The sequence below is a fragment of the Streptosporangium album genome (assembly GCF_014203795.1).
GTDB classification, from domain to species: Bacteria; Actinomycetota; Actinomycetes; order Streptosporangiales; family Streptosporangiaceae; genus Streptosporangium; species Streptosporangium album.
In genome coordinates this window covers 341134-453002 of the sequence record NZ_JACHJU010000004.1, presented here as the reverse complement: position 1 = coordinate 453002, position 111869 = coordinate 341134, and the positions used below count along the sequence as shown (strand labels likewise).

Genomic DNA, 111869 nt, shown 5'->3' with positions numbered 1-111869 from the left:
CTTATGAGGCGGGTTCACCACACTAGGTGGTGGCCCGGCAGGCCACACGTGTGCGCACTCGAACAAGCGGGACCTCCACCTTTGTAGTTCTCCTCCAAAGCCGGAGGCCTTTTTCGGGATGAAACATGAAAAAAAAGAAACGCCCCGCAGAGGCCTGGGCTCCTACGGGGCGGAACGTTTAGCGCCGATGTGGCGGTCGCCTCCTCGGCGAGAGGCACAACACGGCTCCAGCCGAACGGTATTCCGTGAAGGCGGTAATTTGCGGCCCGGGGGACACAAACCACATCGGCACGATTACTGTAACCGACCTGTGCCGGTAGTTATTCCACATCGGGTCACCGGCGTGTCCGATGGGGCCGGAGGTTTCCCGATACTCGCAGGTCACACCCTTTACATGCGACTTCGGCGAACCATCGCCCAAACGCTCGGCAGGCACGCGGATCATGATCGTGTACGGCCGGCGCCCGGCGCCTCGGGAGCGGCCACGCGGTTCACCGCCCGGCCCGTGGGATCCCGAGATGAGCGGATCGACCGTATGCTCGCCTCTCTGTGCCGCCGGAGCGGTGGCCGGGAAGGGATCGTGATGGAGACCGACCGTCTGATCATGCGCAGGTGGCAGGAGTCCGACCGGGAGCCGTTCGCGGCGATGAACGCCGACCCCGAGGTGATGGAGCACTTCCCCGCGCTGCTCACCCGGGAGCAGTCCGACGCCATGGTGGACCGGATCGAGTCGGCGTTCGACGAGCACGGCTACGGGCTGTGGGCGCTGCAGGTGCGGGCCACGGGGGAGTTCATCGGGTTCACGGGACTGGCCTGGCAGCGGTTCGAGGCGCACTTCACCCCGGCGCTGGAGATCGGCTGGCGGCTCACCCGCTCCGCCTGGGGGCACGGCTACGCGAGCGAGGCGGCCCGGGCGGCGCTCGACCACGGCTTCGGCCCGGCAGGGCGGGACGAGATCGTCTCCATGACGGCGGTGGCCAACCTGCGCTCCCGTGCAGTGATGGAACGCCTCGGCATGACCAGGGACCCGGCCGACGACTTCGAACACCCCCGGGTCGCCGTCGGCGACCCGGCCCGGGCGGCGGTGCTCTACCGCCTCAGCCGCGACGCCTGGCGATGAGCGTCTCGACGCCGTCGAGCACCCGTTCCAGGCCGAACGCGAAGAGCTGCTCGGGCGGGACGTAGGCGGCCTGGTAGGTCTCGCCCACCGCGCCGCCGACCCTGACCGCCGTCGGGTAGCGGGCCGGGTTGAAGATCTTCTCGAAGACCGGCCGGTGGGCCTGCCACCACTGCTCGTCGCTGACCCCGGTGTCCTGCTCGATCCGCGCGGCCGCCACCGCGCCGCGCACGGTGCTGTGCACGTGGCCCAGGACCAGGCTGAGCACGGCGTCCATCTCGATCTCGGTCAGGCCGGTGTCGGCGATCGCGCCCAGTTCGTAGTCGTACTTCGCCATGAGGTTGGGCCCCAGAGGCGGGCGTCCGGTGTCGACCTGCAGTGTCCACGGATGGCGGCGGCACAGCTCCCAGTTCTCCCGGGCGACGAGCGTGAGCCTGGCCCGCCAGCCCCCGGCGACGTCCCGGGGCCGGGCCGTCTCGCCGTACACGGTGTCGAGCATGACGTCGAGCAGTTCGGCCTTGCCCGGCACGTAGGTGTAGAGGGACATGGTGCCGACCCCGAGCCGCTCGGCGACCCGGCGCATCGACAGCGCGGCCAGCCCCTCGGCGTCGGCGATCTCGATTCCGGCCCGCACGATCCGGTCCACGCTCAGGTCGGGCCTGCCCTTCCGGCTGGTCCGCTCGCTGGTCCGCCAGAGCAGCGCGAGGCTGCGCGCGGGATCCCCCTTGCCGCTGTGTTCCATCGCCGGTGAGCCTATCGGTCACAACGGCTTGGGCGCGGGCAGGGTGATCCTGTCGACGGCCTCGCGGCGGCGCCGCTCGGGGCGCCGGTCGTAGCGGGCCGTGGTGGCGGGGGAGGAGTGGCCGACGAGCGCCTGGGCCGTGGCCAGGTCCACCCCGGCGTCGAGCAGCTCGCCGATGAAGGTGCGCCGGAAGTCGTGCGGGGTGCGGGGCATCGCGCCCGCCTCGGCCAGCCGTCTGGCCAGGATGTCGGCGATCGCCTGCCCCGTCATGGGCGAGGGCCCGCCGTCTCTGACCCGCAGCCGCCCGTATCTGCCGATGGGGGAGAACAGCGCTCCAGCCGGGCGGCCCCGTACGGCCAGCCAGCGCTCCAGCCGGCCGACGGCCTCGGGGGTGAGGTAGACCATCCGCTCCTTGTCGCGCTTGCCGCGCACCCGCAGCGAGCGGGCCCCGGGGTCGTAGTCGGCCAGGGTCATTCCGGCGATCTCGGCGCGGCGGCAGCCGGTGGAGTAGAGCACCGCCAGCAGGGCGGCGTCGCGGACCCCGGCGGGGGAGTCGTCGCCGTCGCAGGCGGCCAGCGCGGCGCCCACCACCTCGGGCGGGACATGCTGCCCGGTGGGCAGGCGGGTGTGCTCGACGGTCGGCAGGTCGGCGGCGCGCTGGTACTCCTCGGCCGTCATCTGACCGAGCCGCCAGGCCTCGCGCAGCACCCTGCGGAGGGCGACCAGATGCTTGTTGACGTAGGCGGGGGACCAGCCGCGCTCGGTCATCAGAGCGCGGATGCGCACGGTGTGCTCGTAACGCAGCAGGTGCCAGGGCCGGCCCGCTCCGGAGGTGACCTCGTCCCCGGAGACGAGGGCGGCCAGGCGGTCCAGGCAGCCGCGCATGGTGCGGCGGGACTCGGCGCTGGACAGGGAGTCGAGATACACCCGGTAGGGGTCCCGGGCGGGTTCGACGACTGTCCGGGACGACTCGGGCACGGCTGGCACGCTCATCCCGCCGACCTTACCCACTCCTATGAATCTACATTGTAAAGGCATCTGGTCCGGTCGAAATCGATCATGAAAGATCTCGGAATCCATCAAGGATGCGGCAGAATCGCCTCATGACGGACGGACGAGTGACAGCGGTGAGCCGCAGTGCCACACACACCTTCAGCAAGGCCCCTGAGGTGGGTATCCGCCTGCTGGAAGGGCTCGGCGTCGAAGGCGACGCGCATCTCGGGGTGACGGTCAAGCACCGGTCCCGGGTGGCCCAGGACCCGACCCAGCCCAATCTCCGCCAGGTCCACCTGATCCACGCCGAGCTCCACGACGAGCTGGAGGCGGGGGGATTCCCGGTGGCCGCGGGCGAGCTGGGGGAGAACGTCACAACCCGGGGTGTCGATCTACTCGGTCTGCCGGTGGGGGCGCTGCTGCGGCTGGGGGACGAGGCGGTCGTCGAGATCACCGGGCTGCGCAACCCGTGCCTGCAGATCGATGCCTTCCAGCCGGGGCTGCTGAAGCGGGTGGTGGGCCGGGACGAGGCCGGCGAGGTGGTCCGCAGGGCGGGGGTGATGGGCGTGGTGGTGACCGGCGGCGAGGTGCGCCCCGGCGACGCGATCGAGGTGGAGCTGCCGCCTCCGCCGCACCGGCCGCTGGACCGGGTCTAGCGGTGTCGGCTCGGTGCGGGGACCCTGTGGCGGTCTGGGGGCATGTCTTCGAGTTCTGCCCTTGGTGAGTTCCTCCGTTCCCGGCGTGCCCGGATCAAGCCCGAGGAGATGGGGCTGGGTTCCGGGATGAGACGGCGGAGGGTGTCGGGGTTGCGCAGGGAGGAGTTGGCCCCGCTCGTCGGGGTCAGTGTCGGCTACTACACCCGGCTGGAGCAGGGGCAGAGCCCGAATGTCTCCGACCAGGTGCTGGAGGCGATCGCCCGGGTGCTCCGGTTGGACGACGAAGAGCGTGATCACCTGCACCGGTTGGCCCGGGCCGGGGCATCCGGGTTGGTGAGCGCCGCCGTGTGAGCGAGGGCGGCAGCCGCACCGGCCACCGCGAAGGCGGTCTGCAGGCCGTTCAGGGTGGCCAGGTTCTCGGTCGTGGTCGGGGCGAGCACCGCGGAGCGGGCGACCGCGATCGCGGTCAGTCCCGCGACGCCGATGGCGCCGACGAACGTGGGCATCTGCGCCAGGCTGCCCGCGACGCCCTGGTCGGCCTCGTCGAGCCCGGAGGTGATCGTGGTGATGGTGGCCACCACGGTCAGCACGTGCCCGAAGCCCATCGCCGCCGAGCAGGGCCGTGAGGCCTTCGCCCAGGAAGCCCAGTCCGGTCTGCAGCGGTGAGTAGCCCAGGACGTTCTGCATGTAGATGCCGAGCCGGCCACGCGTGCCGAGTCGCGTGGCGTTTTGAAGGGTTTCTGTCACGGGACAAGACTGCGGTGGTGCGTAGGACCCAGCCGGTGCTCTGCTGGGGGTACATCTGTCAGGTGCAGGCTCTCGCCGGCGCTCGGGGGAGCGAGTGTCCGGACTATTGTGGTCTGCGGGCGTATGGTCCGGTGTGAGGTGTGGGTTCGAGGATTCCCGGACCGTCCGTTCTCCGTCCGGCTGCTGTGTATTCGGGCAAGACCTCGCTTGGCGCGGTGTGATTAGGTAGGCGCAATGGAGATCTCATCGCGGGCTTCGGCCCATCTTCGTGCGTATGACGAGCAGCTGCGTGGCAGGCCGATGCCCGGCCGTACGGCCGAGAGGGTCGGGCCGGTGCTCCGGGTGGTGTCGGATGGGCTTGGGCAGGGTTTCCTGCTCTATCGGGATCTGGGTGGTCTGGACGGCGCGGAGCTGGACGCGTTCATCGCGGGTCAGCGTGACTTCTTCACGGAGATCGGCCGGCCGGTGGAGTGGAAGTACCACGGTGGCGACCTGCCGGTGGATCTGCCCGGGCGGCTGGTCGCGGCCGGGTTCGAGGCCGAGCAGCGGGAGACCGTCATGGTGGGTGAGGCGGCCGGGTTGGCTGCGGTCCCCGTGCTGCCGGAGGGGGTGCGGTTGCGCGAGGTGGCCGGCCGGGCCGATCTCGAGCGGATCCGGGAGTTGGAGGAGGCGGTCTGGGATGCCGACCGTAGCTGGCTGCCCGATCTGCTGGAGCGCGACATCGCCGGCCCGGGCGACCGGTGTGCGGTGGTGCTGGCCGAGGTCGGTGACCAGGTGGTGTGCGCGGCGTGGATGCGGTTCCACGGGGGCACGGACTTCGTCTCGCTGTGGGGCGGCTCGACGCTGAAGGAGTGGCGGGGGCGGGGTGTCTACCGGGCGATGGTGGCCTATCGGGCGGGGTTGGCGATGGAGCGGGGGTTCCGGTTGGTGCAGGTGGACGCCTCCGATGACAGTCGGCCGATTCTGGCCAGGCTGGGGTTGGAGGCGATCGTGACGACGACGCCCTATGTGTGGGTGCCTCCGACCATCTGACCGGTGGGGGTGGGTCCCACCCTCTTTGCGGAATGGACTATTCCATTCTGGTAGTGTGTGTTCTCCGGTGAAGGTTGCGGCGAGAGGACACGCATGCCCGAGGTGCTCAGCAGGCGCGCGCTCAACCGGGCGACTCTGGACCGGCAGCTGCTGCTGGCCCGGACGCGGCTGCCGGCGTTCGACGCGGTCCAGCGCCTGTACGGCATGCAGGCCCAGGCGCCGAACCCGCCCTACATCGGGCTGTGGAGCCGGCTGGACGGGTTCGGCCACGAGGACCTGTCACGCTTGCTGCAGGAGCGCAGCGTGGTGCGGCTGGCCCTGATGCGGTCCACCATCCACCTGGTCACGGCCGACGACTGCCTGGCTCTGCGGCCGTTGCTGCAGCCGATGTTGCGGCGGGCGCTGATGGGGGCGCACGGCAAGAGCCTGGGCGGGCTGGACCTGGACGAGCTCGCCGCCGCGGGCCGTGCCCTGGTGGAGGAGGGCCCGCTGACCTTCCGCGAGCTCGGAGAGCGCCTGCGGGAGCGGTGGCCGGAGCACGCCTCCGCCGACCTGGTCAACGGTGTGCGCAGCACGGTGGCGCTGGTGCAGGTCCCGCCGAGGGGGATCTGGGGTGTGGGCGGGCAGCCCGCCCACAGTAGCGCGGAGGTGTGGCTGGGGCGTCCCCTGGACGGGCGGGCCTCCGTCGAGGAGATGATCCGCCGCTATCTGGCCGCGTACGGTCCCGCGGCGGTGATGGACATCCAGCAGTGGTCGGGTATGACCCGGCTGGGGGAGGTCGTCCGGGGCATGGGGTTGCGGACCTTCGTGACGGAGGACGGCGCGGAGCTGGTGGATCTGCCCGAGGCGTCCCGGCCCGACCCGGACACTCCGGCTCCGGTGCGCTACCTGTCGGAGTTCGACAACATGCTGCTGTCGTTCAGTGATCGGACCCGGACGCGGATCATGGCGGATGAGTATCGCCGGAGGGTCTTCACGGTCAACGGCATCATCCGGGCGACGGTGCTGGTGGACGGGTCCGTGCGAGGCATGTGGAAGGTGGCCGCCAAGCGGGGCGAGGCGGTGCTGGAGGTGGAGCTGTTCCAGCCGGTGACGGCGGCGGAGCGGGGGGCACTGGAGCAGGAGGGGATGCGCATGCTGGATTTCGTCGCCGCGTCCGCGACGGCGAGGGATGTCCGTTTCGTCTGACCGCGCCGCCGTGAGGGCACGGGGCCTCGTACGGGGGTCCGGCCAGGCGGTGGTAGCGGCGGCGCCCCTGTGACGCTCTGTGTCCGGCGGGGTGGGCCGTACGGAGGGAAAAGAAGTTGCGTGCGTGTCGAGACGGCCCGTACCGTCTACGGCATGTGCATGTGTTCCGCCCCCTTCATGGTGGGCCTCATGGTGGAGCGTCCCCGCAGCAGCCGGCCTCTGGCCCGCTAGGGACGCTCGCTTTTTCTCCGCGCGTCCCTGATGCGCGTGCCCAGGGCCTCCGAGACCTGTTCACCTCGGACCCGAAAGGGCGACAAGCTGTGGCGCAGTTCTTCGCGCACGGAAATTATTCACACACCCAGAAGCGGGTGGGGAGCGGCGGCGGCCGTACCCCTCGTGATCGGGCCAGGCGTGTCCTCTCGCAGAACTTCATGGTCGATCCGGATGCGGTCAACCGGGTGGTCGAGGCCGCCGGGCCGCACGGGCTGGTCCTGGAGCCCGGCGGGGGAGAGGGCGTGCTCACCCTCGCCCTGGCCGGAACATGCAAGGAGGTCATCACTTACGAGATCGACCCGCGGCTGGCGGGCAGGCTCGCCTCCCGCACCCGCGGGGAGGGCCGGATCACGGTGGTCAGGGGAGATTTCCTCGGAGCGCGTGTTCCCCGTGAGCCGTTCGCGGTCGTCGGGAACGTCCCCTACGCGATCACATCGAAGATCGTCTCCTGGTGTCTGGGTGCGCCCTCGCTGACCTCGGCGACGCTGGTCACCCAGCTGGAGTACGCGCGTAAACGCACCGGTGACTTCGGTCGCTGGAGCCTGCTGACCGTGCTGACCTGGCCGGAGTACTCCTGGGAGCTGCTGGGGCGCGTCGGCAGGGAGAGCTTCCGCCCGGTTCCGGCGGTCGACTCGGCGATTGTGGGCATCGGGCGGCGACCTGTGGCGTTGCTGGCCGAAGAGTCGCTGGCCGACTATCGCGCGTTCGTCGAGTACGGCTTCGCCGGGCTGGGCGGCTCGCTGGACGCCTCGTTGAGGATGCGGTACCCGGCCCGCGAGGTGGGAGCCGCGTTCGAGGCGGCGCAGGTGCGGCCGGGCACGGTGATGGCGTCGGTCCATCCCGGGCAGTGGCTGGCCCTGTTCGACCGCCTGCATCCCGCGGAGCGGCCCGGCCGATGAGATGAGGGGGCCCGTGCCCGGTCCGTGACGACCGGGCACGGGCCCCTTGGTCTCGGCCGGCCTCAGCGCACGTAGATGTTGGGCTGCGGGTTTGGAGGCGTCCTCGTCGACCTTGAAGACCTCAAGACCGGCCCTGGAGGGGGTCGAGGTCGCCCACGTTGGCGGCGTAGGTGTAGGCGACGCCGTCAGGTGTGGTGCCGTCCGCCGATGGCTGGAGGCGAACGGCGAACGGCGACCTGGCGTCGGGCGCGTGGCGCCGTCGTCTCCGCCTTCTCGCGCCGGTCGGAGGAGATCCCTCCGCCGCATCTGAGAATTCAGTGCCAATTTGCGAGATTGGCCGTTCCAACGCCGGTGCGGGCGCAAGAGGATGCGTCCATGGTCTCTGTCAGTGCCGTCGTCGGCATCGCCGTTATCGCCCTGGGAATGGTCCTCACCCCGGGGCCCAACATGATCTATCTGATCTCCCGCTCGGTGACGCAGGGGCGCCGGGCCGGCCTGGTCTCGCTTGCGGGCGTCGGGGCGGGGTTCCTGGTGTATCTGAGCGCGACGGCGGCCGGCATCGCGACGATCTTCGCGGTGGTGCCCGCCGCCTACACCGCGATCAAGCTCGCCGGTGCGGCCTACCTGCTGTGGCTTGCCTGGAAGACGGTACGGCCGGGCGCGCGGACCGCTTTCGCGACCAGCGTGCTGCCGGTGGACCCGCCGCGCCGGCTTTTCTCCATGGGGCTGGTCACCAGCCTCCTCAACCCCAAGATCGCCATCCTGTACGTGTCGCTGCTTCCCCAGTTCGTCGATCCGGCGCGGGGTGATGTCGCCGCGCAGGGCCTCATCCTCGGGCTGACCCAGATCGTCATCGCCCTGACGGTCAACGGGATGATCGTGCTGTCGGCCGGAGCGATCGCGGCGTTCCTGGGCCGGCGGCCGTTCTGGGCGCGGGTGCAGCGCTACCTGATGGGTGCGGCGCTGGCCGGATTCGCGCTGCGCATCGCCGCCGACCGCTCCCGTGCGGTGGCACTCCCGTAGGAGGCGGCGCGGGACCAGCGAGGGCGCTGCGCTGCGTACCGCCGGCCTGGTTGCCGCGGTCGAACAGATCGCGCAGCAGCTCGGGGATTTTACCGAAATGGTGGATTACCGGTCATCGAAAGCGATCAAGGCATGGCTGTGACTCCTTTGCGACCGGCGGAGGAGCGGCCTCCCGTCATGCCGCTCCCGCACTCCCGCGAGGAGCCGGGGCCGTGAACGGCTACATCGACCTGGGTGCCCTGTCCATGTTCGTGGCAACCGGCCTCGTCTGCGGTGTCGGGCTGGTCGCAGTGTACGCGGCCGGTCTCCTGGGGCTGTCGATCGCGACCGCGGACACCTCGTCAGGTGTTCGCAGGCTGCTCGGGTCGCTCCTCGCCGGGGTGGCTTTCCTGACCGTCGTCGTGGGGGTCGGCGTCGGTCTCTACGTGACGCTCGGCAGATGAGTCCGGGGCCGGGGGCCGCGGACGTGCCGCGGGGCACCCACGGCGGCGTTTCACGGCAGGATCTCCAATCGGACGCCCGATATTTCGTCATACAGGTGCGGCGTCGAGGTGACGATCCGCCAGCCTCCGCGGGCTTCGGCCAGAACCACCGCGTGGGCGGCGGCGAGGACCGCCACGAGCTCTGACTGTGTCGAGACGCCCCGCGCGTGCCGCTCCAGACCGGCCGCCATCTTCCGGCTGAGCTGGGCCGTGCCCGGGACGTCGGCCGCGGGCAGCCCCCCGATCGTCACCACGGGCACCGCGAGCAGCGCGTCGGCCTGCCGGGGACGGAGGCCGGTCATGCACTGCGCGGCCACCGCCGGCAGCAGAAGGGTGGTGTTGCGCAGGACCGACTGGCGGACGATTTCGCGGCCGTAGTCGCTCTTGGCGTCGAGCACGTGGTAGATCGCGTCGAGATCGAGGACGTGGCCGGTCAGCCCTTCCGGCTCGGACCTCACACAACGTCCAGGGAGGAGTCGAAGAGCCGGTTGGCGCGTTCGCGGTCGGCGTCGGTGATGCCGTCCTGCCAGCCCGGGCCCCACAGCCGCTCCAGCGCCTCCATGCCCTCCCTGATCCGGCGCTGCTCGCGAAGGGCTCCGGCGATGTAGCCCGAGGCGTTGCCGGACTCCTGGGCCTCATCGGCGAGATCGTCCGGCAGGGAGATCGTGATCCGCTTGGTCATACTGATGAGGGTAATTGCGTCATACCCTCACCGTCCACGGGGAGATAACGGGCAAAGTGACCGGCTGGAGGCGGCGCGGTGGCCGGATGGGCGTTCCAGGACCGGCGCGGGCCGGGGAGGGGATCTTCAAGGGGCGTTTACCGCGGCGGGCGTGGGTAATCACCTGGTTACCGAGACGCTCACCAGCGAAAAGAGCTGCACGATGATGAGTGAGAACCTGTGGAACTACCGTTGCGGCGTCACCGAGACCGGCCAGGGTCTGAGCGTGATCGGGTTTGACGTGGAGGCCACCGACGGCAAGATCGGCTTGGTGGAGGAGGAGAGCAACGTGGTCGGCGAGAGCTACGTCGTCGTCGACACCGGGTTTTGGATCTTCGGCAAGAGGGTGGTTCTGCCGGCCGGGACCGTCACCCGGATCGATCCCCGGGAGCGCAAGGTTTACATCGCGCGCACCAAGGAGGAGATCAAGGACGCTCCGGAGTTCGACGAGACGGGTTACCGGGGGCCCGGATACCGCCAGAGCCTCGGCGGTTACTACAGCCGCTCCACTCTGAACTGAGCGGGGTGCTGAGAAAGGGGGGCCGTCCCGACGAGGGAACGACCCCCTTCCTCCTGAGTGCTCCCGTTCTGGCCTGGAGGTCCGGGCCCCGCATCACGTCGTAGCCGGTCATCGACGCGACCGGCTCACGCATCGGCCAGATGCGGAGGGAGCGGGCGGTGGTGCAGGACGTCGAGCCGCGACACGGCGCGGGTGAGCGCCACGTACAGCCGGTTGAGGCCCCGCTCCTCGGCTCCGGCGATGTCGGCCGGCTCGGCCACCACCACATGGTCGTACTCCAGTCCCTTGGCCATCGTCGCGGGCACGACGCTCACCCGTGCGCCGCTCGTCTCACCGGCCTCGGCGATCGTGATGCCCTCGTTCCACAGCGCCGCCGCGAACGTCTCGACGGCGGCGTCGGCGGCGATGACCGCGATCGAGCCCTCATGGCACAGGGCTTCGCGTACCGCGGCGACGGCGGCACGTGGCAGGTCCGGCACCTCCTGGACGCGTAGCCGGCCGTCGGTCCGGAAGGAACGGGTGGCGGGCACGTCCACCTCGAGGGCTCCGAGCAGGCGGTTGGCGAGCGCGACCACGGCCGCGGGCACGCGGAAACCGGTCGCCAGCGTGATCACCCGCGCCTCCGGCTTGCCCAGTTGCGTGAGCCGGTCGCGCCAGTCGCGGGCGGCCCAGGGCGTCGTGCCCTGGGCCAGGTCGCCCAGCACGGTGATCGAGCCGTACTCGCTCCTCCGGGCTACCGCCCGGCACTGCATCGCCGACAGGTCCTGCGCCTCGTCGACGATCACATGGCCATAGCCTCGCGGGCGTTCCAGCAGCCCCGCGACCTCGTCGAGGAGCACGGTGTCGGCCGGCGACCAGACGGCGCTCTTGAACGTCCGCGGCGGCCTGACCCACGCGATCACCCCCTGCTCCCGCGCTGTCAGGACCCCGTCCGCGGCCCGTGCCAGCGCCTCGGCGTCGCCGAGCAGTCCGGCGACGACCTCGTGTGGTCGTACGGCGGGCCACACCGCGTCCAGGAAAGAGGTGAGGGCCCTGCCCATCGTGCGTGTCCAGGCGGCGTTGACGATCCTGCCGCGGGCCTCGGCCTGCCGCTGCAGCAGGGCGACGGCGCGGGAGCGCACCCGTTCGCGGCCGACCGCGTAGGGCGGTGCCTCGCGCAGGGTGTCGTCGACGACGCGGCGCAGGTCTTCGGCCGCCACGCGCCAGCGGAAGGAGTGGTCGGGGACGGTGACCGGCTCGGTGGGTCTGCGTACCCGCCCGTACAGGGCCCGGCGTAGCACCTCCGCCATGCGGGCGTCGTGCTTGACGGCCGCCGCGTCGTCGCTGTCGGCCCCCCGGACCGGGCCGCGGGCCAGCAGCTGGTCTATCGTCGTCTGCTCGACGTCGCCCTCGCCCAGGGCCGGCAGCACCGACGAGATGTAGCCGAGGAAGGCGCGGTTGGGGCCCAGGACCAGAACGCCCCCGCGTTCGAGCCGTTGCCGGTGGGCGTACAGCAGATAGGCGGCCCGGTGCAGGCCCACCGCGGTCTTGCCCGTACCGGGGGCTCCCTGGACGCAGATCGACTCCTGGAGTCCGGCGCGGACCAGGTCGTCCTGCTCGGGCTGGATGGTGGCGACGATGTCACGCATCGGGCCGACGCGGGGGCGCTCGATCTCGGCGGCCACGATCCGGCTGGCGGTCCCCAGGTTCTCCCCGGACTCCAGGCGTTCGTCTTCGAAACCGGTCAGCGTGTTCGCCGCCCAGCCGAAACGGCGCCGCACGGCGATGCCCTGCGGGTCGTGAGCGCCGGCCTGGTAGAACGCCTTGGAGACGGGGGCGCGCCAGTCGATGACCATCGGCTGCTGCCCGGTGTCGCCGCTGATGTGGCGCCGGCCGATGTAGTAGCGCTGTGCGCGGTGGTCACCGGCGGCGGCGCTGTCGCCGAAGTCGAGTCGGCCGAAGAACGGCGGGCCGTCGGGTTCCTCTTCCAGCTGCTTGGCGAGGCTTTTGAGATGGCGTCCGAGCCGTTCGGCGCTGTATCGGTCGCCTGCCACCTGCTCGCCGACGACGACATTGTGGCGGGCGCCGTCGAGCATCCTGCGCAACGCCGTCTCGCAGCGTGCGAGGTAGGCCTTCTCGTCGTTCAGCACGGTCATCCCATACCACCAAACTTAACTCGGTTAAGATTTTAACCAGGTTAACACGTAGGTAGGATGAGGATGTGACGGGACTTCGGGACATCAAGAAGCAGCGGATCCATGAGGCGATCTCCATGGCGGCGATCACGCTGTTCCTGCGGCGTGGCTTCGGCGAGGTGTCGGTCGCCGAGGTCGCGGCGGCCGCGGAGGTCTCCAAGCCGACCCTGTTCAAATACTTCGCCACCAAGGAGGACCTCGTCCTTCACCGGATCGTCGATCACCAGGGGGAGGCCGCTCGTGTCGTCCGGCAACGGCGACCGGGGGAGGAGCCGCTGGCCGCGCTGGAGCGCCACTTCCTGAGCGGACTACAGCGGCGCGACCCCGTCACCGGCCTCAACGACAACGGAGAGGTCCTCGCCTACCACCGCATGGTCTTCGGCACCCCCAGCCTGGCGGCCCGGCTGTTTCACTACATGGCCGCCGATGAGGAGGCGTTGGCCGAGGCGCTCGCCGAGGACGGCGACGACCTCACCGCCCGTCTCGTCGCCGGCCAGGTGCTGGCCGTGCAGCGCGTGCTGGCCCGCCGGAACTGGCGCAGGCTCGCCGGAGGGGAGACGGCCGAACAGGTCCACCCCGAGGCCGTCCGTGCCGCGAAACACGCGTTCGCGCTGTTGCGCGGCGGAGCCGAGGCCGCGCACGGGCCGGACGTCCGCCCCGACACGGCGCAGGCACGGTCACTCGTGGACGAGACCGGGAGGCGGAGGTGACAGCTGGCCGCCATCGCCGCGGTCCACGCCGAGGCGGCACATGCGAAGGAGACCGACTGGCCTCAGATCCTCGTGCTCTACGACCTGCTCGCCCGCATCTCACCCGGTCCCGTGGTCACGCTCAACCATGCGGTGGCGGTGGCGGTGGCGGTGGCGATGGTGAAGGGGCCGAAAGCCGGGCTCGAGCTGCTGGAGACACTTGACGCAGACGACCGGATGACCGGACACCACCGCCTGGACGCGGTCCGTGCGCATCTCCTGGAGATGGCCGGCGACCACGACGCCGCCCGGTCCGGCTACCGGACGGCCGCACGTCGCACCAGCAGCCTTCCCGAGCAGCGCTATCTGCGGGCGCGGGCGGCCCGCCAGGACGCCCGTGGATCGCTGGTCGGTGGTTCGTTGACATGGGGTTGATGTCGCGGTAAGCCGGTGGATAGGGGTGGTCGATCCTGTTCGGGGGTGGTCGTGATGGCGACCGCGCGGTGGCCGCGGCCATGACGGCCGGCGGCGATCGCCGGGACGTAAAAGACGATCACCTAAAATACCGACAAATGCTGTGATACCGATGTGGTGATCCGGTCGTATTCGTCCCATAGTGTGAGGTTCTTCCTTGCCAGATGACGGAGGAACCGGAATGGAAATCAGGCCACAGGCAGTTGTCATCCCCAAGGAGACCGACCAGCTCGAGCAGGGGAAATACGGCCCTGTCTTTCCGAGGACCCCGGCGTGTTACGGGTTCACCATCATCGCGAAAGTAAAGCCCGGCCGGGCCGAGGCGATACGCGACTACGGTCACACACTCGCCAAGGCGTTGGAAGGCGACCCGTATCTTCTCGCGCCACTCAAGCTGCACTATCTACGCTGGGTGCTCTTCGACGACGACACCCGTTTCATGTACCAGGCCATCTTCGACACCGACTTCGACAAGTACACCGAAGACGCCATCGCGCTGTTCAGCAAAGCAGGCGTGAGCACGGCTTTCGAGAATCTCGAGGGATTCCCCGAAGACTGGAAAACCAATCCCGAGGCGTTCGTCCTGTTCGTCCGCGAGCACCACTGCCCGAGCTTCATCGAGTACGGAGAATATCCGTACTTCACCGCCGACGAAATCAAAAAGGCTCTGCGGATAAAGAGCGCCCTGTCGGAGATGCTCGACCAGCTGCAGTGATCTTCGGTCCAGCCGCCCACGTATCCCTGTAGATCGGAGATGGAATGAACGAGTCCAGGACCGCGCGCACGTACAACCAGAACCACGTGCCGCGCGAGTACACCCCTGGCCGGCGACGGGTGAGCATCTACGTCGCATGGAGCTATCCGGCCGAGGCCGGCAGGAACCCGGCGGAGCTCGACAACCGGTTCTCCACGATGACAGAGGTCCGGCGCGTCGCCTGGCCCGCCTACGAGGATCCGAAGTGGTCCGACCCGATGCGCTTCCAGCAGGGCATCGCGGGGACGCTGGAGTTGTTCTTCTGGGCCTGGGTGCCGTTCCAGCAGTTCGTCGCGGAGACCACGGGACACACCGTGCCCGTGTACCAACGCGTCGATCAAGCCGGTTTCCGCACTCCGCTCGACGAGCGGGTGCTGGCGGACACCGACACCTTGTTCGTGTTCGGACTGGACCACATGATCACCGGGCAGGACGCCGCTCCCGAGGAGATCGAGGCGCTGCGGCAGTTCCTCAGCCGGGAGGGAACCTGCCTGGTCCTGGGGCCGCATCACGACGTCGGGGCGGCGGACGACCTGGAGGTGCGAAACGTCGAGTACCACCATCACGGCGACCTCCTGGTTCCCCGCCAGCAACGGTTCGGCAGGTACACCCGGTCGTTGATGGAAGGGCTCGGAGTGCCTGTCGAGAACCGCTACGGGCTGCGTCCCGCGGTGCGGGAGCCGAACAGGATCGCCCCCCTGTCGATCGCCAGAGACCTGGACACCAAGGGATGGCTGGAAGGGGTGACCACCTTCAACTTCCACTTGCACCTGCCGCACTACGCGGTGACGACCGACGAGCCGGATGTCATCCACGTGCTGGGCAGGCAGCCGATCGACATGTCCAGGCCGCATCCGTTCGCCGAGGCCGGGAACACCGAGTTCAACATGTTCCTGTGGATGCCCCCGAGCGGTGAGCGGGCCGGCGACGTGCTCATGGCGGACTCCACGATCTTCAGCTCGTTGTTCGGCGGCGACGAGAGCCTGCGCAACTTCTGGAGAAACATCGTCTCGGTGAAGTAGTGCCGCAAGAAGGGAGGTATCCGTGACCGAGCGAACGCACGTCACACTCGAACTCGACGACATCCAGCGCGGGGTTCTCAGCCCTCGGCCGACCCCGTACGCGGCGACGTACATCCTCTTCCGCATCGACGACCGCGCGCACGGGCGGGAGCTGATGCGGCGCGCGAGCGCGGTGGTGACCTCGGCCGCCGACTCGATGAGTCCCCTTGGCGAGACCTGGGTGAGCGTCGCGGTCAGCTATCAGGGCCTGAAAGCCCTGGGTGTGCCGCGGGAATCGCTGGACACCTTCGCCTGGGAGTTCCGGCAGGGGATGGCCGCACGGGCGAAGGCGCTGGGCGACACCGGCGAGAGCGCTCCCGAGAACTGGGAACCCCCGCTGGGTACGCCTGATGTCCACGTGGTGCTCACCGCGCTCGCACCTGACCGCGCACAGCTGGAGAAGGCCATCGATCATGCCCGCCCGGCGTATCACCGGCTCCCCGGCGTGACCGCGATCTGGCGGCAGGACTGCTATGTGCCGCCCGATGAGGCCGAACCTTTCGGCTACCGCGACGGCATCAGCCACCCGGCCGTCGAGGGCAGCGGCATCGCCGGGTCGAACCGGCTGGAGGTTCCACTCAAGGCCGGCGAGTTCGTGCTCGGCTACCGCGACGAGCTGGGCGGCGTCCAGACCCCGCAGCCCGGGGCGCTCGGCCGCAACGGCACCTACGTGGCCTTCCGTAAACTCCACCAGCGGGTCGCCATGTTCCGGCGGTACCTGAAGGACAGCTCCACCGACCCCGAGGACGAGGAGCTGCTGGCAGCGAAGATCATGGGACGCTGGCGCAGCGGCGCGCCACTGGCGCTCAGCCCGCTGCACGACGACCCCGAGCTCGGCGCCGATCGGATCCGCAACAACAGCTTCCTCTACGAGCAGGGCGATCCGGCGGGATTCACGACTCCTGGCGGCTGCCACATCCGCCGGGCCAATCCCCGTGACGCGTCGGTGGCGGGAGCGCCGAGACTGCACCGAATGATCAGACGCGGCACCGCGTACGGCCCGCCGCTGCCCAAGGGAGTCCTGGAAGACGACGGGGCCGACCGCGGACTGATGTTCACGTTCGTCGGAGCGCACCTCGGACGGCAGTTCGAGTTCGTCCAGTCCCAATGGATGAACGACGGCGTCTTCTTCGGCGCCGGCGACGCGAGAGACCCCGTGGTCGGATCGAACGACGGCACCGGCGATTTCACGATCCCCCGGCGACCGGTACGGCGGCGCCTGCCGTCGCTGCCGCGGTTCGTCGTCACACGCGGCGGCGAGTACTGCTTCATGCCCGGGCTGAGCGCCCTGCGCTGGCTCGGCGAACTCGAAGACTGACGCGCGGCGGGCGGACGTCGCCCGGACACGGTCTCCCTCGGGGGGTGGTCTCATGGATACGCTGCATCTGCTGTTCAACGCGATCGCCGTGATCTTCATCGCGACCACCATGTTCACCGCCGGTCTCGGAGCCACGCTGCCGGAGTTGCGTGCCGTCCTGGCGGACCCGCCGCTGCTCCTGCTGGCGCTGGCGGCCAACCTGGTGGCCGTCCCGCTGCTCGGCTGGGGCGTCGCCGCGCTGTTCGGCCTGCCCACGGCGCCTTTCATAGCGCTGGTCCTGGTCGCGTCGTCGCCGGGTGGACCGTTAGGGGCGAAACTGGGCATGGTGCAGAAGGGAGACGTGGTCGCGGGCGCGGCGATGCAGGTGCTGCTCGCCGCCGTCGGCAGCATCACCTTCGGCCCGGCGGCCAACGGCATCCTCACCGCGGCCAAGGGTGGCGGGGCCATCTCCCTCGACGTGGCCGCACTGGTGCGGACCGTGGCCATCCTGCAGCTCGTACCGTTCGCCGTCGGACTGGCCCTGCGCCACTACGCGCCGCCCACCGCGCGATCGTGGCACCCCGTCGCCGCCAAGGTCTCGAACGTGACGTTCCTGATCATGTTGGCGGGCATGCTCCTGGGCACCTGGCACGACGTCGTCGCGCTGCTCGGCTCACGCACCCTGCTCGCGGGGTTCGTCCTGGCCATCGCCGCGTTCGCCACCGGCACGGTGCTGGCCACCGGATCGCCGACGCGCCGCACCACCATGGGAAGCGTCGCGGCGGTGCGCAACGCGGGGCCCGCGCTGGCCGCCGTCGGCATCTCCTTCGGCAACGAGCCGGCCGTCCTGGGAGCGCTCGCCGCGGTACTGCTCAGCGGCCTGGCGGCGGCCATACCGATCGCCGCGGTGCTCAGCCGCAGACGGAGCGGTGGCCCCGCTTGAACGCAGCCCGGCAGCGCGGGCGGCGCGGCCTCGGGGGTGGACCTGCAACGGAACCGTTTCGTACGGTAAGCGCCTTCCCGCAGGTCGGGGTGGGTGCTGATCGAGGGCGCTCGGGGCCGTTGGCGTACGTTCCGGTTCCGATGCAGCCCGGCCTTGATCTTGATCTTGCTCTAGATGGTGGAGTGCCTGGTGGGGTGGCGCTCGGTGACGGTGATCTTTGTGTCCGGAAGTCCCTCGATAACGGACAAGATCAAGGGGTGCTCGTAAGAATTGCGAACAGAGGGCCAAACCGGCTCTGGCGATGGCGCCGAACTGCTGCCCGTTTCCGGGGTCTACCGCGCCCGACGACGTCCTCGTCGAGATCGTCGTCGAGACTGACCTCCCTTGTGGAACCTCGGCAGCGGTGTCTCGGCGAAGGCCCAACCTAGGAGGTCAAGGCTGGTATCCGATGTGGTGCAGCAGGATGCGTAGCCGGCGCTCGATCTGTGCTGCGGTCACGTCCTCCGGATGCTGGAGAAGGACAGATCCGATCGAGCTGGCCAGGATGTCCTGGATGACGCTCGGATCGGTGTCCGGCGGGAAGCGCCTGGCGTCGATGGCCTGCTGCGCGATCTCCGCCAGGGCGTCCAACCGTGGCCGGAGGTAGCGCTCGGTGTAGGCGCTCACCAGTTTCGGGTAGTCCACCGAGGCGCCGATGACCCGCGCCATCAGCGCACGGAAGCGGGGCCGGCTGAGCAACTCGGCGACGAACGCGACCAGCTCGTCGATCGACTGTCCGGCCGGAGGCGCGTCCATGTCGGGGGCGCGAGCGTGTTCCAGCGCGGCCATCAGCAGATCCTCTTTGGCTCGCCAGCGCCGGTAGACGGTCAGCTTCGCCACGCCGGCGCGTTGGGCGACCGCTTCGATGCTGGTGCCCGCCGCGCCGCGTTCGATCAGCAGGTCCAACGCCGCGTCCAGGATGGCGGCGTCGTTTTCCGGGTCGCGTGGGCGGCCGTGGCGTTCTACGCCGGCCGCAGCACCTGGGTTAGCCATGCCGTCAGTTTGTCGGGTGCCGGACGGTCACGCCAACCGATGTGCCCGTCAGGGCGGATCAGCACCACGTCGCGCGAGTCCGGCTCCACCGGCGTGAGCGCGATGACCAGGTCGGCGCCCAGTTGTGCGGCGGCGGCCTCGGCGTGGCGGGCGGCGGTGCGCGGGTCGGCGGCGAGCACCACCCAGCTCCCGGAGATCGCGGCGTGGAGCGTGGTCTCGCCGCCGTCGAGACGTCGGCAGGCGAGGTCGGGCATCCGGTCGCCTGGATGCAGGCCGGGCATCCACCGGTGTGAGGTGGGGGCCAGCGGTCCGCCGCGGTAGTTGATGCCGAGTTGGGAGGCGGCCAGCCACAGCCGGCGCTGTATGGCGGGCAGGCGGACGACCGGCAGGACGACCTTGTCGCGGACCAGGCGTTTCCACGGGGTGTGGGGCAGCATGATGCCCACGGCGGTGCTGGTGGCGCGCAAGACGTTGCGGGCCAGCGGGCGTCGTTCGCCTTCGTAGGTGTCGAGCAGTCGCTGGTCGGCGCGGCCGCGAGCGACCAGGACCAGCTTCCAGGCCAGGTTTTCCGCATCGCCCAGTCCGGTGTTCTGTCCCTGTCCGCCGGTGGGGCTCTGAATGTGTGCCGCGTCGCCCGCCAGCAGGATCCGGCCGCGGCGATAGGCGTCGGCGAGTCGGCGGTGGATCCGGAACTCCGAGGCCCAGCGGATGTCGGTGACCGTGTCGAGGCTGACGCCGCTGCGGCGGGAGAACTCGCTCAGCACCCTGTCGGTGATCTCGCTGTCGGACAGTTGGTCCGGCAGGTCTGGCGGTGGTTCGGTGAACACCCGCCAGGTGTCGTCCGGTAGCGCGGTGACCGACAGCATATGACCGGCGTCCATCCAGGTCGTGCTGCCGTTCTTGTCGAACGGCCACCGGGCCCGCACGTCGACCATCAGCAGGCGTTCGAGGAGTTTGCGGCCGGGAAAGCCGATTCCGGCGAGCTTGCGTACCGTGCTGTGCGCGCCGTCGCAGCCGATCAGCCAGTGGGTCTCGAGGTGGTGTTCGGCGCTGTCGGCTGTCTGGACGGTGGCGGTGACGCTCGTGCCGTCCTGTTGGGCAGCAATCAGCCGGGTGCCCCACTCCACGGTGCCGCCGAGCTCGGCTAACCGCTGCCGCAGCGCGCCCTCGACTTCGGCTTGCGAGATTAGCAGTGCCTGTTTCGGCTGGTCCGCGACGGCCTGGCCGACGTGGAGGCGCAGCACGGTGCGTGGTCCTTCGTTATAGGACATGTCGAGGAAGGACTGGGAGCGTTGCGGCAGGTCGCCGAGCGCGCCGATCCGTTCCAGCACCTCGACGCCGCGTGGTTGCAGGCCGAGGGCCCGGGAGGTGGTGGCGGGGGCGGCGGCGTCGTCGATGACGCGGACGGGGACGTCGTGCAGGGCCAGGTGAATGGCCAGGGCCAGCCCGGTGGGGCCGGCGCCCGCGATAAGTACAGCGTCCATCACTTAGTAAACGATACCGTACCGATTACTAAGTGATGGCAGAGGCGAGTGTGACCGCAGTCACCGACCCTCTGTGCTGGAGGATTTGAGGCACGTCACAGGGTTTGGCCGCTGCCCCCGGCGGTCGTCAGCGCCAGCCGGGCACCATGCTTGGCGTTCCCCAGACTGGCCTTGGGCTGGTGAGCGTCCGTTAATGGGCGGTGATCAGCAACCGAAACGCCAGGTCGCGGTTGTGACACAGCCACTCACCAGTACCGGCCGTTCTCCACTTCACCGTCGAGGACGTCCGGGCCTCCGTCGACACCATGGTCATCAACTACCGCAACGAGCGGGGCCAGACCGTCGCGGAGGTGCTGACCTTCCGTGAGGGACTGATCTACCGGGGCTTCGGCGCCTACGGACCCGCGATCTGATCCGTCCCGGGCCGGAGGCGACGGATGTCGCGGGGTGTCAGCCCCGCAGCGCGACCGGGAGGGCGGTCAATCGGCTTCCTTGTATGCCGCCGATGTCGATCTGTCGCAGCTCGGCGGACGGCACCGTAAGGCGCGCGTCGGGGAAGTCGGTCCGCAGGACCTCCACGATCGCGCCCAGCTCGAGTTGGGCGAGCTGAGCGCCGGTGCAGTAGTGCGGGCCGGCGCCGAAGGCGAGGTCCGGCCCGATCGACCGGCCCGGGGCGGTGTTGATGCCCTGGATGTCGACGAGCACGGGAGAGCGGGCGGGTAGCCGCACCCCGGCGAGCTCGATGTCGGCGGAGGTGAACCGCCAGAGGGTGAAGGGTGCCGGCGAGTGCAGGCGCAGCATCTCCCGGACGGACTCGTCGACCGTGGTCCCCTCCGCTACGGCGCGGTCGACGTCGAGAACGTGCGCGAGCAGGAATCCCAGCGCCGGGTCGGTGGTGAGCTGTCCGGCGTAGATCAGTGTGAAGAGCAGGTAGTGCAGCTGCGTCTCGGTGATCTCGTCGGGGACTTGATCGCGCAGCTCGACGGCGAGGCCGTCCTGGCCGTCGCCGAGCGCGGCGGCGGCCAGTTCCGCGAAGGCGGCCATGGCCGCCTCCACGTCCTCGGGGCGGTTGCTGTGCATCCCCCGGCAGGCCGCGACGGCCTGGTCGACTCTGTCGAGCGGTACGCCGAGCACGTCGCAGACGACGGTGAGGGGGAAGCGCGTGGTGAAGTCCGCCATCAGGTCGACCGTTCCGTCGGTGGCGGCGAGCCCGGTGAGCAGCCCCCGGGCGATCACCGTGATCCGCTCGGAGTAGTCCTGCATCCGCCGGGCGGTGAACAGCGGGGCGTGCGCACGACGCAGCCGCTCATGCGCCACGCCGTCGAGGGTGGTGAGCGACGGCTGCGCGGCGGCGGTGGGTTCGAGACCTGCGATCCGAGGGTCCCAGCCCGCCGGCGCGTACGCGGGGTCCTTCACGATACGAGGGTGTGTGAGGACCTCCCGGGCCAGCGCGTAGTCGGTGATGATCCACACCGGGCCGCCCGCCGGGGCGTCGGCGCAGACGATCGGGCCCAGAGCGCGCAGGGCGGCGTGGGCGGGATGGGGCGCGCCGACGCCGCGGACGGTGACGGCGAACGGGTCGATCCCGGCGTGAGGTGCGTTCAACATCGGGGCTCCTTGAAAACCATTTGGATTCTGGTGGAGTGGAAGGCGCCGACCACGGTCGGCCCGGATGGTTCCGACGGTGGTCCGGTGGCTTTCCGGTGCTCGGGCCGCAGGTCCCTGAAGGAAGGCGGTCAGGGTCGTGCCGGCTCCGCCGAGGAAGGGGCGGCGGCGGGGATGGAGACGGTGGCGATGAGTCCGAGCAGGAGGAGCCCCGCGGCGAGGTAGCCGGCGAAAGTGATCCCTTCGGTCATCGCCACCCGGGCCGCGTCGGCGACCACGGCGGTCTGCGGATCGGCGGCGAGGGACGTGATCACCGCTCCGGCGCTGTCGGTGACGGTGTCGGTGAATCGGCCGGACTGGGTGGTCGGCATGCCGGTGGCGGCGAGGATCTGGCTGAGCTTGGTGTCGAGGACGCTGAAGAAGAGCGTGGTGAGTACCGCGATGCCCAGAGCGGAGCCCAGCTGGCGTGCGGCGCTCTGGATGCCGGAGGCCTGGCCGGCGCTGCGGCCGGGAACGTCGGCGAGAACGACATTGGTGACCTGGGCGGTGGCGAATCCGACACCGGCGCCGTAGAGGAGCAGGGCCAGCGCGATCGGCCACCAGGAGCCGTCCGTGGTCGCGATCAGTGCCAGCCCTGCCAGACCGGTGATCTCCAGGACCAGCCCGAGGCGGACCAGCCCGAGGGGGGTGAGCTTGGCGGCCATCCCGAAACTGGCCCCGCTGGCGAGAAAGCTGCCCGCGGCCAGGGGGACAAGGGCGAGGCCGGCCTGGAGCGCGCTGTATTCGAGGGTGAACTGCAGCCACAGCGGGAGCACGGCCACGATGCCGAACTCTCCGAGCCCGATGATCAAAGTCGCGATGTTGCCGTTGCGGAAGGATGCGACCGAAAACAGGCGGACGTCGATCAGCGGCGCGCCGGTGTCGCCCCGGCTGAGGGTCGCCTGCCGGCGGATGAACGCGATCAACGCCACCGCGGCCACCAGTAGGGCGACCAGGACAGGGGACGGCCCACCGTCCCAGGACAGACCGGCGATGTTCATCGGCTGGGTGGAGACAAGCCACCCGTAGGTGCGGCCTTCGATCAGGGCGAAGGCGAGCAGGCCGAACCCGAACACGGACAGCACCGCCCCGGCGACGTCGATACGTGCGCCGGTGCGGGGCGAGGGCGCGAGGAACGCCGTCACGACGGCGAGGATCAGCACGCCGAGGGGGATGTTGATACCGAACGCCCAGCGCCAGGAGACCTCCGCGAGGGCGCCGCCCAGCAATGGACCGATAGCCGCCGCAGCGCCGATGGTCGAGCCCCAGACGGCGAACGCCTGGCCTCGCTCCCTGCCGGTGAAGGTGGCGTTCACCAGGGCCAGGGAGGTCGGCAAGATCATCGCCGCGCCCACCCCCTGCAGCAGGCGCGCCAGGATGAGCACGTCGCCGCTGGGCGCGAGCCCGGCCAGCACACTGGTCGCGCCGAAGACGGCGACGCCCGCGAGGAAGACCCGGCGGGCGCCGAAGAGGTCCGCGAAGCGGCCGGTCAGCAAGAGCAGCGCCGCGATGACGATGGCGTAGGACTCCTGGATCCACTGCGCCTGGGCAGAGGTGATGCCCAGGTCCGTGATGAGCGAGGGGACGATCACGTTGACGATCGTGGTGTCCGCCACGAGCAGTGCCACACCCAGGGAGACGGCGATCAGGCCGAGCCATCGGCGGGCGGGTGAGGGGGCATTCATGACCAGATACCTCCATGATGGAATAGTTCCATGGTGACGCAATTCCACGGTGACGGTAAACTGATGGCGGTAGGTTGTCAAAACGAGCCACTGGCGCGGATCACCGCTACGAGAGGGAAGGCGAACGACCTCGATGGAGGAACCGAAGCTCGGCAACGCCGTCGCACAGCATCACCGGCTCATGGAAGGGCTCAGGGTCTACGGCGCGAACTACACCGAGTTCACCCGGCGCTTCGCCGCCTGGCTGGGCGTGCACTCCACCGACGCCGCCGCTCTCATGGAAGTCTTCTACGCCGAGGACAGGGGCACCCCGCTGTCCCCGGCGCGCCTCAGCGAGCGCATCTCGCTGTCCTCCAGCGCCACCACCGCGCTGCTGAACCGCCTCGAACAGGCCGGGCACATCGTCCGCACCCGCGAACACGCTGACCGGCGGATCGTCACCCTGCGCAGCAGCCCGCGCATCCAGGAACCCGCCAGGGAGTTCTTCGGCCCCCTCTCCGACCGCATGGGCGCCGCGATGTCGCAATATCCGCCCGAACTGCTCCAGCAGTTCGAGTCCTTCCTCGACCACCTGTGCACCGCCATGAACGCCCAGCCCGTGCAACAGAACCAGACGCCTGACTAGAAGTGCTTGGTTAGGTGGGGGCGGGCTGGGCGTGTCTGGGTAACGCACGGCGGCAGGTGGGGCGGATTCCGGCCCAGCAGGCCAGAAGCAGCTGCAACTCGGCGATGACCCGGTAGGCGCTCAAGCCGCAGCCGGCGCTGATATGAAACTGGCCCCGGCTGGGCAGGCGGCAGCGGACCCCGCCCGGGCAGAGGGTTCCGGGGTTGTGCGCACGCTATGGGCACTCGGGTGAAGTGTGAAAGATCGGCCGACCGGTTGGTGTGGTGCTGCCTCCCGTTCCGCGTAGGTGCACCGCCGACCGGGCCGGTCGTGGGTTGTGCGCGGGTTCGGGTCAGGCCGTCTGGTCCAAGATGACCTTCTTGCCGGTGGGTTTTTCGATCTTCTTGATCAGGCGGGCGGCTTCCCGGTCGGGGTCGTGGTGGTGACTGAAGTAGTCGGCGCCGAGGTCGTGGTAGTCCACGCCGTTCTTGACGACGTGGTAGGTCCAGGACCGCGACGGCGCCAAGCCCGCGCTGGAACGCCTGCGCGACTGGTACGAGAGGATCTCGCCGATCTGGGCCGGCAGCGCCTACGCGGGCAAGCTCGTCACCTGGGCCAAGAAGCACGTCCGGCTCACCCTGGAGATCGTCAGACGCAGCGACGATGTCAGCGGCTTCGTGGTCCTGCCTCGCAGGTGGGTGGTGGAGAGGACGCTGTCGTGGATCTGTCAGCGCAGGCGGTGCGTACGTGACTATGAACGGTTATCCGAGCACCACGAGGCCATGGTCCTGTGGGCGATGATCATCCTCATGGGGCGACGGCTCGCACGATCCGCCTCTCCCGAGTCGACCTGACGATCAGTTTGTACACGGGCACTTACCGGCCAGATGCTTGCTGATGACGTGGTGACGTCCCGGGCGAACCGGGACTCCTTGCGACGGCGCTTCTTCAGGAGGCGCTTGGCGGACCTGGTGCCCTTGGCCTGCAAACGCGCCCGCAGCCGGGCGTTGCGCCGCCGTACGGCCCGCACGCCCTCGCCTGGGCTGACCGGGCCTCTGCAGTGTCCGGGCCGGCGGGGACCGGCCCGGACGCGAGAACCCCGCGCCTGTGACGGTGGACCGTGTCCGTCCCGGCTATGGCTTCGGGGCCTCCCGCTCCAGGGTCGGATCGGTGATCCCGGGGGGAGCCACGAGCAGCGCGGGGTCCCAGCGGGCCCGGCGCGCCCCCGCCTGATAGGCGCTGTCGAGGAAGTCCAGCACGGCGGCGACGGGATCGTCGCAGGCGCGCGCGTCGTCGTAACGCAGGACGGCCAGGTGACTGCCCCGCTGAGGCAGCCACTCGGCCCGCTCCGGACGCAGCGGCTCCTCGGCGAGGCCGGCCGGTTCGGGTGCGGTGTAGGAGTAGAAGGCCGGCCAGGGCATCGCGTCGTCGCCGAACCAGAACCCGCTACTGATCACCTCCTTGGAGTATGCCTCCCTGGTGACGGGATCGGCCTGGGGCTGCTCGCCGGCCGAGCGGCCCGAAAAGCGCGTCACGGCGATGTCGAAGGTGTGCCAGAAGTGGTGCACCGGGCTGATCTTGCCGCAGAAGTCGGCCGCGGAGCGCTCCAGCACGAGGTTGACCTGGGAGAGGACATGCCAGTATCGCGTCACCAGTGCCGGGTTGTAGTCGGCGTGCCGGGTGTCTTCGGCGAACGGGGTGGTATCGGGCAGCCCGAACGGCTCGGCCTGGATCTCCACCTCGATGCCCAGGCCCGCCAGCACGTCGAACAGGGTCCGGTAGAAGGAGCCGACCGAATGGCCTGTCAGGCCGAATGACGTGGCGCGCCCGTCCAGCCGGTCGACGATCAGCCGGTGACCGACGAAGTCGAAGTCGACGGCGAAGATCGGCCTGCCGTCGAAACCGCCTGACGGGCGTGTGGTGATGCCCCGCGCGGTCAGATGGAAGGGGACGTTCCACCAGTGATTGCGCCGGACACTCGAAGCCAGCCGTACTTTGCCGACGATCTGCGTGAACCGGTGCACGGTCTCTTTCGTGCCGGCCCAGTCCTCCAGCGGTATGGCGGGAAACCACTCCACCGCCTCCTCCTTCCGTCTTCGCTCCGACCGTTTCTTCGCTTCCGCGTCACGGCCCTCGCCCGGACTGCCGGCGGGTGCCGTCCAAGGGCACCTCCTCCGCTCATAGTAGAGACATCGTCGCTGAGAGTGATGGCGGGGTGTGGTTTTGAACGAGTCTCTTGGCCCCGAAAGAACGCTTGGGTTCTAAAGATGGTCGCAAGGGTGGGGCTTACTTCTGGAAATTGCTCGTTTGGAACTGGTGTGGCCATGCCGGTGGCAGGGGGATCAGGCGCCACTCGCAGGGGCGCCGGGCCTCCTGCCGGTGCGGGTGTGACAGGGAGGCATCTGCTCTCGGCCGCGATGCCGTGAGCCGTCAGCCGCTACGGTCGGGGACCGGTGAGGCCGTGCCGGAGCAGCCCGGTGAGGGTGTCGATCGCCTCGTCATCCCCGAGGATCCGGCCGATGGGTTCGCCGCCGCCGGCGGCCCAGACCGCACAGAACCCTTCAAGCAGGGTGTTGAACGCCGATGCCAGGACGGCGGGGTCGCCGGGCACCGAGGCAAGATGCTCACCGCCGGCGCCCACCCGGCGCTCGTCACCGCCGACACCGCCACGAGTTCCGCGGAAGACGTCCTACCTCCGGATGCGGCGGCCGGAGATCTGCTCGGCCCGCACCGTGATGAAGTGATCGGGCCCCTGTGGTGCCCAGGCCGTCAGGGGCAGAGCCGACAACCGGACGATCTCCGCGAGATCGGAGACCGCCCGTGCGTGACCCACGGCGGTGACCGACCAGCCGGTGTGCGTCCACGGATCGAAGTCGTCGGCCTCGAACGCCACCACGGCATGCCGGGTGGCGGAGGCGAGCCTGGACTTCACGGTCGTCCGGATGACGATGTCCTCCCCGTCAAGGCAGAAGGTGACCGGCTGCACCGCGGGAAGGGCACGGTCGGTGAACACGATCCGCCCGATCGGCGTCGAGGCCAGCAGATCGATGCACTCCCGCCGTGAGAGCACCTCCAGACCGGCCGAGTCTGCTTTCATACTGCCAAGGCTGGACGAACGCCGCCCCACAGGGCAGGGGCGAAGGTCCTCTCATCGAGGGCGATCAGCATCCGGCGGACCGCCGGGCACACGCCCGCCCCGCCGTACGGTGTCACGGAGGTGGGCCGGGGAAGGAACGCAGAGGTACGGACCGGCACGTGGTGAGGCCGAAGGTCCCTGGGGGCCACGTCCAAAGACCCTGGCCACGCCGGGTCGCGGACCGGACCGTGAAAAGTGTGTACACCAGCGGCAGGAGGTGGCCTGATGCGTTCCCTTACCCGATGGGCGATGCGCTGCCTGTATCTTCACCGCTTTGACGGCAATCCGTTGCGCAGGCGCTCCGACCGGCTCGACACGATGATCGTCCTGGCGATCTTGGTGATCTTCATTGCCTTCCTGTGGCCGGCGGCCGCACTCGGCCGGCAGGTCTACGCCGGCGGTCTGCGGGCCGAGATCACCGCCCCCGGGCACAGGCAGCCTGTTCTCGCCCAGGTCGTGGATCCGGTGCGCGGCACAGGGTGGCGGCCGCGGACGGTGCGGTGGACCACCCCGCAGGGCGGTTCACGGACAGGGCAGGTGGTGCTCCCGCCCAGCATGCCGGCCGGTTCCCACACCCAGATCTGGATCGACGGCGCCGGAAAGCCCACGACGCCCCCGCAGACCCACGTCAAGACGGTCACCGACACCACGGTCGCCGTGATCACGGTCGTGGGCGGGGCCGGGGCGGTTCTGCTGCTCTGCCTCGCCGGTGCGCGGGGGCTGTTGAACCGCCACCGCGACGCCGAATGGGAGCGGGCGTGGGCCCTGGCCGACCAGCGATGGCGCCGGCCGAGGCAGACCTAGATCCGGACGCCGCAGAGCGGCCTTCGGGGCGTGACGCCTCATGACCGGCCGGGCATCAGTACGGCGGCGCCTTCGACCCGATCGCCGGCCAGGTCGGCGAGCGCCCGATCGGCCGAGTCGAAGGGGTAGGGCACGGTCGTGACCTTCGGGGGATGGGCCTGGGCGAGTTCCAGGTAGGCCTGGCCGTCGGCGCGGGTGTTGGCCGTGACGCTGCGCAGCGTCCGCTCCTGGAACAGGTGGCGCTGGTAGTTGAGCGGAGGGATGTCGCTGAGGTGGATGCCGGCCACGGCCAGGGTGCCGCCCCGGTCCAGGGTGGCCAGCGCGGTGGGCACCAGCTCACCGACCGGTGCGAACAGGATCGCGGCGTCCAGCGGCTCGGGAGGAGCCTCGGCCGCGCCGCCGACGGAGGCCGCCCCCAGCGACGTGGCCAGCTCGCGGGCCGTGGCCGAGCGGGTCAGGACGTGCACGACCGCCCCCTGGGCGATGGCGACCTGTGCGGTCAGATGGGCCGAGGCGCCGAAGCCGTAGATGCCCAGGCGTCCGCCGGAAGGCAGGTCGCAGCGGAGCAGGGCGCGGTACCCGATGATCCCGGCGCACAGCAGCGGGGCCAGCTTCTCGGCCGGCACGTCCTCCGGGAGCGGGTAGAGGTAGTCCTCGGGGACGGTGAGATATCCGGCATAGCCGCCGTCGGCGTCCCAGCCGGTGTAGGTGGAGGACGGGCAGAGGTTCTCCGCCCCCCGGCGGCAGTAGCGGCAGCGGCCGCAGGTCGAGCGGAGCCACGCCGCGCCGACGCGCGTGCCGGGCGTGAGCCGTACCGCGTCCGGGCCACGGGCCGCCACCCGCCCCACCACTTCGTGGCCGGGCACGGTCCGGGGACGTCGCGGGGGCAGGTCTCCCTCGGTCAGATGGAGGTCGGTACGGCAGACGGCGCACACCTCGACCTCGACGAGGACCTCGCCCGGCCCCGGCTCGGGGACCGGGATCCGGACGCGCTCCAGCGGATGCGAGGCGATCGGCCCGGGGCGTGCCACCACCCAGGCGTCCATCTCGGCGGGGATCATCCGGCATGCCGGATGCGGCGACCGGTGATCTCGGTGGGGGCGATCCTGACGTACAGCCCACGCTCTCCGCCCGCCCACGGTTCGACCCCCGAGGCGCCGGCCGTGGCGCGTTCGGCCTCGGAGGAGGCGTGGTGGATGCCACCCCGCAGCAGCACGCTCCAGCCCTCGCGGCGGGCGTCGTCGATCCGGTCGACCTCGAAGGCGACCTTGAGCTCCACGCCCTGCAGGCCGGTGCGCAGGGTGTCGTCGAGCGGGCCGCCGAAGGCGGTGCGGAAGACCACCGAGCCGTCGTGAAGGGCGTAGTTGACCGGCAGGATCACCGGTCCGCCGAGGTCGTCGAAGGCGATCCGGCCGACGCCGCCGGGGGAGATGAGCCGCAGGCACTCCTGCGGGTCCAGCCTCTCCAGCCCGGCGTGGGGCGCCGCCCCTCCGCGCCCGGGGGGAAGATCGGCGGTCTGGCCGAGGAGCTCCTCGGTGCTGGTCTCCAGGGCCACGGCCAGGCGGTGTACGGTCTCGGCTGCCGGTGACGCGGCGCTCTCCTCCAGATAACCGAGGTATCCGGCGTCGATCCTGGCGCGGCCGGCCAGCTGTTCACGGCTCAGGCCCATGGCCTCGCGGCGCCAGGCCACCCGGCGGCCCAGGTCACCGGGGGCCGTCATGCGTCCGGTCATGAAGTCTCCCAACGGGTCGCTGCATAAGGAGACGGCGTCCCGCGTCCCACGGGTGCCGCCGCGCCCCGGTCTGTCCTGTCCTGCCGGGACCTCTCCTACCTGCATCCCACTACGGGAAGGGGGTGCGGGGCAGAGGGCGGAAGTCCCCAATGCGTGGGACTTTCGGCCGGTGCCCTGGAGCGCCGTTCAGACGGCCGGACGGCTCCGCGGGGATCGGTCCTTGCGCCGGTAGGCCTCCAGACGGTCGGCCAGCTCCTCCGGGCGGCTCAGCGCGACCAGGTGGCCGCCGTCCATCTCGTCGGCGACGATGCCCAGACGGTCGTGTGCGAGGCGACGCATGAACTCGGCCGGGAATAAACGGTCGTCGCGGCAGAGCAGGAACTCGGTCGGCACGTCGGGCCAGGCGTGCAGCGGCCACGGCTTCTCGAAGGGGGTGCCCGACTGGTTGCGTCCCCTGCTCATCGCCCCGGCTGCCACGTCCGGCGGGACGTCGTGCAGGAAGGTGACCGCGATGTCGAAGTCTCCTCCACTCGGGCGGCCCTCACGCGCGTCGAGCTCGCGCCTCGCCTGCTCGTGGCCGGTGTTGGCCCACCAGTCGCCCGGAGACTCGCCCGGCGACGGCACCATCGCGGCCAGCATCACCAGCAGATCCACCCGCAGCCGGTCGCATACCAGTGGGGCGGTGAACCCCGCCATCGACTGTGCCACCACGACGAGGTCGGTGCGGCCGCCGACGGCGTCCACCACCACGTCGGCGTACTCGGCCAACCCGGCCGAGTCGTCGTCGCACGGCAGATCGGGGGCCACCACGTCGTGGCCGCGCGCGCGGAGCAGGGGGGCCACCAGGTGCCAGTACCACGCGTTGGAGCCGGCGCCGTGGATCAACACGTATGTAGCCATGATCAACCTTCCGTCCGGAGTGCTCACCCCATCGAACGCCTCGCGGTGGCCGCGACGCGGTGAGGCCCTCGGGTCCGTTCCGCGGCCAAGAAGGTCCTAAATTAGCACTTATTTATCCTGAATAAGGAGTGAATGCTTAAATCGTTCCCGCCTCCATCTGGGGCGCTCTCCCAATCCGTTTGACGATGACCACTGCAGGCGTTTGCGGATATAGGGCGTGTGCAACTATTGTCGACGCCTGTACTTGTCGTTCGACATGGGAAGACTCATGCCTCTCGCTCTGCTCGCGCTGGCCGTCGGCGCGTTCGCCATCGGCACCACGGAATTCGTGATCGCCGGCCTGCTGCCCGAGGTGGCCGCCGAGTTCGGCGTCTCCATCCCCGTGGCCGGCTACCTGATCTCCGGCTACGCGCTCGGCGTCGCGGCCGGTGCGGCACCGATGACCATCCTCGGAGCGCGCATGCGCCGCAAACACCTGCTCCTCGCCCTGATGGTGATCTTCATCGCGGGTAACCTGCTCTCCGCGCTGGCCCCCGCCTACGGCGTGATGATGGCCGGCCGCATCGTGGCCTCCCTCACCCATGGAGCTTTCTTCGGGGTCGGTTCGATCCTCGCCGCCGACCTCGTCGCGCCCGGCAGGCGGGCCAGCGCGATCGCGTTCATGTTCACCGGGCTCACCCTCGCCAACGTGCTCGGCGTGCCGATGGGGACCTTCATCGGGCAGAGCCTCGGCTGGCGCTCCACGTTCCTGGCTGTGGCCGCACTCGGGATCGTCGGCCTGGCCGGCATCGTGGCGCTGGTCCCCAGCCGGCCTCGTCCCGCCGCCACCCACGTCGGCGCCGAACTGGTGGTGTTCCGCAGCGCGCAGGTATGGCTCGCCATCGCGATGACCGTGCTCGGCTTCGGCGGCGTCTTCGCCTCATTCACCTACATCGCGCCCATGATGACCGAGGTGGCGGGCTTCTCCGGCGGCGCGGTCAGCTGGCTGCTGGTGCTGTTCGGCGTCGGCCTGGTGATCGGCAACCTGCTCGGCGGGCGCCTCGCCGACCGCGCGCTGATGCCCAGCCTCTACATGCTCCTGGGAGGCCTCGCCCTGGTGCTGGCCGCCTTCACCCTCACCTCCCGTGCCCAGGTGCCCGCCATGATCACGATCTTCCTGCTCGGCGTGTTCGGCTTCGCGACGGTCCCACCCCTGCAGAAGCGGGTCCTCGACAACGCGGCGACGGCGCCGACCCTGGCCTCCGCCGTCAACATCGGCGCCTTCAATCTCGGCAACGCCCTGGCCGCGTGGCTCGGCGGCCTGGTCATCACCGCCGGTCTGGGCTACACGGCCCCCAACTGGGTGGGTGCCCTGATGGCGGCCGGGGCGCTTCTGCTCGCGCTGATCTCCGGCCTGCTCGACCGTCGCGCGGTGCCGGCCGGTGTTCCCCTGCCCGAAGGGCACCCCGCCTGAGCGGTGGCGGGCCGTGCGCACCCGCTGAAGCGGTGTTCCGCGGGGAGGGTCAGCGCGACGGACTGCCCTCGGGAACCTCCTCCTGGACCTCGAGCGGCACCTCGGAGCCGTGGACCAGATCGAGCTGGACCGTCTGGCGGGGCAGCAGGGCGTCCAGGAGCCAGTTTCCGGCGATGCGCGTCCGGCCGCCGGGAACCGCCAGCAGATGGTAGCCACGCGTGACCGCCTTCGCCGCCACTCCGGACAGCGGGATGCCCAGCGGGTTGGCGGCGGCTTTCACGCCGCCCAGGTCGACGACGAATCCCAGGTCGTTGTGCCGGTAGGGGCGCCGCTCGCCGTGACCGTAGGAGGCGGCGATGTTGCGGGCGACCTGCTTGCCCTGGCGGGTGGCGTGCTGGGCGGTCATGGCGGTGTAGTGGCCCGGCCGGGTGAGGTCGGGCACCGCGGCGGCGTCGCCGCAGGCGAAGATCTCCCGATGGCCGGGCACGCTCAGATACTCGTCGACGAGGAGCCGTCCCTTCTCGGTCGGCAGTCCCAGCGACTCCACGAGCGGGTCGGGCCGGACGCCGACGCACCAGATCAGGGAGCGCGTCGGCACGGTCTCGCCGTCGGAGAGCGTGACCCCTTCCGAGGTTGCCTCGGTCACGCTCGTACCGGTGCGGATCTCCACCCCCCGCTCGGCCAACGTCCGGTGCGCGACGTCGGACAGGTGCTGGTCCAGCTCGGGAAGGATGCGCGGGGCGATGTCGGCGAGAATCCAGCGGACGGGCCGGCCGTGCAGGCCGCCGCGCCGCCGTACGGTGTCCTGGGTGAGCAACTGGCCCTGGGCCGCCACCTCGGTCCCGGTGTAGCCGGCGCCCACCACCACGAAGGTGCAGCGCGCCTTCCGCTCCTGCGGATCGTTCGTGCCCTCGGCGAGCTCGATCTGGCGGATGAGGTGGTCACGGAGGTAGAGGGCCTCGGCGAGGCTGCGGAAACCGTGCGCGTGCTCGGCCACCCCCGGGATGGGAAGCAGCTTGTTGACGCTGCCCACCGCGATCACCAGCCGGTCGTAACCGAGGTCGCGGCGCTCGCCCTCGGGGGTGACACATACGATCCGCCGTGCCCCGACGTCGACGGACTCCACCGTGGCGAGCAGGTGCCGGATGCCGCGGTTGTGACCCGACAGCGGTATGGCGACCTTCCGCGGGTCGAGGATTCCGGCCGCCACCTCCGGTAGCAACGGCAGGTAGAGGAAGTAGTCGGTCGGGTTGACCAGGACGATCTCGACGGCGCCCCTGGCCAGCTTCGACAGGCTCCGGGCCGCGGTGAATCCCGCGAACCCTCCTCCGATGACGACGACTCGCTGACGCTCGACCATAACCGTTTCCTTTCCGGATGTCCTGCCCTCCATGCGCTCCGGCGGCATACCCCGTTCCGGTCCGGACGGCCCCGCGGTCAGGTCCGTGTCAGGACGGCCTTGAGCGCACCGCCGCGCACGGGATCGGCGAACACCCCGTAGGCCTGCGTGACGTCGTCGAGGGCGAAGCGGTGGGTGATCAGGTGGCCGGCGTCGAGCTGCCCCGCCTCGACCACGGTGAGCAGGGTCGGGACGGAGCGTGCCGACGGCGCCGCCCATGTCGACCACGGTGCCCACCGCCTCGTGGCCGAGGATCCGCCCCGGCCGCGTCTGCCTGGGTGGCCGTCCCGAGAGGCCCTTGAGGCGGAAGGTCCCATGCCCCCGGGACCTTCCGCCCTGCCATCTCAGGGTCTCTCCCGCGGACCATGGGAGGAGGACCGACCAGAACAACCGTGTGGGAGAAAGCCGGGGAGGACAATGACACTGCAGGTCAACGACGTCATGGGTGCGGTGGCCATCGCCGTTCACCGTGAGGCGACGTTCGCCGAACTGGCGGAGACCATGCGTCGCTTCAAGGTTGGGGCCGTTGCCGTGATCGACACCGACGGGCGGCCGATCGGGGTGGTGTCGGAGGACGACCTGCTGTTGAAGGAGATCGGCGACTCACCCTGTGGAAGCACCGTGGACGGCCGCGGGGAGCGGCAGGAGCACGACGGAGCGGCCGGGATGACCGCAGGGGAGGTCATGACCAGCCCGGCGCTGACGGTCACCCGCCAGACCTCGGTGCCGGAGGCGGCCCGTCTGATGCACGCGAACCGGATCATGCAGCTCCCCGTGGTCGACGCCACCAGCGGTAAGATCGCCGGCACCCTGCACCAGGTGGACCTTTTGAAGATCCTCACCAGGCGGGCGCCCGACATTCTGGCGGACGTGGCGGCGGCCATCGCGCGCCTGCGCCTGGACGCGCGGACACTCACGGTCACGGTGGACGCCGGTGTGGTCCATGTCGGGGGAAGGCTGGCCAACCGCTCGCAGATCGCCCAGCTCGTCGAGGCCGGACGCCAGGTCGAAGGGGTCGTGGCCCTGGAGGTCGACGCCCTCTACGACCACGACGATCTGGCGGAGACCTCGGCGTCTCGCATCTGAGGGTCTCCACGGCGGCGGGGGACACGTCCGGACATCGGCCCTACCGCCCTCTCCAGGCGGAGGATTCGTCCACGTTCCACTCCAGCTCGTCCACCACGTCGACGACCCCGTTCACCCGGCGGGCCAGCCGTGCCGCGAGCTGGGTGTCACCCCGCCGTTGCATGCGACCGGTCAGCGTGACGATCCCGCCCGAGACCGTGACGGCGGCCTCGTTGGGAAGCGCCCACAGGGAGCGCTCAAGGATCTCCTCACGCACCTCGTCGGCGATGTCGGCATCGCTGCGGACGAAGACTTTCAGCAGGTCGGTACGGCTGACGATGCCTTGGAGAACCTCTTCGCCGTCCACGACGACCAGTCTCTTGACCCCGTGTTCCTCCATGAGCCGCATCGCGGTCACGATCGAGGCGTGCGGCTGGATCGTGACCGCGGGGGCGGTCATCAGCTCCGCGGCGGTGTCACCGCGGGCCTTGTCCCTGCCGTCGCCGCCCTTGGAGCTCAGGCGGTGGCGTAACCGGGCACGTAGCGGCGGCTGGTATCCCTCGCGGTAGTACCGCTCCCGAAACTCCTCCTTGTGCAGCAGGTCGGCTTCGGAGACGACCCCGATGACGTGCCCCTCGCCGTCCACGACGGGGACCGCGCTCACGCCGTGGGCGATGAGCACCTCGGCGATGTCCTTGAACGGCGTGCTGCCGTTGACCGATGCCACCTCTGTGGTCATGACGTCCTTGACCTTCACGCGCATCACTGAACCTCCTTGGCGTACACGCGGCCCGGGCCGGCCGGGCCCGCGCGTCGCCGGACCCGCTTCTCCAGGCCCGCCGACGACGGCCTGCCCCGCCTGCTCCCTGCCGGGTTCCCCGCACCTCCATCTCACTGCCCCCGGGACCGGTGAGGCAGCGGCCGGAGGTCCTCAATACCGAGGTCTTTCGACCAGCGGCGCGAGGGGGCGTGACCTGGATGGATCAGGGACCTGGAAGATCACCGCCCGATACGGAGGCGGTCGGTTCCGGTGGCTGAGGGCGATGACGCGGGTGTGCCGGCGGGGAGTCGGGTGGGGATGCGGAATCGCCGGGTGGCGGGGAGAGATCCCCGCCACCCGGCGGCTTTTTATATGGATTATGTGGTTATTGGATGGTGTGGCCGCTTGTGGTCTTGTCGCGCAGGTCGAAGGCGCGGCTGGTGGTCTGCTTGATGGTGTTGCCCGCCTTGTCCCAGGCCTCGACCTTGAGGGTCACGGCGCCCTTGGTGGCATCGAAGGCGGGGTAGCGGGTCGTGGCGGTGTAGCTGCCGTCCTTGTTGGGCTTGACGGAGACGGGGGTGTAGGTGACGCCGTCGTCGGTGCTGGCCCACAGCTTCAGCCCGGCGATGTCGGGCATCTCGGTGGGCGACGGGGAGTGATAGGGGGAGACGGTGAAGGTGTGGCTGCGGCCGGCGGGGACGGTGTTGTCGGTGGCCAGGGTGTCACCCAGGTCGTAGCTGACGAAGACCACCGGTGCGGGCTTGCAGCGGTCGGCCGTGCCGTACAGCGCCTCCAGGGAGCAGACGGATCCGGGCAGCTGTTCCGTCGCCACGGGGGTGCGGAAGGTCCACTCGGTGTCGTGCCCGGCGTTCTTGGCGGTCAGCCGGTAGGTCCCGGCGCCTTCCGGCAGTTTGAAGTGCGGGAAGATGTCGGATCCGAGGACCGGGGCGCGCGGGATCTCCTTGCCGTCCCGGTAGAGGCGGACGTCGAAGCCCGGCTCGAAGGGCCCCTTCCAGTAGTCGGCGTTGTACTGGCGGCTGCCCGGCGCGCCGTTGCTGAGCTCGAACTCCGCCCAGAGGGTGTTCCCCTGCACGCAGATCATGCATCGGAAGCTCCAGCCCAGGCTCGCACCGGGCTTGGCGAGCTTGTAGAGCTTGTCCGAGCCGGTCGCGGCACCGGGCGTGAACGGGGTGGTCAGCCACGACTGCTTGAGACGGACGGGCTTGTCGAACACCTCCAGGGCCCACTGCGGCCGAATGCTCTCCACCCCCTGCGGGTTGGGCATCTCCCACATGCCGTGCGAGCTGACGACCTCGGGGTCGAGCGGCCCGACCCAGTCACGCCTCTGCTGCGCGGTCAGCCTGGGGACGCCCCAGAGCGAGGGCTGCGACGCCAGCGGGAGGACGTCGTCGACCTTCCACGCGTATCGCCAGTCGCCGTACCGCTCGGGTGCGACGGTGTGGATGTCCATGTCGATCTGGGCCAGGTCGCGGTCGGTGAAGGTGTAGTGCAGTGAGCGCGGCACGCGGCCTTCCTCGTACGGGGCGAAGGTGTAGGTGTAGGGAGATTCCTCGGTGCCCGTCACCCGGATGGTGACCGGCCGCGCTCCGGCGATCTGCTTGCGCAGTCCGAGCGCGTCCTTGGCGGGCAGGGACACGTTGGGGATGCCGACGGGCTTGGGCTCGCCGGTGAACGGCTTCTGGGAGATGGCGAGCGGGATCGGGCAGCCGGTGCCGGCCATCGGGAAGTGCGCGATGGCGGCCGCACCGGCGTCGCGGATCGGGCCGATCCGCTCGATCTGGACGCCGCACGCCGGGCCGAAGATCCCCGGCGCCTTCGGCACCTCCATGAGGACGAGCTTGCCGCGCAGGTCGCGGCCGGCGATGTCCTCAGCCCTGCCCTCGCCGACGTCGACGACCTCCAGGTCGCGCGTCCCGGTGAACGGCCGGAAGTCGGGGAAGGTGGCCTCCTGCCGGTGCTCCCCGTAGACGTCGAAGCCGTGCATCGGGGCGGCCGGGTGCAGGGTGAGCCTGCCCGGCTTGCGGACGCTCATGGCGACCTCGGCCTGGCCGAGGGTGAACCGGGTGTGAAAGCGGAACCTGCCCTTGGTGACCCGTTGCGTGGCTGTGGCCCACAACCGCGCCCACGAGCCGACCGGCGAGTTCACCGATACGGCGCCCATGTAGGAGCCGCCGTTGGACACGGTCCGCTGGAAGGCGAAGACGACGTCGTTGTTCAGCGGTTCGGCCGGTTTCGGGGTGGTGAATCGGACCTGGGAGGCCTGCCGGGCATCGAGGGTGATCTCGGTGTCCCCGGTGATCGTGATCTCGGGATTGATCAGGTACGCCAGGTTGTACCGGTCGTCCTCGTCGGTCCAGTCCAGGATCTGCGTCACGCTGACGGTGCCCTGCGGGACGCGGGTGACCGTGGTCCCCTCCTCGGTCAGGAGAGTCGTGGTGATGAGGCCCCTGTCGCCGGACACGTCGATGGTGTCCTGGGCCCAGGGGCTGTGGGGCTTGCCGTCCCGGCCCAGGGTGTGGATGGTGAGCGTGGCCTTGGGGGCGGCGCGCACCGCGCCCACGGGAGTCCGCAGCTGTACGGCGTCGGCGACCGCGGTCACGGCGCCGGTGTAGTTGTCCAGGGCCAGGCCCTTGGGGGTGAGGGTGACGGTGGTGGTCGCGGTGCCGGAGGCCGGCACGGTGAGCGTGGAGCCGGTCAGGCTGAGCGCGCCCTCCACCGCGGTGCCGTCGGACGTGCGCAGGGCCGCGGTGAGGGTCAGGGTGACCGGATGGCCGCCGAGGTTGGTGTAGGTCAGGTCCCGGGTGATGGGCCGGCTGTCGTCCTCGATCGTGGCGAAGTCGAGCCCGGCGGTGGTGGCGAAGACCTGCTGGGCGTGCGCCCTGGCCAGGTCGACCCGGCCCGCGCCCTGCTTGTACACGGTCAGGTCGTCGTCCTTGGCCGTGGACATCAAGGCGGCCTTGATCTGCGGCCCCTTCCAGTCCGGATGCTGCTGGGCCATGATCGCCGCGGCTCCGGCGACATGCGGGGTGGCCATCGAGGTGCCCGCGGCGGCGGTGTAGTGCTCGTTGGCGGGAGTGCCCATCGAGGTGCCTGCGGCGCGCGCGGCGACGATGGCCACGCCGGGGGCGGCGATGTCGGGCTTGAGCGCGCCGTCACCGAAGCGCGGCCCCTGGCCGGAGAAGGTGGCCCACTTGTCGTCCTTGTCCACCGCGGCCACGGTCAGTGCCGCGTCGGCGGTGCCGGGAGAGGCGACCGTCTCGGCCCCGGAGGCGCCGAGGTTACCGGCGGCGATCACGAACAGGGTGCCGGTGGAGGCGCTCAGCGCGTTGACCGCCTGACTCGCCGGGTCGGATCCGTCGGTGGGTCCGCTGCCGAGGCTCATGCTGATCACCTTGGCGCCGCTGGCCGCGGCCCACTCCATGCCCTCGATGGCGGCGGAGTCCGTTCCGGTGCCCGCGTTGCTCAGCACCTTGCCGATGATCAGCTGGGCGCCGGGTGCGACGCCCTTGTACTTGCCGTCCGCGGCGGCCCCGGACCCGGCGATGGTGGAGGCCACGTGGGTACCGTGGCCGTGCCCGTCCTTGACCTCCTCGCCGGGGATGAAGGACTTGCTGTCGGTGACCTTGCCGGCCAGGTCGGGGTGATCGGCGTCGATACCCGTGTCCAGGATGGCGACCTTCACCCCGGCGCCGTCGTGGCCACCGGCCCAGGCCTGCGGCGCGCCGATCATCGGGACGCTCACGTCCAGGTCGGCCTTGACCTTGCGGTCCAGCCACACCTTGGCGATGCCGCCGCGCAGCGTGCCGGGCGTGTTGGCCAGCCCGGCGGTGCCGTCGGCGCCGGTCTTCTCGGGTACGGCCCGCACCGCGGACCAGAACGTGCCCGCCTCGGCCTTGGTGACGTTCACCGCGGAGGCGTTGATGCTCTCCAGCGCGTGAGTCGGCTTGCTGGCCGGGATGGCCTTCGCGGCCGAGGCGATGGCCGCGTCGGACTGCTGCCGCGGGTACTGCACGATGACCGGCAGCTGCTTGGTCTTGTCGTCGGTGTAGCCGTTCTCGGCCAGGTATTTGACGTTGAACAGCTCCCGGTCCAGGAGCCCGGCCTGGATCGCCGGCATGGCGTCGCTGGGGGTGACGTACACCCCGTCCGGGGTGGCCGTCGTGGACAACTGCGCCCGGGTCCCGTCGGGGCGGGCGGTCGGCTCGGGGTTCACGGCGTACTTGCCGCCGCCGGCCTCGTTCAGGCGGACGGTGTCCCCGGTGACCAGGGTGATCGTGTGCGTGCCCGCGCCCAGCCCGGCCAGCGCGATTGGTCCGGTGACCGGCCCCGTCGTCGGGGCGGCGGGTGCGGGCTCCTGCTCCTGGGCGAGGGCGGCCGGCGAGCCCGGCGCCACCAGAGTGCCCAGCACCATGATCGAGGCCGCCAGGAGCGACCCCCTGCGCATCACCTTTCTTCTCGCACTGGTGCGGACGTGTGGGGTGCCGAGGCCGTCCGGCGGCGGCCGGTCATGGGATCTGTGCGCAGACATGCGGAACTGCCCTTTCGGGTGGGGGAACGGAGGGTGAGAAGGGCGTCAGACCGGCTCGAACCCCTCAGGGGTGTCGTCGGGGGGTTCGATGGCCGCCTCATCCGGCGTGGGGGTGGGGAACGCCGGTCCTTTCTGGCCGGTGCCGTCTGAGGCGGTGTCGTCTGCCGGGTGGTGGCCACCCGTTGAGTCGGTTTCGGACATGTCGTTAGCGTCGCCTGCCCGGTCCAGCGGGACTATGGGGGACATCCCCCATTCGGGGGACGGCGGTTGAGCGGGGTCCCATGGGGGGCATGCCGTACGGGGCCCGCCCTCGCTTTATGGCGCGTGGCGGTTCGGGCCCAGATGCGTCCCCAAGGCGGCGCGAGAGCGGACCCCCAGCTTGCGCAGCACGGCGCTGAGATGCTTCTCCACCGTTTTGGGTGACAGGAACAGCTCCTTGCCGATCTCCCGGTTGGTCAGCCCGGCGGTGGCCAGTTCGGCGACTTCCCGCTCCCGGGGGGAGAGGGCGGGGCCGTAGCCATGCGGGCCGCTGGGGTGCCGTCCCTTCACCGTCACACCGTGCCGGCGTGCCGTCTGCGCGGCGCGATCCAGATCCCACCGAGCTCCCAGCTCCTGGAACGCCGCGTGCGCCGCGCGCAGCGGTTCCCCGCCGTCCTCGTCCCCGGCGGCGAAAAGGCATCCGGCCGCCCGCTCACGGGCCTGGGCCGCCTCGTACGGGGCACCCAGCCGGTCGTAGACGGACGCGGCCGCCAGGAAATGCGCCGCGCCGTCCCCGAGGTCGGCGGCCAGGTAGCCACGCGCGTGCGGTAGCGCGGCCGCGGCCAGCGGAGCATCCAGCCCGTCCAGTGCCGTCGACACCCGGCCGATCAGGTCGGCGGCCTCGGCCTGCCGGCCGGCCCCGGCCATCACCTCGACCAGCGCGGGCACCGCCCGCACCGCCAACGGCCACAGCCCCTTGATCTCCCACACCGCGACCGCCGCACTGGTCGCCCTGAGCGCCGCCTCCGCCTGGCCCTGCGCGGCGGACAGTCGCAAAAACCCGGTCACCGACAGCGGAAGCAGCTCGTATCCGCCCAGCGCCATGGTGCGCTGGACGACGTCGGGCAGGTCGCGCCGGGCAGTGTCCAGATCGCCGCGGGCCAGCGCCAGGCAGGCCGCGACCGTCTCGGCGGTGATCCGATCGGACGGCCGCCCGCCGTACTCCTCCAGCAGCGCCGCGACCTCCTGATCCAGCCCGGCCCACCGGCCCCGGCCATAGGCCAGGAGCAGCCCGACCAGCCGGCACCTGGCCAGTGGTTCGCCGGATGAGTCATCCTCGGCCGCGCCCCGCGTCGCGGCGCTCAGCAACTGGTCCGCAGTCTGGAAATGCCCGGCGCAGCAAGCGTTCTCCGCGATGGACCGGTAGGCGTTGACCTCCTGGCGATGCCGCGGCCTGCCAGCGGTCCGCCGGTGGACGTCCTCGGTCAGGGCGGCCCAGCGCGGATCGCCGATCCCGCTCAGTGACATCGCGATCTTGCCGAGCACGAAGACCTCCTCGACCGGATCACCGATGGCGGGCACGGTCTCCAGCGCGCGGTTCAACCAGTAGGCGTGCTCGGCCGGCGGCACGGCGGGATCGATCGGCCTGCCCAGCCCGGTCATCACCCACGCCGCCAGGTCAGGCCGGTCGCCCAGGTCGTCGACGGCCGCCGCGAAGGCGCGGCGCTGCACACTGGGATCATCACCGAGCCTCTCCTGCAGCAGGCCGACCAGGAAGTGCAGCTGCCCGCGCAACGGGCCGGGCTGCTCCGACTCCAGCGCCTCCGAGAGGAGGTCGATCACCTTCGGGGGGCGCAGCACCTGACAGGCCGCCCAGCCCAGCCGCGCCGCCAGGTGTCCCCGGCGTTCGGGCTCCAGCGGCGCGTTGCGCAGCACATCCTCCAGGATCCGCACCGCCTCGGCATCGTCACCGAGCATCGACGCCTGCTCGACAGCCTGCTCGGCGACGCCCACCCACTCCTGCAACAGGCCGGCCTGGCGCAGATGATGCGCCCGCTGCCCCAGCGGCACCGGCTCCACCGAACGCACCGCGGTTGCCGCCCGCGCATGCAGATCCTGCCGCCGCCCCAGCGGGATCCCCCCGTACACCGCCTGCGCGGCCAGCACGTGCCGGAAAACCACCATCCCGTCCCGCTCGGCCAGCAGCCCGGACACCAGCAGTACATCCAGCCCCGCCACCGCCTCGGCCCGAGACAGCCCGGCCACCCCGGTCAGCGTCGATACCGTCACCGGCACCTGCAACACCGCCGCCGCCTCAGCCACCTCCCGCGCCGCCATCGGCAACCGGCCTACCCGCTCCCGCACCGAATCGCGCACCCCCGGCGGCACGTCCAGCTCCTCCAGCGCCTTGCGCGCCCACCGTCCGCTCCGTAGCCGGATCAACGCCCCCCGCGCTCGCAACAGCGCCAGCAACTCCTGAACCGCCAGCGGTAACCCCGATGACAGCTCATACAGATGCGCCCCGAACTCAGGGGTGACGCCCTCCTCCTCCAGGATCGCCGCCGCCAGCGTGCGGGTCTGCTCGGCGTCCAGCCCCGCCAGCACGACATGATCGTGAAAGACGGAGTCCGCCGGCCGCCCTGTCATCTCCCGGATCCCGGTCCCGGCCTCCTCCCCCCGATACGTCAGCACCACCGACACCCGGTCCGGCAGCACCGCCAGGAAATAGGCCAGAAACTCCACCGTCTGCTCATCCGCCCAGTGCAGGTCCTCCACCACCAGCACCGCCGGACCCAGCACCCCCAGCACCTCGGCCAGACCGCGGAACAGCCGATGCCGTTCGGCCGCCCGATCATCCAGCGGCTCCAACGCCGGCGGCAGCACCTGCGCCAGCTCCGGCAGCAACCCCCGCAACGCACCCGCGACCGGCGACAGCTCAGTGGCCGCCACCAGCAGCTCGCTCGTCCCGCGCAGCGCCTCCACGATCGGCCCCAGCGGAAACGGCTCCCGGATCCGCCGGCACGCTCCGCTGATCAGCAGTCGTCCCGCCACATCGGCGTGCGCGGCCATCTCCGTCACCAGGCGGGTCTTACCGATGCCCGCCTCGCCCTCCACCACCACCACGGCGGGCGGACGGCTCACCGCGGCCACCAGACGCCGCAACTGTTCCTCTCGCCCCACCAGAACCGGTGAGACCACCCGCCCCGCGGCCTTGGCGCCGTCCGCCACCATCCGTCGTGCCTCCATTCGCCGGCCGGGCTCCACCACGGCCACCCGGGCCAAGAGCCCGAGCCGCCATGATTGCCAGACATTTAAACAGAAACCACAACAGTCACCGCTGCCCCTCCAGAAATCGGACATCTCGGCTATGCAGGTCATCCGGCCGGCGCGGCACACCTCAGCCGAAGGCGGCGCTCATCCGAGGCGAGCCGTCCGGGCCCGGAAAGACCTGTCGGATGCGCCCATCCGCTCAGGTGCGAGACTTTGGTACATGGGGGAGATCGAGCCGGGCGCGCTGATTCCGCACATGCGGCTGGATGAGCTGCTGTCGGAGCTGCATGTGCGGCTGGAGGCGGTGCTGGCCACCCGGGACAGGGTGCACGCCCTGCTGAACGCGGTCGTCTCCGTGGGCAGCGACCTGGATCTGGAGACGGTGCTGCGCAGGATCGTGGAGACCGCCATCACCCTGGTCGACGCGAGTTACGGTGCCCTGGGCGCGATCGGTGACGAGAACACGCTCACCCAGTTCATCCCCGTGGGGCTGACCGAGGAGGAGATCGCCAGGATCGAGCACTGGCCGCACGGGCTGGGCCTGCTGGGCCTGCTGATCAAGCAGCCGCAGTCGCTCCGGCTGGGGCACATCTGCGACCACCCCGAGTCCTACGGCTTCCCACCGGGCCACCCGCCGATGGGCTCCTTCCTGGGCGTGCCGATCCGGGTGCGCGACGAGGTGTTCGGCAACCTCTACCTCACCGAGAAACGCGGGGGAGGGGAGTTCGACGAGGAGGACGAGGCGATCGTCACGGCGCTGGCCACCGCGGCCGGGGTGGCCATCGAGAACGCCCGGCTGTATGAGGAGAGCCGGCGGCGCGAGATGTGGCTGCAGGCGTCTTCGGAGGTCACCACCAGCCTGCTGTCCGGGGCGGAGCCCCGAGAGGTGCTCATGTTGATAGCGCGGCGGGCGCGGGAGATGGCCGGCGCCGACATCGTGGCGGTTCTGCTGCCAGATGAGGCCGGGCGGATGCTCCAAGTGATCATCACTGACGGGCCGGTCGGCGATCGGGCGGTCCATGTCGAGGCGCCGGTCGCCGATTCCCTGGCGGGCCGGGCCTTCACCAGTGGTGAGCCGCTCATGGTCACCGATCCGGGTGAGGAGGAGATCTCGGTCGTGATCGCCGGGCGGGCGTCGCTCGGACCCGTCGCCGCCGTGCCGATCGGCGCGGTGGGGACCGTGCGCGGCGTGCTGTGGCTGGGCAAGCGCTCGGGCCGTATCCCGTTCAGCCTGGCGGAGCTGGGCATGCTGCACTCCTTCGCCGGGCAGGCCGCGATCGCCCTGGAGCTGGCCGAGAGCCGGATGGACGCCGAGCGGCTGGGGCTGCTGGAAGACCGTGACCGCATCGCCAAGGACCTGCACGACGTGGTGATCCAGCGGCTGTTCGCCATCGCCCTGACGCTGATGAGCACCGTACGGCTCGTCGACAAGCCCGAGGCCTCCTCCCGGCTGCAGAACGCGATCGACGAGCTGGACGGCACCATCCGGCAGATCCGTTCGACCATCTTCGCCCTGCAGATCCCCCACCAGGACGGCGACAGCGGCCTGCGCGCCCAGCTCGTCGACCTGGTGGAGGGCGCACGCGGGCACCTGGGCTTCCTGCCCGGTCTGACCATGGAGGGCCAGATCGACAGCAGGGTGCCGCCGGAGGTCGCCGAACACCTGCCGGCCGTTCTCCGTGAGGCGCTGTCCAACATCGTGCGCCACGCCAGAGCCTCCAAGGCCGACGTGTCGGTGAAGGTCGACGGCGATCGGCTCACCCTCCTCGTGCGGGACAACGGGGTGGGGTTACCCGAGGGCGGCGGGCGCAGCGGACTCCGCAACCTCCAGGAGCGGGCCGAACAGCTCGGCGGCTTCTTCGAGATCGGCTCCCCGGCGGAAGGCGGCACCCGGCTGGTGTGGAGCGTCCCGCTCGCCTAGATGATTGAGTCCAAGGGCTTCGGTCACAGTTAGTGGTCGTAGGCGATCAGGGATCGCTTGATCGGTTGTCCAGTCTTGTCGTTGTGCCAGATTGCGGCGGTCAGTGCCAGGATCCGTGTCAGTACGCGGATGATGACGCCAGCAGGAGTACGGGCACCGTGTCGTTCCAGGTCGAGCTGGCCCTTGAAGGTCTGGTTGATCGACTCGATGGTCTGCCGCAACGGCTTGAACAAGCGTGCTCCGGCCCGCTCGGGCTCACCCTTGCGGGCTGGGCGCAGCAGCCTCAGGTCACGCTCGGTGAGGGCCTGCTCGAAGGCGCGGCCGTAGTAGTTCTTGTCCGCGATGATCGTCTGACCGGGACGGGCGGCCACCATCTCGGGTGCCGAATCCAGCATCCCGAGCAGGGTCTCGCGCTCGTCGGCCTTGGCGCCGGTGAGCGCGAACGCCATCGGCAGCCCGCCCAGGGTGCACAACAGGTGCAGCCGCAATCCCCAGAAGTACCGCGAGTGGGACGCGCAGTAGCCGTACTGCGCCCACCCGGCCAGATCGCTGCGCTTGGCCGTCTCCCGGGATCGGCCGCACTCCACCGGCGTGGAGTCGACCAGCCACACGTCGTCGCTCCACAGCGAGGTGTCGGCGGCCAGCATCCTGATCATGTGCAGGACCAGGCCGGACGCTTTGCGTAGCCGCTTTCCGTACCCGGACTGCCCGGGCAGGTAAGGAAACATGTCCCTCAGTTCGGTGTGGGCATAGCGCACCCAGCGCCGCTCGGAGGTGAAGCCCAGCAGAGCCGACATCACCGCCAGTGTCACGAGTTCGGCGTCGCTGAGGGCGGGTGCGATCCCCGTTTTCGGCCGCCATGGCAGCAGGTCCGGCGATGCCTTCACCGCGTCGTCGATCTTGACATAGAGTGCGGTTGCGAGGGTGTTCAGTTCTGTCGTCACAAACGGATCTTGAACGCCCTCGCCCTATTTTCGCAGGCGATCCCTTGGACTCAATCGTCTAGCCGGACAGAGGCGACACGTGCCTGGAGTTCAGCGCTATTTAGCGAGGAACCCCGGGCGTTCACGCCCGGGAGGAATCGCTTCCCTCTCCCCGCCCGGACGCTGGTCCGGGCGTTTCTGGTTCTCGATGTACTCCTTGATGATCGAAAGCGGGGCACCGCCACAGGAGGCGGCGAAGTAGGACGGGGACCAGAAGTGCCCGTCCCGCAGATACGTGCGGACGTGACTGGGGAACTCCTTGCGCAGCAGCCGGGCCGAGACGCCCTTGAGGGAGTTGACCAGGGTGGACAGGGCGACCTTGGGCGGGTAGTACACCAGCAGATGCACGTGATCGTTCTCGCCGTTGAACTCGCGCGGCTGTGCTCCGAAACTGTCGCACACCTCTGTCATGATCTCCTCGCATCGTGACAGCAGTTCGTCGGTAAACACCCCGCGCCGATACTTGGGCGTGAAGACCAAGTGCGCATGCAGGCTGTAGACCACGCTGCGGCCCCGGCGGATATCCGGGTTCGGTTCCCATCACGGTGACATCGACCAAATGATAATGTGTTCGATATGAGGCTAGTGGTGCAGGTGAAGCTCCTGCCGACGCCTGAGCAGGCGGCGGCGCTGGAGGCGACCCTGCACGCGTGCAACGACGCCGCGAACCTCGCCTCGCAGGCCGCATTCACGACCGGGGCCCGGCGCGAGTATGCGCTGCGCAAGCACACCTACGGCGAGCTGAAGGCACGCGGGCTGGGGGCGCAGGCCGCCCAGCATGTGATCAAAAAGGTCGCCGACGCCTACACCACGCTGCGCGCCAACGTCCGGGCCGGGAACCTGGGCCGGCACGGGTCCGCGCGCCGTGCCCGCGCCACCTCCAAGCCGATCGCCTTCCGCGCCGATGCCGCGCAGCCGTTCGACGACCGGTGCCTGTCGTGGCGGATCGACGCGCGCACGGTATCGATCTGCCACGACAGCGGGCAGGTTGCGCAATGTGGCGTTCACCGGGTCCGCCGAACAGCTCACCACGCTCGCCTTGTACCGGAAAGGCGAATCCGACCTGGTCTGCCGGGACGGCACGTGGTTCCTGATCGCCACCTGCGAGGTCCCTGACCGGCCGGTCGCCGTCCCGGACGGATTTCTCGGCGTGGACCTGGGGATCGCCAACATCGCGACCACCAGCGATGGCGCTCACCACAGCGGCAAGGGCCTGAACGCAGTCCGTCACCGTCACCGCGAGCTGCGCCGCCGCCTGCAGGCCAAGGCCACCAAGTCCGCCAAGCGGCTGCTCAAGAAGCGCCGCCGCGCCGAGGCGCGCTTCGCCGCCGACGCCAACCACACCATCGCCAAACGCATCGTGACCGAGGCAGAACGCACCGGACGCGGCATCGCTCTGGAAGACCTTCAGGGCATCCGTGAGCGGGTACGGCTCCGCAAGCCCCAGCGGGTCACGCTGCACTCATGGAGCTTTCGCCGGCTGGGAAGCTTCATCGCCTACAAGGCGGCCCGCGCCGGGGTCGCCGTCGTCCACGTGGATCCGGCCTACACCTCGCAAGAGTGTTCGGTGTGCGGGCATGTGGACAAGAAGAACCGGCCTGGCCAGGCGACATTTATCTGCACGTCGTGCGGCTTCGCTGAGCACGCCGACGTCAACGCGGCCCGCAACATCGCCGCGCGCGGTGTGGCGGACTGGGCAGTGAGTCACGCTGCCGACGACGCGGCCTGAACCGTCGAACCCATCGACGGCGAGGAGCTGCAAGCTCGGTCATTCACGACCGAGAAGCTGACACCTCGGAGAGTTCTGCCCACACCGCCACGCTACAAAAGACCGATTGATCGGCACTCGGCAGCCCCGTGCCAGGGATGTCGGCTGTTGCAGCGAGACGTGATGGGTATGTACTGAGGGCAGGTCTTTTGTCATCTTGTGAGGCTATAAATCCTGATTGTTCTTGGGCGATGACCGAACGTGCCGGCCACAGCCCAGGTGCGTTCTCACCGGTACCGCTTCGCGGGAGGGAGGCCGGGGTGATCACGAGGCGGCAGTTCCTGAAGGCGGGGGCAGGCGGGACCGTGCTCCTCGTCTCCCGGGGGATCCCTGCCCTGGGGGGCGCGGCGATTCCCGAGGGCATGATGGATCCGGCGGCGATCGCCAAATACGTCACGCCATTGGCCGTCCCGCCGGTCATGCCGTCCGTCTCCTCAGCGGACGACTCCGCCGATCAGTACGTCATCGGGGTCCGGCAGTTCCGGCAGCAGATCCTGCCTTCGGGCAGCCCGGCCACCACGGTCTGGGGGTACGGGTCGGTCCGGCACCCGTGGACCTTCAGCTCCCCGGCGTTCACCGTGGAGGCAACGGCCGACCGGCCTGTACGGGTGACATGGGTGAACGAGCTGGTCGACAGGGATGGGAACTACCTGCCGCACCTGCTGCCGGTGGACCCGACGCTGCACTGGGCCAACCCTCCCGGGGGGGCATCGGGCCGGGATTCGCGTCCCGTGTTCACCTCGACCCCTGGCCGGTATCGCGGGCCGGTTCCGATCGTCACCCATCTGCACGGGGGACACAACTCTGATGACAGTGACGGCTACCCGGAGGCGTGGTACCTGCCCCAGGCGAGGAACATACCTGCCGGCTATGCGACCGAAGGCTCCCAGTACGCGACCTTCGCGACAAGATTCGCAAACCGGGACGGTGCGCCGTGGAGTCCCGGATCGGCGGTGTTCCGCTACGGCAACGACCAGCGGGCAGCCACGATGTGGTACCACGATCACACGCTGGGCATGACCCGGCTCAACGTCTACGCGGGCTTGGCCGGGTTCTACCTTCTACGAGGTGGTCCCTCCGACCTTCCATCGCCGGTCCTGCCGGGACCGGCGTCCAGGGTCGGCGACCCTGTGAACAGGCGGTCCTGCGAGATTCCGATCGTCATCCAGGACCGGTCCTTCGCCACCGACGGCTCGCTCCACTATCCGGGCAGCCGTGAAGACTTCGACCGGTTCGCCGGGCCGTACATCCCCGGCAGCGACCTGTCACCCATCTGGAATCCGGAGTTCTTCGGCACCGCCATGATGGTCAACGGCCGGACGTGGCCTTTTCTGCCGGTTGAGCCACGCCGTTTCCGGTTCCGCTTCCTCAACGGCTGCAACTCCCGGTTCCTGGAACTGAAGATCGTGACCAACCCTGTGGCGAAGCGTCCGGTGGCCGCGGCCCTGCCTTTCTGGCAGATCGGCTCGGAGGGCGGGTTCCTGCCAGAGCCCGTGGAACTCGGCAGGCTTCTGCTCGCCCCGGCCGAGCGGGCGGATGTGATCGTGGACTTCGCACGCCTACCGGCGGGTACGGAGCTGTACCTGATAAACGAAGCTCCCGACGGAGTCTTCCGCGGAGATGCCAGGGCCGCGCCGGCTGATCCCGCGACCACGGGGCAGGTGATGAAGTTCGTGGTGCGGGCGCCGGCGGGACGAGATTCCAGCGTGGCTCCCGACCAGCTCACGCTGCCCTCGTTCACCCCCCTCGGCTCGGCGACGAAGACGCGCAAGGTCGCCTTGCTGGAACGCAACTCCGCGGTCATCTCCGGCGCCGGACCGACAGCGGTGCTGCTCGGTACCATCGATGGACATGGGACGGCGAGGATGTGGTCCGATCCGATCACCGAGACCCCCGCAGTGGGCGCCATCGAGGTGTGGGAGATCCACAACTTCACCATGGACGCTCACCCCATCCATGTCCACGAGGTTCTGTTCCAGGCCGTCGACCGGCAGCCGTTCGCCCGCATTGCCCGACCTCCGGAGCGATGGGAGAAGGGGTACAAGGACACGGTGATCGCCTACCCGAACGAGATCACCCGGATCAAGGTGATGTTCGACCGGGCCGGCCTGTTCGTGTGGCACTGCCACATCCTGGAGCACGAGGACAACGAGATGATGCGTCCCTACCGCGTCGAAGGCTGACGGCCTGCCGGACAGGGGATCAGCACCGATCCCGCCGACTCCGCCCGGTACGGCCGTCGGCGACGGCGACCCGGTCACGGTGGAGAGCCGCCACGGCCGGGCCGGCCTGACCGCAGCGGATCCCCTGCGTGTGCCGTACGGCTTGGCACGCTGGCGCGTCACCGGGCGGCGACAGGCTGTCCGACCCCGGCACGCGTGGCTTCGCCCGTCTGCCTGCCTAGGGCCGCATCCGGGAAAGGGCAAAGGTCCCATCTGTGTCGGGACGATCGTCTCTAGGGGAAACAGCCGGCGCTGCGGTCAGATGGGAGCGCAGGAGGAGTGGGAGGAGCAGTCATGGTCGAATCGATCATCGCCGCGACGGACGGCTCACCTGCCGCCACGGCGGCCGTGAAATGGGCGGCCGACGACGCCGCCCGCAGAGGGCTGCCGTTGCGGATCGTCCACGTTGTGGAGGGCTGGCCGTACGGTGTCGCCGCGTTTCCTCCGCCCGACTGGGCCGACCTCGCGATCCGCGCCGGCGAGCAGGTGCTCGCCGAGGCGGTCAGAGCGGCCACCGAATGCCGGTCGGACGTCCGCGTGACGACCGAGCTGATCGAAGGGTCACCGGCCAGGACTCTGCGTGACCAGACCGGGGAGGCCACCGAACTCGTGATCGGCAGTCGCGGCCTGGGGGGCTTCGCCGGAGCCCTGCTGGGCTCGAAGGTCCTTCATGTGGCCGGTCACGCGCCTGGCGCCGTCGTGGTCGTCAGAGCGGACGCCGACAAGCCGTACGGTGAGATCGTCGTGGGCGTCGACGATTCCGCCGAAGGCGAGACCGTGCTGGCCTATGCCTTCGAGCAGGCCAGGCTGCGTGGCTGCGTGCTGCGCGCCGTCCACGCCTGGCGGCCGCCGGGGCCCGGTCTCGTGCCGGAGTTCCCCTACGAGGTGGAGAAGGTCCACCGGTTCCACCAGCACATGGTGAGAGACAGGCTCGCCGCCTGGCCGGAGAAGTTCCCCGAGGTGGAAGTGGTGGAGGACGTTCAGAGCGCTCACCCCGTCCAAGCTCTCACCGACGCGTCCACCAGGGCCGATCTGGTTGTGGTGGGCTCGCGGGGCAGGAGCGTGGTCGGTTCGGTGGTGCTGGGCTCCGTCAGCCGCGGCGTGCTGCACCATGCCCACTGCCCGGTGGCGGTGATCCGGTCCTGAACGCCGGGCTCACGCGCGAGCCCGGCGAGTCGCCTCGTGAGTCGTCAACTGCCCGCTCACGTCCATCGTCGCTGTTCGACGGAGGAAGAAAACCGCATGATCGTCGTTGGCGTCGATGGTTCGCGGGCCGGCGGACTGCTGCTCGGTTCGGTCGCGCTAGGCGTATCCGGTCAGGCCACCTGCCCCGTAGCCGTCATCCGCAAAATGGGCGCACAACCGCGCAACGAGGTGGTCGTCGGGGTCGACGGTTCGCCAGGCGGTGCCGCCGCGATCGAGTTCGCGTTCGCCGAGGCCGACCTGCGCGACGCCGGCCTACACGTCGTCCACGCCTGGGGCGAACCCGTCGCCGGGTGCCCTCTTGAGGGTACACCGGCCCTGATCGATCAGACCGGCATCGATCAAACCGGCGCGGAACGGCTCCTGTTGGCCGAGGCGCTCGCTGGCCATGGCGAGCGGCATTCAGGAGCCAGGCTTGTAGAACACATTGAACGGGGCCATCCGGCGGAGGTGCTGCGTAGAGTCTCCACGGGCGCCGCCCTGCTGGTGGTGGGATCGCGCGGGCGCAGCCACATCGCCGGGCTGTTCCTCGGGCCGGTCAGCCACTCGCTGCTCCACCATGCGACCTGTTCTCTTGTCGTCATCGCCGTCGCAGACAGTGCCTGATCGCAGCGGTCACCTCTGATCACGCCGGTGTGCGGCCCGACCGCAGGTTTCCCCTGGCCCTGTCGAGCCACGGAGTGAATGGTTCGCCGACGCGCCTGGCCTGCTGGAAAGAGAGCTGGAAGTCCCCGTGACCAGGGATGTTTCGCCCTGCTACCTGATCTGGGCATCACCCCATCATGGAACCGAGGTGATAACCATTCCCCAGAGCGCCTCGGTTGTCACTTTGACAACCCTCACCTCCTCGACGGTGACGCGCGTGTTCCTCAGCAGCGAGGCTGTGCGGATCCGCTTCACGTCAAGCGGGCCCGCACGATCCGTCAGTTCTCTGCTTGCGGCTTGGACTCGATCGGGATGCGTTTCCCCTTCTGCTTAGAGTCGGCAAGCTTGACGCTGACCTCCATGATGCCCTTGTCGTAGGTCGCCCTGATGTCGTTGTCGTCCACACTGGCGGGCAGCGTGACAGAGCGGGTGAAGGAGCCGTAGTGGAACTCCGTCCGATGTTGATCTTTGTGTTCGTCGCGCCGTTCGGCGTGGACGGTCAGAACGCCGTTGGACAGGGTTATCTCGATATCCTTTTCAGGGTCGATTCCCGGAAGTTCGGCGCGTAGCACGTAACGGCCTTCCTTAAGGTAATCCTCGAATTTGATGGGCTGGGTCATGGGCGGCCGCAGGGCGGCAAAGGGAATGTCCAGCCAGTCGAGCAGATCAGGGACGAGTCCTCGCTGCTCATGGCGCATCGGCGTACTCATTTTTTCCTTCCCGCATTTTCGGCGTTTTCTCTTCCTCGATACCATCACCGAGGAGGGGGCTGACGCAGCGGTCGGAGGTCCCTAAAGATCAGGTCTTTCGGCCGCTTTTGGAAACAGCAGGAAATGAACGGCTCTCTTCGGGCCGTTTTGAGGATGTCCGAAACGGGACGGCGTGGGGTGCCGAGCACGGCCAGGCCGTAGCCGAAAACGATGATCATCTGTGGGTGGGTGGGGTTCCGCGGTCCCGGCCTCGCCGACGACCTCGATGTCACCCTCGGACTCCAGCAGCGCGGCCACGCCCCGCCGCACCACCTCGTGATCATCGACGAGGAACACACGAATCATGCCCGAACGCTAACTCTCCCGAAGCGCTGGAGGTAGGGACCAAAGTCCTCAGCGCCGCCATTAAGCGAGGTCACCGGTCGGTCGCTGCCCCAGGCCCGGATATTTCCGGCGGCATGCCGACATCGCGGAACGCTGTGGCGCGAGAATCCTTCAACGTTCCTTCTCGGAAGGGGTGATGTCCCGCTCCCAGGTGAGCTCGTCGATCACATCGACCACTCCGCCGACCTGCTTGGTCATCCAAACGGCGATCTGGGCTTCACCACGCAGGATCATCCGCCCGCTCAGCGTCACCACGCCGTCCTGGACGGCGACCCGGACACGCGAGGTGTCCATCCACAGCGACCGCACCAGGATGTCCACCCGGACCTCATGCTCGATGTCCCGGTCAGAGCGGACGAACACCTTCAGCAGGTCGTAGCGGCTGACGACGCCCGCCAGACGACCGTGGTCGTCGAGCACCGGCAGCCGTTTGACGCCGTGGTGCTCCATCAGACGGCCGGCGGTCACCACCGGTGTGTCCATCGAGACGGTGATCGCAGGAGCGGTCATCAACTCCCGGGCAGTCCTGCCCTTGGTCTTGCCCACCTTCAGCCACTGATCCGGCTGGGCCTGCGGCGGCGGGCCGGCCGGGCCGGGAAACGGTTCTTCGTCCCCTTCTCTGTGCAGGAGATCGGCTTCGGAGACGATGCCGATCACATGGCCGGCACCGTCTACCACCGGCACAGCGCTGATCGCATGGGTGACGAGCACCTCGGCGATATCCTTAAAACGGGTATCCTCGCCCACCGAAAGGACCCTCCGGGTCATGACGTCTCCGACGCTGACAACCATCTTCGCCTCCAAAAAGGACCCAAAGGCGCCATGGGCCGGCTCATTCATCGAAGCCGCCTGCGCAAGAGCGACAACGGCGGAGCGGCGGGGGCGAGCCGTATCCGCACGTCCACGACCACCGCGTCGGCCGGAGTGACGATCACTGGGTTCAAGTCGAGCTCGGCTACCTCCGGGAGGTTGTCCAGGAGCCTCCCGACGCCGGCGACCTGCTTCCGCAACGCGGCGATGTCGGCACACGGGCGTCCGCGATAGCCGGCCAGCAACGGCGCGCAGCGGAGCTCGGCGATCATCGCTGCCGGGTCCTGGTCGCTAAGAGGCGGCACCCGGAAGGAGCGGTCGGCCAGAAGCTCGGCGGTCACGCCGCCCATGCCGATCATGAGCAGAGGTCCGAAGGCCTCGTGCGCGACGCCACCGATGATGATCTCAACACCCGGCTCGACCATCGGCTGGACGATCGCGCCGGTCATGGCCGGCCCGATCGCGCCGGCCATCTCCCGGTAGGCACGGCCGGCCTCATCCGGCGTACCGAGGCCGACACGGACGCCACCGATGTCGCTCTTGTGCACCAGGTCAGGGCCGGTGGCCTTGAGCACCACCGGCGGCTCGATCACGACGGCCGCCTCCGCAGCGCTGTCCGGCCCGTCGACCTCGACCGCCTCGACCGCCTCGGCCACCTGGACGCCATAGCAGCCGAGCAGGCGGGCGGCGGTGCCGTAGTCGAGCCATCGGCCGCCGGGATGGCGCGCCAGGTCCGCCTCGACGATGTCGCGCGCGGCGACGGCCTCGGCCGGATGCGGCTCAGCAGGCGGAGCCTGCGGCACGGCGCGCCACGACGCGTAGTCCACCGCGTGGCGCAGTGCCCGCACCGCCTGCTCGGGGAAGGCGTAGCAGGGCACGCGCCCGCTCAGCAGGCCATCGTGCCCGGTGATGCACGCGACCACGGTCTTGCCCGTCACCGTCGCCGCGTGGGAGATGGCCTGGCGGGTTCTGCCCAGGCCGGAGCCGAACGGCGGCGTGTAGACGACCAGGACGATGTCGATGCCCGGATCCGCCAAGGCGGTCTCGACGGCGAACGCCAGATCCCGCGCGCTGCCGCCGGCGGTGAGGTCGACGGGATTGGCCACGGCCGCCGCGACCGGCAGCCGGGCACGCAGCCGCTCGCAGGTGACGGGGGCCAGCTCGGGGACCAGCAGGTTGCGCTGTTCGCAGGCGTCGGCGGCGAGGGTCTGCGGCCCGCCCGAGTTACCGACGATGGCCACCCGGCTGCCCTGCGGCAGCGGCTGGGCAGCCAGGAGACACGCGGTGTCGAGCATGTCCTGGACGGTCTCCACGCGGATGATCCCCGAGGCTTTCAGCAGGGCGTCGACGGCCACGTCCGGAGTGGCGGCGGCCGCAGTGTGGGAGCGGACCGCTCGCTCGCCTGAGCCACCGCGGCCGCTCTTGATCGCGATGATCGGCTTCCGCCTGCTCACCCGCCGCGCGATGCGTTCGAACCTGCGGGGATTGCCGAACGACTCCAGATACAGGGCGATCACGTCGGTCGCCAGGTCGTCCTCCCAATACTCCAACAGGTCGTTGCCGCTGACATCGGCCTTATTGCCGACCGAGGCGAACGAGGAGATGCCGGTTCCCCGATCGATGGCGCGGTCGATCAGGGCGACCGCGATCGCGCCGGACTGCGACATCAGGGCCAGACGCCCCGGGATCGGCGGGTGGGGCAGGAAGCTGGCGTTGAGCCGGGCTTCGGTGTTGACGATGCCAAGACAGTTGGGGCCGACCAGCCGGATGCCGGCCTCCCGGCAAATCCTCAGCAGTTCGTCCTCCGCACCCGTCTCTCCGGCCTCAGCGAATCCCGTCGTGACGACGACGAGATCGCGCATGCCGTGGCCGGCGCAGTCACGGGCGAGCTCCAGCACGGTGCGAGCCGGGGTCGCGATGATCGCCAGATCGATCGGACCCGGCACGTTTTTCACGCTCGCGTACGCGGGCATGCCGCAAAGTTGCCTGGCATGCGGGTTGATCGGGTAGACGGGGCCCGGGAAGCCTCCTTGGAGGAGATTGCACAGGATGCGGTGGCCCACTCCACCCGGGGCTCGGCCGGCGCCGATCACCGCGACCGACTCCGGGCAGAACAGCCGGGTCAGGGAGGCGGACGCCGCCTGGTGTGCGCGTTCCTCGATCCGCTCCAGCACGCCCGGAGTGGGATGCGGATCCATGCGGATCTCAACCGTTCCATCGCTGAATGCCCGCCTGGTGGTCAGCCCGACGTCGTCCAGCATTCGGAGCATGGGGCGATTCTCGGCCAGTACGTTGGCGACCAGTTCGCGCACGCCCTCGTCGGCGGCGTTCAATGCCAGGTGCTCAACCAGCAGGGTGCCCAAGCCGCGATGGTGCATCCCGTCGTCAACCAAGATCGCGATCTCGGCATCGCCCGCATCGCCGGGGATGTACTCCGCCACGGCCACCAGCTGACCGTTCACCACGGCGACCAGCGCGCGGCCCGAGTAGTCCAGCGTGGCGATGTGATCCATATAGGCGTGGGCGCTGGCCGTACCACCGGTGAAAAATCGCAGGTAAGCCGAACGCTCAGACGACCTGTCGACCAGTTCGTGTAACCGCGCGCGGTCATCCGGCCGCAGCGGCCGGATATGGGCGATGCCGCCCTCACGCAGCAGGGCATCACACTCATCAGGAACGGCTCGCCTCATATCAGCAGCATCGGTCACCGCCATGCCGTCTCGTAGAGTCCAAGTGCTCTGCCAGCCGGGACTGTCGGCTCTAGTAGGGCTTGGTTAGGTGGGGACGGGCTGGGCATGTCGGGGTAACGCGCGGCGGCAGGTGGGGCAGATACCGGCCCAGCAGGCCAGAAGCAGCTGCAACTCGGCGATGACCCGGTAGGTGCTCAAGCCGCAGCCGGCGCTTTTGGGTTGAGCCTTTCAAGGGTGCAGAACGCGTGAGCGACCGAGACCAGGGTGACGTGATGATGCCAACCGCTCCACGTGCGACCCTCGAAGTGGTCCAGGCCCAGGCCGGTCTTCAGCTCACGGTAGTCGTGCTCGATGCGCCAGCGGATCTTCGCCAGACCCACCAGACGCCGCAATGGAACATCGGCCTCCAGCGTGGACAACCAGTACTTGACCGGCTCCGGCTCACCGGGCGGCCATTCGGCCAGCAGCCAGCACACCGGCAACTCCCCGCCCGCGTAAGCGCGGCGGATCCGCACGCCCGCCGGCCGTACCCGCAGCGCGGCAAAGCGCGAGCGCAACGGACCCTTGGACCCCATCCGCCACCGCACTGTGTGCAGCGCGCGCCGCCCGCCCTCCAGCACCAACTGCCGGGCGCTGATGCGCCGCTGCCGGTAGCGGGGCACCGGCCGCCGCCCGGTCCCCGCATACGGCGCGACGCTGCGGCAGGCCTCGGCCTCCAGCAGCGCGGTATCGGAACGCACCCCCACCACGTAGGGAATATCGCGCTCGGTCAGGCCCAGGCGAAAGGCCCCGTCTTGACCGTAGCCCTCATCGGCGACCACCAACGGCGGATCCAGCCCCCAACTCTCCAGCTCGTCGATCATGTCCAGAGCCAGCTGCCACTTGGGCACATGACCGACGTCGGCGGGGATTCGGCAGCGCTGCCGGCGTGCCGCCACCGCGGCCGGATCCTCCGTGCGCGGCGAGGCCGGATCCCACTGCTCGGGCACGAACAGCCGCCAGTTCACCGGACACGACGCGGCGTCGGTGACCAGATGCACGCTCGGCGCGACCTGGCAGTTCGCGGTCTTGCCCAGGGCTTGTTCGTGAATAACTGTCAGAGTTGATCTGCGGGACCGGGTCGACGGTGAGACGCTGGAGCATGACCGCCTCTTCGAAGGAAGATGTACCCGCAGCCGAGCTGCGGGCCAAGTTCGAGCAGATCCTGCCGCACCTTGACGAGCGGTGCCGTCGCCTCTACCTGGCCAGCGAGGCCGCCGTGCTCGGCCATGGCGGGATTGCCCTGGTGGCCGCAGCCTCCGGCATCAGTACCGCCACCATCGCGCGTGGCATCATCGAGCTGGAGACGCACCCCGCGCCGACCCGCCGCATCCGGGCCTCGGGCGCCGGGCGCAAACCGCTGACAGTCACCGACCCCGGCCTGCTACCGGCCCTTGAGTCACTGATCGAGCCGCACACTCGCGGCGACCCCGTCTCCCCACTGCGCTGGACCACGCTGTCGCTGCGCAGCCTGGCCCATGCCCTTTCCGCGCAGAAGCATCCGATCGGTGCCACAACCGTCGGCCACCTGCTGCACGGCCTGGGCTACAGCCTGCAGGGCACGGCCAAGACCACCGAAGGCACCCGGCATCCGGATCGCGACGCCCAGTTTGCCCATCTCAACGCCACCGCCGCCGCCTTCCTCGACGACGACCAGCCGGTGATCAGCATCGACACCAAAGCCAAAGAGTGGCTCGGCAACCGCGACCGGCCTGGACGTACCTGGCAACCGGGAAAGAACCCGATCAAGGTGGACAGCCACACCCTCGTCACCAGCGACCAGCCAGTGGCCATCCCCTACGGAATCTACGACCTCGCCACCAACAGCGGCTGGGTCAACGTCGGAACCGATCACGACACCGCCGAGTTCGCGGTGGAGTCCGTCCGCCGCTGGTGGCGACGCCGCGGTTGTCTCGACCACCCGCACGCCACCCGGCTGTTGATCACCGCGGACGCCGGTGGCTCCAACAACCCCCGCTACTGGACATGGAAGAAGCAACTACACGACTTCGCCCGCGAGAGCGGCCTTGAGATCACGGTCTGCCACTTTCCTCCCGGCACTTCGAAGTGGAACAAGATCGAGCACCGGATGTTCTGCCACATCACCGCCAACTGGCGTGGCCGCCCGCTGACCAGCTACCAGGTCGTCATCGAGACGATCGCCGCGACGACAACAGAGGCCGGACTGAGAGTCAGCGCCGAACTGGACACCGGCAACTACCCACTGGGCACCGCCGTCACGCCCGCCGAGTTCCATGCCCTGCCGATCACACCCGATGCATTCCACGGCGACTGGAACTACACCCTGGCCCCCACCCCTCCCAGACTTTCCGAAGAAGCCGAGACCAACCAACCGATCGATCCGGACGTGACCTGGATGCTCACCGATCCGGCCCTGACCGGCATGCCGCGCTCGGACTTCGCCCGCCTGGTGCAGATCTCGGAGCCCTACTGGGACGCGCTGGCAGAGGCGGCCTTTCAACGCCGTTTCCACCGCCCGCGCCGCTACCTCCATCCGCAGACCAGCAGCCTAGATCACTTCCACCGGCTCCTGACCGCTTTACTCCGTCGCCGCAAGGCCGCGACCAGCACCCTCCTAGCCCGCCTGCTGGGCGTCACCCGCACCAACCTGTCCAACCAGTTCCAAGATGGCCACCGGATCCTCGACCTGCACAAAATCTCCGTCACGCCGATCCCCGGATCGCCCGCACGTACGCTCGAGCAACTGCAAGATCGTATTACGTCCGCCGATGACTGCCCCGCAGATCAACTCTGACAGTTATTCACGAACAAGCCCCCAGCGCCCCGCAATACTGCGCGGCCACCCCCGGCGACTCCTGGCCGTCCTTGACAAAGGACACATCATCGACCACCCATGCCACCGGGTTGATCGCCGCATCCATCCGCCAGGCCAGCTCGGCCAAAACCAGCTGATGCGACCAGGGGGCATCGGTGCAGAACTGCTGCAGCCCTTGGCGATCCACGCCCAGCCGGGCCGCCATCGGCTCCATCGATTTCCGCGCCCCGTCGGTCAGCAGGCCGCGCACATACCGCTCGCCCCACCGCCGCTGATCAGCACGGGCGAAACCGGAGAACATCTCAGCGGCAAACGTCTCCAGCCGCGCCCGCACGGCCTCGAGTTCTTGAGGGGTCATCTTCCCTCACCCCCAAACAGGTGACATACCGTCCCCTACCCGAGGTAACCAAGCCCTACTAGGCGACCGCCGTCGAACCAACAGTGACACGCCCTCCCCCTCGGCTGCGGTGAGGCACCGGACGCGGTTCCACCCTTGACGGAGTGGCGTGGAGAGCAGGGCCGCATCGTTTCGTCCGGTGTCTCGAACAGCCTTTCCCCGCGTTGGCCCTGCTGGACGCAGGTGCCAAAGGTCCCTTCAGGCGGTGCCTTTCGGCCGGAGATCCGCTCGTTCCGCTGATGATCTGCTGAGGGGTGTGGAGACCTCCGGGAGACTTAATGTGAATGATCATGGTCGTTCGGGGCCGTCGCCACCGGCCGCTCCACCCACGCCTGACGCGGCGATTCCGGAAGGTGCGGCAGGCTTCACGGAACTGACCGCCGGTGAGGCGGCCGCCCTGCCCTCCGCCCAGGCGCTGCGGGTGTTGGGCCGGCAACTGCGCAATGCGGTGCTGATCCTGCTGGCGGTGACCGCGATCGTCGCGTTCTTCCTGGGTAACGGCACCGACGCCGTCATCATCGGGGTGATCCTGGTACCCGGCGACGTGGTACGGCTGGCGCTGGGCGGGATCGTCCCAGCGGATCTGCGGTTGCTGGCCACGACCGGTCTGGAATGCGACGAGAGCGTGCTGACCGGAGAGTCGCTGCCGGTGGACAAGACCGTCGCGTCCGTGCCGCAGGACACGGCACTGGCCGAGCTGAGCTGCTGCGCGCTGATGGGTACGGTCGTTCGGGCGGGCGATGGCACCGGCGTGGTGGTCAGCACCAGTCTGGCGGCCGGTTCCCGGCAGCTCGCCCGCCGCAAGGTGCTGGTCAAACGGCTGGTCTGCATCGAGGACCTCGGCGACATGGACATCCTGGTCACCGACAAGACCGGCACCCTCACCGAGGGCAGGATCGACTTCCTGGCCGCCCTGGATCCCTGCGGGAACGGCAACGACCGGGTACTGCTGCTCGGACTCCTGGCCACCGAGACCGATCTGACGGCCAACGACCGGGCCACGGTTGGAGGAAACCCGCTGGACGCCGCGTTGTGGCGGGCCCCGGATGCTCTGGCGCACCCGATTGACGGCTACACGCGTCTCGGACTGCTGCCGTTCGACCACGAGCGCAGGATGACCACCGCGGTGCTCTCCGCTCCGGACGGTACCCGGTTGCCGGTCACCAAAGGCGCTCCCGAGGCCGTGCTGGAGCGCTGCTGGGACGTGCCGGCCGAAGCCGCTGAGACCTTGGAGGCCCGGTTCGCCGAGGGTGGCAGGGTCGTGGCCGTCGCCACCAGGTCCGTTCCCGATCTGACCGTTCCGGCGCCCATGGACGAGCAAGGCCTGGCCCTGGCCGGATTCCTGGTGTTTCTCGACCGGCCCAAGGCGGCGGCGGCCGCCTCGCTGCGTCGCCTGGCCGCGCTCGGCATCACTGTGAAGATCGCCACCGGGGACAACCCGCTGGTCGCGGAGAAGGTCTGCGCCAGTCTTGGCCTGACCTCGGGTGGCACCCTGACCGGCGCCGACGTCGTTGTGCTGGAAAAGGACCTCGGAGTCCTGGCCGACGGGGTCGCCGAGGGCAGGCGCATCTTCACCAACACCATCAAGTACGTGCTGATGGGCACCTCGAGTAATTTCGGCAACATGTTCAGCGCCGCCTCCGCGTCGGCGGTGCTGAGCTTCCTGCCCATGCTTCCGAGCCAGATTCTGCTGAACAACCTGCTCTACGACACCAGCCAGCTCAGCATCCCCACCGACCGGGTCGACCCGGAGCAGCTTCATGCTCCCTCGCACTGGGACATCGGCTTCATCCGCCGGTTCATGTTCTTCTTCGGCCCGATCAGCTCCCTGTTCGACTTCCTCACCTTCGCGGTCATGCTCGGCGTCTTCCACGCCGGCCCGGAGCTGTTCTTCGCGGGTGCGGACGGCAGGCCGCCCGTCGTCCGGCACCGCGACCACGCCCATCACGTGCAGCGCCGGGCCTCCCGGTTCAGCCATCCGGGCCCATTGCCCAGCGGCGACGGCAGGTGACGGCAGGTGACGGCGAGGTCGCCTGCCGGATGATCCCGCACCGGCCGCAGCTCAGGGTGCTTCGAACAAGACGGCGACCCCGGCCATCGCGCCCAGATGGATCCCCTCGGCGGTGGTGCCTCCCTGGAGGTCCTTCACATCGTTGTTCAACGCCTCGACCAGGAACGGCTCGGAGGCTCCGGGACGCAGGCGTGCCAGCACCCCGGCGTGGACAACCGCGCTCAGCGTGGAGCCGTGGCAGGTGCGGGCGAGGTAGTAGTCGACGGTCCGCGCCGCCATCGCGGCGTTCCATCTGTAGCCGAGGCCGGTCAGGATCTCGTCGAGTCCTTCCCTGCCCAGCAGGTGGAACAGCATGAGCACATCGGCCTGCTTGGAGGCCTTATAGCGGTTGGGAGTGTCACCCTCGGCTTCGAGGATGCGGTCCAGCCGCCGGATGTCTCCGTACTTCTTCCGGTAGGCGGCCCAGTCCAGCTCCTCCAGGGCCTGGTATCCCTCGAACTGGCTGATCACTCCATCGTGGAAGTCCACCCGCACCCGCCGGGCCATGCCAGTGAAGAGGTCGATCTCCTGCCTGCTGACTCCCTCGTCGCCGACCAGACCGATCATGTCCAGGACCCGGCGCATCAGCCACGCGGTCATGACGTTGGTATAGGCGTTGTTGTCCAGGCCGGGCTCATCGCGGCCGGGATAACCGTCGTGATACTCGTCAGGCCCCATCACGCCGCGGATGACGTAACGCCCCTCCTCGCAGGTCGCGAGCGAGGCGAAGAACCGGGCGATCTCCACGAGCAACTGCCCGCCGAAGCCCGCCAGGAAGCCGATGTCCTTGGTGGCCCGGTAGTGCTGCCACACATTGTGGGCGACGGCCAGGCCGACGTGGCGCTGCAGGTGGGAGTGGTCGGGCAACCAGCGGCCGGAGCGGGGGTTGAAGTGCAGGCGCGGTGTCTCCTCTCGGCCGTCGCTGCCGCTCTGCCAGGGGAACATCGCACCGGTGCGCCCGGCGGCGCGGGCGGCCCAGCGCGCCTCGGGCAGGCGTCGCCACCGGTACCTGAGCAACGCCTGGGTGATGTCCGGAAAGCGCGGGGCGAGGAAGGGGAAGACGAACAGGTCGTCCCAGAACACGTGGCCCCGGTAGGCCTCGCCATGCAGGCCCCGGGCAGGGAGACCGGTGTCGAGTTCCGCGACGTGCGGGGAGGCCGTCTGCAGCAGATGGAAGACATACAGGTTGAGAATCTGCTGTACCTCGGTGTCCTCGGCGGTGACGTGCGCCCGTTGCCACAGCCGGTCCCAGGCCCGTGTGTGCCGCCTGAGGAGGGACTGGAAGCCGTCCGCGCGCACGACCGCGGTTCTCGCGGCGGCCCCGCTCTCGGCGATGGCCCGGTCCCGGGAGGTGTACAGAGCTACGACCTTCTCCACGACGACCTCCTCGCCCGCCGCGACTTCGACGGCCCACTCCTCGCTCACCCACCCCTCCTGAACGTCCTCGCGGACCTCGCCCTCGGCACCGATATGGTGCCGCCCTCCGGCCAGGGTGGTGCGAGCGGCCAGTGCGATCTCCACACGGGAGGTGACGGTGCGCGTCAGCAGCTCGATGACGCCGCCGGAGGCGTATGCGCGGATCGGCATCAGGTGCCGGTCTGCCAGCCCGTGATAGCGGGCGACCCCGCGGTTGGTGACCCGCCCGTCCAGCGCCGAGCGGATCTCCAGCGTGCCGCTCCAGTTCTCCGGAACGACCGTCATGGTCATGGCAGCCACATGCGGGTCGTCCATCGAGACCAGCCTGCACTGCTCCAACCGGGTGATCCGCTCTTGGGGGTCGCGGATCCGCAGGAGCCGGGTGAGCACACCCCGGCGCATGTCGAGAGTGTGCCGGCTGGTGAGGATCTCGGCGTGGCCGGGGGCGAACCAGTCGCCGCCTGTGGCGCGGAAGGTCAGCGGCAGCCAGTTCGGCACGTTGACAAGGTCTTCGTTGTCCACCCGGCGGCCCGCGACCTGGGAGACGAGCCGGTCGTAGCAGCCGGCGACGTAAGTGCCGGGGTAGTGCACGCCGTCGGCCTGTGCCTCAGGCACGGCGCCCCGGGTGGCGAAGTAGCCGTTGCCGAGCGTCGTCAGCGCTTCTCGCAGCCCCTCGTGGGCGGGGGCGAAACCGTCATCGGTGAGGAGCCAGGGGTTCACGTCTTCTCCCGTCCAGTCGTAGTTCTGCCAGATCACCGATAATGAGGTCGGCGCCGGCCGCCCGCAGCGCCTCCCGCCGGTCGTGCCGGTCAACGCCGATGACAAGACCGAACTCACCGGCCCTGCCCGCTCGCACGCCCGGCAGGGAGTCCTCCACCACAGCCGTATGCTCTGGCGTCACCCCGAGCCGCCGGGCCGCCAGGAACAGCGCAGGGTCGGGCTTTCCCGCCAGTGCCAGCCGGGCGGCGTCCACGCCGTCGACCCGGACGTCGAACAGGTGGTCGACGGTCGCCGCGTGAAGCACCTGCGCGCAGTTGCGGCTCGCCGAGACGGCGGCCGTAAGCACCCCGCGGTGCCGGAGTTCACGGACGAGGTCGACGGTCGAGAAGAAAGGGGCTACCCCGTGTGCGCGGATCTCGGCCAGGAAAGACGCGTCCTTGCGCGCGGCGAGGTCCGCCACTACGTCCGGATCCAATGTGATGTCCCGGGAGCGGAGAAAGTCCTCAACCCCGTCGATGCGGGATTTGCCGTCGACATGACACAGGTAGTCCTCACCGGTGTCGAACGGCTGGAACCGTTCGCCGGACCGTCTGGCGCGCTCGCGCAGGAAGGCGTCGAACACCCGCTTCCATGCGGCGGCGTGCACCCTGGCCGTGTCGGTGATGACCCCATCGGTGTCGAAGACCACCGCGGCTATCCGTCCGAGGTCCACGGCTGCAGAGGGTGCCATCGCGAATCTCCCTTCCATCTGCACGGTACGGCGGTGCGCGACATCGCCGTCAGGGCTGATCGGCCCTATGCCGCAGGGACCTTCGTCAGAAGATCAAATCTCGCGTCCGAGAGGGAGAAGGTCCCAGCGTCTGGGGACGATCGCCCCTGGGGAAACCGTCCGCACCGCGATCCGATGGACGGTGGGGGAGGTCATGACTGGATCGATCACCGTCGGAACGGACGGCTCGGCTGCCGCTACCGCGGCCCTGGCATGGGCAGTTGACGACGCTGTCCGCAGGGGCCTGCCCTTGCGGATCGTTCATGTCGTGGACCGCCGGCCGTATGACGCCGCGGAATTTTCCGCACCGGGCAAGACGGATCACGTGACGCGTCTGGCCGAGCTGACGCTCGCCGAGGCGGCCGCGGTTGCCCTGGAACGGCGGCCGGAAATTCGGGTGACGACCGAGTTGATCGAGGGAGCGCCGCCCGAGGTCCTGCGCGGGCAGGCCGAGACGGCCGTTGAACTGGTGATCGGCAGCCGTGGCCGGGGCGGTTTCGCCGGATCGCTCCTCGGCTCGGTCCCCATCCGCGTGGCGGGTCATGTACACGGCGTCGTGGTTGTCGTCAGGCCGGGTGCCGTGGAGACGCGGGGTGAGGTGGTCGTAGGCGTCGACGGTTCCGCAGAGTGCGAGCCCGCTCTGGGCTTCGCCTTCGAACAGGCCAGCCTGCGCGGATGCGCGTTGCGCGCGGTCCACGCCTGGCAAGCACCGGTTCAGGCGTTCACAGCTGAGGCCGACGGAGACCTGGACGAGATCCGAAAAGGGCAGCACCGGGTAGCCGCGGACCGGTTAGCTGACTGGAAAGAGACGTTCCCCGCGGTCGACGTTGTGCAGGAGGTGACATGCGCGTACCCGGTGCCGACTCTCGTGGCCGCCTCGGCACGGGCCGACCTGCTCGTCGTGGGTTCCCGTGGTCTCGGCGCGGTCGGCTCGGTCCTGCTGGGCTCGGTCAGCCGCGGGGTGCTTCACCATGCTCACTGCCCCATCGCGGTCGTCAGATGAACCGGAACGGCCCGCCCAGGGCCGCGTAACAGGCTTCTCCCTGCGCAGGAAGAGGGAGCCGGCCGCTGTGGATCTCGAATTCACAAACAAATGCCGACCTGGTGATCACTCAGCTCGCCGGTTTCCAGCTTCTCCAATGAAGATGCGAGGCGGGGTGGCTGCGCCCGTGTGGCAGGTCCATCGTCCAGCTCGCGGGGTCCAAACTGTCGGGTACGGCCATAAAGGTCGTGCTGGGCAGCCGGGGCCGCCGACAGGCGCGGCTGCTGGAAAACAGGTCGAAAGTCCTTGTACGGACAGTCCTGCGGCCCTGGGAGCCTCGGTGCCGGTGTCCGACGCTTGAACGGACAAGATGATCCGTACACGAGGAGGGGGATATGTCCCCCAAGGACGCCAGTCAGCCGGTTCGCTCGGACACGCGCGAGGGCGCCTCACCGATCGTCGTCGCGGTGGACGGCTCGGCCGACGCGGACAGAGCGGTGAAATGGGCTGCCGACGACGCTTTCCGCAGACGGCTGCCGCTGCGGATCGTGCACGTCGTGGAGCGCGGACCCTATGACATTCACCGCTTCTCCACCCCCGAGTGGCCGGGCACGGTGGTCATGAACGGGACGAAGGTGCTGGCCGAGGCCGAACAGACGGCGCGGAGGTGTCAGCCGTCCATCGAGGTGAGCACCGAACTGATCGAGGGAAGCATGACCAGGACTCTGTGCGGCCAGGACGCAGACGCTGCCGCGATCGTGCTCGGCAGCAGGGGCCTGGGCGGTTTCGCCGGAGCGCTGCTCGGATCGGTGAGCACACACGTGGCCGGCCACGCCCACGGCCCGGTGGTCGTCGTCCGCCCCGGCGACGAGGAAGTGCACCGTGAAATCGTCGTCGGCGTCGACGACTCCCCGCAGTGTGAGCCCGCGCTGGCCTATGCCTTTGAGCAGGCCAGGCTGCGCGGATGCATGCTGCGCGCCGTCCATGCCTGGCAGTTGCCGGTGCACGCCTTCGCGCCCGAGATCTCCTACGACATGGACGAGATCCGCCAGGCACAGCACCGGGTGGTCCAGGAGCGGCTCGCCGCCTGGCGGGAGAAGTTTCCCGAGGTGGAAGTGGTGGAGGACGTCCAGGGCGTGCACCCCGTCCAAGCTCTCACCGACGCGTCCACCAGGGCCGACCTGGTCGTCGTGGGCTCACGAGGGATGGGCGCGATCGGCTCGGTGGTACTGGGCTCCGTCAGCCGCGGCGTGCTGCACCACGCCCACGGCCCAGTGGCGGTCGTCCGGTCCTGACCGCCGAGCCTTCCACCGGCCGAAGATTCTGATCGAAGAGAGCCTTTGCCTTTGGGCGGCTCAGCCCACCGCAGGAGGCTACGGATATGAGACGATTCGCCGCCATCGCACTTCTCTCGGTCACCGTGACCGGACTACTAGCCGGACTCATGCTGCATCTAGCCGGCGCGGAGGCGGCCGGTGACGTCGTGTGGGCCGTGGTCACTGCGGTGGCTCTGGTCCTCGCGACGGCGTGGGTGATCTCGGCGCTGCGACACGGCCGGCTGGGTGTGGACGCCATCGCCGTGCTCGCCCTGGCCGGGGCCCTCGCCGTACGGGAGTTTCTCGCCGGTGCGGTGATCGGCGTGATGCTCGCGACCGGCCGGGCGCTGGAGGACTACGCCCTTCGCCGCGCCCGCCGTGACCTGACCGCCCTGTACGAACGCGCTCCGCACCCGGCCCGGCGCTACGAGGACGGGGTGCCGCGCCTTGTCCCGATCGAGAAGGTCCAGCCGGGCGACCTGCTACTGGTTCCCAGCGGGGAGACGGTCGCCGTCGACGGCGTGCCGGCCGGCGGCCCCGCCCTGCTGGACGAGTCGGCGCTGACGGGGGAGTCGCTACCGGTAGAGCACGCCGCGGGCAAGGGTGTGCGCAGTGGCGCGGTGAACGCCGGTGCCGCCTTCGACCTGCGGGCCACCCGGACCGCGGCCGCGAGCACCTACGCGGAGGTGGTACGGCTGGCGCGGCAGGCCGAGGCCGACAGCGCCCCCGGGTGATCGACATCGTGGCCGCGCCCGGCATCCGCACCGAGGATGTGCTCTGCCTGGCGGCGGTGGACCAGATGTCGTCTCACGTGCTCGCCGCCGCGATCGTCGAGGCCGCCCGTGCGGGCCGTACGGCGGGAAGCGGCCAGGGCGGTGACCGTGATGGTGGGTGATGGCATCAACGACGCACCGGCCCTGGCGGCGGCCGATGTCGGGGTGGCGATGGGCGCCCGGGGGTCGGCCGCCGCCGGCCAAGCCGCCGACGTGGTGCTCACCACTGATCGGCTGGACCGGCTCGCCGATGCCATGGACGCCGCCCGCCGCTCCCGTCGCATCGCCGTGCAGAGCGCCGCCACAGGGATGGCGCTGTCGCTGGTGGCCATGACGGTGGCCGCCGCCGGAGCACTGCCGCCCGTGGCCGGAGCTCTCCTGCAGGAGGTCATCGGCGTGGCGATGATCGCCAACGCGCTACGGGCGCTACGCCTCGCGCGGGGGACCCGGGCGGCGGTGGACCTCGCCACCGAATCCCTGCTGCGCCGCTTCGAGATGGAGCACTCCTTGCTGCGACCGCCTCTTGAACTGATCCGCGAGACAGCCGACGAGCTGGGCGCGGCCCCTTCGGCCACGTCCATGGAGCGGCTGCGGGAGGTTCACGAGTTCCTCACCGAACGCCTGCTGCCCCATGAACGGGCCGAGGAACGGCGGCTGTATCCGGCGATGGGGCAGGCGCTGGGAGGTCCCGAGGTCACGATGACCATGAGCAGGGCGCACGGCGAGATCGAACGCCTCGTACGCCGCCTGGGAGGCCACCTGGCCCTCGCCGAGGCCGACGGGCCGCGCCCGGAACAGCTCGACGCTCTACGGTCTGCATGCTGTCCTGGTCCTACACTTCGACCAGGAGGAGGAGGCCTACTTCTCCCTGGCCGCCGGCTCGCCGGCATGACGGCGCCCGGCCACGGAGACGAGAGTAAACATAAGTCCTCCGCGTGATCGACTGAACCCCTTAAGGATCTCTGTGGCGCTGCACTGGCCTCCATCAAGTCGAAGGCGGGGGACCGTCGCCTTTGGGCGACGGGGGAATGCCGGGCGGGAAGGCCCTCTGGGGCCTGAGCGTGCCCTGACCCGCAGGTTGGGGTCTTTGCCTGCCCCCCTTGGATTATAAGAGCGCCAGGCTTATAGTGATCGGATGACTCGTCAGGTGCGTACCTCTCCGGGCGCGGCATACGACCTGGGCTACCACGTGGTGTGGTGCCCCAAGTATCGTCGCCCTGTCCTGAGCGGCCGGGTGAAGATCCGACTGCAGGAACTGATCCACGCCAAGGCCGACGAACACGGGTGGGAGATCATCGCGCTTGAGGTGATGCCGGATCACGTGCATCTGTCCGTGAAGCCGCATCCGAAGGATTCGCCCTCCTACGTGGCGAACCAGTTCAAGGGCCACACCTCGCACGTGCTGCGAGAAGAGTTCGCCCACCTACGCTCGCGGTTGCCGACCCTGTGGTCACGGTCGTATTTCGTGGCGAGCGTGGGCGCGGTGTCGGCAGCGACCGTGCAACGGTATATCGAGACCCAGGATGAGAAAGCCCCCAAGCCGGGGGTGGCTCGTGCGTAGGTCTTTTAAGTTCCCGCTCCGTCCGACCCGCCACCAGGAGATCGCCCTGGTGGCGATCTGGACGATCACCGGCACCTGTACAACGCCGCCCTGGAGGAACGCCGCGAGGCCTACCGCCGCTCCAAGGTGGGCATCCGCTACGGCGACCGGCCGGCCCGGATCAAGGAAATCCGCCGGGCCGACCCCGATGGGCAGGGGCGCTGGTCCTTCACCTCCCAGCAGCAGACGCTGCGCCGCCTGAACAAGTCCCAGCAGCAGACGCTGCGCCGCCTGAACAAGGCGTTCGAGGCGTTCTTCCGCCGCGTGAAGAACGGCGAGACGCCGGGTTACCCCCGCTTCAAGGGCCGGGGCCGGTTCGATGCCGTCACCCTGGTCGAGGGCGACGGAGCCCGCTGGGACTCCCAGCCCCACCAGCGCGGCGCAACCTGTGTCCGCCTTCAGGGCATCGGGCATGTCCGCGTGCATCGGCATCGCGCCGTGGCCGGGCGGATCAAGACCGTCGAGGTCAAACGCTGCGACCACGCGCACAAGACCGCGCTCGCCTTGGTGGGAGGGGCGGACTTCATCGCGGTGGAGGCACTCCGGATCCGCAACATGACCAGGGCCCCAAAGCCGAGGCCTGACCACGACCAGGCTGGGGCGTTCCTGCCCAACGGCGCGGCGGCCAAGGCCGGGTTGAACAAGAGCGTCCTGGACGCGGGTTGGGGGGTGTTCCTGCAGATCCTGTCGCACAAGGCTGAAAGCGCCGGTCGGGAAGTGATCGCGGTGAACCCCCGCAACACCTCCCGCACCTGCCCGCGCCCCGTGTGTGGGCACGTCAGCGGCGAGAACCGTAAAACCCAGGCCGACTTCATGTGCGTGAAATGCGGATACACCGCGAACGCGGACGTCGTCGGGGCGAGCAACACCAAGAGGGCCGGGCTGGTCCTCCGCAACGTCCACGCGGCGTAGCGAGAAGCCATCTCGCCCACGAGGGGGAGGAGTCACCCCGCTCCTCCTGTGACAGAGGTGAAGCCATGAGTACCCGCACAACCGAAGAGATCGCCTCAACGATCCGCGCGACGGTCCAGGCCGCCGTGTTGAGCCTGTTCACGCTCGCAGGCTGGCTCAGTCGCTTTTAGAGCCGATGCCAAGGGTTTTCCTGCTGCGACTATGACCAAGACGGCGGCGGGTGATTTCCGTGATCAGAAGCGGGTGCGTGCCTGGGCCCGTGACATCGCCTACGACCTGAAGCCGCCGGATGATGGGGCGGCACGGGGCTGGCTTGCCGGTCACGGCCCCCTCCACTCGGAGCCCCCAGCGGTGCAGGGCACCTCAGCGACGGGAAAAGCGACACGGTCATTACGATGCCCGGCAACCACCCGCGCGACCGGGGCGGGAGGCTGGGCTGTCCAGGAGGGAAGATGCGGCCTGCTCGTGGACATCGGCCACGCCGTAGCGGTTCCGCGCTCGTGAGGGCTCAGATTCGGCGCGTGTGCGAGGTCGCGTGGCGGACGACGACGACGGGAGCGTGGGCATGGTGGAGCAGGGCGTGCACGGTCGATCCGAAAATCCTTGCCCAGCCGGGGGCACCCACGACGACCAGCTCGGCGGCCTCTGAGGCGTCGATGAGCGCCTTGGCCGGATGCTCGTGCGCGACGTGCTCGATGAGGGGTACGTCGGGGAACTTCTCGCGCCAGCCGCTGATGGACTCGGCCAGCAGACGTGCTTCTTCCTGGCCGACGCTTTCGATGTCCAAGACGAGCGGCTGCATGTCACCGGGTGCCCTGACGGCCGGATGGGTCCAGGCGTGCACCGCCCGCAGGGGGAGTCCCCGTAGCGCAGCCTCGCCGAAGGCGAACTCCAGGACGGGACCTTGATCGGGGTGTCCGGTGACGCCGACGACGATCTCCGTTCCGTGCCCGGTGCGCGGCCAGTTTACGACCACCACCGGGCAGGGGGATCGGGCGGCGAGGTCACGGCTGACCGAGCCCAGCAGCAGTCCGGCGAATCCACCAAGGCCCCGGCTGCCGACGACGATGAGCTGTGCGGTCTCGGCCGCGGCGGCGATCGCCTCCGCGGCGGCGCCGTCGACGATCTCAGTGGTGACCATCACCATGGGGGTGTCTGCGTGGGCTTGCTCGGCGGCCTGGCGCAGCAGTTCCTGGGAGGTGGCTTCCGCGGCCGGCCCCCAGTGAGCGGGCTGCGGGACGAGAGGAACGTCGTAGGCCCAGCGGAGAGCTGCATGCACGATGCGCAGCGGCGCATTCCTCAGCACGGCCTCCTGCGCCGCCCAGGCCACTGCCTGCAGCGAAGACGCTGAGCCGTCGACACCGACGACGATGGGTTCTGTCATGGTCACCACCTCGAGTTCGCCTTCACCGGGCTGATGAGCCGATCGCGGCAGCCGGACTTGAGGCCGTATGAGGCCATGTGCCCGTCTCCTGTAGCCGTGGTTTCCTTCCATACTTCTCACCCCTCCGCCTGCCGGGTAGGGGCGAAGGTCCCATGAGCCTCACAGAGCCGGGTGTCCCGGCGACCAAGGTCATCGCCCTTCGGGCGGATGGAGGCGACGGTCGGCGCGTGGAGTCGACGGCGATCGTCACGGAGGAAGACGACGGTGAGAGGGGCCACGTGATCCGTGCCGGTCTGCGGCTGCCGCTGCTGCTGATCGGGAAGCCGCATGTGAGGCCCGCGCTGATGTTGGTCACGCCGAGGGCGAGCAGTTCTTGGTTGGCGTCGATCTCGTAGTCGTGCCGGGCGGTGAGGATGTTGTCGGTGTATCCCACGGGGAGCAGGCCGACGGTCGGCTTCATGCTCGGCATCGGCGCCGTGCTCACCCTCGGGGGCGGCATGCGGATCGCCGCCACCGCCGGGGGGCTGGTGCTTATGCGGGCCGCCGAGCTTCCGCTGGCCGACAACCCGTTCATCGACGAGCACATCATCTACGCCATCGTGCTGGTCGGCCTGGCGCTGGCAGAACCCTCGGTATCGGCACTTGGTGGGGCGCGACCCGATCCTGAAGTAGATGGCACCTGGACATGTGAGTGCCTGCCCCGTGCCAGGGTGGGCGCTCACGCGCCAGGGGGCGAGACTACGCACTATGGGGGAGATCGAGCCGGGCGCGCTGATTCCGCACATGCGGCTGGATGAGCTGCTGTCGGAGCTGCATGTGCGGCTGGAGGCGGTGCTGGCCACCCGGGACAGGGTGCACGCCCTGCTGAACGCGGTCGTCTCCGTGGGCAGCGACCTGGATCTGGAGACGGTGCTGCGCAGGATCGTGGAGACCGCCATCACCCTGGTCGACGCGAGTTACGGTGCCCTGGGCGCGATCGGTGACGAGAACACGCTCATCCAGTTCATCCCCGTGGGGCTGACCGAGGAGGAGATCGCCAGGATCGAGAACGCCCGGCTGTATGAGGAGAGCCGGCGGCGCGAGATGTGGCTGCAGGCGTCTTCGGAGGTCACCACCAGCCTGCTGTCCGGGGCGGAGCCCCGAGAGGTGCTCATGTTGATAGCGCGGCGGGCGCGGGAGATGGCCGGCGCCGACATCGTGGCGGTTCTGCTGCCAGACGAGGCCGGGCGGATGCTCCAAGTGATCATCACTGACGGGCCGGTCGGCGATCGGGCGGTCCATGTCGAGGCGCCGGTCGCCGATTCCCTGGCGGGCCGGGCCTTCACCAGTGGTGAGCCGCTACCGAAACACCTGATCGCACCCAGGTGTCCGCCGGGGGCGTCCTATTCCGGGTGGCCGACTTTCAAACGTGCCGCCAGCGCGGCCGCCTGGGTGCGGCGCTGCATGCTCAGCTTCGCCAGCAGGTTGGACACGTAGTTCTTCACGGTCTTCTCGGCGAGATAGAGGCGCTCGCCGATCTGCCGGTTCGTCATCCCCTCGCCGATCAGTTCCAGGATGTGGCGCTCCTGCTCCGACAGCGCCTGCAACGGATCCTTGCGGGTGGCCTGTTCGCGCAGCCGCGCCAGCATGGTCGCGGTGGTCTGCGGGTCCAGCAGCGACTGACCGGCCGCGACCGTCCGCACGGCGCCGACCAGATCCGAACCGTGGATCTGCTTGAGCACATAACCCGACGCGCCCGCCATCACCGCGTTGAAGAGGGCGTCGTCGTCGGCGAAGGAGGTCAGCATCAGACAGACCAGCTCCGGCAGTTTCGAGCGGACCTCACGACAGACGTCCACACCGTTGCCGTCGGGCAGGCGCACGTCAAGGACCGCGACGTCCGGCTGCAGCGCCGGGATACGGGACACGGCCGACTCCGCGGTCCCGGCCTCGCCGACGACCTCGATGTCACCCTCGGACTCCAGCAGCGCGGCCACGCCTCGCCGTACCACTTCATGGTCGTCCACCAGGAACACGCGAATCATGTCCTGAACGCTAACCCTCCGGGGGTGCCACCGGTAGGGACCAAGGTCCTCAGTGCCGCGTGTCGGCCCTGTACTCGTCGGGTAGCCGGAGCGCATTGCTGCGCCCCGGCCCCCTCGGAACCGTGCGTGCCGCTCGTCGCGGCACACGGCTCAAGCAAGGCATCGAATGCCAGCCGCTGAGAGTGCTCACCTACTGACCGCTACCGGATCCGAGTCTGTCTTAAGGGCTGAAGTGACCCGGTAGCTCCCATTAGCCCCGGAGGGCGGTTCAGGGTTGTTGTGCCGGGTTCCTGCGTTGACGGGCGAGGAGCCCGCGATGGCAGGAGGCGTGCATCAGGCGGGTTTGGTTGCCGTCCGGTGGACCGGGTTGCCCGTGGAGCACGAGATAGTCGGCGGCTATCGCGCGCCGGGTGGTGTGCAGCCACCATCGTTCCCAAGCTACGGCGAGCCGCAAAGAAGCGGTGAGTAACAGCTGTCAGGTCTTGTCCTGCGGGGCACCGAATTCCCGAACATCCCCTACTGCGCCGGCGCCTGCGCCTCTTGATGGGCGCCGGCCTCGGCCTGGACTGGCGATGTGATCGCCTACGGCAGGCGCCAGGAGATTGATCTTGTACTCCACCGTGAGCACCGAGGTGTTCTCGGGGAACAACGTGAAAGCGGCTACCGTGCCGCCCTCGACGCCAACGCCCTCGGCCTCACCTTCGAGGCCCTCGTCTTCGTCACCATGCGCGCCGCAGACCGCGACACCGTCGACGCCTTCGAACAGGCCGTCGCCGCCATCCCCCACATCCTGCAAGCCCAACGGCTCTTCGGTGACCCCGACCACCTCCTGCGCGTCATCACCCGCGACCTGCCCGCCCTCCAGAAGCTCTACGACGACCGCCTGGCCACCCTGCCCGGCGTCCAACGCCTCAGCGCCACCCTCTCATGAAGAGCGTCGTCGAGAACCGGGAGCCTGTAGCCTCAAGGGCTCTGGCACGAATTCGGTGGTGCCGGAGTGTGCGAGCCAGCAAGGTGATCTTGGTGTGCTTCGAAGATCTTGCAGACGCGGTTCCCGCAGTTGGCCGATGTGGTCCTCGAGCAGGTGATCGCAGAGCAGCAGGTCATACGCGTGCGAGCCTGGACACGATCGGTGGCGGCATCCTGCCCCGCGTGTGGGGTTCTGACCCGGCGGGTGCCCGCCTACCACACCCGGCGTCTGGCGGATGTGCCGGTCGGCAGCCGCACGGTAGTCGTCGACCTGCGACTACGCCGACTGGTGTGCGAAGCCCGCGGCTGTGTGCGGCAGACGTTCCGTGAGCAAGTCCCGCAGATGGCGGCCCGTTATGAGCGACGCGGACGGTCAGCCAGGCTCCATCTGGGGGCGCCGGAAGCGCCAGGGCACGGTGGCGGGGGAGAGGGCGATCGCCGTCAGTGCCCGCTCCACCGCCTGTTCCGTGGTCGGGCTGGTGTCGATCTCGATCGCGTCGGGCCAGGGAGCCGCCATCGCCGCCATGGCTGTGGCGATCGCCTGGTCGGCGTCCGAGATCGCGCCGGTACGGCGGGCGAGACGCTCGGCGGCGACCTGCGGCAGGGCCGTGCAGCGTAGGGCCGCGAGGTCACTGGAGGTGCGCCGGGCGACGCGCTCGGCCGCCGTCCGATGGCCGGCGTCGATCCAGGAGGCGTCCAGGATGACCGGTTCGCCAAGGTGAAGCAGCATCTCGGCTCGTAAGAGCATCTCGGCGTAGGCGCGCTCGGTGTGCTCCCGGTCGTAGATGCCCTCGCCGAAAGGGGCGGACGCGTGCTGTTCGGGCGAGATGCCGAAGAGCTCCTTGCGGATGCGGTCGCTGCCCAGCAGCGTGTAGCCGAGGCGGTCGGCGAGGGCGGCGGCCAGGGTCGACTTGCCGGTTCCGGGTGATCCGCCGACCAGGATCAGGGGGATCGCTCCCGCTCGCAGATGGCGCAGAGTGAGTTCGGCGAGCAGGCGGGCCTCTCCGCCGGAACCGGGGTCGCCCTGTCGCTGCCGGAGGCAGGCGACCTTGGCGCGGACGAAGGCCCGGTAGGCGACATAGTGGTGCCACAGGGAGGGCGGGGCGTGATCGTCGGTGAACTCGGCGTACCAGTGCAGGAACGTCTCGGCCAGCCGGGGTGCCCCGAGCCGCTCCAGGTCCATGGCCAGGAAGGCCGCGTCGTCGAGGCCGTCGACGGAGCGGAGCCGTTCGTCGAACTCCAGGCAGTCCAGGATCCGCGGCCCGTCGTCCAGGCAGAAGATGTCCTCGGCGAGCAGGTCGCCGTGGCCGTCGACGATGCGGCCCTCGTTGACACGGGCGGCGAACAGGGGAGCGCGGCCGTCGAGGAAGCGCAATGTGAGCCGTTCGATCTCCTCGACGGCTTCGGGGTCGAGGACGGCGTCGGGAAGCGCTCGGACCTCGCCGAAGCTCGCGGTCCAGCGTGACCGTAGCGCCTCCCTTCCCCCCTCCCGGTCGATCTCCGGCCCGTGGCGGGATCGGCCGTGCATGCCCGCCACCATCCGGGCGATCTGCCGCAGGTGCTCCTCGACCGGCTTCCCCGACCGGATCATGGCGGCGAGGCGGCGATCCTCCGGCATGCGCCGCATCACGACGAGATGGTCGCAGACCTCTCCGTCCGGGCCCAGCACGTCGGCGACGCCCTCGTAGACGTCCGGGGCCAGCCGCCGGTTGAGTTCCACCTCCCTGTGACAGGCAGCCTGCCGGGCCTCTCTGGTGGTGAAGTCCAGGAAGCCGAGGCTCACCGGCTTCTTGAGCTTGAAGGCGTGGTCTCCGAGGAGGACCACGACGGCGATGTGTGTCTCCTTGATCTGCGCCCATGATCCCATCGGGATGCCTCCGCGCTCGGGTCTGCCGCCCACGTGACCGGGTCTTCCGCCGGACGGGCGGGTCCGTCCCCGATGTGGTCTCAAGCGGGCGAGGCAAACTGTACATTTGTCTGATTTCTCCCCCGATGACGACCTCTGAATCGGGCTTCCCGCTGACGTCCGCAGCGCTCCCGCCGCTCTCGCCGGCCGGCCGGAGAGGCCGTTCCACCGTGCTCTTCGGGACTTTCGGCCCTGCCGCACTCCCGCCACCGGCTGGAAACTGGCAGGTGAGGTAGGGGTAATCGACAGGGAGGCCGGTTGATGATCACCTGGGCCCGGCTGCGCGGCCGGCATGCGACAGGTACGGCCAAGCCGGGACCACCGGACGAGCCCCCACCTCCGCCGGTGGCTCCGCGATCTCCCGAATGGCGCCGCTGGCTGCTGCCGATAGGGGTGCTGATCGTCACACTGTGGCTGCTGGTGCCCCTCATGCTCACCGGGTCGGAGACCAAGCCGTACTCCTACAGCGACTTCGTGGCCAAGGTGGGTGCCGGGCAGGTGAAGACGGTGACGATCGACGACCAGGGCACGGTGTCCGGCAGCCTGGACAACGGCACGACGTTCACCACGCAGATCCCCACCGCGCTCAGCGTCGGCACGCTGGAATCCCAGCTCCAGTCCCACCACGTCCAGATCACCGCGACCCGGGCCGCCGGCTCGCTGCTGTCGGTCCTGGCGGGCTTCCTGCCGATGGCGCTGCTCATCGGCCTGTTCCTGTGGATGGGGCGGCAGGCGCAGCACTCCATGGCCGGCGGCATCGGCAGTATCGGCGGCTTCGGCCGGTCAGGGGTGAAGATCATCGAGGCGGAGCGGCCGACCACCCGGTTCGGTGACGTCGCCGGTTACGACGGTGTCAAGCAGGAGATCAACGAGGTGGTGGACTTCCTGCGCGACCCCGGCAGATACGCGGCGGCGGGAGCGAAGCCACCCCGCGGGGTGATCATGGTCGGCCCTCCGGGGACCGGAAAGACGCTCCTGGCCCGGGCGGTGGCCGGCGAGGCGGCCGTGCCGTTCCTGTCGGTCACCGGCTCCGGGTTCGTGGAGATGTTCGTGGGAGTGGGAGCCTCACGGGTCCGTGACCTCTTCGACGAGGCCCGCAATCGGGCCCCCTCGATCATCTTCATCGACGAGATCGACGCGATCGGGGGCCGGCGCGGCAGGAACGTCGTCGGCGGCAACGACGAACGGGAGCAGACGCTCAACCAGCTACTGGCCGAGATGGACGGCTTCGACCAGAGCAGCGGGATCGTCGTCCTGGCCGCGACGAACCGGCCCGAGACCCTCGACACGGCCCTGCTGCGCCCTGGCCGCTTCGACCGGCAGGTCACCGTGCCGCTGCCCAACCAGGGTGAGCGTGCGGCGATCCTGGCCGTCCACGCCGCCGGAAAGCATCTGGGCCCAAGCGTCGACCTCGGCGTGGTCGCCCGCGCCACTCCGGGATTCTCCGGCGCGGACCTGGCCAACCTGGTCAACGAGGCCGCCATCAACGCGGTCAGGGCCGACCGCACCACCATCGACGCCGAAGACCTCGGCACGGCACGCGACCGGGTGCTGCTCGGCCGGCGCGAGACGTCCAACGCCCTGCTCCCGCAGGAACGCCATGCGGTGGCCGTGCACGAGTCCGGGCACGCGCTGCTCGCCACGCTGTGCCAGCACGCCGATCCGGTCGCGAAGGTGACCATCCTGCCCGCCGGTCCCACGCTCGGCGTCACCGAACAACTACCCGAAGCCGAACGGCACCTCTACAGCGAGAGCTACCTGGCCGATCTGCTGGCCGTACGGCTCGGCGGCCGGGCGGCGGAACTGGTCGTCTTCGGCGAGGGCTCCACCGGTGCCGCCAACGACCTCGCGGCCGCCACGCAGATCGCCACCCGCATGGTGCGCGACTTCGGCCTGTCACCCGCGCTCGGCCCGGTCGGTTACTCCTCCGCCGCCCCCCAGTATCTCGGCCAGGATGCCGAGGATCCGCGGCTCAAGCCGTACTCCGAACGGACCCAGCAGATCATCGACGAGGAGATCGCCCGCCTGCTCAGCACGGCCGAGAGACGTGCGGTCGACCTGCTGCGCCTCCACCGTTGCGCGCTCGACCGGCTCGCCGCGGTCCTGGTCGAGCGCGAGACCGTCGACGGCGACGTCGTCGGCGGCGTGCTGCGGGACGAGCGCTCGGCACTCCCCAGCCTGGACACCGCCACCGCCTGACGGCCGGGCCTCCGCCGGGCGGCCGGTTCCCGCATGCGAGGCCCTGAACCGGGACCTTCAGCCCTACCGTCGGCGTGTTCTTCCGGCTGACATTGATGAGTATGGGTGAATGCGATCCCGCCGCCCTGAACGCGCAGTCGACGAGGGTGGCACGGAGAGCGTCCGAAAGGAGGTGGACGCGGTGTTCTTTGACCGTCGTGACGCGGGCGCGCGCCTGGCCGAACGGTTGCGTGGGCTCGTCGGCACCGAGAACGTGGTGGTCCTGGGGCTGCCCAGAGGAGGTGTGCCGGTGGCGTTCGAGGTCGCCGGAGCCCTCGGCGCCCCGCTGGACGTGATCGTGGTCCGCAAGCTCGGGGTGCCGTTCCAGCCGGAGGTGGGGTTCGGCGCCATCGGGGAAGGCGGAGTCCGTCTCGTCAACCGCGATGTCGTGCGGCTCGCGAATCTCACGCAGGCGGAGATGGCCGAGGTGGAGGAGCGTGAGGGGGCCGAACTCCTGCGCCGCGCGCGCCGCTTCCGCGGTGAGCGGCCCCTGGCGGACCTGGCGGGCCGTACGGTGATCGTGGTGGACGACGGGATCGCCACCGGCGGGACGGCCCGTGCCGCCTGCCAGGTCGCCCGTGCGCGCGGTGCCTCACGGGTGGTGCTGGCGGTCCCGGTGGGGGCTCCGGAGACGGTCGCGAGCCTGCGCAAGGTCGCCGATGAGGTGATCTGCCTCCAGACACCCGACGACTTCTACGCCATCGGCGCCTGGTACGTGGACTTCGCCCAGACCACCGACGAGGAGGTGATCGGGCTGCTCGCGCGGGCCGCACCTCCCGAGGGTGAGCACGGCGAGAGCGCGAGGGGATCGGATCCACCGGATTCCACCGGGGACGTCCTGGTGGAAGCCGGAGGGGTCCGGCTGCCCGGACAGCTCGTGATCCCGGAGAAGGCCAGGGGCGTGATCGTGTTCGTGCACGGCAGCGGCAGTGGCCGGCACAGCCCGCGTAACCGTCAGGTGGCCGCCACGCTCAACCGCGCGGGTCTGGGGACGCTGCTGTTCGACCTGCTCACCCCGGAGGAGGGGGCCGACCGGGACAACGTCTTCGACATCGGGCTGCTGGCCGACAGGCTCGTCCGGGTGACCGGCTGGCTGCGCGATCAGCCCCGGGCGGCGGGCATCCCGATCGGCTATTTCGGGGCCAGCACCGGGGCCGCGGCCGCGCTCCGGGCGGCGGCGGAGCCGGGCAACGAGGTCGCCGCCGTCGTCTCCCGGGGCGGGCGGCCCGACCTGGCCGGCCCGCGGCTCGACGCGGTGCGGGCGGCCACCCTGCTGATCGTGGGAGGCGACGACGGGGCGGTCCTCGACCTCAACAGGGCCGCGCAGCAGCGGTTGCGCTGCGAGAACCTGCTCCAGGTCGTCCCCGGTGCCACTCACCTGTTCGAGGAGCGGGGAGCGCTTGAGACCGTCGCGGCTCTCGCGCGAGACTGGTTCACCGGTCACCTCGGGCCACCCGTGGACTGAGCGCCCACCGTCGCCGGGCCCGCTCAGACGCCGGGGCCCGTGGGGTCACGCCCGCCCGGCGGCCCGGGCCATGCCGGGCGGCCGGGCGTTCCGCCCCCCAACCGGACCAGCCGCTCATCTCCTGACCAGCCGGCCTCCCGGAGCCCGCGCAGGTAGGCGCCGTAGACGGCGTGGTCCAGTTCGGGCGGCGTCGCGGCGTCGAGGAACAGGTCGAAGACGCTACTGCCCTCCCGTCCCTGCGCGAGGCCCGCCACCCTTGGTGATCGGAATCCCCGCGGCTGAGAACCTTCAGCACCGCCGAGCGGTCGCCGCTGACGACGCGCCAGATGCCCCGGGTGACCGCGTTGGCGGCGTTGTGTGTCAGCGGCTCGACCCGCCAGCCGTCACGCGTGTCCCGGAACACCTGAGCGATCTCATCGGGCAGGTACTGATCGTCCACCCACATGATCGTAGCCGTCGGCCGGTGACCGTTCCTCCCGGGAGGAACGGCTGCGGTGCGGGGCCGCGTCCGTGAGGGGGCGAAGGTCCCGTCCATCTCGGGACGATCGCCCCTGGGGAAGTCATCCGTGCTGCGGTCCGATGGACAGCGGGAGGAACCATGACTGAAGCGATCGTTGCCGGGACGGACGGCTCAGCCACCGCCACCGCGGCTGTGCAGTGGGCGGCCGGCGACGCCGACCGGCGGGGGCTGCCGTTGCGCATCGCCCATGTCGTGGACCGCTGGCCGTACGGCATCGCCGCGTTTCCTCCGCCCGACTGGCTCGACCTCATGACGCGCGCCGGCGAGCAGGTGCTCACCGAGGCGATCAAGGCCGTCGGGGAAAGGTGGCCGGACGTGCGCGTGACGACCGCGCTGCTCGAGGGAGAACCCGCCAAGGCGCTGCGCGAGCAGGCCGGGGCGGCCACCGAGCTCGTGATCGGCAGCCGTGGTCTGGGGGGTTTCGTCGGCGCCCTGCTGGGCTCGGCGGTCCTTCACGTGGCGGGTCACGTGCCTGGCGCCGTGGTGGTCGTCGGAAGGGACGCGGGCACGCCGTCCGGCGAGGTCGTCGTCGGCGTCGACGGATCCTCCGGATCCGAGCCCGCTCTGGGGTTCGCCTTCGAGCAGGCCCGGCTGCGCGGGTGCGCTCTGCGCGCCGTTCACGCCTGGCAGGTGCCCGTCCACGCCTTCGCGCCGGAGGTCGTCTACGACATCGAGGACGTACGGCAGGCGCAGCAGCGGATGACCATGGGCCAGCTCGCCGCCTGGGAGGAGAAGTTCCCCGAGGTCGGGGTCGTCCGGGACGTGACGTACGCCCACCCGGTGTCGGCTCTGGTGGGCGTCTCACCACGGGCCGCCCTGCTCGTCGTGGGCTCGCGTGGCCGAGGCGCCGTCGGGTCGGTCATTCTGGGCTCGATCAGCCACGGGGTGATCCACCACGCGCGCTGTCCCGTCGCGATCGTCAGGTGACCGCCGCCGAAAGGCGGATGAACCCCAACGGGACGGTCTCCGGGTCTCTCGTTCACGGGGCGGTCGCCCGAAGACGGTGAGCCCCCGTGCATGGTGCCCTGGCACGCGGGAACCCTGAGGAGACTCATGGCGCCTTGGCCCGAGGGAACCCTGAAGAGATCCCGCACCGCCCCGCACCCGACGTGCGAGGCGATCTCCGCGAAGGCCGTTCAGCCCATCCGGCTCCGCCCCTACCGCTCAGAGACCGAACGGCGCGCCGCTTTCACCATCTGGCTACACATGTACAACCATCACCGAGGACACACCGCGCTCGGAGGACTTCCACCCGCCAGTCGCGTCACCAACCTGCCTGGGCGGTACACCTAGCCGAGCACGGCCGCCAGGTCCTCCACGCTCCTGTAGTGCACGCCGGTCATCGCGAGGGCCCTGGCGGCCTCCACGTTCTCCAGGCGGTCGTCGACGAACAGGCATCGCTCGGGGGCGACGCCCGCGCGCTCGGCGGCGAGTTCGTAGATACGCCTGTCGGGCTTGGCCATGCCGAGCGTGGCGGGCCCGATCAGAGCCGGGTCGAAGGCCGTCTCCATGAGAGGCAGTCCGTAACGGGCCTCGATGTCGGCCTGGGCCGGATGGTCGAAGCGACGGAGCACGCCGTCGAGGTCGCAGAGAACCGCGTCGTGGGGGAACATGGCCATTCATTGTGCCAGGTGAGCCGATCCGCCTTGATCCACCAGGTCATCGGTGCCGGCCGGGTGTCTCCCTGTCCCTGCCCCCTGGCCGTTACGCCCGATACGTGACAACGACGCGTTGAAGCCCGAACCTGCCTCGCGGCCCGCCGGGGCTTCCGGGGCTCGGAGCCGTAAAGAGGTCGGAAGTCACCCGCGAACAGGGACGTTCCGCCCTGCTGTCCCCGCCCGGCATGGCCAACCATGGAAAGGGGTGGTAATCATGACAAAGTCGCACAGAATTGTCGTTGGTTACGACGGTTCGGACTTCTCCATGCAGGCCCTGGAGTGGGCGCTGGACGAGGCCGAGTTCCGGGGGCTGCCGTTGACCGTCACCCACGCGTGGCGGTGGCCGTACGGCGAGGCCGACGACGAGGCCAAGCTCCACCTGCGCAAGGCGGCCGAGCACGTCCTCTACCACGGTGCCGACTGTGCCCGCGGATGCAGCACGATCACCGACGTGGCGACCGACCTCTACGAGGGCTCCGCCGGGCAGCGGCTCATCGAGCTGTCGGCTGACGCCGAACTCGTCGTGGTCGGCTCCCGCGGCCTGGGCGCGGTGGCCCGGTCCGCGGTCGGCTCCGTCACGGCCTCCGTCGTGGCCGGCGCGCAGTGCCCGGCGGTCGTCGTGCGAGGGGCGGGCCCGATCCCGGTGCCACTGCATCCAGGGCCGGTCGCGCTGGGGATCAGGGACACCACCGCCGACCAGGTGCTGGACTTCGCCTTCCACGAGGCTGCTCTGCGGCGGCTGCGCCTGCGCGTGCTGCACGCCGGCCACCCGCGCTCTCTGACCTGGGGCGTCGCCATGACCCACCTACCCGATCTCGACGACTCGACCCGGGCCTGCCAGGAATGGATGAACGAACGCCTGACGCCCTGGCAGGAGAAGTACGCGGACGTCCCCGTCGACGTCCGTTTCACCACGAACGCCCCGAAAGAGACCCTACGGGCCGCCTCCATAGGGGCCACCCTCGTCGTCGTCGGCACAGGCCGGACGGCATATCGCACCGGCCACCCCGGAGCGGTCATCCGGTCCCTGGTCAGGCACGCGTCCTGCCCCGTCGCCGTCGTTCCGTCCTGTTGACATCCACTCCGCCCTGAAGGACTCTGACCGGAAAATGACCACCTCAGCCGGGCGCGCGGCAGCGAACCCCGGCCATCGATGTGAGTCAGGGCTGGTGGGGAGCGGTGTGGGTCAGGCGGTCTGGGTCAGGGCGACGGTGAAGCCGAGCGCTTGGAGTTGCCGGACGTGGGTGCGGGTCTTCTTATCCCGGTCGATCTTGGTGGTGTGGTAGTCGGCGCCCAGGTCGCGGTAGCGGGCGGTGGGGTCGGCCAGCAGGTGCCAGACGATGACCAGGATCGAGCGGGCCACGGCGACCAGGGCCTTGAGCTTGCCCCGGCGTTTGACGATCCGCCGGTAGCGCTCGCCGAGGAAGGTGTCGGTCCGGGCCGCCACGGCCGCGGCGGTTCCCAGTACGCCCTTCAGATAGGGATTGCCCTTGCCGGTCTCGCCGCCCCGGCTCCTGGGCCCCGATTGGATGGTGCGGGGACACGGCTTGGCCCAGGAGGCCAGGTGGCCGGCAGTGGCAAAGCGGGTCATGTCCAGCCCGACCTCGGCCAGGATGACCTGGGCGATCTCCGGACTGATGCCGGGGATCTCGTCCAACCGTTGCACCGCGTTCAGCGATTGGCGGATGATCGCGGCAACCTCGGCGTGCTCACCCGGCCCGTGATCGTCACGGTCGTCGGATGCCTGGTCGGCGGGCAGTTGCCCGAGCAGCGTCTCGATGCGGGCGGTGAGCTGGGCGATCGACGCGTCCAGGCTGTCGATCTGCGCCGGCAGTATCGTGGCGAGTTCGGCGTGGTGGCCGTCGAACTGGCCGGTCAATGCCTCGACCGGCGCGGGAATCTTGGCCCGCATCTTGCCCCGGGCCAGCTCGGCCGGCACCCGCGGATCGCGCTCCCCGGTGATCAATGCCTCGATCATGTCCCGGGTCGAGGCGGTCGTCGGTGTGCCGGCCACCGACGACACCTTGATCAGGGAGTCTTCCAGCAGTTTCTCCAGCCGCTGCCGGTACCGGGTCCGCTCGCCGATCAGATCCACCCGCATCCGGGTGTAGTCCCGCAGCGTCCGGATCTCCTTGGGCGGGACGAACGAGGGCCGCAGCAGCCCCTTCTCTGTCAGTTTGGCCAGCCAGACCGCGTCCAGCCTGTCGGTTTTCGGACGGCCCGGCAGGTTCTTCACATCGCGGGCGTTGACCAGCTGCACATCCAGGCCACGCTCCTCCAGCACGTAGAACCAGATGCGCCGGTAATCCCCGGTTGATTCGACGGTGACCTTCTCGATTCCCTGGCACACCAGGTGGTCGCCCAGCTCGGTGACCGCGTTCATGGTGGCGTCCACGTCCCACACCTTGGTCGGCCGCCGACCGGCCTTGCCTTCGTGCGGCACCCGGGTACACACCTTCCCGAAGGCCTTGGCCACATCGATCGCGGCGACCCGTTCGATGAGTCGCTCGTGTTCTTCGTCCGGGATCTCCACAGATTCTCGCATCGTCACCGGTGATCGTTCTCCTCACCAAGATCAGGGGGTAGGTGGCGGGATGCCCGGGGGCCTCGGTCGGGAACCGAACAGTCTGACCGGCGTGCTCGAAGGCAACAGTGCGTGACCCGTCAGGGTCGGGCCCCGGCGCCAGACTGTTGGACGGGCTCATACGCCCCAGAGACAATGCCGGCGTCGGCGGGCAACCCACCCCAATTTTCACGCCTGCGTGGCGTCACCGGAAGGGACAGGAAGACTGTTGGCCGATTCGAGTGGTGATGATCGTTTGACGTGACACGGTGGAGGAACCCTCTTGCAGGCAGTGTGTGTGGAGGAGGTTCTGCCATGTCTCTGCGTCCCTGTCCCGCTGGTGAGGTGCCGGAATCAACCGTCCGGATAGCATGGGCGGCTTTCCCCAAGGGATGTCTGGCGATGCGGGTCCGTGATGAACTCGGTCCGTTCTTCGAAGACGAGCAGTTCGCCGAGGCGTTTCCTGCGCGGGGCGGACCTGGGCTGTCTCCCGGGATACCGGCGCCGGTGTCGGTGCTGCAGTTCGCCGAAGGGCTGAGCGATCGGCAGGCCGCCGACGCGGTGCGCGGGCGGATCGACTGGAAGTACGGCGGTGGTCTCGGCCGAGTGGATCGAACGGTATGGGGCGCGGGTGGACGCCTATCGGTTCCCCAAGGGGGAAGACGCCCGGACCCGGTGGGCTCTGAGTGTCGGGACCGATGCTTTCGCCCTGCTGGAGGCGGTCTATGTGCCCGGCGCCCCGGCGTCTGCTTCGCGGCCGTGATGACCCGCTTGGACAGCTCGCCGTCGGAGATGTACGGCAAGCCCTGTTCGCGGGCGTCTTGACGTGTGCGCAGCCCATCGTTGAACACCGTCCGCGCGCACCCGAACGCCCGAGCCGGCGACTGGCGCTGCCCCGGCATGGAGTTGCGACGCTCTGTGATCATCCGGGGGACCTGTGCCTGCACTGCCATCATGGCTGACCGAGCCGCTGTGGGACCAATTTGCTGCTCTGCTGCCCTATCGCTCGGAGTTCGATCCGTCCCACCCGCTGGGCTGCCACCGCCGACGGGTCAGCGACCGGACCGTCTTCGACAAGCTGCAGGCGATCCTGTACGGGAGCCCCCAGATGACGTGGCTCAAGCCTCGAAGTCGATGAATCCGTAAGGGATATAGCCCCGATCGATCAGCTCGTCCTCCAGCTCGTCCTCGTCGAAGTCATCCTCGTCGAAGTCATCGTCATCGTCATCGTGGAGGCCGTCGAGATGATCATCGATGAGCTTCACATAGTCGTTCTCCACCGCGATCTCGCCGACCAGTGACGGGACGTCGACGCCGTCCCAATCAACGGTGACCTTGATCGCATTGTCGAGCTCCCCGGAGAACATTCCGTCAGAGAGCGTCATCCTCACCTTGTCCCGGTCGTCCGCGCCGATGTCGTATCCGGTCGGCTTGCCTGAGTCAAGGAAGGTGATGTCCGGATAGCCGTCGACCGAGACCGTGATGAACGGGTGGAGGTCGATCGAGTGCACCCGTTCGCCCTGCTCGTACACATGCAGCGCCAGCTCCGCGCCGTACCAGCACAGCAGATACACATTGATGCTCTCGGAGAGCTCATATGCCAGATCGGCCTTGATCTCGTCGAGGCTGCCCCGGACGTAGTGGGCGTCCTTACGGGCCCCTCCTGGGGACACCCCGAAGGCCAGGTCGTAGAAGCTCTTGGGCGGCATGGCGGCCACCCTATAGCGGATGCCAACCGCGAACATCCGGCCTCTGAGCCGCAGTTATACGACGGCGTGACCCCCAGGCTCAGAACTTGGGGAGTCGTGGCGGTTCGCTCCGGTCAGGACACGCCCCAAGGGAATGCCGAACAGGCCTGGCGGCCTTCCCGCGCGGGCCTTCACCCCCGGCCTGAAGGACTCCGTTGGCGAATACAGTGCGTTATGCACTGATCGCTTACCGTAGTCCGATGAAGTGTGACGTGCGGGTTGGGCCTAAAGGCGTGCCGGTCAGCCATGCGTCGATGCGTACCAAGTTGATCGCTGTGGCGGTCAACACGCTCTGTAGGTGGGTCTTGGCCAGGCCGATGTAGCGGGAACGGCGCTGGCCATGACCGCGGACTGCCTGGGAGATCGTGTCTTCGACCCCGGCCCGGATCTGATAGCGGCGCTGCCACTGCTCGCCTTGCTGAACGGCACGAGCCTGAGCGAGCGCCTCGTGCTGGTCACGTGGCCGCAGGGTGAGCTTGCGAGAGGCGGTGGCCGACTTGGTGCATCGAGCGCGGACCGGGCAGGGAGTGCAGTGGGCCTGGGAGAAGTTCACCTTGATGACGGGATGCCCGGTCCTGGTGCGCTGGCCGGCCATGGACGGACTGGCATGTCCCTGCGGGCAGATGACCTGCCCAGCGTTCCAGTTGACGCAGAAATCGGTGGTCTGGAACGCGTCGCCGTCTTTGGTCTGCCAGCCGGTGTCGGCCGAGACCGGGCCAAGGACGTCGATCCCGAACCTGTCACGAGCGCTCACCAGATGCTCGGCGCTGACATATGCGCTGTCCACGGCGTGTTCGTCGGGCAGCAACCCGCGCCGCTCCAGGCTCTCGTGGACCAGCCCGGTGACCTCGCTGTCGTCCACCGGCGCGGGGGTGGTCGCCACGTGCGTGATCAGGTGCGGACGGTCCGGCTCGCAGGTCTCGGTCAGGTGCACCTTGTAGCCGGTCCATCCGCTGCCGCGCTTGACCGCGTAGCGGGCGTCGGTGTCATAGGGGCCGGCCAGCCGGTTACCGCCGACAGGAAGATCTTTCTGTTCGCGCAGCCGCACCCCGGCGTGGTCACGGTAGTACTGCTGGACCCAGCACCTGCGCAGGGTCTCCACGGCCTCGATCCGACGAAGCCAGGACGGCGCATCCTGGCGGTAGACGGCTTCGAGCAGGGCGTATCCGTCCTGGCCCACCACGGTCGCATGCTCAGCGCGGGCCTGGTCCCCTTTGGGAAGGCGGTAGGAGTCGGCGCGCTGGTCATACCGCTCACACCACTGTTCGCTGATCAGCGGGGCCAGCCAGGACGGCGCTGCGGTCGCCGGCGCGTTCAAGGCCGCCCGCATCGCCTCGACCACCAGCTCCAGCCGGTTCAACGTCCGGGCGGCCGACAACACGTGGGTGGAATCGGTACGCGCACGACCACCCGCACGCAGCAGGCGAGCCCGCCACAACCGCTCCAGCAGCAGCTCCAAAATCCGTTCCTCGGCCGAGCCATCGATCACCCGGTCCCGAAACTCACTGAACACCGAGAAGTCGAAACCGGAGTCCTCCAACTCCAAGGCCAGGGCGTACTTCCAATCGAGCCGACCACGAACCGCATCGGCCGCCTGACGATCCGACAGGCCTTCGGCGTATTGCAGCACCAGCGCCAACCGTCCCGGAGACTCAGCCGGCCGCCCCTCACCGGGAAACAGATCGGCGAACTCCTCGTCGCTGAACACCGTCCCCAACGCGTCACGCAGCCGCATGCACATGCTGCCCTTGGGAAACGCGGCCACCGCGACCCTGCGGGTCGACTCCGGAATCTCCATGAACGACTTCGGATACATCGACACGCTGCCCGCCCTCCAGCCCAATTCGGATCTTGCGCAGACCTTAGTTAGAGCTTCCGGAACGATCAACCGGGTTCGCCAACGGAGTCCTGAAGGCCGGAGCACCGGCCCGCAGCCCGGTAGCGCCTTGTCAGATGGTGCTCACCGGCGCGACGGAGAAGGGGCGGAGGTCCCGCGGGCGGGGGACGTTCGGCCCCTGCGGGCTGCCCGCCGGAGGTGTGCGATGGAGATGACGCGACCACGAGGCGGAGGAGGGGGACATGGCCGGGCACGTTCTGGTCGGTACGGACGGTTCGAGACCGGCGGCCATCGCGGTGAAGTGGGCGGCGGAAGACGCCGTCCGCCGCAACTGCGCCCTGCGCGTCGTCCACGTGTGCGAGACGTGGGCCTATGACGTTCCCTACCTGCAGGTGCCTGAGGCCCCCGAAGGCGTGTCCCGATCCTGCGAGGAGATGACCGACGCCGCGGCCGACGCCGCACGGGCCCAGGCTCCCGGCCTGGCGGTGACCGCCGCGCTCATCCCGGGCCGGATCATCGAGACACTGCTCGCGGCGGCCGAGCAGGCGGTCCAGGTCGTCGTCGGCAGCCGGGGGCTGGGCGGTTTCGCCGGCATGCTGGTCGGGTCGGTGGGGATGGGGCTGTCGGGGCACACGTCCTGTCCGCTGGTCGTCGTGCGCAGCGACCAGGACACCGTCCAAGCGGAGATCGCCGTGGGGTTCGACGGGTCGGAGGCGTCCCAGGCCGCGCTGGAGTACGCCTTCGCGGAGGCCGCCCGCCGAGGGGCCCGTCTCCGGGTGGTCCACGCCTGGCAGGTGCCGTACGCGCTCGGCCGCTCCGCTCCTCCCCAGGACCTCTCCGGCTCCGGTGAAAGCGCGGTGCGGGAGGCGCTGAAGGCGTGGCTGGAACGCCATCCGCAGGTGGAGACGGCCGAGACGACGGTCCAGTCCCATCCGGTGGCCGCCCTCTGCGACGCCTCGGCCCAGGCGGACCTGGTGGTGGTGGGATCGCGAGGGCTCGGCGGGTTCGGCGCGGCCGTCCTCGGCTCGGTGAGCCGTGGCGTGCTGCTTCACGCCCACTGCCCGGTCGCGGTGGTTCCGCATCCCGCTTGAGGCGCGAGGAGCGAGGAGCGACGGGACGGTCACGTCCAAGCCAGTGCCGGAAGTCCCGGATGACCAGGTCTTTCGGCCGCTGCGAAAAACGCCGGGAGACGGTCGGATGGAAGTGAGAGCCCAGGGAGGCGACATGACAGCGCATGTAGTGGTGGGCGCGGACGACTCACCTTCTTCGCGGGCCGCGGTCGCGTGGGCCGCCGCCGACGCGGCGCGGCGGGGACGCGCCCTGCGGATCGTTCACGTGCGCGAACCGTGGACCTACGACATCCCGCTGCAGACCCCTCCGGGGTTCCGCGACTCCATGACCGGCTACTGCCAGGGCGTGCTCGACACCGCAGCCGACCTGGCACGTGAACGCGCCCCGGGGATCGAGGTGGAGACCGTGCTCGAAACGGGCCGGATCGCCGAGGTCCTCCAGCGGGAGGCCGAGGACGCCGAGGAGGTCGTGGTGGGCAACCGGGGCCTCGGCGGGTTCACCGGACTGCTGCTCGGCTCGGTCTCCCTCGCCCTGGCCGGGCACGTGAACGTACCGGTCGTGGTCGTCAGAGGATCACAGGAGCGGACGTATGACGAGGTCGTCGTCGGCTTCGACGGCTCTACCCACTCGGCGGCGGCCCTGGAGTACGCATTCGAGGAGGCCACCCGGCGCGGCGCCCGGCTGCACGCGATCCACACCTGGCAGATGCCCGTCATGGGACAGGGGGCCACCGCCTATCCGATGCTGATCGAGGAGCTCATGGAGACCGAGCGGCGTGTCGCGGCGGACACGCTCACCCCCTGGAGGGGGAAGTATCCGCAGATCGAGGTCGAGGAGACGGCGGTCTGCGGGCATCCCGTCGCCGTCATCTGCGAGGCGTCCGTCACCGCGGACCTGGTGGTCGTCGGCTCGCGGAGCCTGGGCAGGCTCGGCTCGGCCGTACTGGGCTCGGTGAGTCACGGAGTCCTGCACCACGCCCACTGCCCCGTCGCGGTGGTACGCGCCCGGGGGGAGGCGTGATGGACGTACAGAACCTCACGGTGGGGCAGGTGATGAGCAGGACGCTGGTCGCCGTCGCCCCGGACGAGTCCCCGCTCATGGCCTGGGAGATCATGTGCCGGGCGGGCATCCATCACCTGCCGGTCGTGGAGGGGAACGGCCGCCTGCGGGGCGTCCTCACCAAGGAGGATCTCACCGCTCACTGGTCCGGCGGCCCGATCGAGCAGTCACGCGTGCGCGTCCATGCGTTGCTGGCCGATCGCCGATGCCCGCACACCACGCTCGACGCGCGCCTGGCCGAGGCGGCGGCCGCCATGGTCGGTGCCGGCGTCGACGCGATCCCGGTCCTGGGGGAGGCACACAGGCTGGTGGGGATGGTGACCGCCACCGACGTGCTGAGGGCCGTGGCCGGACGGGTCGCCGAGCGGGAGGAGCCGCCGGAGTTGATGACGGGGATGTTCCGCCTGACCCCGGTCCTGCCCCGGGTCGCGTGGGAATGACGGGGAATCCGCCCGGGGCCCGGCCCTTCACACCGCGAGGCCGCACCCGGACGGGGGCTCCCGAACAGCATGACCTACCTGGCCCTCCGGCTCTCTTCCGCGGCCAGGCGGCGGATCGGCCGCCTCCGTGAAGACGCCCGGGAAATCAGGCCGAAAGTCCCTGCGCGAGCGGGTCCGGCGCCCCTGGGAACCTCTATGCCCGCAGCGGACGCTTGAACCGACGATCCACGCCAGGAGGGGACCATGACTTCGACGGACACCTACCAGCCGGTTCCGGACGCGCGTGACGGCTCCTCTACGGTCGTCGTCGGGGTGGACGGCTCGGCCGACGCGGACAGAGCGGTGCGATGGGCCGCGGACGACGCCTCCCTGCGACGGCTGCCGCTGCGGATCGTGCACGTCGTGGAGCGCGGGCCCTACGACATCCCCCGGTTCGCCACTCCCAGTCAACCGGACACACTGATCGTGAACGGGCGGGAGGTGCTACTGGAGGCCGAGCGCATGGCACGGGCGCGCCAGCCGTCCGTCGAGGTGGGCACCGAGCTGATCGAGGGCTCCCCGGTCGCGGTCCTGCGGGAACAGGCCGAGAACGCCACCGAGATCGTGCTCGGCAGCAGGGGGCTGGGCGGTTTCGCGGGAGCCCTGGTCGGATCGGTGAGCGCTCATGTGGCCGGGCACGCCCATGGCCCGGTGGTCGTGGTCCGCCTCGGCGGTGAGGAGACGCACCGCGAGGTCGTCGTCGGTGTCGACGACTCCCCGCAGTGCGAGCCCGCGCTGGCCTACGCCTTCGAACAGGCCAGGTTGCGCGGTTGCGCGTTGCGCGCCGTACACGCCTGGCAGCTGCCGGTGCATGCCTTCGCCCCGGAGATCTCCTACAACATGGACGAGATCCGCCACACACAGCACCAGATGGTCAAGGACGGACTCAGCGCCTGGCAGGAGAAGTTCCCCGAGGTGAAGGTGGTGCAGGACGTCCACAGTGCGCACCCCGTCGACGCCCTCGAAGACGCCTCCACCAGGGCCGACCTCGTCGTCGTGGGGTCGCGGGGGATGGGTGCCGTCGGTTCGGTGCTACTGGGCTCCGTCAGCCGCGGCGTGCTGAACCATGCCCGCTGCCCGGTCGCGGTGGTCAGACCTTGACATCCGCCCGGGCGGGGAAGGCAGGGAGTCCCGATCCGGCGCCATTGCGGAACGGCCGGCTCGCCGGCATGACGACGCCCGGTCGCGCGGAACGTGACCGTAAGTCCCCTGCATCGGGGACTTTCGCCGCTGCCGCCGCCGGCGCCGTTCCGGAATCCTCGTAACGAGGAGGTCAACCATGAAGGTCAAGGATGTCATGGGGGTGCGGGCGGTCGCGGTGCGGCGGGAGGCGTCGTTCACCGAGATCGTCGATGCCATGCGGCAGTTCAAGGTCGGCGCGGTCACCGTCATCGACGCCGATGACCGTCCCGTCGGCATGGTCTCGGAGGACGACCTGCTGTTGAAGGAGACCGATTCCCGCGGGCGCATGGGCGGCGTCTTCGGCGGTCGCAGGAACCGCGAGGAACACCGGAAGGCCATGGGTACCACGGCAGGGGAGATCATGACCACCCCCGTGATCACTGTCACGGAGGCCACCCCCGTCCGGGACGCGGCGCGGTTGATGCACCGGAACCGGATCAAGCAACTGCCCGTCGTCGACGCGGACACCGGACATATCACCGGGTGCGTCCAGCAGAGCGACCTGCTCAAGGTCTTCGTCCGTCCCGTCGAGGAGATCGACCGGGAGATCACCGAGATCTGTGACCGGCTCCGCGTCGACCGGGAGAAGCTGGCCGTCGGCAACGAGGCCGGCGTGGTGACGCTGACGGGCCGGGTCGGCCTCCACTCGCAGAGTTCACAGCTCGTCGCCGCGGTCCGCGGGATCGAGGGTGTCCTCGACGTCGAGAACGGCCTGGTCTACGAGTCCGACGACCTGGCCCGCATCCCGCCCCTCTACCTGTGATGGAGGCGAAAGATGAACGCCCGCACAACCGAGGAGATCAGCTCGGTGCTGCACAGGGCGGTCCAGGCCGCCGTATGGGCACCTTCGGTGCACAACACCCAGCCCTGGTCCTTCACCATCGACGGAGGCGAGATCGCCCTGCGGTCCGACAGCGGCAGGAAGCTGCGGCTCGGCGACGCCACGGGCCGGGAACTGCTGATCAGCTGTGGTGCGGCCCTGATGAACGTGCGGCTCGCGCTGCGCGCGCTCTGCTATGAGACACAGGTGCGCGTGCTGCCGGACCCCGATCGCCCCGCCCTGCTGGCGACGGTGCGGATGGGAGCGCCCGCGGTCCCCGACGAGCACATCCGGCTGCTGCACGCCGAGATCGAACGGCGCCGCACCCACCGTGCCGGATTCACCGAGTTGCCCATGCCGGACCGCCTGGTGGAGAACTTCGTCTCCCAGGCGAGCGCGGAGGGGGCGCGGCTGACACCGGTCCGGTCCGAGGCCGCTGTCCGGGTGATCGCCGGACTCACCTGTGTGGCCCAGGACGTGCAGTCCGAGGACCGGCTGTTCACCCTGGAGATGATCCGCTGGTCGCAGCCGCCGGGAAGCTCCCGCCGGGAGGGGGTCCCGGCGCAGGGCTATCCCCGCGAACCCGAGCCGACCCGTCCGCGCTTCGCCCAGCGCGACTACGCCCACGGCCGCCCGTGGGGCAGCGACTCCGACCAGTCCGTGTCCACCTCCCCCGGAACCGTGGCGGTCCTGACCACGGCGGGGGACTCCCGCGAGGACTGGATCACGGCCGGCCAGGCGCTGCAACGCGTCCTGCTGCACGCCTCCGCCTACGACGTGAGCGCGGCCTTCCACACTCAGGCGCTGGAGATGTTCCACCTTCGGGAGTTCCTGAGGCAGGAACTCCTGTCGGGGGAGTATCCCCAGATGATCATGCGACTGGGTTTCGCCATCGACGAGAGCGAAGGTGTCCGGCGTCCGGTCACCGAGGTGCTGGAAGAACGCCCGCCCCACTGAACGGGGACTTCCGGGCCTCACCCGGACCTGGTCACGCCGAGCCCTGAGGACCCCCGTCGAGGGCCTCACGACCCTCCGTCTGTTCCTGCCACCAGTAGGGCTTCCTCACCCACGATGACCGGAGTCCCGGGGAAAGAGGACTTTCGCCGGTGTTCCCCCGTGCCGTCCGGCGTTGTGATGGAGACACCGGAAGGGGGATGTCATGATCCTGGTGGGAGTCGACGGCTCGCGGGCCGGTCTTGAGGCCGTGAGCTGGGCGGTGCGGGAGGCCGGTGTGCGCGGAACCGGGCTGCGCATCGTTCACGTCATGCCGGCCTGGCCGCTGGAGATGTCCGAAGACGCCCCGCACGCGGACGTGGGCCGCTGGATGCGCGACGGGGCCGCCTCCATGCTGGCCGAGGCGGTGAAACGGGTCCGTGAGGAAGACGGACGCGTCCCTGTGGAGTCGCGGCTGCTGCCGGGTGACCCCCGGCTCGTCCTGATCGAGGCCACAGCGGACGCGGAGCTCCTGGTGGTCGGCAGCCATGGGCTGGGGGGCTTCCGGGGCATGCTGCTGGGATCGGTCCCGCTGGGCGTGGCCGGACGCACCACCTGCCCGGTCGCCGTCATACGGCATCCGCCCGCACCGCCGTACGGTGAGGTGGTCGTCGGCGTCGACGGCTCCCCGGCCGGCGCGCACGCCCTCGGATTCGCCTTCGCCGAGGCGTCCCTGCGGGGCGCCGGCCTGCGGGCGGTTCACGCGTGGCACCCGCCGGTCATCGGTGGCTGGGGGCCGTCCGCCCTGGCGGTCGCGGAGGAGGCGGCCGAAGGGGAGCGGCGCCTGCTGGCCGAGGCTCTGGCGGGCTGGGGCGAGCGCTATCCGGATGTCAAGGTCACCGAACAGGTGGAGTGCGGACACCCGGTGGACGTCCTGAAGAACGCCTCGGCGCAGGCGGATCTGCTGGTCGTGGGGTCGCGCGGCCGAGGCGACCTGACCGGGCTGCTCCTGGGCTCGGTGAGCCACTCGCTGCTCCACCAGGCCGCCTGCCCGCTGGTCGTGAGCCCTGTCCGGTGAACACGTTCGCGTGCGGGGGAGACAGCGGGCACAGGTCATCAGGGACCGGGCCTTTCGGCCGCCTCAGCACAGGCTGGCCTCGCGAGACGAGGCGACCCGTTGGTGGCCGGGCCGTCTCTCCCCCCGAGGGTTCGGCTTCTGGCGGGGCGGCGAGCTGGTGACCACCGAGGCGCCGAGCGGGTACGCGACCTCATGGAGGTGCCCTCACCCGTCACCTCCGGCGTCTTCGAGGAGGGCAGGTACACCACCGCCATCCTGGAGACCAACCGTGGATGTCCGTTCAGCTGCGGATTCTGCTTCTGGGGCGCGGCGACGAACGACAAGGTGCACAAGTTCGAGGACCGGCGGGTCCGCGACGACATCACCTGGATCAGCAAGAACAACTTCGTGTCGATCTTCATCGCCGACGCCAGCTGGGGGATGGCCCCGCGCGACGTGGAGCTGACCCGCCACCTGGTGAAGTGCAGCGAGGAGAACGGCTACCCGGTGATGGTCGCGATGGCCGCCGCCAAGAACAAGCCCGACCGCATGGCCGAGATCACCGAGATCCCAGGGCCCCGGCGTTGTTCCGGCTTGATGCGATGCGTCTGGTGGGCCCGTTCGCTTGGAGCGGGCTGCCAAACGAGCACGACTTCCGATGATCTTTCAGGTCTCTAAGCCAAAAGATCTTCATAGGAGTCGTGCTCGTGTCTGTATCTTCCCCGATCAACCCTGTCCTTGACCAGCTCGCCGACCTGGTCCTGTGGGAAGCCGAGCTGGAAGCCGATCCGATCTTGATGGAATCGTCGCTGCTCAGCAGGCTCAGGAAGGTCCCGGATCGTCGGGGCGGCGCGGACCTCCCCGCAGGTGCTGGAGCGCTTGGGCGCGCGCCGCGATCCGCTGCTGGGCCGGTTCGTCGTGCCCACGAGCGGACCTTCCGGCGGGTGCTCGCTGACCTGGACGCGGACGCACTCGACGCGGCGACGTGTGGATACGCCGCCGACGTCATCCGTAAGACGGCTCCCACGCCGGTGATCCCTCGCACCCCCGGCCCGGCCGAGCGCGAGGAACGCCGCGCCGCCCAGCGCACGGCCCGGCGCCAGGCCGGGCTGCTGCCCGGCGTTTCCGTGGACACCGCCGGACGTGTCGTCGAGACCCGCCTGCGGCCCCCGCATCAGCAGCACCGGCCTCGGTTGGGCGCCCAGCTCGGCCAGGAGCGGGCGGTTGTCCAGGTGCCGCCCGTCCACCTGCAGGCAGTCGGCCACCTCGGCGACCGTCCGCACGTCACGCGGATCGTCCACCTCGGTGATCACGGGGATGTCCGCGGCCCGCCGGATCTCCGCGAGGGCCGCAAGGCCCCGCCTGCCCTTTCCGGCGAAGTCGTCGCCCATCCGCCACGCGTGCAGCCACTTGGGGGAGGGGGCGAGTCCCAGGCAGAGGGCGGATCGGGTCCTGAGCAGGTCACTCCATGTCGATACGGCAGCCATGGGCTCATTACACCCGCGCGTCCGGGCGCCCCAGGACGGCCGCGGGGCCGATGCCGGCGGCGCGCGACCCGCCCCGGTCCCGGGGGGCGGCCTCAACGGCGCCGGAGCCGTCAGGCGAGCCCGTCGAGCACCTGCTTCTCCTTGGCGGGGTCGAGACCGGGCCGGGGCCTGTCGGGGCGGAGCGGCGGGTCGCCCTCGGCGTGGAGCCAGGCCCAGGTGTCGGCGACCGTCTCCTGGACGGGACGGCAGACGAGGCCGGCGTCATGGGCGGCGGAGACGTCCGAGTTGTGCATGCCGCCGTACTCGGCGTCGTCGGGCAGCCAGATCGGCAGCTCGATCCACGGGCTGACGCCCGCCCCGTCGAGCACCTCGGCGGCGACCCAGACCAGCTCGGCGTCCGATCCGGTTACTTTCACCGCTGTTTCGAGTAGTTCGCCCATGGTGGTGTGCCCGGTGCGGCTGACGGCGTTGAAAGCGCCGCCGGCACCGCGTTCGGCGGCGGCGAGCATCCATGCGGCCAGGTCCCTGGCGTCGATGTACTGCAGCGGGCGGCTCGGGTCACCCGGCACCAGGACCCGCCCGCCGCGCTCGATCCGGCGCAGCCACCAGGGCAGCCTCCCCACGTTCTCGTAGGGACCCAGCACCAGCCCGGCGCGGGCGAGCAGGGCTCGGTCACCGAACTCCCGGAGGACGGCGAGTTCGCCGCCGCGCTTGGCGGTGGCGTAGTCGTCGCCGTTGTCGCCGTCGGGATCGCCGTCGACCAGCGGTGCCCGCTCGTCGGCGCCGAGCGGCATCGGCCACCGGTAGACCGACCGGCTGGAGACGTATCCGTAGTGGCGGGTCCGGTCGGCGAGCAGCCCGCATGAGTCACGGAGCACGCGCGGCGCTCCGCTCCAGGTGTCGACGACGGCATCCCACTCCTGGTCGCCGACGGCCCGGCGCAGCGCCTCGGGGTCGGTCCGATCGGCGACGATCGAGGTCACCCCTGTCGCGGCGGGTCGGCTCACCCCCCGGTTGAGCGTGGTGACCTCGTCACCACGTGCCAGTGCCGTCTCCACGACGGCCCGTCCCACAAAATGCGTCCCACCCAGTACAAGAAGCCTCATATCGACCATCTTGCTCGTGGGAGAACAGGCCGCCCCTCGAGTTCATCCAGAGCTTAGCCGCGTTCACCGAAGGCGTAGCCGCGCCGTTCCTTCCTGGGCGCGCACGTCCGGTTCGCTCACATCCGGTCTCCAGAACCGGACGCGACTCCGCTGATCATCACGCACGGCTGGCCCGGCTCGATCGTGGAATTCACCGAAATCACCGGTCCACTGTCCGATCCGCGGGCCCACGGCGGCGATCCGTCCGATGCGTTCCACCTGGTGGTGCCGAGCATCCCCGGGTTCGGGTTCTCCGGGCCGACGCGGGAGACCGGTTGGGAGTTCCGCCGGGTCGCCGCCGCGTTCGCCGAGCTGATGAGGCGCCTCGGCTACCGGCGGTACGGCGCGCAGGGCGGCGACTGGGGCTCGGTCATCTCCCGCGAACTCGGCCGCACCCACCCCGATCAGACCATCGGTGTGCATCTGAACCTGCTGCCGGGCGGCGCCGCGGCCGAAGAGCCGGACGCCGACCGACTGGCTACGCTGAGCCCCGGGGAGCGAGAGCGCACGCTGGCCTCCTGGAGGCGCACCCAGCAGTGGAACCGCGACAGCACGGGCTACGCCGATATCCAGTCCACGCGGCCGCAGACCCTTGCCTACGGATTGACCGACTCTCCGGTCGGCCAGCTGGCCTGGATCACGGAGAAGTTCAAGGAGTGGACGGACTCACGGGACCGCCCGGAGGACGCCGTCGACCGCGACCTCCTGCTCACCAACGTGATGCTGTACTGGCTGACCGGAACCGCCGGCTCGTCCGCTCGCATTTACTACGAGAGGGCGCACGCGGACTACTGGGGGACGCCGCCCGAGCCGTCGGCCGTCCCGACCGCCCTGGCCGTCTTCCCGCACGAGAACTTCGTCGCGGTGCGGCATATCGCCGAGCAGACGGACCGCATCGTGCAATGGTCGGAGTTCGACCGAGGCGGGCATTTCGCCGCGATGGAGGAACCGGACCTGCTGGTCGCCGACATACGGACGTTCTTCAGGAAGGTGCGCGGAACGGTCTCCGACTGAACACGGTCCGGAGAAGAGACGATCTCCGTGTCGGCCTCGGCACGACACCGTTGCCTGTGAGTGTGCTTTGGTAAGCGCGCTCTCAGGCAGCTTCCGGCTCGCGCCGGAGCGTTCCCCGTTTCCGGGGTTCCCGTTTCGCCGGTGCGTGCCCGGCACGGACACCGGGACTTACCGCTCCTCCACGGGCGTTTAGCGTCTCCCCGCAACTCTGGGCGACGCCGGCCGCCAACGCGGCCAGATTCAGTGCGGCGTTGAGGTCTCGATCCAGGACCAGACCACACGCCGCGCAGGTGTAGATGCGTTCGGACAAGGCGAGTTCGGCTTTCACCACGCCGCAGCCGGAACACGTCTTACTGGATGGATACCAGCGGTCGGCGTGCGTGGTCCGACACGGCGGGCAAGCCGCTTGTTCAACCTCCGCAGCTTACGCAGAGCCGATCGGTGATGCTTGGGGTTGGCGACGACCTCGCCGGTCGACAGCACTGCGAGATCCTTCACGCCGAGATCGACGCCAATCACCGCCCCAGGGCCGGCCACGGCCCGTCCGGTTCGGTCGGCCTGGTCGGCCCGTTCGGTCCGTTCGGTCCGGTCGGCCTGGTCGGCCCGTCCGGCCTGGTCGGTCCGGTCGATCTCGCAGGTGAACGCCACGAACCAGCGCCCGCCCTCCAACCGGAGGGCGGCGGACAGGATTCGTCCGGTGCCGCGTTCCAGGTGGCGGGCGAGCTTGCGGGTGGACTCATGGGTGCGGATCGTGCCGAGTCGGGGCAGCGTGACGTGATGACGATCGGACTCGACGCGGATGGTCCCGGTGGTGAACCGGCACGACAAAGTGGCGCGGTGCTTGGACTTGAACCGGGGAAACCCGATCTTTGGCCCCTTACGGGCACCCTTAGGTCTGTTCGGCGGCGCGCTGACCCATCGCCGCCTTGACCAGGTGCAGGCCCCAGTTGAACGCGGACCGCGCCGCCCCGCGGTGCGAGGCCAGCGCCGCACCCTCGCACCGCCCCGATCCCCCATCCACCGCTCCAAGGGCCGGTCGCTCGCCCCACCGGACGGAAGAATCCAGAGAAGAACCGATAAACACTGACGAACCAATCAACAGTTCACAACCCCAATGGCGGGTACGGCCACCGCGATCACGTCAAGGTGCACGAGGTCGGCAAGCGCGCCGCCGAACTGGCCGGGGTGGGCACCGTGTTGGAGGCACTGGCCGCGCACCACTCCGAGGTGAACGGGCCGGGCAGGCTCGCCCCCGTCATGCGGCTGCTCGTCCGGCTCCCGCCGGCGGTGTTCGGACTGATCCTCGGCCGCGAGTGGTTCGTGGACGCCGCCACGACCCCGGTCACCGAGCCGGCCACCGGCATCTTCTCCTCCCACTGACCACCCCGCGCATCGGGCCCTCCGGCCCATCCCCGGAACCGTGCACGGACGTGCCACCAGCCGCAGACGCGGCCGCCCCCTCGGCCCCGGCCGCTCGACCCGACACCGGCGCGTGAGCGCCCCTCCGGAGATCGGCCGACCAGGTCAGACAGCCTCAAAAAGGATCTCCAACAGGTCCTCCGGCGCGTCCCGCATGAGGTTGTGCCTGCTGTCCAGCGCATGTGTCGTCCACAGTGGGTCGTTACGCAACCGCTGATAGGTGGGGGTGAACGGCGAATCGCCGTCCCATCCTGCCGCGTACACGTAGTCCCTGCGCCGGAACCGCGCGAGGTCGCCGGTGAGCTGGATCGGCTGGAGCAGGGAGGCGAGCGGATGGGGTGTGGTGCGCGGGTCGAAGAATGGCAGTGGCCGCACCGAATAGCCGGTCTCCGTCACGTCCATGTACCACTTCCGCTCCTGGTCGGATACGAGGGCCCAGCAGGAGTCGCCATGCTGTGGCACGACGGCGTCCAGGTACACCAGGGAGTCCACTCGCTCCGGCACGCGGTCCGCGACCCCGGTGATCACCATCCCTCCGTAGCTGTGGCCGATCAGCACCGCGTCCTCGACCTTTTCTGCCGCCAGCATGCTGACCACGTCCTGGATGTGCGTTTCGAGGTTCACTCCCGCGCTCAGCAGATGACTGCGCTCGCTGAGCCCGGTCAACGTCAGCGGGTACGCGCGGTGGCCGTGGAGCCGTAGCCGGTCGGTGAGCGGCTCGTAGCTCCAGCCGCCATGGCACATGCCGGGAATGAGAACGAAGGTCGCCAAGTCATGCTCCGTCTATCGGTTGTCGGCGTCATCGCCGCGTCGGTAGGTGGGGGGCGCCGCGCGGGCCGGTTCCGTCAGGCACCGGCCGGCGCGTCGTCGTCTCTCGCCTGTCGGCAGGGGGTCGCGTGGTCGCGTCGGAACGGGACGTGCGGGCCGTGCCGGGTCCCGATCAGCCGGTGACGAACTCGGGCTGGTCGAGCAGGCGTAGCCAGCTTCCGTCGGGCTGGCGCCGGACGACCTGCGCGCGGGCGCCGGCCCCGTCCTTCGGCGGGGTCGAGGTGAGGGCGATGTCGCCGCTTATCAGCGTCGGCAGCGGTTGCTCAGGCTCGAAGTGGGGACGGCTGGCCAGCACCTTCTCCCACAGCGTGCGGATCGCCTCCCGGCCCACCGTCTGGCCGCCGGGCGGGTAGGCCATCACCGCGTCCTGTTCGTAGAGCGCGGCGACCCCGGCCGCGTCACCGGCGTTGGACCGTTCGACGAACAGGCGGGTGATGTCTTCGGGCCGCATGGCCTTCTCGTACTCCGGCATGTGTTCCTCCTGACGTCGGGCTTCACTGCTTCCCAGCCTGGCCGCATTCTGATCAGAAGTCCAACAGATGGATCTACTGAAAGCTAGAATCCCTAGTTATGGAACTGAGGCAGCTGGAGTACTTCGTCGCGGTCGCCGAGGAGCGGAACTTCACCCGGGCGGCCGAGCGGGTGCACATCAGCCAGTCCGGCGTCAGTGCCCAGATCCGCCGGCTGGAGCGTGAACTCGGAGCCGAGCTGTTCGATCGGTCGGCGCGCACCGCCACCCTCACCGTCGCGGGAAAGGCCGCGCTCGAACACGCCCGCGCCGCGCTCGCCGCGGCCAGGGCGGTCAGCCAGGCGGTGGGTGAGGTGACCGACCTGATCCGGGGCCGGCTCACGGTCGGGATGGTCACCGGCTGCACCGTCACGCCGCTGTTCGACGCCCTCGCCGCGTTCCACCGGGCGCATCCCGGTGTGGAGATCTCGCTGGTGGAGGACAACTCCGACCGGCTCGTCGAGGGGGTGCGCGCCGGCATCATCGACCTGGCTCTCGTCGGGACCGCGACCGCCACCCCCGACGGGCTGGACGCGCTGACGATCATCAGTGAGCGGCTCGTCGCGGCGGTCCCGGCCGCGCATCCCCTGGCGAAGCAGCGGCGGGTCACCCTGCGCGACCTGGGCGCCCACCCGATCGTGTGCATGCCACCCGGCACCGGCCTGCGCACGGTATTCGACCAGGCGTGCGCGGCACAGAGCCTCCAGCCGGTGATCGCACTGCAGGCCAGCGCCGCGGACGCCATCGCCGACCTCGCCGCCCGCGGGCTCGCCGTCGCGATCCTCAGCGACTCGATGGCCGCGCACCACCGCGACCGGCTCACCGCCCTCACCATCGACGACGTCGAAACACCCGCCCTGCTCGCCCTGGTCTGGAAGGGCGCGCACAGCCCCGGGATGCGTGAGTTGCTCGTGCACAGCCGGCGGGCTTTCACCAGGCCCGACCCCGGTTAGCGGGAACGCCTTTCAGCGCATGACGGCGACAGGGCCCGATCAGGTGAGGAGGGGCCGCTGGTTCACCGTGGTCCGTTGGCGACGGCCGTCGCCGGTGCGGGAGCCGCCGTAGGCGATTCGGGTGGTGGCGAGTGTCCGTCCTCAGACGGGGTGCGGTAGTCGCGCAACGGACGGTTGGTCAGGCCGACGGCGACAACGGTGAACGCTGCCGCCAGACCGCCCACGAGGAGTGATGTGGGTGCGGACGTGAGGGAGGCGAGAAGTCCTCCACGGAAGTTGCCGACCTCGGGGCCGGCGACGCCGATGACGTGCTCGACCGAGGAGACACGCCCGCGGTAGTGGTCGGGTGCCTCAAGCTGGACCAGTGCGCCTCGGGTGATCACGGAGACGGTGTCGGCCGCGCCGGCGATCGCGAGACAGCCGAGGGCGAGCCAGAGGGGCCCGGCCAGGCCGAAGCCGGCCAGGGCGAGACCCCACACCGTGGCTGCGAGGAGCTGGATGAGGCCGCTGCGGCGTAGTCGGGTGACGGTCCCGGAGAGCAGACCGGCGCTGAGCCCGCCGACCGCGATCGCGGACAGAAAGAGCCCGAGGGTCTGGGGGGCGCCCCCGAAGCGGATCTCGTTGATCAGAGGGAAGAGCGCGATCGGCATGGCCAGGACGGTGGAGGCGAGATCGGTCGCGAAGGAGCCCCACAGGGTGGGGCGCTGAAGGATGATCCGCCAGCCTCCTGGGGTTGAACCGCGGCTTCGACGGGTGCCGCGCGCGGGCTGCCGGTCGTCGCCGGTGCGCAGGGCGGGCATCGGGGGTAATCGGATCACGGCGATCAGCGAGGCGATGCCGGCAAGGGCTTGGAACGCGTACGCGGCGGGGTAGTGCCACTGTGCGAGCATGATGCCGGCGAGTGCGGGCCCGACGAGCATGGAGACCTGGAAGGCGACGTTCTGCAGGGCGAGCCCGGCGGCGACCTGGTCGGCGGGGAGCAACCGGACGGGGAAGGTGCGCCGCGCCGGGGCTCCGAGCGCCGCGCAACCGGACTGCACAGCGACCAGGGTGAGCAGTAGCAGGACGGACCGGTTGCCCGCGACGGCTTGCGCCAGGAGGGCTACGGCTGCCAGGACCTGGCCCACGGTGGTGGCACGGACGAGGGCCCTGCGGTCGAGGGAGTCGGCCAGCGATCCGCCGACCAGTCCGAGGAGGAGCAGCGGCACGGCTGTCGCAAGGCCGATGGCGCCGGTCCAGAGCGTGCTGCGCGTGAGGTCCCAGACCTGCAGCAGGACGGCGACGGTGGCGATCTGCTGACCGATCGAGGCGAGGGAGGACCCCGTCCACAGGTCGCGGAACGGCCGGTTGGTGCGGAGGGGACGGATGTCGATCAGCCGCTCGCGCCAGGTCATGAACGCGGATCCGTCGGCGTGGACGTAGCCGTGGGCGCCTGGTCGGCATGAGGCTCATCGAGATGGGCGATGATCCGGTCCCGCATGGACCGCCGTTCCAGAGCACGCTCCAGCTCGGTGACGACAGCGCTGAGCGCGTGGGGGATCTCGTCGTCGAGCTCGGCGACGGCGGCCTCGGTCGCGCGCCACTCGGCCTCGAGGAAGGGGATGAGAGCACGGCTGCGATCAGTCAAGGTGATGCGGCGCGTGCGGGCGTCGGTGCCGAGCTCGGAATCGACCAGGCCCTCACGCCGCATCGCTGTGAGGGTCTGGCTTATCGCGGAGTGTGAGCGGTCAAGCGAATCCGCCAGCTCACGGATCGTCAGCGGCCCGGTATGCGCGAGACGGATCAAGGGATAGGCGAACCGGGAGCGGACTCCCTCGATGCCTCGCTCGGTGTACACGGATTCGATCTGGGCGTCCAAGGCGGCCTGCAGGACGCGGAGCGCCTGCCACCGTCCGGGTGTCGCAGTGGGGTCCGATGATGTCATAGCGCTAATATAACACCACTAATATAACGCCGCTCATATAATGGCCTGCCGCCGGAGGCCGCCCCGTGGGAGTGCGCACGAGCGCTCAGGGGTTGCATCCGGTACCTGGGTACGGGTTTACCGATGGTCCGCAAAAGCCTCGGCCTTCGGGCCGGGGATGAATGCGGTCCCCGTCAGGGGATGGCCCGCCGTCAGGCGGGACATCCCGGAGCGCGAAGCGCGGACCCAGAACGTCAGGCTGGGCGGCGTTGCTGTTCGATGTAGGCCTTGATGATGGTCAGCGGAGCTCCGCCACAGGAGGCGGCGAAGTAGCTGGGGGACCAAAAGTGGCCGTGCATGACGGCGCGGTTGACCCGGCCGGTGAACTCCTTGCGTAGGTAGTGCGAGGACACGCCCTTCAACGAGTTGACCAGTTTGCTGATGGCGACTTTGGGCGGGTAGTGGACCAGCAGGTGGATGTGATCGTCTTCGCCGTTGAACTCGCGTAGCTCGGCCTCGAAGCCGTCGCACACCTCGATCATGATTTCTTCGCAGCGGCGCAGCATCTCGTCGTCGAAGACGTTCCTGCGATATTTGGTCACGAAGACCAGATGGGCATGCATCGCGGAAACCACATGTCTACCGCGCCGGTATTCGGCTTCCTGAGTCATAGACCAGAGCTAATGTGTTCGAGTCTGTGAGATGTGAGCGACAGGTGGGGCAAGGGAGGTGTTTCGCATACTGACGGGGCGTAAGTACCGGCTGGAGTTGGACTTCGGGCAGAAGCTGTTCGCCGAGCGGGTGGCCGGGATCTGCCGGTCGGTGTGGAACACCGGCCTGGAACAGCGTCGCGCCTATCGGCGCAGGGGCGCTTTCATCGGCTACGCCGGGCAGTGCGGGCAACTCGCCGACGCCAAGGGCGAGTTCATCTGGCTGGCCGACGCTCCCGCCCAGGTCATCCAGCAGACGCTCAAGGACCTGGACGAGGCGTGCCGCAGGCACGGCACCTGGAAGGTCCGCTGGAAGAGCAAGGCGAAGTGGACGCCGTCGTTTCGGTTCCCGACCGCCAAGCACATCCCGGTCGAGAAGATCAACCGCAAGTGGGGGCGAGTGTTCCTGCCCAAGTTCGGGTGGGTGAGGTTCCGTCTGTCGCGCCCGCTGGGCGAGAGCGTGAAGTCCGCGACCATCTCGCGCGACGGTAAGCACTGGTTCGTGTCGTTCCTGGTCGACGACGGCATCACTCAAATGGAGGGGCATGCACGCCCCGACCGGGTGGCGGGGGTGGACCGGGGGGTGGTGACGGCTGCCGTCACCTCCGGCGGGGAGTTCTTCGACCGCCGCCATGCCGGCGAGTCCGGCGTGTCCTCGCCGGTGCCCCCGAAGGAGGAGAAGGCCGACCGCGAGGCCGATCTGGGCTACCTGTCGGCCGGTGAGGCGGAGCGGTGTCTGCGGCTGCAACGCCGGTTGGCCCGTACGAAGAAGGGCTCGGCCCGGCGCAAGGTGGTGGCCGGTGAGGTGGGGGAGATCATGCGGCGGGTTCGGTGGCGCCGGGCGGACTTCAACGCCCAGAGCGCGCACCGGCTCACCCGCGACTACGGGCACATCGTCTTGGAGGATCTGGGCGTCCGTGGCATGACCGCCTCGGCGTCCGGCACGATCGAGGAGCCGGGTTCGCGGGTCGCTCAAAAGTCTGGCCTCAATAAGGCGATCTTGGATAAGGGCTGGTATGGGCTGGAAGTCGCGTTGCGGTCCAAGGCGCGCTGTACCGGCAGCGTCATCGGTAAGGTCCCTGCTGCCTACACGTCCCAGACGTGCTCGGCTCCGGCCTGCGGGAAGGTGGACGCGAAGAGTCGTGAGAGCCAAGCCCTCTTCCGTTGCACCGCCTGCGGGTATACCGAGCACGCTGATGTGAACGCCGCAAAATGCATCAAGGCCAGAGGGCAGGCGGCCGGGCCGGTCGTCTCAGGGCGTGGAGACTCGGGGTTGCCCGGGTCGGTGAAGCGTCAAGCACCCCGTTCCATAGCTCGCGGCGTGCCGCGGGCTGCCGCTTAAGCGGCACGGGAATCCCCGTCCTTCAGGGCAGGGAGCAGGTCAACGTCAGGGTATGGAGCTGAACGAGATCGCTGAGGCAGAGGTGTGGGTGCCGCAGGCGTGCACGCTGCCGACGGCCGAACAGCCGCTGCGGCTGGCGGAGTTCGACGCACTGTTCGCCGAGGCGGTGCGAGGGGTCGACAGGGTGGAGCCGGGCCGGGTACGCCTGGAACTGGAAGCCGACGCGCAGACGGCCGGCCGGACGGCGGAGCTGATGGCGCGGGAAACGGGTTGCTGCTCTTTCTTCACCTTCACTCTGACCGTGACCGGCGGCCGGCTGTGGTTGGAGGTCGCCGCGGACGCCCGGCACATCGGGGTGGTGGACGCGCTGGCCGCCCGCGCGGCCAGTCTGGCCGGCGCGTTGTGAGCGGGCTGCGCAGTGGCCTGGCCGTGCCGTCCGGGTCCGCCCGATGCTCCTGCGACACCGGCGGTGGCCGTGGTAAGTCCGCCTCGTGACACGACACCGGCGACCGGTACCGTCTTGATCATGACGGTTGTGCGGTCCCTTGTTCTGTTCGTCGTGGCGGCGCTCGCCGAGATCGGTGGCGCCTGGCTGATCTGGCAGGGCGTGCGCGAGCACCGCGGCGCGTGGTGGATCGGCGCGGGCATCGTCGCCCTGGGTCTGTACGGGTTCGTCGCCACTCTGCAGCCCGACGCCGGCTTCGGCCGTATCCTCGCCGCTTACGGTGGGGTCTTCGTCGCCGGATCCCTCGCCTGGGGGATGGTCGCCGACGGGTTCCGCCCCGATCGGTGGGATCTGGCGGGTGCCGCCATCTGCCTCATCGGGGTCGCCGTCATCATGTACGCGCCGCGCGGGTAGGTCTTCCCCTTTTTCTCCCGCGAGGTCGTCGCCTGGCGAGGACTTCACCGCTCAGTCCGTCGCGTACGGCTCCGAGTATCACGACGTGGCGCGACCGCGTCTCCGTCGCCGGAGGCCGGCTCTCCGTCCGTGACGTAGTGGTGCAGGCGGCTGGAACCCTCGAGCATGGCCGTTGCCCGTTGTGTCAGTTCCGCCTGACGTTGTGCGATGGCTGCGCGGAGTGCGTCGCTGCTGCCCGTCCTGCGGAGGCCGTCGAGGATGAGCTTGATCTGGGGCAGGGGATAGCGGCCCTGCCGGAGCATGTTGACCATTCGCGCGTCTCGGATGTCTGCTGAACCGAACCAGCGGTACTTGGTGTCTTGATCACGCTGTGGGGTCAGGAGGCCGACGGATTCCCATACACGCAGGGCGGATGCGCGCACACCGAGGTGGGCGGCCATTTCTCCGATACGCATGCCTGACCGCGTCGGTCCCGAGGTCTCCGGGTTCTGCTCTGCGACCGCTTCGAGCGCTTCGCCCGCCGCCTTGAGAGAGAGACGTTGTTCATGCAGCACGGCATGGCCGGCGTCCATGAGGGAGAGCGCCAGAGGGAGGTCTCCGGCATGAGCGGCCTGCATGATCGCTCGGGCGGTGTCCCACCCGTATCCCTTCGCGAGGGCTCGGTAGGTGAACAGGGCCCGGCGGTGTCCGGCGTCGAACCTGCGGTAACCGGCGGGGGACCGTGAGGTCGGAGGCAGGATACCGGCGTCCGCGTAGTTGCGGATCTGTTGGGTGGAGATGCCTGCCATCCGTGCCAGGTCGATGGGGCGGAGGCCCGCTTCCTCGCGGCTCATTGGTCCGTCTTCCCGGCTACAGGGTTCACCGTCGGGTTGAAGGTTACGCGCATAGATCCCCAGCATAAGCAACTGGAAACGGGAAAAGTCTTCATCTGGTGCTTCAATGAAATGATTAAAGGCATGAACGTTGGCAACAGCGGTAACAGCTCAGGAGCGCTCGCTCGGAAAATGTCATCGGATCACACCGCTGCGGACAGCCATGACCTCATCCAGGTCCGCGGTGCCAGGGAGAACAACCTGACCGGTGTCTCCCTCGACATCCCCAAGCGGCGACTCACCGTCTTCACCGGAGTCTCCGGCTCCGGCAAGTCCTCACTCGTCTTCGACACGATCGCCGCGGAGTCGCGGCGGCTGATCGACGAGACCTACACGGCCTTCCTCCAGAACTTCATGCCGAGTCTCGGCCGCCCGGACGTCGACTCGCTGCGCAACCTGAGCGCGGCGATCATCGTCGACCAGGAACGGATGGGCGCGAACTCCCGCTCCACGGTGGGCACCGCCACCGACGCCCACACCATGCTGCGGATCATGTTCAGCCGGATCGGCAGCCCTCACGTCGGCCCTCCCTTCGCCTTCAGCTTCAACAGGGCCGAGGGCATGTGCCCGGAGTGCGAGGGGCTCGGCAAGGTCTCCGAGATCGACGTCGGCCAGCTGGTCGACATGGAGCTGTCGTTGAACGACGGGGCGATCACGGTCCCCGGATTCGCGGTGGACACCTGGTACTGGCAGGTGATGGCGCACTCCGGTCTCTTCGACCCCGACCTCAGACTGAAGGACTACACCCCCGCCCAGTGGGAGGACTTCCTCCACAAGCCCGCCACCAAGCTCAAAATCGGGTCGAACAACCTCACCTATGAAGGGCTCGTCACCAAGGTCCGGCGGCTCTACCTCGCCAAGGACCGGGAGTCGATGCAGCCCCAGGCGCGCGCGTTCGCCGACCGGGCGGTCAAACTCACCGGCTGCCCCGCCTGTGGTGGTTCCCGGCTGAACGAGGCCGCCCGATCCTCCATGATCGACGGCCATACCATCGCACAGTGTTCGGCCATGCAGATCGACGATCTGGCCGAGTTCGTCCGGGGCATCCATAACGACTCCGTCGGGCCGATGCTGGAGACCCTCCGCGGAACACTGGACTCCCTGGTCAAGATCGGTCTCGGTTATCTGAGCCTCGACCGGGAGTCCTCCACGTTGTCCGGTGGTGAGGCCCAGCGTGTGAAGATGGTCCGTCACCTCGGTTCGAGCCTGACCGACGTCACCTACGTCTTCGACGAGCCCACGGCCGGGCTGCATCCGCACGACATCCAGCGGATGAACGATCTGCTGCTCCAGTTGCGCGACAAGGGCAACACGGTGCTCGTGGTGGAGCACAAGCCGGAGACGATCGCGATCGCCGACCACGTGGTCGATCTCGGCCCCGGTGCCGGCACGGCGGGCGGCCGGATCTGCTTCGCCGGCGACCTGGCCGGGCTGCGAAAGTCCGACACCCTGACCGGTCGCTACCTCGACCACCGCGTGAGGCTGCGCGAGGAGGTACGCCGGCCCGACGGGAAGTTGGCGATCAGGGGTGCCACCCTGCACAACCTGCGGGACGTGAGCGTCGACATTCCCCTGGGCGTGCTCACCGTCGTCACCGGTGTCGCCGGGTCCGGCAAGAGCTCTCTGATCCACGGTTACGTCGCCGGGCAGGACGGCGTGGTCGTTGCCGACCAGTCGGCGATCCGTGGTTCCCGCCGGAGCAATCCGGCCACCTACACGGGACTGCTCGATCCGATCCGATCGGCGTTCGCCAAGGCCAACGGTGTGAAGCCCGGCCTGTTCAGCGCCAACTCCGAGGGCGCCTGCCTCGCCTGCAAGGGCCTCGGCGTGATCTACACCGACCTCGCCATGATGGCCGAGGTGGCGTCGTTGTGTGAGGAGTGTGAGGGGAAACGGTTCACGCCGGAAGTGTTGTCGTACCGGCTGCGTGGCAGGAACATCAGCGAGGTTCTCGGCATGTCGGTGGCCGAGGCCCGCGAGTTCTTCACCACCGGTCAGGCCCGAATGATCCTCGACCGCCTCGTGGCGGTGGGTCTCGGCTATCTCGGCCTCGGTCAGCCGCTCACCACGCTGTCCGGCGGTGAACGGCAACGGCTCAAGCTCGCCATCCACATGGCGAAGAACGGCACGACCTACGTCCTGGACGAGCCGACCACCGGCCTGCACCTCGCCGACGTGGACCAGCTGCTCGCCCTGCTCGACCGCCTTGTCGACGGAGGCAACACGGTCATCGTGGTCGAGCACCACCAGGCCGTGATGGCCCACGCGGACTGGATCATCGACCTCGGCCCGGGAGCCGGCCACGAGGGCGGTCAGATCGTCTTCGCCGGTACCCCCGCCGAACTCGTCGGCACAGGCACGTCCCTCACCGCCAAACATCTGTCCGGCTACGTCAGCCAACCGTAGGACTTCGCACTGGTGGCTCCTGGTCCCGCGCCCGGCGGAACGGAGTCTGTCGCCCTTTGAAGGGCCCCGCCGGCTTGTCGCGGCTTTCCCGCAGCCCGGGGCCGGGGGCTACCAGTGCGTGGGACGGGTGAGGGCCTGCGGCAGTTTGGTGGCGGTGTCGCCCCTGGCCGCGTTGAGCTGGGGTTGAGTGAGGAAGATGCTGCCGGTGAGGTCGGCGCCGCTCAGGTCGGCGTCTCGCAGGTCGGCACCTATCAGATCGGCCACGCGCAGGTCGGCGCCCTTGAGATCGGCGGCGATGAGGTACGCCCCGCGGAGGTTGGCGCCCTGCAAATTCGCGCCTCTGAGGTTGGCCCCGATGAGATCGGCCCCCCTCCGGTCCTTCTTACGGCCCGCGACCTTGGCCCGCACGAGTTTGCTCGTGCGCAGCAGCAGGGCGTTGACATCACCCCGGTGTGCCGCCACATCCAGCTCCGTGAGCTCCTGGGCGCTGCCGCCGGTGAGGCGCTCGGTCTTCTCGCGTGCGCGGCGCAGTCCGTCGTGGACGGGCCGGGCCTGCGGCAGGGTGAGTGCTTCGGTCAGATACCACAGGAGTTCATGGAGCTGCCGCATGACGGCGAACACGTCGAACATCTGCCGTGCGGTGCGCGGGGCCTCCCGCCAGTCCTGCCCGCTGAAGGTGACCTGGGAGACCTTCTGCCCCGCGCCGAAGCAGTCGAAGACGGTGCAGCCGGAGAAGCCCCGTTGCCGCAGCTGCGCATGGATGCCACAGCGGAAGTCGGCCTGCAGGTTCGAGCAGGGCTGCCCGGCGTCCTTGTCGGTCGCGAAGTCGGCCGAGGCGGCGAAGGGCAGCGCGACGCAGCACAGTCCGAAGCAGCTGCCGCAGTCGGATCGCAGTCCGAGGTCGGCGGCGTCGGGAGATGGTCGTTCGCGCTTCTGGGACAACGTGCGTGAGCTCCTGCCATAGGGGAGCGCCGCTTCTCAGCGTGCTCGGGATGGAGCTTCATTCTCTCAGAACCGGCAGGACCGGGCGTTGCCGGCTCACGCCGGGTGCCGTGGCCACGGGGAACGGCCAGGTAGGCCACGGCGCCGGCGATCTCCTCGGGCCGGCCCAGCCTGCCGATG

106 protein-coding genes and 9 pseudogenes are annotated in these 111869 nt (G+C 69.4%); 60 read left to right on the top strand and 55 right to left on the bottom strand.

Annotated features, from left to right (window positions below):
• Positions 1-583: 583 nt before the first annotated feature.
• A complete protein-coding gene (locus FHR32_RS35995) occupies positions 584-1120 on the top strand; it encodes a GNAT family N-acetyltransferase (protein WP_184758961.1) in 537 nt (178 codons plus the stop codon).
• Here FHR32_RS35995 and FHR32_RS35990 read toward each other — a convergent pair.
• Positions 1098-1859 (bottom strand): TetR/AcrR family transcriptional regulator, encoded by a 762-nt coding sequence (locus FHR32_RS35990; protein ID WP_184758960.1) that lies wholly within the window; start codon positions 1857-1859, stop codon positions 1098-1100. The two genes, FHR32_RS35995 and FHR32_RS35990, sit on opposite strands and share 23 nt — an antisense overlap.
• An 18-nt stretch (positions 1860-1877) precedes the next feature.
• Positions 1878-2852, bottom strand: coding sequence for a tyrosine-type recombinase/integrase (locus tag FHR32_RS35985; protein ID WP_184758959.1), 975 nt, complete (start codon positions 2850-2852; stop codon positions 1878-1880).
• 110 nt (positions 2853-2962) lie between these two features.
• Between FHR32_RS35985 and FHR32_RS35980 the strand changes: the two genes are divergently transcribed.
• Complete coding sequence (locus tag FHR32_RS35980) at positions 2963-3508, top strand: MOSC domain-containing protein (RefSeq protein WP_184758958.1); 546 nt, start codon at positions 2963-2965, stop codon at positions 3506-3508.
• Positions 3509-3550: 42 nt separating this feature from the next.
• Positions 3551-3859: a helix-turn-helix domain-containing protein gene (locus tag FHR32_RS35975; RefSeq protein WP_184758957.1), complete on the top strand. Its 309-nt coding sequence runs from the start codon at positions 3551-3553 to the stop codon at positions 3857-3859.
• Here the strand turns inward: FHR32_RS35975 and FHR32_RS35970 are convergent.
• On the bottom strand, positions 3802-4113 hold the full coding sequence (locus FHR32_RS35970) for a hypothetical protein (RefSeq protein WP_184758956.1): 312 nt from the start codon (positions 4111-4113) through the stop codon (positions 3802-3804). The genes FHR32_RS35975 and FHR32_RS35970 overlap by 58 nt on opposite strands.
• A gap of 376 nt (positions 4114-4489) precedes the next feature.
• On the opposite strand from FHR32_RS35970, the gene FHR32_RS35965 reads away from it, so the two are divergent.
• The 5 genes from FHR32_RS35965 to FHR32_RS35945 all read left to right on the top strand — a co-directional run bounded on the left by FHR32_RS35965 (position 4490) and on the right by FHR32_RS35945 (position 9113).
• The gene (locus FHR32_RS35965; protein ID WP_184758955.1) at positions 4490-5287 is read left to right on the top strand and encodes a GNAT family N-acetyltransferase; all 798 of its coding nucleotides are present in this window, start codon (positions 4490-4492) and stop codon (positions 5285-5287) included.
• Between the two features lie 93 nt (positions 5288-5380).
• The gene (locus tag FHR32_RS35960; RefSeq protein ID WP_184758954.1) at positions 5381-6475 is read left to right on the top strand and encodes a winged helix DNA-binding domain-containing protein; all 1095 of its coding nucleotides are present in this window, start codon (positions 5381-5383) and stop codon (positions 6473-6475) included.
• Positions 6476-6843: 368 nt separating this feature from the next.
• On the top strand, positions 6844-7647 hold the full coding sequence (erm, locus tag FHR32_RS35955) for an ErmE/ErmH/ErmO/ErmR family 23S rRNA (adenine(2058)-N(6))-methyltransferase (protein WP_376773442.1): 804 nt from the start codon (positions 6844-6846) through the stop codon (positions 7645-7647).
• A 375-nt stretch (positions 7648-8022) separates the two neighbouring features.
• The gene (locus FHR32_RS35950) at positions 8023-8670 is read left to right on the top strand and encodes a LysE family translocator (RefSeq protein WP_184758952.1); all 648 of its coding nucleotides are present in this window, start codon (positions 8023-8025) and stop codon (positions 8668-8670) included.
• 212 nt (positions 8671-8882) lie between these two features.
• Complete coding sequence (locus FHR32_RS35945) at positions 8883-9113, top strand: hypothetical protein (protein WP_184758951.1); 231 nt, start codon at positions 8883-8885, stop codon at positions 9111-9113.
• Between the two features lie 50 nt (positions 9114-9163).
• Here FHR32_RS35945 and FHR32_RS35940 read toward each other — a convergent pair whose 3' ends face one another.
• Both FHR32_RS35940 and FHR32_RS35935 read right to left on the bottom strand, forming a co-directional pair.
• Positions 9164-9610, bottom strand: coding sequence for a hypothetical protein (locus FHR32_RS35940; RefSeq protein WP_184758950.1), 447 nt, complete (start codon positions 9608-9610; stop codon positions 9164-9166).
• Positions 9607-9834, bottom strand: a complete 228-nt coding sequence (locus FHR32_RS35935) for a hypothetical protein (RefSeq protein ID WP_184758949.1) — start codon at positions 9832-9834, stop codon at positions 9607-9609. The genes FHR32_RS35940 and FHR32_RS35935 overlap by 4 nt, the downstream gene beginning before the upstream one ends.
• A gap of 202 nt (positions 9835-10036) precedes the next feature.
• On the opposite strand from FHR32_RS35935, the gene FHR32_RS35930 reads away from it, so the two are divergent.
• Positions 10037-10393 carry a PRC-barrel domain-containing protein gene (locus FHR32_RS35930; protein ID WP_246468315.1) on the top strand — a complete coding sequence of 119 codons (357 nt, stop codon included), beginning with the start codon at positions 10037-10039 and terminating at the stop codon, positions 10391-10393.
• Between the two features lie 125 nt (positions 10394-10518).
• Here the strand turns inward: FHR32_RS35930 and FHR32_RS35925 are convergent, their stop codons facing one another.
• Positions 10519-12528, bottom strand: a complete 2010-nt coding sequence (locus tag FHR32_RS35925; protein ID WP_184758948.1) for a HelD family protein — start codon at positions 12526-12528, stop codon at positions 10519-10521.
• Between the two features lie 65 nt (positions 12529-12593).
• Between FHR32_RS35925 and FHR32_RS35920 the strand changes: the two genes are divergently transcribed.
• The 6 genes from FHR32_RS35920 (at position 12594) to FHR32_RS35895 (ending at position 17785) form a co-directional block, all read left to right on the top strand.
• Complete coding sequence (locus FHR32_RS35920) at positions 12594-13277, top strand: TetR family transcriptional regulator (RefSeq protein ID WP_312882854.1); 684 nt, start codon at positions 12594-12596, stop codon at positions 13275-13277.
• Between the two features lie 72 nt (positions 13278-13349).
• Positions 13350-13691: an RNA polymerase sigma factor gene (locus tag FHR32_RS35915; protein ID WP_221466691.1), complete on the top strand. Its 342-nt coding sequence runs from the start codon at positions 13350-13352 to the stop codon at positions 13689-13691.
• Positions 13692-13911: 220 nt separating this feature from the next.
• Entirely contained in the window at positions 13912-14445 is a 534-nt protein-coding gene (locus FHR32_RS35910) for a hypothetical protein (protein ID WP_184758947.1), read from the top strand.
• Between the two features lie 44 nt (positions 14446-14489).
• Entirely contained in the window at positions 14490-15506 is a 1017-nt protein-coding gene (locus tag FHR32_RS35905; protein WP_184758946.1) for a hypothetical protein, read from the top strand.
• Between the two features lie 22 nt (positions 15507-15528).
• Positions 15529-16863 carry a Dyp-type peroxidase gene (locus tag FHR32_RS35900; protein ID WP_184758945.1) on the top strand — a complete coding sequence of 445 codons (1335 nt, stop codon included), beginning with the start codon at positions 15529-15531 and terminating at the stop codon, positions 16861-16863.
• Between the two features lie 52 nt (positions 16864-16915).
• Positions 16916-17785, top strand: a complete 870-nt coding sequence (locus tag FHR32_RS35895) for a bile acid:sodium symporter family protein (protein ID WP_184758944.1) — start codon at positions 16916-16918, stop codon at positions 17783-17785.
• Between the two features lie 432 nt (positions 17786-18217).
• Here the strand turns inward: FHR32_RS35895 and FHR32_RS35890 are convergent, their stop codons facing one another.
• The 4 genes from FHR32_RS35890 to FHR32_RS35875 all read right to left on the bottom strand — a co-directional run bounded on the left by FHR32_RS35890 (position 18218) and on the right by FHR32_RS35875 (position 23630).
• Positions 18218-18817, bottom strand: a complete 600-nt coding sequence (locus FHR32_RS35890; RefSeq protein ID WP_184758943.1) for a TetR/AcrR family transcriptional regulator — start codon at positions 18815-18817, stop codon at positions 18218-18220.
• Positions 18787-20301 (bottom strand): FAD-dependent monooxygenase, encoded by a 1515-nt coding sequence (locus FHR32_RS35885; RefSeq protein ID WP_184758942.1) that lies wholly within the window; start codon positions 20299-20301, stop codon positions 18787-18789. The genes FHR32_RS35890 and FHR32_RS35885 overlap by 31 nt, the downstream gene beginning before the upstream one ends.
• Positions 20302-20751: 450 nt before the next feature.
• Positions 20752-21909: a cytochrome P450 family protein gene (locus tag FHR32_RS35880; protein ID WP_184758941.1), complete on the bottom strand. Its 1158-nt coding sequence runs from the start codon at positions 21907-21909 to the stop codon at positions 20752-20754.
• A 128-nt stretch (positions 21910-22037) separates the two neighbouring features.
• Positions 22038-23630, bottom strand: coding sequence for a DHA2 family efflux MFS transporter permease subunit (locus FHR32_RS35875; RefSeq protein WP_184758940.1), 1593 nt, complete (start codon positions 23628-23630; stop codon positions 22038-22040).
• 133 nt (positions 23631-23763) lie between these two features.
• On the opposite strand from FHR32_RS35875, the gene FHR32_RS35870 reads away from it, so the two are divergent.
• Complete coding sequence (locus tag FHR32_RS35870) at positions 23764-24255, top strand: MarR family winged helix-turn-helix transcriptional regulator (RefSeq protein WP_184758939.1); 492 nt, start codon at positions 23764-23766, stop codon at positions 24253-24255.
• 331 nt (positions 24256-24586) lie between these two features.
• Here FHR32_RS35870 and FHR32_RS35865 read toward each other — a convergent pair whose 3' ends face one another.
• On the bottom strand, positions 24587-24760 hold the full coding sequence (locus FHR32_RS35865; protein WP_184758938.1) for a hypothetical protein: 174 nt from the start codon (positions 24758-24760) through the stop codon (positions 24587-24589).
• A gap of 7 nt (positions 24761-24767) precedes the next feature.
• Here FHR32_RS35865 and FHR32_RS47455 point away from each other — a divergent pair, with 7 nt between their 5' ends.
• The gene (locus FHR32_RS47455) at positions 24768-25088 is read left to right on the top strand and encodes a transposase (RefSeq protein WP_184759046.1); all 321 of its coding nucleotides are present in this window, start codon (positions 24768-24770) and stop codon (positions 25086-25088) included.
• Positions 25089-25367: 279 nt separating this feature from the next.
• Here FHR32_RS47455 and FHR32_RS35855 read toward each other — a convergent pair whose 3' ends face one another.
• The 3 genes from FHR32_RS35855 to FHR32_RS35845 all read right to left on the bottom strand — a co-directional run bounded on the left by FHR32_RS35855 (position 25368) and on the right by FHR32_RS35845 (position 27331).
• The gene (locus tag FHR32_RS35855) at positions 25368-26312 is read right to left on the bottom strand and encodes a DUF5996 family protein (RefSeq protein WP_184758937.1); all 945 of its coding nucleotides are present in this window, start codon (positions 26310-26312) and stop codon (positions 25368-25370) included.
• A 359-nt stretch (positions 26313-26671) separates the two neighbouring features.
• Positions 26672-26845: a hypothetical protein gene (locus tag FHR32_RS35850; RefSeq protein WP_184758936.1), complete on the bottom strand. Its 174-nt coding sequence runs from the start codon at positions 26843-26845 to the stop codon at positions 26672-26674.
• A 78-nt stretch (positions 26846-26923) separates the two neighbouring features.
• Positions 26924-27331, bottom strand: a complete 408-nt coding sequence (locus tag FHR32_RS35845; protein WP_184758935.1) for a pyridoxamine 5'-phosphate oxidase family protein — start codon at positions 27329-27331, stop codon at positions 26924-26926.
• Positions 27332-27595: 264 nt separating this feature from the next.
• Between FHR32_RS35845 and FHR32_RS35840 the strand changes: the two genes are divergently transcribed.
• Positions 27596-28174 (top strand): Rv1733c family protein, encoded by a 579-nt coding sequence (locus FHR32_RS35840; RefSeq protein ID WP_184758934.1) that lies wholly within the window; start codon positions 27596-27598, stop codon positions 28172-28174.
• A gap of 38 nt (positions 28175-28212) precedes the next feature.
• On the opposite strand, the gene FHR32_RS35835 is transcribed toward FHR32_RS35840, so the two are convergent.
• From FHR32_RS35835 to FHR32_RS35825, 3 genes are all read right to left on the bottom strand, one after another.
• The gene (locus tag FHR32_RS35835; protein WP_376773440.1) at positions 28213-29235 is read right to left on the bottom strand and encodes a zinc-binding alcohol dehydrogenase family protein; all 1023 of its coding nucleotides are present in this window, start codon (positions 29233-29235) and stop codon (positions 28213-28215) included.
• Positions 29232-29906: a pyridoxamine 5'-phosphate oxidase family protein gene (locus FHR32_RS35830; protein ID WP_184758933.1), complete on the bottom strand. Its 675-nt coding sequence runs from the start codon at positions 29904-29906 to the stop codon at positions 29232-29234. Before FHR32_RS35830 ends, FHR32_RS35835 begins: the two co-directional genes overlap by 4 nt.
• 186 nt (positions 29907-30092) lie before the next feature.
• Positions 30093-30806: an alpha/beta fold hydrolase gene (locus tag FHR32_RS35825; RefSeq protein WP_184758932.1), complete on the bottom strand. Its 714-nt coding sequence runs from the start codon at positions 30804-30806 to the stop codon at positions 30093-30095.
• Between the two features lie 268 nt (positions 30807-31074).
• On the opposite strand from FHR32_RS35825, the gene FHR32_RS35820 reads away from it, so the two are divergent.
• Positions 31075-32259 (top strand): MFS transporter, encoded by a 1185-nt coding sequence (locus FHR32_RS35820; protein WP_184758931.1) that lies wholly within the window; start codon positions 31075-31077, stop codon positions 32257-32259.
• A gap of 49 nt (positions 32260-32308) precedes the next feature.
• Here the strand turns inward: FHR32_RS35820 and FHR32_RS35815 are convergent, their stop codons facing one another.
• Both FHR32_RS35815 and FHR32_RS35810 read right to left on the bottom strand, forming a co-directional pair.
• A complete protein-coding gene (locus FHR32_RS35815) occupies positions 32309-33619 on the bottom strand; it encodes an NAD(P)/FAD-dependent oxidoreductase (protein WP_184758930.1) in 1311 nt (436 codons plus the stop codon).
• 77 nt (positions 33620-33696) lie between these two features.
• Positions 33697-33834 (bottom strand): hypothetical protein, encoded by a 138-nt coding sequence (locus FHR32_RS35810; protein ID WP_184758929.1) that lies wholly within the window; start codon positions 33832-33834, stop codon positions 33697-33699.
• Positions 33835-34075: 241 nt separating this feature from the next.
• On the opposite strand from FHR32_RS35810, the gene FHR32_RS35805 reads away from it, so the two are divergent.
• The gene (locus tag FHR32_RS35805) at positions 34076-34744 is read left to right on the top strand and encodes a CBS domain-containing protein (RefSeq protein ID WP_184758928.1); all 669 of its coding nucleotides are present in this window, start codon (positions 34076-34078) and stop codon (positions 34742-34744) included.
• A gap of 40 nt (positions 34745-34784) precedes the next feature.
• Here the strand turns inward: FHR32_RS35805 and FHR32_RS35800 are convergent, their stop codons facing one another.
• The 4 genes from FHR32_RS35800 to FHR32_RS46345 all read right to left on the bottom strand — a co-directional run bounded on the left by FHR32_RS35800 (position 34785) and on the right by FHR32_RS46345 (position 43257).
• Positions 34785-35486 carry a CBS domain-containing protein gene (locus FHR32_RS35800; RefSeq protein WP_184758927.1) on the bottom strand — a complete coding sequence of 234 codons (702 nt, stop codon included), beginning with the start codon at positions 35484-35486 and terminating at the stop codon, positions 34785-34787.
• 382 nt (positions 35487-35868) lie between these two features.
• The gene (locus FHR32_RS35795; RefSeq protein WP_184758926.1) at positions 35869-39948 is read right to left on the bottom strand and encodes a S8 family serine peptidase; all 4080 of its coding nucleotides are present in this window, start codon (positions 39946-39948) and stop codon (positions 35869-35871) included.
• A gap of 129 nt (positions 39949-40077) precedes the next feature.
• Positions 40078-40233 (bottom strand): hypothetical protein, encoded by a 156-nt coding sequence (locus FHR32_RS35790; RefSeq protein ID WP_184758925.1) that lies wholly within the window; start codon positions 40231-40233, stop codon positions 40078-40080.
• A 114-nt stretch (positions 40234-40347) separates the two neighbouring features.
• Positions 40348-43257, bottom strand: a complete 2910-nt coding sequence (locus FHR32_RS46345) for a helix-turn-helix transcriptional regulator (RefSeq protein ID WP_281391149.1) — start codon at positions 43255-43257, stop codon at positions 40348-40350.
• Between the two features lie 244 nt (positions 43258-43501).
• Here FHR32_RS46345 and FHR32_RS35780 point away from each other — a divergent pair, with 244 nt between their 5' ends.
• The gene (locus FHR32_RS35780) at positions 43502-45202 is read left to right on the top strand and encodes a sensor histidine kinase (RefSeq protein ID WP_184758924.1); all 1701 of its coding nucleotides are present in this window, start codon (positions 43502-43504) and stop codon (positions 45200-45202) included.
• Positions 45203-45231: 29 nt separating this feature from the next.
• On the opposite strand, the gene FHR32_RS35775 is transcribed toward FHR32_RS35780, so the two are convergent.
• Complete coding sequence (locus FHR32_RS35775) at positions 45232-46146, bottom strand: IS982 family transposase (protein WP_184752293.1); 915 nt, start codon at positions 46144-46146, stop codon at positions 45232-45234.
• A 96-nt stretch (positions 46147-46242) separates the two neighbouring features.
• Positions 46243-46707, bottom strand: coding sequence for an IS200/IS605 family transposase (tnpA, locus tag FHR32_RS35770; RefSeq protein WP_312882864.1), 465 nt, complete (start codon positions 46705-46707; stop codon positions 46243-46245).
• 54 nt (positions 46708-46761) lie between these two features.
• On the opposite strand from tnpA (FHR32_RS35770), the pseudogene FHR32_RS35765 reads away from it, so the two are divergent.
• The 4 genes and pseudogenes from FHR32_RS35765 to FHR32_RS35750 all read left to right on the top strand — a co-directional run bounded on the left by FHR32_RS35765 (position 46762) and on the right by FHR32_RS35750 (position 51984).
• A pseudogene (locus FHR32_RS35765) lies at positions 46762-47914 on the top strand (RNA-guided endonuclease InsQ/TnpB family protein).
• A 299-nt stretch (positions 47915-48213) separates the two neighbouring features.
• Positions 48214-50136: a multicopper oxidase family protein gene (locus FHR32_RS35760; protein WP_312882853.1), complete on the top strand. Its 1923-nt coding sequence runs from the start codon at positions 48214-48216 to the stop codon at positions 50134-50136.
• A 333-nt stretch (positions 50137-50469) separates the two neighbouring features.
• Complete coding sequence (locus tag FHR32_RS35755) at positions 50470-51321, top strand: universal stress protein (protein ID WP_184758922.1); 852 nt, start codon at positions 50470-50472, stop codon at positions 51319-51321.
• Between the two features lie 36 nt (positions 51322-51357).
• Positions 51358-51984, top strand: a complete 627-nt coding sequence (locus tag FHR32_RS35750; protein ID WP_312882852.1) for a universal stress protein — start codon at positions 51358-51360, stop codon at positions 51982-51984.
• A 317-nt stretch (positions 51985-52301) separates the two neighbouring features.
• Here FHR32_RS35750 and FHR32_RS35745 read toward each other — a convergent pair whose 3' ends face one another.
• The 5 genes and pseudogenes from FHR32_RS35745 to FHR32_RS35730 form a co-directional block, all read right to left on the bottom strand.
• Complete coding sequence (locus FHR32_RS35745) at positions 52302-52721, bottom strand: Hsp20/alpha crystallin family protein (protein WP_246468314.1); 420 nt, start codon at positions 52719-52721, stop codon at positions 52302-52304.
• A 246-nt stretch (positions 52722-52967) separates the two neighbouring features.
• Positions 52968-53078 (bottom strand): annotated as a pseudogene (locus FHR32_RS45235) (response regulator transcription factor); the annotation flags it as partial.
• 150 nt (positions 53079-53228) lie between these two features.
• Positions 53229-53957 carry a CBS domain-containing protein gene (locus FHR32_RS35740; protein WP_246468313.1) on the bottom strand — a complete coding sequence of 243 codons (729 nt, stop codon included), beginning with the start codon at positions 53955-53957 and terminating at the stop codon, positions 53229-53231.
• Complete coding sequence (locus FHR32_RS35735) at positions 53954-56617, bottom strand: bifunctional acetate--CoA ligase family protein/GNAT family N-acetyltransferase (protein ID WP_184758919.1); 2664 nt, start codon at positions 56615-56617, stop codon at positions 53954-53956. The genes FHR32_RS35740 and FHR32_RS35735 overlap by 4 nt, the downstream gene beginning before the upstream one ends.
• 194 nt (positions 56618-56811) lie before the next feature.
• Positions 56812-57696 (bottom strand): annotated as a pseudogene (locus FHR32_RS35730) (IS701 family transposase); the annotation flags it as partial.
• Positions 57697-57758: 62 nt separating this feature from the next.
• Here FHR32_RS35730 and FHR32_RS35725 point away from each other — a divergent pair.
• Positions 57759-59410, top strand: a pseudogene (locus FHR32_RS35725) (ISAzo13 family transposase).
• A gap of 41 nt (positions 59411-59451) precedes the next feature.
• Here the strand turns inward: FHR32_RS35725 and FHR32_RS35720 are convergent.
• A pseudogene (locus FHR32_RS35720) lies at positions 59452-59811 on the bottom strand (transposase); the annotation flags it as partial.
• A 319-nt stretch (positions 59812-60130) separates the two neighbouring features.
• On the opposite strand from FHR32_RS35720, the gene FHR32_RS35715 reads away from it, so the two are divergent.
• Positions 60131-61861: a P-type ATPase actuator domain-containing protein gene (locus FHR32_RS35715; RefSeq protein WP_312882851.1), complete on the top strand. Its 1731-nt coding sequence runs from the start codon at positions 60131-60133 to the stop codon at positions 61859-61861.
• A gap of 51 nt (positions 61862-61912) precedes the next feature.
• On the opposite strand, the gene FHR32_RS35710 is transcribed toward FHR32_RS35715, so the two are convergent.
• Together FHR32_RS35710 and FHR32_RS35705 are read right to left on the bottom strand one after the other, a co-directional pair.
• Positions 61913-64036 carry a glycoside hydrolase family 65 protein gene (locus FHR32_RS35710; protein ID WP_184758917.1) on the bottom strand — a complete coding sequence of 708 codons (2124 nt, stop codon included), beginning with the start codon at positions 64034-64036 and terminating at the stop codon, positions 61913-61915.
• The gene (locus FHR32_RS35705; protein ID WP_184758916.1) at positions 64011-64766 is read right to left on the bottom strand and encodes an HAD family hydrolase; all 756 of its coding nucleotides are present in this window, start codon (positions 64764-64766) and stop codon (positions 64011-64013) included. Before FHR32_RS35705 ends, FHR32_RS35710 begins: the two co-directional genes overlap by 26 nt.
• Before the next feature lie 193 nt (positions 64767-64959).
• On the opposite strand from FHR32_RS35705, the gene FHR32_RS35700 reads away from it, so the two are divergent.
• The 7 genes from FHR32_RS35700 (at position 64960) to FHR32_RS46920 (ending at position 70388) form a co-directional block, all read left to right on the top strand.
• Positions 64960-65808 (top strand): universal stress protein, encoded by an 849-nt coding sequence (locus tag FHR32_RS35700; RefSeq protein WP_184758915.1) that lies wholly within the window; start codon positions 64960-64962, stop codon positions 65806-65808.
• 374 nt (positions 65809-66182) lie between these two features.
• On the top strand, positions 66183-67082 hold the full coding sequence (locus FHR32_RS35695) for a universal stress protein (protein ID WP_184758914.1): 900 nt from the start codon (positions 66183-66185) through the stop codon (positions 67080-67082).
• An 86-nt stretch (positions 67083-67168) separates the two neighbouring features.
• Complete coding sequence (locus FHR32_RS45230) at positions 67169-67837, top strand: P-type ATPase actuator domain-containing protein (protein ID WP_246468312.1); 669 nt, start codon at positions 67169-67171, stop codon at positions 67835-67837.
• A complete protein-coding gene (locus FHR32_RS45225) occupies positions 67834-67998 on the top strand; it encodes a hypothetical protein (RefSeq protein WP_246468311.1) in 165 nt (54 codons plus the stop codon). Before FHR32_RS45230 ends, FHR32_RS45225 begins: the two co-directional genes overlap by 4 nt.
• The gene (locus FHR32_RS45220; protein ID WP_246468377.1) at positions 67988-68815 is read left to right on the top strand and encodes a hemerythrin domain-containing protein; all 828 of its coding nucleotides are present in this window, start codon (positions 67988-67990) and stop codon (positions 68813-68815) included. Before FHR32_RS45225 ends, FHR32_RS45220 begins: the two co-directional genes overlap by 11 nt.
• A gap of 196 nt (positions 68816-69011) precedes the next feature.
• Complete coding sequence (tnpA, locus tag FHR32_RS35685) at positions 69012-69437, top strand: IS200/IS605 family transposase (protein ID WP_184758913.1); 426 nt, start codon at positions 69012-69014, stop codon at positions 69435-69437.
• A 126-nt stretch (positions 69438-69563) separates the two neighbouring features.
• Entirely contained in the window at positions 69564-70388 is an 825-nt protein-coding gene (locus tag FHR32_RS46920; protein ID WP_312882850.1) for an RNA-guided endonuclease InsQ/TnpB family protein, read from the top strand.
• Positions 70389-70896: 508 nt separating this feature from the next.
• Here FHR32_RS46920 and FHR32_RS35675 read toward each other — a convergent pair.
• Positions 70897-71772, bottom strand: a complete 876-nt coding sequence (locus FHR32_RS35675) for a universal stress protein (RefSeq protein WP_184758912.1) — start codon at positions 71770-71772, stop codon at positions 70897-70899.
• Positions 71773-71794: 22 nt separating this feature from the next.
• Positions 71795-72232 carry a SulP family inorganic anion transporter gene (locus FHR32_RS47450; RefSeq protein WP_376773439.1) on the bottom strand — a complete coding sequence of 146 codons (438 nt, stop codon included), beginning with the start codon at positions 72230-72232 and terminating at the stop codon, positions 71795-71797.
• Here FHR32_RS47450 and FHR32_RS46915 point away from each other — a divergent pair.
• A complete protein-coding gene (locus tag FHR32_RS46915) occupies positions 72195-72569 on the top strand; it encodes a hypothetical protein (protein WP_312882849.1) in 375 nt (124 codons plus the stop codon). The genes FHR32_RS47450 and FHR32_RS46915 overlap by 38 nt on opposite strands.
• Positions 72520-73248: a hypothetical protein gene (locus tag FHR32_RS35665; protein WP_376773438.1), complete on the top strand. Its 729-nt coding sequence runs from the start codon at positions 72520-72522 to the stop codon at positions 73246-73248. The genes FHR32_RS46915 and FHR32_RS35665 overlap by 50 nt, the downstream gene beginning before the upstream one ends.
• On the opposite strand, the gene FHR32_RS35660 is transcribed toward FHR32_RS35665, so the two are convergent.
• Positions 73155-73796: a response regulator gene (locus tag FHR32_RS35660; RefSeq protein WP_184758910.1), complete on the bottom strand. Its 642-nt coding sequence runs from the start codon at positions 73794-73796 to the stop codon at positions 73155-73157. The genes FHR32_RS35665 and FHR32_RS35660 overlap by 94 nt on opposite strands.
• A 574-nt stretch (positions 73797-74370) precedes the next feature.
• Here FHR32_RS35660 and FHR32_RS46910 point away from each other — a divergent pair.
• Positions 74371-74727, top strand: a complete 357-nt coding sequence (locus FHR32_RS46910) for an Lrp/AsnC family transcriptional regulator (protein ID WP_184758909.1) — start codon at positions 74371-74373, stop codon at positions 74725-74727.
• Between the two features lie 138 nt (positions 74728-74865).
• Positions 74866-75054 (top strand): annotated as a pseudogene (locus FHR32_RS47445) (transposase family protein); the annotation flags it as partial.
• Positions 75055-75138: 84 nt separating this feature from the next.
• Here FHR32_RS47445 and FHR32_RS35650 read toward each other — a convergent pair.
• A complete protein-coding gene (locus FHR32_RS35650) occupies positions 75139-76632 on the bottom strand; it encodes a bifunctional aminoglycoside phosphotransferase/ATP-binding protein (protein WP_184758908.1) in 1494 nt (497 codons plus the stop codon).
• Between the two features lie 300 nt (positions 76633-76932).
• On the opposite strand from FHR32_RS35650, the gene ftsH reads away from it, so the two are divergent.
• Both ftsH and FHR32_RS35640 read left to right on the top strand, forming a co-directional pair.
• The gene (gene ftsH, locus FHR32_RS35645) at positions 76933-78870 is read left to right on the top strand and encodes an ATP-dependent zinc metalloprotease FtsH (protein WP_184758907.1); all 1938 of its coding nucleotides are present in this window, start codon (positions 76933-76935) and stop codon (positions 78868-78870) included.
• A 181-nt stretch (positions 78871-79051) separates the two neighbouring features.
• Positions 79052-80374, top strand: coding sequence for a phosphoribosyltransferase family protein (locus FHR32_RS35640; RefSeq protein WP_312882848.1), 1323 nt, complete (start codon positions 79052-79054; stop codon positions 80372-80374).
• A 23-nt stretch (positions 80375-80397) separates the two neighbouring features.
• Here the strand turns inward: FHR32_RS35640 and FHR32_RS35635 are convergent, their stop codons facing one another.
• The gene (locus tag FHR32_RS35635; protein WP_184758905.1) at positions 80398-80628 is read right to left on the bottom strand and encodes a hypothetical protein; all 231 of its coding nucleotides are present in this window, start codon (positions 80626-80628) and stop codon (positions 80398-80400) included.
• Positions 80629-80972: 344 nt separating this feature from the next.
• Here FHR32_RS35635 and FHR32_RS35630 point away from each other — a divergent pair, with 344 nt between their 5' ends.
• A complete protein-coding gene (locus FHR32_RS35630) occupies positions 80973-81821 on the top strand; it encodes a universal stress protein (protein ID WP_184758904.1) in 849 nt (282 codons plus the stop codon).
• 225 nt (positions 81822-82046) lie between these two features.
• A pseudogene (locus FHR32_RS45205) lies at positions 82047-82187 on the top strand (IS481 family transposase); the annotation flags it as partial.
• On the opposite strand, the gene FHR32_RS35620 reads toward FHR32_RS45205, so the two are convergent.
• Positions 82184-82507, bottom strand: coding sequence for an HAD-IA family hydrolase (locus FHR32_RS35620; protein ID WP_221466686.1), 324 nt, complete (start codon positions 82505-82507; stop codon positions 82184-82186). The pseudogene FHR32_RS45205 and the gene FHR32_RS35620 overlap by 4 nt on opposite strands.
• Before the next feature lie 259 nt (positions 82508-82766).
• Here FHR32_RS35620 and FHR32_RS35615 point away from each other — a divergent pair, with 259 nt between their 5' ends.
• Positions 82767-83627: a universal stress protein gene (locus FHR32_RS35615; RefSeq protein WP_184758902.1), complete on the top strand. Its 861-nt coding sequence runs from the start codon at positions 82767-82769 to the stop codon at positions 83625-83627.
• A 111-nt stretch (positions 83628-83738) separates the two neighbouring features.
• Here FHR32_RS35615 and FHR32_RS35610 read toward each other — a convergent pair whose 3' ends face one another.
• A complete protein-coding gene (locus FHR32_RS35610) occupies positions 83739-85097 on the bottom strand; it encodes an IS110 family RNA-guided transposase (RefSeq protein ID WP_184759042.1) in 1359 nt (452 codons plus the stop codon).
• Between the two features lie 333 nt (positions 85098-85430).
• Here FHR32_RS35610 and FHR32_RS47810 point away from each other — a divergent pair, with 333 nt between their 5' ends.
• Positions 85431-85940, top strand: a complete 510-nt coding sequence (locus FHR32_RS47810; RefSeq protein WP_512700858.1) for a transposase — start codon at positions 85431-85433, stop codon at positions 85938-85940.
• Here the strand turns inward: FHR32_RS47810 and FHR32_RS47805 are convergent.
• A pseudogene (locus tag FHR32_RS47805) lies at positions 85931-86017 on the bottom strand (helix-turn-helix domain-containing protein); the annotation flags it as partial. The gene FHR32_RS47810 and the pseudogene FHR32_RS47805 overlap by 10 nt on opposite strands.
• Before the next feature lie 35 nt (positions 86018-86052).
• On the opposite strand from FHR32_RS47805, the pseudogene FHR32_RS35600 reads away from it, so the two are divergent.
• Positions 86053-86208, top strand: a pseudogene (locus FHR32_RS35600) (IS5/IS1182 family transposase); the annotation flags it as partial.
• 25 nt (positions 86209-86233) lie between these two features.
• Here FHR32_RS35600 and FHR32_RS35595 read toward each other — a convergent pair.
• Both FHR32_RS35595 and FHR32_RS35590 read right to left on the bottom strand, forming a co-directional pair.
• Positions 86234-86824, bottom strand: coding sequence for a hypothetical protein (locus FHR32_RS35595; protein WP_184758901.1), 591 nt, complete (start codon positions 86822-86824; stop codon positions 86234-86236).
• A 226-nt stretch (positions 86825-87050) separates the two neighbouring features.
• Positions 87051-88685, bottom strand: coding sequence for an IS1182 family transposase (locus FHR32_RS35590; protein ID WP_376773437.1), 1635 nt, complete (start codon positions 88683-88685; stop codon positions 87051-87053).
• Positions 88686-88942: 257 nt separating this feature from the next.
• Between FHR32_RS35590 and FHR32_RS35585 the strand changes: the two genes are divergently transcribed.
• The 8 genes from FHR32_RS35585 (at position 88943) to FHR32_RS35550 (ending at position 95979) form a co-directional block, all read left to right on the top strand.
• Positions 88943-89791: a universal stress protein gene (locus FHR32_RS35585; RefSeq protein WP_184758900.1), complete on the top strand. Its 849-nt coding sequence runs from the start codon at positions 88943-88945 to the stop codon at positions 89789-89791.
• A 133-nt stretch (positions 89792-89924) separates the two neighbouring features.
• Positions 89925-90791 (top strand): universal stress protein, encoded by an 867-nt coding sequence (locus FHR32_RS35580; protein WP_184758899.1) that lies wholly within the window; start codon positions 89925-89927, stop codon positions 90789-90791.
• Positions 90791-91270, top strand: a complete 480-nt coding sequence (locus tag FHR32_RS35575; protein WP_184758898.1) for a CBS domain-containing protein — start codon at positions 90791-90793, stop codon at positions 91268-91270. The genes FHR32_RS35580 and FHR32_RS35575 overlap by 1 nt, the downstream gene beginning before the upstream one ends.
• Positions 91271-91513: 243 nt before the next feature.
• Entirely contained in the window at positions 91514-92410 is an 897-nt protein-coding gene (locus FHR32_RS35570) for a universal stress protein (protein ID WP_184758897.1), read from the top strand.
• Positions 92411-92588: 178 nt separating this feature from the next.
• The gene (locus FHR32_RS35565; RefSeq protein WP_184758896.1) at positions 92589-93254 is read left to right on the top strand and encodes a CBS domain-containing protein; all 666 of its coding nucleotides are present in this window, start codon (positions 92589-92591) and stop codon (positions 93252-93254) included.
• Positions 93255-93266: 12 nt separating this feature from the next.
• Positions 93267-94268: an Acg family FMN-binding oxidoreductase gene (locus FHR32_RS35560; RefSeq protein ID WP_184758895.1), complete on the top strand. Its 1002-nt coding sequence runs from the start codon at positions 93267-93269 to the stop codon at positions 94266-94268.
• A gap of 202 nt (positions 94269-94470) precedes the next feature.
• Positions 94471-95322, top strand: coding sequence for a universal stress protein (locus FHR32_RS35555; protein ID WP_184758894.1), 852 nt, complete (start codon positions 94471-94473; stop codon positions 95320-95322).
• Positions 95323-95520: 198 nt separating this feature from the next.
• Entirely contained in the window at positions 95521-95979 is a 459-nt protein-coding gene (locus FHR32_RS35550; RefSeq protein ID WP_184758893.1) for a radical SAM protein, read from the top strand.
• On the opposite strand, the gene FHR32_RS35545 is transcribed toward FHR32_RS35550, so the two are convergent.
• Together FHR32_RS35545 and FHR32_RS35540 are read right to left on the bottom strand one after the other, a co-directional pair.
• Positions 95976-96788 (bottom strand): hypothetical protein, encoded by an 813-nt coding sequence (locus FHR32_RS35545; RefSeq protein ID WP_184758892.1) that lies wholly within the window; start codon positions 96786-96788, stop codon positions 95976-95978. The genes FHR32_RS35550 and FHR32_RS35545 overlap by 4 nt on opposite strands.
• Positions 96789-96898: 110 nt before the next feature.
• A complete protein-coding gene (locus tag FHR32_RS35540; protein WP_184758891.1) occupies positions 96899-97894 on the bottom strand; it encodes an NAD-dependent epimerase/dehydratase family protein in 996 nt (331 codons plus the stop codon).
• Between the two features lie 93 nt (positions 97895-97987).
• Here FHR32_RS35540 and FHR32_RS35535 point away from each other — a divergent pair, with 93 nt between their 5' ends.
• A complete protein-coding gene (locus FHR32_RS35535; RefSeq protein ID WP_184759040.1) occupies positions 97988-98947 on the top strand; it encodes an alpha/beta fold hydrolase in 960 nt (319 codons plus the stop codon).
• Positions 98948-99029: 82 nt separating this feature from the next.
• Here FHR32_RS35535 and FHR32_RS43520 read toward each other — a convergent pair whose 3' ends face one another.
• From FHR32_RS43520 to FHR32_RS46340, 3 genes are all read right to left on the bottom strand, one after another.
• Positions 99030-99275: a zinc ribbon domain-containing protein gene (locus FHR32_RS43520; RefSeq protein WP_312882863.1), complete on the bottom strand. Its 246-nt coding sequence runs from the start codon at positions 99273-99275 to the stop codon at positions 99030-99032.
• The gene (locus FHR32_RS43515) at positions 99272-99775 is read right to left on the bottom strand and encodes a transposase (protein ID WP_221466723.1); all 504 of its coding nucleotides are present in this window, start codon (positions 99773-99775) and stop codon (positions 99272-99274) included. Before FHR32_RS43515 ends, FHR32_RS43520 begins: the two co-directional genes overlap by 4 nt.
• Positions 99776-99836: 61 nt before the next feature.
• Positions 99837-99968, bottom strand: a complete 132-nt coding sequence (locus tag FHR32_RS46340; RefSeq protein WP_281391148.1) for a hypothetical protein — start codon at positions 99966-99968, stop codon at positions 99837-99839.
• Between the two features lie 125 nt (positions 99969-100093).
• Here FHR32_RS46340 and FHR32_RS35525 point away from each other — a divergent pair, with 125 nt between their 5' ends.
• On the top strand, positions 100094-100327 hold the full coding sequence (locus FHR32_RS35525; RefSeq protein WP_246468309.1) for a hypothetical protein: 234 nt from the start codon (positions 100094-100096) through the stop codon (positions 100325-100327).
• 144 nt (positions 100328-100471) lie between these two features.
• On the opposite strand, the gene FHR32_RS35520 is transcribed toward FHR32_RS35525, so the two are convergent.
• Together FHR32_RS35520 and FHR32_RS35515 are read right to left on the bottom strand one after the other, a co-directional pair.
• Positions 100472-101137, bottom strand: coding sequence for an alpha/beta fold hydrolase (locus FHR32_RS35520; RefSeq protein ID WP_184758890.1), 666 nt, complete (start codon positions 101135-101137; stop codon positions 100472-100474).
• 169 nt (positions 101138-101306) lie between these two features.
• The gene (locus FHR32_RS35515; protein ID WP_184758889.1) at positions 101307-101666 is read right to left on the bottom strand and encodes a YybH family protein; all 360 of its coding nucleotides are present in this window, start codon (positions 101664-101666) and stop codon (positions 101307-101309) included.
• Positions 101667-101764: 98 nt separating this feature from the next.
• Between FHR32_RS35515 and FHR32_RS35510 the strand changes: the two genes are divergently transcribed.
• On the top strand, positions 101765-102655 hold the full coding sequence (locus tag FHR32_RS35510) for a LysR family transcriptional regulator (protein ID WP_184758888.1): 891 nt from the start codon (positions 101765-101767) through the stop codon (positions 102653-102655).
• 62 nt (positions 102656-102717) lie between these two features.
• On the opposite strand, the gene FHR32_RS35505 is transcribed toward FHR32_RS35510, so the two are convergent.
• The 3 genes from FHR32_RS35505 to tnpA (FHR32_RS35495) form a co-directional block, all read right to left on the bottom strand.
• Positions 102718-104049, bottom strand: a complete 1332-nt coding sequence (locus FHR32_RS35505; RefSeq protein ID WP_184758887.1) for an MFS transporter — start codon at positions 104047-104049, stop codon at positions 102718-102720.
• Positions 104046-104579 carry a MarR family winged helix-turn-helix transcriptional regulator gene (locus tag FHR32_RS35500; protein WP_184758886.1) on the bottom strand — a complete coding sequence of 178 codons (534 nt, stop codon included), beginning with the start codon at positions 104577-104579 and terminating at the stop codon, positions 104046-104048. Before FHR32_RS35500 ends, FHR32_RS35505 begins: the two co-directional genes overlap by 4 nt.
• Before the next feature lie 233 nt (positions 104580-104812).
• Positions 104813-105229 carry an IS200/IS605 family transposase gene (gene tnpA / locus FHR32_RS35495; protein ID WP_184757435.1) on the bottom strand — a complete coding sequence of 139 codons (417 nt, stop codon included), beginning with the start codon at positions 105227-105229 and terminating at the stop codon, positions 104813-104815.
• 58 nt (positions 105230-105287) lie between these two features.
• On the opposite strand from tnpA (FHR32_RS35495), the gene FHR32_RS35490 reads away from it, so the two are divergent.
• From FHR32_RS35490 to FHR32_RS35480, 3 genes are all read left to right on the top strand, one after another.
• Positions 105288-106610, top strand: coding sequence for an RNA-guided endonuclease InsQ/TnpB family protein (locus FHR32_RS35490; RefSeq protein WP_312882846.1), 1323 nt, complete (start codon positions 105288-105290; stop codon positions 106608-106610).
• Between the two features lie 52 nt (positions 106611-106662).
• The gene (locus FHR32_RS35485) at positions 106663-107016 is read left to right on the top strand and encodes a hypothetical protein (protein WP_184758885.1); all 354 of its coding nucleotides are present in this window, start codon (positions 106663-106665) and stop codon (positions 107014-107016) included.
• Between the two features lie 120 nt (positions 107017-107136).
• Entirely contained in the window at positions 107137-107469 is a 333-nt protein-coding gene (locus FHR32_RS35480) for a YnfA family protein (protein ID WP_184758884.1), read from the top strand.
• A 44-nt stretch (positions 107470-107513) separates the two neighbouring features.
• On the opposite strand, the gene FHR32_RS35475 is transcribed toward FHR32_RS35480, so the two are convergent.
• On the bottom strand, positions 107514-108302 hold the full coding sequence (locus FHR32_RS35475) for a MerR family transcriptional regulator (RefSeq protein WP_184758883.1): 789 nt from the start codon (positions 108300-108302) through the stop codon (positions 107514-107516).
• A gap of 171 nt (positions 108303-108473) precedes the next feature.
• On the opposite strand from FHR32_RS35475, the gene FHR32_RS35470 reads away from it, so the two are divergent.
• Positions 108474-110747 (top strand): ATP-binding cassette domain-containing protein, encoded by a 2274-nt coding sequence (locus tag FHR32_RS35470; RefSeq protein WP_184758882.1) that lies wholly within the window; start codon positions 108474-108476, stop codon positions 110745-110747.
• 108 nt (positions 110748-110855) lie between these two features.
• On the opposite strand, the gene FHR32_RS35465 is transcribed toward FHR32_RS35470, so the two are convergent.
• Positions 110856-111689, bottom strand: coding sequence for a pentapeptide repeat-containing protein (locus FHR32_RS35465; RefSeq protein ID WP_184758881.1), 834 nt, complete (start codon positions 111687-111689; stop codon positions 110856-110858).
• Between the last annotated feature and the right edge of the window lie 180 nt (positions 111690-111869).

Bases quoted from the DNA above. Each gene is read 5' to 3' on its own strand.
- FHR32_RS35995 (WP_184758961.1), top strand. From the start codon at position 584: ATGGAGACCGACCGTCTGATCATGCGCAGGTGGCAGGAGTCCGACCGG.
- FHR32_RS35990 (WP_184758960.1), bottom strand. From the start codon at position 1,859: ATGGAACACAGCGGCAAGGGGGATCCCGCGCGCAGCCTCGCGCTGCTC.
- FHR32_RS35985 (WP_184758959.1), bottom strand. From the start codon at position 2,852: ATGAGCGTGCCAGCCGTGCCCGAGTCGTCCCGGACAGTCGTCGAACCC.
- FHR32_RS35980 (WP_184758958.1), top strand. From the start codon at position 2,963: ATGACGGACGGACGAGTGACAGCGGTGAGCCGCAGTGCCACACACACC.
- FHR32_RS35975 (WP_184758957.1), top strand. From the start codon at position 3,551: ATGTCTTCGAGTTCTGCCCTTGGTGAGTTCCTCCGTTCCCGGCGTGCC.
- FHR32_RS35970 (WP_184758956.1), bottom strand. From the start codon at position 4,113: ATGGGCTTCGGGCACGTGCTGACCGTGGTGGCCACCATCACCACGATC.
- FHR32_RS35965 (WP_184758955.1), top strand. From the start codon at position 4,490: ATGGAGATCTCATCGCGGGCTTCGGCCCATCTTCGTGCGTATGACGAG.
- FHR32_RS35960 (WP_184758954.1), top strand. From the start codon at position 5,381: ATGCCCGAGGTGCTCAGCAGGCGCGCGCTCAACCGGGCGACTCTGGAC.
- FHR32_RS35950 (WP_184758952.1), top strand. From the start codon at position 8,023: ATGGTCTCTGTCAGTGCCGTCGTCGGCATCGCCGTTATCGCCCTGGGA.
- FHR32_RS35935 (WP_184758949.1), bottom strand. From the start codon at position 9,834: ATGACCAAGCGGATCACGATCTCCCTGCCGGACGATCTCGCCGATGAG.
- FHR32_RS35930 (WP_246468315.1), top strand. From the start codon at position 10,037: ATGATGAGTGAGAACCTGTGGAACTACCGTTGCGGCGTCACCGAGACC.
- FHR32_RS35925 (WP_184758948.1), bottom strand. From the start codon at position 12,528: ATGACCGTGCTGAACGACGAGAAGGCCTACCTCGCACGCTGCGAGACG.
- FHR32_RS35910 (WP_184758947.1), top strand. From the start codon at position 13,912: ATGGAAATCAGGCCACAGGCAGTTGTCATCCCCAAGGAGACCGACCAG.
- FHR32_RS35905 (WP_184758946.1), top strand. From the start codon at position 14,490: ATGAACGAGTCCAGGACCGCGCGCACGTACAACCAGAACCACGTGCCG.
- FHR32_RS35895 (WP_184758944.1), top strand. From the start codon at position 16,916: ATGGATACGCTGCATCTGCTGTTCAACGCGATCGCCGTGATCTTCATC.
- FHR32_RS35890 (WP_184758943.1), bottom strand. From the start codon at position 18,817: ATGGCTAACCCAGGTGCTGCGGCCGGCGTAGAACGCCACGGCCGCCCA.
- FHR32_RS35885 (WP_184758942.1), bottom strand. From the start codon at position 20,301: ATGGACGCTGTACTTATCGCGGGCGCCGGCCCCACCGGGCTGGCCCTG.
- FHR32_RS35880 (WP_184758941.1), bottom strand. From the start codon at position 21,909: ATGTTGAACGCACCTCACGCCGGGATCGACCCGTTCGCCGTCACCGTC.
- FHR32_RS35875 (WP_184758940.1), bottom strand. From the start codon at position 23,630: ATGAATGCCCCCTCACCCGCCCGCCGATGGCTCGGCCTGATCGCCGTC.
- FHR32_RS35870 (WP_184758939.1), top strand. From the start codon at position 23,764: ATGGAGGAACCGAAGCTCGGCAACGCCGTCGCACAGCATCACCGGCTC.
- FHR32_RS35845 (WP_184758935.1), bottom strand. From the start codon at position 27,331: ATGAAAGCAGACTCGGCCGGTCTGGAGGTGCTCTCACGGCGGGAGTGC.
- FHR32_RS35840 (WP_184758934.1), top strand. From the start codon at position 27,596: ATGCGTTCCCTTACCCGATGGGCGATGCGCTGCCTGTATCTTCACCGC.
- FHR32_RS35835 (WP_376773440.1), bottom strand. From the start codon at position 29,235: ATGATCCCCGCCGAGATGGACGCCTGGGTGGTGGCACGCCCCGGGCCG.
- FHR32_RS35830 (WP_184758933.1), bottom strand. From the start codon at position 29,906: ATGACCGGACGCATGACGGCCCCCGGTGACCTGGGCCGCCGGGTGGCC.
- FHR32_RS35825 (WP_184758932.1), bottom strand. From the start codon at position 30,806: ATGGCTACATACGTGTTGATCCACGGCGCCGGCTCCAACGCGTGGTAC.
- FHR32_RS35820 (WP_184758931.1), top strand. From the start codon at position 31,075: ATGCCTCTCGCTCTGCTCGCGCTGGCCGTCGGCGCGTTCGCCATCGGC.
- FHR32_RS35815 (WP_184758930.1), bottom strand. From the start codon at position 33,619: ATGGTCGAGCGTCAGCGAGTCGTCGTCATCGGAGGAGGGTTCGCGGGA.
- FHR32_RS35805 (WP_184758928.1), top strand. From the start codon at position 34,076: ATGACACTGCAGGTCAACGACGTCATGGGTGCGGTGGCCATCGCCGTT.
- FHR32_RS35800 (WP_184758927.1), bottom strand. From the start codon at position 35,486: ATGCGCGTGAAGGTCAAGGACGTCATGACCACAGAGGTGGCATCGGTC.
- FHR32_RS35795 (WP_184758926.1), bottom strand. From the start codon at position 39,948: ATGCGCAGGGGGTCGCTCCTGGCGGCCTCGATCATGGTGCTGGGCACT.
- FHR32_RS35790 (WP_184758925.1), bottom strand. From the start codon at position 40,233: ATGTCCGAAACCGACTCAACGGGTGGCCACCACCCGGCAGACGACACC.
- FHR32_RS46345 (WP_281391149.1), bottom strand. From the start codon at position 43,257: ATGGAGGCACGACGGATGGTGGCGGACGGCGCCAAGGCCGCGGGGCGG.
- FHR32_RS35780 (WP_184758924.1), top strand. From the start codon at position 43,502: ATGGGGGAGATCGAGCCGGGCGCGCTGATTCCGCACATGCGGCTGGAT.
- FHR32_RS35755 (WP_184758922.1), top strand. From the start codon at position 50,470: ATGGTCGAATCGATCATCGCCGCGACGGACGGCTCACCTGCCGCCACG.
- FHR32_RS35745 (WP_246468314.1), bottom strand. From the start codon at position 52,721: ATGCGCCATGAGCAGCGAGGACTCGTCCCTGATCTGCTCGACTGGCTG.
- FHR32_RS35740 (WP_246468313.1), bottom strand. From the start codon at position 53,957: ATGAATGAGCCGGCCCATGGCGCCTTTGGGTCCTTTTTGGAGGCGAAG.
- FHR32_RS35735 (WP_184758919.1), bottom strand. From the start codon at position 56,617: ATGAGGCGAGCCGTTCCTGATGAGTGTGATGCCCTGCTGCGTGAGGGC.
- FHR32_RS35705 (WP_184758916.1), bottom strand. From the start codon at position 64,766: ATGGCACCCTCTGCAGCCGTGGACCTCGGACGGATAGCCGCGGTGGTC.
- FHR32_RS35700 (WP_184758915.1), top strand. From the start codon at position 64,960: ATGACTGGATCGATCACCGTCGGAACGGACGGCTCGGCTGCCGCTACC.
- FHR32_RS35695 (WP_184758914.1), top strand. From the start codon at position 66,183: ATGTCCCCCAAGGACGCCAGTCAGCCGGTTCGCTCGGACACGCGCGAG.
- FHR32_RS45230 (WP_246468312.1), top strand. From the start codon at position 67,169: ATGAGACGATTCGCCGCCATCGCACTTCTCTCGGTCACCGTGACCGGA.
- FHR32_RS45220 (WP_246468377.1), top strand. From the start codon at position 67,988: ATGGTGGGTGATGGCATCAACGACGCACCGGCCCTGGCGGCGGCCGAT.
- tnpA (WP_184758913.1), top strand. From the start codon at position 69,012: ATGACTCGTCAGGTGCGTACCTCTCCGGGCGCGGCATACGACCTGGGC.
- FHR32_RS35675 (WP_184758912.1), bottom strand. From the start codon at position 71,772: ATGACAGAACCCATCGTCGTCGGTGTCGACGGCTCAGCGTCTTCGCTG.
- FHR32_RS47450 (WP_376773439.1), bottom strand. From the start codon at position 72,232: ATGAAGCCGACCGTCGGCCTGCTCCCCGTGGGATACACCGACAACATC.
- FHR32_RS35665 (WP_376773438.1), top strand. From the start codon at position 72,520: ATGGGGGAGATCGAGCCGGGCGCGCTGATTCCGCACATGCGGCTGGAT.
- FHR32_RS35660 (WP_184758910.1), bottom strand. From the start codon at position 73,796: ATGATTCGCGTGTTCCTGGTGGACGACCATGAAGTGGTACGGCGAGGC.
- FHR32_RS35650 (WP_184758908.1), bottom strand. From the start codon at position 76,632: ATGGGATCATGGGCGCAGATCAAGGAGACACACATCGCCGTCGTGGTC.
- ftsH (WP_184758907.1), top strand. From the start codon at position 76,933: ATGATCACCTGGGCCCGGCTGCGCGGCCGGCATGCGACAGGTACGGCC.
- FHR32_RS35630 (WP_184758904.1), top strand. From the start codon at position 80,973: ATGACTGAAGCGATCGTTGCCGGGACGGACGGCTCAGCCACCGCCACC.
- FHR32_RS35620 (WP_221466686.1), bottom strand. From the start codon at position 82,507: ATGTTCCCCCACGACGCGGTTCTCTGCGACCTCGACGGCGTGCTCCGT.
- FHR32_RS35615 (WP_184758902.1), top strand. From the start codon at position 82,767: ATGACAAAGTCGCACAGAATTGTCGTTGGTTACGACGGTTCGGACTTC.
- FHR32_RS35610 (WP_184759042.1), bottom strand. From the start codon at position 85,097: ATGCGAGAATCTGTGGAGATCCCGGACGAAGAACACGAGCGACTCATC.
- FHR32_RS47810 (WP_512700858.1), top strand. From the start codon at position 85,431: ATGTCTCTGCGTCCCTGTCCCGCTGGTGAGGTGCCGGAATCAACCGTC.
- FHR32_RS35595 (WP_184758901.1), bottom strand. From the start codon at position 86,824: ATGCCGCCCAAGAGCTTCTACGACCTGGCCTTCGGGGTGTCCCCAGGA.
- FHR32_RS35585 (WP_184758900.1), top strand. From the start codon at position 88,943: ATGGCCGGGCACGTTCTGGTCGGTACGGACGGTTCGAGACCGGCGGCC.
- FHR32_RS35580 (WP_184758899.1), top strand. From the start codon at position 89,925: ATGACAGCGCATGTAGTGGTGGGCGCGGACGACTCACCTTCTTCGCGG.
- FHR32_RS35575 (WP_184758898.1), top strand. From the start codon at position 90,791: ATGGACGTACAGAACCTCACGGTGGGGCAGGTGATGAGCAGGACGCTG.
- FHR32_RS35570 (WP_184758897.1), top strand. From the start codon at position 91,514: ATGACTTCGACGGACACCTACCAGCCGGTTCCGGACGCGCGTGACGGC.
- FHR32_RS35565 (WP_184758896.1), top strand. From the start codon at position 92,589: ATGAAGGTCAAGGATGTCATGGGGGTGCGGGCGGTCGCGGTGCGGCGG.
- FHR32_RS35560 (WP_184758895.1), top strand. From the start codon at position 93,267: ATGAACGCCCGCACAACCGAGGAGATCAGCTCGGTGCTGCACAGGGCG.
- FHR32_RS35555 (WP_184758894.1), top strand. From the start codon at position 94,471: ATGATCCTGGTGGGAGTCGACGGCTCGCGGGCCGGTCTTGAGGCCGTG.
- FHR32_RS35545 (WP_184758892.1), bottom strand. From the start codon at position 96,788: ATGGCTGCCGTATCGACATGGAGTGACCTGCTCAGGACCCGATCCGCC.
- FHR32_RS35540 (WP_184758891.1), bottom strand. From the start codon at position 97,894: ATGAGGCTTCTTGTACTGGGTGGGACGCATTTTGTGGGACGGGCCGTC.
- FHR32_RS35515 (WP_184758889.1), bottom strand. From the start codon at position 101,666: ATGCCGGAGTACGAGAAGGCCATGCGGCCCGAAGACATCACCCGCCTG.
- FHR32_RS35510 (WP_184758888.1), top strand. From the start codon at position 101,765: ATGGAACTGAGGCAGCTGGAGTACTTCGTCGCGGTCGCCGAGGAGCGG.
- FHR32_RS35505 (WP_184758887.1), bottom strand. From the start codon at position 104,049: ATGACCTGGCGCGAGCGGCTGATCGACATCCGTCCCCTCCGCACCAAC.
- FHR32_RS35500 (WP_184758886.1), bottom strand. From the start codon at position 104,579: ATGACATCATCGGACCCCACTGCGACACCCGGACGGTGGCAGGCGCTC.
- tnpA (WP_184757435.1), bottom strand. From the start codon at position 105,229: ATGACTCAGGAAGCCGAATACCGGCGCGGTAGACATGTGGTTTCCGCG.
- FHR32_RS35485 (WP_184758885.1), top strand. From the start codon at position 106,663: ATGGAGCTGAACGAGATCGCTGAGGCAGAGGTGTGGGTGCCGCAGGCG.
- FHR32_RS35480 (WP_184758884.1), top strand. From the start codon at position 107,137: ATGACGGTTGTGCGGTCCCTTGTTCTGTTCGTCGTGGCGGCGCTCGCC.
- FHR32_RS35475 (WP_184758883.1), bottom strand. From the start codon at position 108,302: ATGAGCCGCGAGGAAGCGGGCCTCCGCCCCATCGACCTGGCACGGATG.
- FHR32_RS35470 (WP_184758882.1), top strand. From the start codon at position 108,474: ATGTCATCGGATCACACCGCTGCGGACAGCCATGACCTCATCCAGGTC.